Origin of the sequence: Curtobacterium sp. NPDC089991 (assembly GCF_044748425.1) — a bacterium.
Classification (GTDB): Bacteria; Actinomycetota; Actinomycetes; order Actinomycetales; family Microbacteriaceae; genus Curtobacterium.
The window spans coordinates 283,410-398,752 of record NZ_JBIVGB010000004.1 but is presented as its reverse complement, the minus strand read 5'-3'; the positions used below and the strand labels follow the sequence as shown (position 1 = coordinate 398,752).

Below are 115,343 nucleotides of genomic sequence, written 5' to 3'. Positions count from 1 at the left end.
GATCGCCTGCGCGCACGCTCGGAGCGGACGCGCAGACCCTCGAGCAGGACGCACGATGAGCGTCGAGCTCAGCGACGAGCAGCGGGCCGTCTTCGAGTACATCGAGCACACCCGTGACCACGTCTTCATCACCGGTCGTGCCGGCACGGGCAAGTCGACCCTGCTCAACCACCTGTCGTGGAACACCGAGAAGCAGGTCGTGATCTGCGCACCGACCGGGGTCGCGGCCCTGAACGTCGGTGGCCAGACGATCCACTCGTTGTTCCGCCTGCCGATCGGGCTCATCGCCGATGCCGAGCTGCGCCAGGGACCGGACACCCGCAAGCTCCTGAACACCATCGACACCCTGGTCATCGACGAGGTCTCGATGGTGAACGCCGACCTGCTCGACGGGATGGACCGCTCGCTGCGCAAGGCCCGCGGGCGGCAGTTCGAGGCGTTCGGCGGAGTGCAGGTGGTCATGTTCGGCGACCCGTACCAGTTGCCGCCGGTCCCGGGCGGTGCCGACGAACGCGCCTACTTCACCGACCACTACCGGTCGATGTGGTTCTTCGACGCCAAGGTGTGGCTCGAGGCGAAGCTGAACATCATCGAGCTCGCCACCGTGCACCGCCAGCGCGACGACGCCTTCGCCGCCATGCTCACGGCGGTGCGGCACGGCCGGGTGACCGCCGAGATCGCCGACCAGCTGAACACCGCGGGCGCACGGCCCTCGCCCGACGACGCCATCACCCTCGCCACCCGGAACGACACCGTCGCGCGCATCAACAAGGCGGCGCTCGAACGGTTGCCCGGCAAGGTGAAGACCGCGAAGGCCGACGTCAACGGCGACTTCGGCGGGCGGAACTTCCCGGCCGACGAAGCCCTCGAGCTCAAGCCCGGCGCGCACGTGATGTTCCTGCGCAACGACGCCGACCAGCGGTGGGTGAACGGGACCCTCGGCATCGTCACGGCGATCCGCGACACGGTATGGGTCGACGTCGACGGAGAGTCCTTCGAGGTCCAGCCGTCGGTGTGGGAGAAGTTCAAGTACTCCTACGACGCCGACAAGAAGGAACTCAAGAAGGACACCGTCGGTGAGTTCCAGCAGTTCCCGTTGCGACTCGCCTGGGCGGTGACGATCCACAAGTCCCAGGGCAGCACCTACGACCGCGCGGTGGTCGACCTGGGCAACCGGGTGTTCAGCGCCGGACAGACGTACGTCGCGCTGTCACGCCTGACGTCGCTCGAGGGGCTGTACCTGACCCGGCCGCTGCGGCCGCAGGACATCATCGTCGACACGGATGTCCGACGCTTCATGTCCGAGGCGCCACGCATCGTCGCGACGGCACTCGAAGCCCGGAAGCCGGAGCCTGCGCCGGATCCCGACTCCGGCGACGACGCCTGACGCACACACGACGACGCCCGCCTGCCGGAGCGGCAGACGGGCGTCGGGGAGCGTGTCGGTGCGTCAGGCGCGAGCCGCCGCACGCAGCGCGCGGAGGTTCTCCTTGTCGGCACCGAGCGCCGTCAGCAGCAGGATGACCCCGACGATCGCGTGGAACACGTTGTCGGTGGTGTTCAGCGCGAAGATGTTCGCCGAGGTGTTCACGAAGACGAAGCCGTACACGGCCAGCACCACGAGCACGGCGCCGACGACCAGGTTGCCGTTCCGCGAACCGATGGTGGTGCCGAGCCCGGTGATGAGCAGGACCGCGGCGAGCAGCACCCAGATGAGGGCGAGCGGCGGGTTCACCCCGAAGGCGTTCCAGAGCATCCCGCCCTGGCGGCTGAAGAAGCCGGGGTCGCCGTCGGCGGCGAAGAAGAAGCCCAGGATGCCCCAGAGTGCGAGGACGCCACCGACCGTGAGCGCGAGCCCGCGGTTCGGTGAGGCGGTGATGCCCGGTTCCTTGATGGCCACTTCGGTCTCCTCCTCGTACACTGCCGACGCGACGTGCGTCAGTCCGGCGGTGCCCGCCGGACTGAGCGGCGCGGCACTGAGCGGCACAGCGCGGGATCCGCGGGTGACGGCCGCGCGGTTCCCAGCCTCCGGCCGGTGAGCCAACGGTATCGTGTCCGACCCCGACCGTCCGAATCGCAGCGCCGTCACCAGGCGTGCGACGAGACCGACGACGACCACTCCGAGGAGGACCAGCCCGGTGACCTTGACACCCGAGCGCAATGCACCGGAGTCGCGTGGACCGAGCGTCTCGCGGCGGTTGCGGTGGGGTGTGCTGGCGGCTCTGGGGTTCGTGATCGTGCCTTCCGTCTACGCGGCCGCGGTGCTGACGCCGGTGGGGCAGCGCATGGAGGACGCCGCGCTCGGCGGGGTCCGTGAGTCCGACCTGTTCAGCTCGGACACTGCGCTCAACGTCATCTCGGTGCCGGTGATCCTGTTGCTCGTTGTCGTGATCGTCGCGGTGGCGTTCGCCAGGCGACGGCTCTCGGTGGGGCTCGGCGCGGGTGCAGTGGTGCTCGCGTCGGCGGCCACCTCGACGCTCGTCAAGCGTATCGCCGAGCGCCCGGAGATCGCCCAGTCGACGACGCCGAACTCGTTCCCCTCAGGCCACGCGACCATCGCGCTGGCCGCACTGTTCGCCGTCCTGATGGTCACGCCCCGTCGCTTCCGGCCGATCGTCACGCTGCTCGGTGCCGCCTACGCGGTCTTCGTCGCCAACCAGACGGTCGTCTACGGCTGGCACCGGGTGAGCGACATCATCGGGGCGTGCGCGATCGCGGTGTTCTGGCTCGGCGTCGTCCGGGCGTTCGGTCCGAGGGTCGACCGGGGCCTCCGAGGTGACCGGGACGGCCGTCGGGGTCCGCGCCGGGTGGTCAGCGTCGTCCTGCTCGTCGCCACCGGGGTCACGCTGGCCGTCGGCGTCGCCGCGCTCGTCGTCGGCCTGACGGGGGACGGCGCTCACGACCACGCCGCGATCCTGATGGCCGGACGACTGGCCTCGAGCGCGAGCGTCCTGGCGGTGGTGACCGCGGTGTGGTTCCTCGACGGCATGCACCACGCGGCCCGGACCGACCCCGCAGCGCTGTCCGCAGCTCGCTGACGCCTGGTGGGAATGCACCGGCGTACGCTACGTTGTACCCAGCAAGTCGATGCAAACGCATCGATATCGCGAAAGGCGGCGCATCATGCAGTTCGGCATCTTCACGGTCAGTGACGTCACGACCGACCCCACGACCGGCACCACGCCGGACGACACGCAGCGCGTCCGTGACATCCTCACGATCGCGCAGCACGCCGACCAGGCCGGACTCGACGTCTTCGCCACCGGCGAGCACCACAACCCGCCGTTCGTCGCCTCGTCGCCGACCACGTTGCTGGCCTACCTCGCGGCGAAGACGAAGGACATCACGCTCTCGACGAGCACCACGCTCATCACCACGAACGACCCGGTGCGCATCGCCGAGGAGTACGCGATGCTCCAGGTGATCTCCGACGGCCGCATGGACCTCATGATGGGTCGCGGCAACACCGGCCCGGTCTACCCGTGGTTCGGGCAGGACATCCGCCAGGGCGTCAACCTGGCGATCGAGAACTACGCGCTCGTCCGTCAGCTCTGGGAGAACGACGTCGTCAACTGGCAGGGCAAGTTCCGCACGCCGCTGCAGGGCTTCACCTCGACGCCGCGCCCCCTCGACGGCGTGCCCCCGTTCGTCTGGCACGGCTCGATCCGCACGCCCGAGATCGCGGAACAGGCCGCGTACTACGGCGACGGCTTCTTCCACAACAACATCTTCTGGCCGATCCAGCACACCGAGCAGATGGTCGGGCTGTACCGCCAGCGCTTCGAGCACTACGGTCACGGCCGTGCGGACCAGGCGATCGTCGGTCTGGGCGGGCAGTTCTTCGCCCGGAAGAACTCGCAGGACGCGGTCAACGAGTTCCGGCCCTACTTCGACAACGCCCCGGTCTACGGGCACGGCCCCTCGATGGAGGACTTCGCCGCCCAGACCCCGCTCACGGTCGGTTCGCCGCAGCAGGTCATCGACCGGTACGCGGCCATGAAGGACCACGTCGGCCACTACCAGCGCCAGCTGTTCCTGGTCGACCACGCCGGGCTGCCGCTCAAGACCGTGCTCGAGCAGATCGACATCCTGGCCACGGACATCGTCCCCGAGCTCCGCAAGCTGAACGACGAGGGCCGTCCGTCCGACGTGCCGTCGAACCCGCCGAGCCACACGGAGCGCGCCGCCGCGGCGCTCGCCGCCGGCACGGTCGGCAGCGACCACGTCGCCGCCGAGGACGAGTGGACGGGCGCCTCCGTTTGACGCTCCCAGCGCTCGGTTCGTGAGCAGGAACGGTCGGGTCCCGCGAGGTGACCCGACCTTTTCTCCTCACCATGCGGGGTGGGCGCGACCACATGCGGACGGGAGGCACGGCGCCAGCTGGCACCGGGCCTCCCGTCCGTCCCGGCGCGCGTCCACGGCGCGAGTCGGCTTTCGGGTTCAGCGACAGATCACGGGGCCGGCGGCGCGTGAGCTGTCGCTCAGCGCGAGAGTTCGGCGGGGGACGCGGGCTCGGTGACCGGGCGGGCCGGCACGAGCTTCAGGCCGACGACGCAGCCGACGATCCCGGCGATGAACAGCACGCGCAGCAGGGTGACGGGCTCGGCGCCGGTGGCCATGCCCCACAGCACCGTCAGGGCTGCACCGGTGCCGGTCCACACGGCGTACGCGGTGCTGATCGGGATGTGCTTGAGGACGTAGCCGAACGCGCCCAGGCTGACCACGATCGTGATCGCGAACACGAGCGTCGGGCCGGGTCGGGTGAAGCCGTCGCTCTCGCCGAGGGCGGTCGCCCACACGGTCTCGAGCGTGGCGCTGAGGAACAGGACGATCCAGGCCACCTCAGCTCACCACCTTGAGGCCGACGACGCAGGCGACCAGGCCGAACACGAGGCCGAGGCGTGCGAGCGACGCGGCTTCCTGCCGGCGCAGGATCGACACGACGACCGTCAGCGAGGCGCCGATGCCGACCCAGACGGCGTAGGCGGTGCCCACCGGGATCGACTTCATCGCGAACGCGAGCCCGACCATGCTCAGCGCCATGCCGGCGATGAACACGATCGTCGGCACGACCTTCTTGAAGCCGTTCGAGGCGCTCAGCGCGGTGGCCCAGACGGCCTCGAGCACGCCGCTCAGCACGAGGATGACCCATGCCATGACGATGTTCCCTTCGTTCGGTCGCATAGTCGCACGACTGTGCGACAACGACCCCGACGGTAGCACGAGTTCGTACGACTGTGCGAGTATGGCGTCGTGGCCAGGAGCATGGACGTCGAGCAGCGGCGCCGCACCGTGTCCGAAGCGGCGTGCCGGGTGCTCGCCCGCGACGGACTCGGGGCGCTGAGCGTCCGGAACGTCGCGGCGGAGGCCGGACTGCCGCCGAGCACCGTCCGCTACACCTTCCCGACCCAGGCGAGCGTCCGGTCGCACGCGCTCGAGCTCGTGTTCGACGCGACCGCGGCCCGGATCGACGCCGTGCCCGCGGACCTGCGTGGCACGGCGTACGCGCACGCGGTCCTGCTCGAGCTCCTGCCCCTCGACGAGGAGCGACGCATCGAGCTCGACGTCTACCTGGGCCTCGGCACGGCGGCGCTGACCGACACCGAGCTGCGGCCGTTCCACGACCGGGTCGTCGACGAGATGCGGGAGTGGTGCGGGCGGATCCTGCGGGCGCTCGGGGTGCCGGACGCCGACGTGCCCTACGAGACCCGGCGGCTGCACGCCCTGGTGGACGGGCTCGCGATGCACATCGTGCGGGTCGATCCCGGGGGTGACGCCTCGTGGGCGATCGACACGCTCGACCGGCACGTGGCGGGCATCGCCCGGGTCTGACTGCGGCACGGTGCTGGGTTCGCGGGCCGGTGCGGCGTTGTGGCTGGCGGTGGAGCACGTGCACGGTGCTGGGTTCGCGAACCCGTGCGTTGTTGGTGGCTCCGTGCGGCGCTCCAGGCCTGCACCGAGCGAGCAACCCTGCACGGGGTGAACGAACTCGCACGGTGCGCAGGCGGCCGCGCGCGGACCGCCACGCAGCACGCGTCGCCTATCCTTTCCGGGTGACGACGACCACGCCGCCGCAGCAGCGCTCCCGCTCCCGTTCCCTGACGGGCCCGGGCCTCGTGCTGCTCACCGTCGTCGTGCTCCTGGGGATCCGGCTGCTGTCCCCGAGCATCGGGACCGCCGGCCTGCCGGACGTCGTGCAGGACTTCCTGACGCTGGCGATCAGCGTGGTGGTCGAGTCGCTGCCGTTCGTGGTGCTCGGCATCGTGCTGTCGATCGTCGTCGAGGTGTGGGTGCCGGTCGGTGCGCTCGAGAAGGTCCTGCCGCAGAACGCCTTCGGCCGCCGCGCCGTGATCTCGCTGATCGGCATGCTGTTCCCGGTGTGCGAGTGCGGGAACGTGCCCCTGGCCCGCGGCCTGATGATGCGCGGGTTCACCCCTGCCGAGGCCGTCACGTTCCTGGTCGCCGCCCCCATCCTCAACCCGCTCGTGATCATCAGCACCGCGCAGGCGTTCGGCTGGTCCGGCTGGATCCTGCCGGTCCGGATCGTCGGCGGCTTCGTGATCGCGAACCTGGTCGGCTGGATCGTCGCCGCACACCGCCGTCCGGCCGACCTGCTGCTGCCCGCGTTCGAGGCCCGCTGCCGCGCTGCGATCGGCGCACCACGGAGCCGGAACCGTTGGCGGGAGAGCGCCGCGCAGTTCGGCGGCGAGACCGCGACGATGATGCCGGCCCTGTTCGTCGGCGCCGGCCTGGCTGCGGCGATCCAGGTCGCGGTGCCGCGTTCCACGCTCGTCGCGATCGGCTCGAACCCGGTGCTCTCCGTCGCGGCGATGATGCTGCTCGCGATGACGGTGTCGCTCTGCTCGAACGTCGACGCGTTCTTCGCGCTGTCGTTCGCCTCGACGTTCCTGCCCGGGTCGATCACGGCCTTCCTGATCATCGGGCCGATCATCGACGTCAAGATGATCGCCCTGCTCCGTACGACGTTCCGGGTCCGGTTCCTGGTGCTGCTCGCCGTCGTGTGCGTCCTGTTCGCCGGCGCCGTGGGATTGGTGATGAATGTCCTCGTCTGACGCACGCAGCAGCAACGCTCCGGCCTACCTCGGGCTCGGGTCCGTGCTGGCGGTCGCCCTGTGCACGCTCTGGCTCGCACTGGTGGGCCACCTCGACCTGTACATCAACCCGCGGTACTCGGTGTTCACGATCGTGCTCGCCGCCGTCGCGGTACCCGCCTCGATCGCGGGCCTGGTGGTCATCGCACGCGGCCACGGCCACACGCACGGTGACGACGCGGACGAGCACGAGCACGAGCCGGACCACGACCACGGGCGGCGCGGGCCCGGCCGTGGTCGCGCCGTCCGCCTTGCCCTCGGCGGAGCGGCCGCGATCGTCACGGTCGGGGTCACCGTGTCGATGCTGGTCCTGCCCCCGACGACGCTGTCCGCCCGCACCGCGCAGCAGCGGAGCGTGGACTCGGCGACCCTGTCGAACGCGACGGGCTCCGAGGCGGCGGTCTCCCTGCTCGGCAGCGAGGGCGTCGACACCTCGGAGTACGGCGTCAAGGACTGGGCGGCGCTGATCCGGCAGACCACCGACACCACGGCCCTGGTCGGCAAGCAGGTACGGCTGTCCGGCTTCGTCGTGCCCGGCCAGGACGGCTCGTTCACCCTGACCCGGTTCGTGATCAGCTGCTGCGCCGTGGACGCCCAGCCAGTCGGCCTCGGCGTGGTGACCGAGGGCGGCGACCGTACCGAGGCGGAGCCCGACGAAGGGCAGTGGGTCACGGTGACCGGCGCACTCGCGGCGAACCCGGACCAGTCCGCCGACGCCCGCATCGTCATCAAGGCCGCGAAGGTCACCGAGATCGCGCAGCCGAAGGACCCGTATGAGTACTGAGGGGCGCCGTGGTCGCCGCCCGGTCACGCGCCGGTTCCACCGCCGGTACCTCGCCGTCGTGCTCGTCCTGGCGGTCGTCGCCGCGCTCGCCGCCGTCGTCGGGTCGCAGCAGGGGCCACGCCTGCGTGACGTGTCGTACGACGCCACCGGCCTGGTGTCCCGTCCGGCGCAGCGGGTGATCCTGACGGCGAACCAGGCACTGCAGCAGGTGTCCGCCGCCGACGTCCGGGTCACCCCGGCGGCCGCGCACACCGTGACCTCGAGCGGCAACACGATCGCGGTCGAGTTCGCCGGACCCCTGGCCTACGACCGCGACTACACGGTGACCGTCGCGAACGTCCGGGCTCCGGGGCAGCGTGCCACCGCGGACCTCACCGCCGCGATCCGGACCGGCAGCACCGACGTCCTCGCCCTCGTGCCGGGAGCCGACGGGGCGAAGGACCGCATCGTGCGCCGCTCCCTCGACGCCGGCGGTGCGACGACCGTGTACCAGGGAGCCGACATCTCGGAGTACGCCCGGCTCGGACGGTCCCTGGTGGTGGTCAGCGGCAGCGACGCGAGCTCCTCGGTCGACGTGGTCGCGTTGTCCGGCGGGGTGCAGGACCCGGACGCCCCCGTCGAGCACCTCACCCTGCCGTCCTCGCAGGGGCGGGTCACCGCGCTGCACGTCGCCGACGACGCGGCGTCGTTCGGGTTCGAGTACGCCGACACGTCCACCGGGCAGTCGCGGAACACTGGTCTGTACGTGGTCGACATGACGGGCACGCACCTGCCCACCGCGATCGCCGAGGACGGGAAGCCGCAGACGGGCGCCGTGCCGATGACGGTCGGGCAGTGGGCCTACGTGCCCCGGACCGAGAGCGCCCTGGTGCGGACGGGCAGCGACGACCTGGTGCTCGTCGACATGAGCGGCCGCGCCGACCCCGTCCGGCTCGGCAGCGCCACGTACCTGCACGGGTTCGTCGGCTCGGGCACCACGGCCGTCGTCGAGACCGGCACGGGCATCGAGCGCCTCGACCTGACCGACGGCGCGAAGACGGCGCTGCGGGCGCCGGCCGCGAGCACCGACGCGGCGGTGCTCGGCAGGATCGCCCCGCTGACGGACGACACGTACTTGCGCGTGCTGGGGGACGTGCGGTCGGACGGGACCGTCTCGGCACGGATCGTGCGCGTGGACGGTGGACGGGCCTCCCGGCTGCCGGTGACCATCCCCGACGACGCGAGCGTCACGGCGGTCTGCCCGTCCCCGAACGGCCAGTTCGTGGCGGTCGCGACGAAGTCGGCGACCGACCAGCTGGTGAGCATCGTCGACGCGGCCTCCGGCGCGCTCGAGGCGAGCATCGACGCGGGTTCCGTCGACTGGTGCGGCGCGCTGCCGTCCGGCGACGAGGTCGGCTGACCGCCCGACGGACAGGCGGACAGACGGGAGGCCCGTTGCCGGCTGGCAACGGGCCTCCCGTCTCGCAAGTGGTGCCGACTACGCCAGCGTGGCCGCGTCGATCACGAAGCGGTAGCGGACGTCCGAGGACAGCACGCGCTCGTAGGCCTCGTTGATCTGGTCGGCGCTGATGAGCTCGGTCTCCGGCAGGATGTCGTGCTCGGCGCAGAAGTCCAGCATCTCCTGGGTCTCGCGGATGCCGCCGATGGCGGACCCGGCCCAGCTGAGCCGGCGCGGGATCAGGGCGAACGCCGGGACCTCGAGCGGCTCGGACGGAGCGCCGACGTTGACGAGCGTGCCGTCGACCTTGAGCAGGCCGAGGTACGAGCCCATCGGGATCTTCGCCGACACGGTGTTGATGATGAGCTCGAAGGAGTTCGCGAGCTTCTCGAACGTCTCCGGGTCCTTCGTCGCGTAGTGGGCCTTCGCGCCGTAGCGGAGCGAGTCGGCTTCCTTCGACGTGGTCTGCGACAGGACGGTGACCTCGGCGCCGAGGGCGACCGCGATCTTGACGGCCATGTGGCCGAGGCCACCCATGCCGATGACCGCGACCTTCGTGCCGGGGCCGGCCTTCCAGTGGTGCAGCGGCGAGTAGGTGGTGATGCCGGCGCAGAGCAGCGGCGCGACCTTCTCGATGTCGAGCGACTCGGGGACGCGGAGGACGAAGTCCTCGTTCACGACGATCGCCTGCGAGTAGCCGCCCTGGGTGATCGAGCCGTCGGCCGGGTCGACGCTCGTGTACGTGCCGATGTTGCCCTTGAGGCAGTACTGCTCCTCGCCGGCGACGCAGTTCTCGCACTCGCCGCAGGAGTTGACCATGCAGCCGACGCCGACGCGGTCGCCGACCTGGTGCTTGGTGACGTTCTCGCCGACTGCGGAGACGTGGCCGACGATCTCGTGGCCGACGACCTGCGGGTACTGGATCTGGCCCCACTCACCGCGGACGGTGTGGATGTCCGAGTGGCAGATGCCGGCGTAGGCGATGTCGATCTCGACGTCGTTCGCTCCGACGTCACGACGGGTGATGGTGGTCTTGACGAGCGGCTCGGTCGCTGACGGTGCCGCGTACGCGTTGACGGTGCGCAATGATCTCCTCGTGGGGGTGCGTTGCGGGCCGGTTCCGGCCCGCAACCAGTCTGATGGAGCGCGCCACAGCGTGGGAGGTTCCAATGGGGCTCCCCAGTGCGGGAATCGGAGTGGTCAGGCCAGCCGTGCGAGGCGCTGGCCCGCGATCGTGGCGAAGCGCAGCGGGTCGGCCAGGGCGTCGTCCGGTTCCCCGGTGGTCTGCGTGGCGAGGACGGTGAGCGAGGCAGCGGCGGCGTAGTCGTCGAGCGAGGCCTCGATCGCGCCGGCGACGAGCATCGACCGGGCGCCGGGGGTGTGCGTCGCCGTGAGTGACCGCACCACCGACGGGACCTTGCCGGCGGCGGACTGGCCGTCGTACCGGCCCTCGCCGCTGATCACGACGTCGGCGCCGGTGAGTCGGTCGGCCAGCCCGAGTACCTCGGCGACACCGTCCGCGCCGCGGGCCAGGGTCGCACCCCAGACGAGCAGGCCGAAGCCGACGCCACCCGCTGCGCCGGCGCCGGGGGTCGCGGGGTCCACCGAAGGGAAGCGGGCGGCCCAGGCGGCCAGCAGCTCGTCGAAGGATGCGACCCGCGAGGGCTCGATCCCCTTCTGCGGCCCGAAGACCGCGGCGGCGCCGGTCGGGCCGAGCAACGGTGAGGTCACGTCGGTCAGGACGGTGACGCCGAGCGGTGGCAGGGCACGCAGCGTGCCGCGGTCGCCGACGTACCCGAGCGCCTCGAGCACGGGCCGGCCGCCGTCGGTCGAGGCGCTGCCGCCGATGCCGAGCACGAGCCCCGTGGCGCCGGCGTCGAGCGCGGCGGCGATCGCCTCGCCGAACCCGCGGCTCGTCGCGGTGTCCGGCAGGAGTTCGTCGAGCAGTGGCAGACCACTCGTCGCCGCGAGCTCCACCACCGCACGGCCGTCGGGCAGCATGAGCCAGAACGTCTCAACGGGGGTGCCGGCGGGCCCGGTCACTGTGACGGGGACCCGGACTGCGCCGGGGACCGCGGTCTCGAACGCCTCGAGGGTGCCCTCGCCGCCGTCGGCCATCGGCACGAGCACCACGTCGTCGTCGGGGCGTTCGGTCAGCCAGCCGTCGCGGACCGCCTGGGCGACGGACGCCGCGGTCGCGGTGCCCTTGAACGAGTCCGGAGCCACCACGATGCGCACGGGACCACCGTAGCGGGGAGACGGCGACACGTGCTGGACAAGGTAGGCAAGGCTCACCTAAGTTAACGGTTAGGTGAGGCTCACCTAACTTCACGAACCAGCACTCGGGATCATCTCCATGTCGTCACTCCGTCGCGCCCTCACGGCCGCAGCGTCCGCCCTCGTCGTCCTCGCCGTGGCGACCGGCTGCACCGGCGGCGGCACCGGCACCACGGGCGCGACGCACGCGGCGGGTCGCGGGACGAGCGCGACGGACCCGGCCGCGGGCCTCCAGGCCATCGCCCCGGTGACCGACGCGAAGGACGTGACCGGCGAGCGCACCGCGACCCTGGCGACGGACCTGCCGCCGACGGCGAGCACGGTGGACGAGCCCGAGCTGCCCGTCACCGTCACCGACAACCAGGACACCGAGGTGACCGTCACGAGCGCGGACCGGATCCTCGCGCTCGACATCTCCGGCACGCTGTCGTCCACCGTGTACGGCCTCGGCCTGGGGGACCACCTGGTCGGACGGGACGTCTCGACCGGCTTCGCGGGCACCGAGGACCTGCCGCTCGTCACCCAGAACGGCCACGAACTCTCCGCCGAGGCGATCCTCGCGCTCCGCCCGACCGTGCTGCTGACCGACACCTCACTCGGACCGTGGGACGTCGTCCTGCAGATCCGGAAGGCCGGCGTCCCCGTCGTCGTCCTGGACCCGCACCGGGACACCACGAACACCGACGCGATCATCGAGCAGGTCGCGACCGCGCTCGGCGTCCCGGCGACCGGCGACCGCCTGGCCGCCGAGGTGCACGCGCAGGAGCAGGCCGTCGCCGCGCAGGTGGCCCGGATCGCGCCGTCGGCTCGGGCCGACAAGCTGAAGATGGTGTTCCTGTACGTGCGGGGGAACGCCGGGATCTACTACCTGTTCGGCAGCGAGTCCGGCGCCGACTCGCTCATCGACGCCGTCGGCGGGCGGGACGTCGCGACGGAACAGGACTGGACGGGCATGCGCCCCGTCAACGCCGAGGCGCTCGTCGCGATGCAGCCGGACCTCGTCATCATGATGACCAAGGGCCTCGAGTCCGTCGACGGCGTCGACGGACTGCTCCAGCGGGTCCCCGCGATCGCGAAGACGCCCGCGGGCGAGCACCGCCGCATCGTGGACATGGCGGACACGACGGTGATGAGCTTCGGGCCGCGCACGCCCGAGATCGTGGCCGCGTTGGCCGCGGCGATCTACGGTCCGGCGGACGCCTCGTGACCATCCGGGAGGAACGGATCGCGCCCGCCACGCACGTCCCCGCAGCACCGGCGGTCACGTCCAGGTCGCGGGCCGGCCGCATCGCGCTCCTCACCATCGGGCTCGTGGTGGCGCTCGTCGTCGCGACGCTGGTGTCGGCGAGCGTCGGGCAGCTCGGGATCTCGCCCGCCGAGGTGCTCCGGACCGTGGGCCGGTCGCTCGGGCTGCCCGTGGACGGTCCCGCCGACGACCTCGTCACCCAGGCGCTGTGGACGATCCGGTTCCCGCGCGTGGTGATGGCCCTGCTGATCGGTGCCGCGCTCGCCGCAGCCGGTGTGCTCATGCAGGCCGTGTTCGCGAACCCCCTGGCTGACCCCGGCGTCGTCGGGGTGTCCGGAGGCGCGGCGTTCGGGGCCTGCGCCTCGATCGTGTTCGGGCTGCAGTTCGCCGGGTACTGGACGACGCCGCTGATGGCCTTCGCCGCGGGCCTGGTCGCGACGCTGCTCGTCTACGGGCTGTCCCGTGCCGGCGGCCGCACCGAGGTCGTCACACTCCTGCTCACCGGCATCGCCGTGAACGCGTTCACCGGCGCGGGGCTCGCCTTCCTGACGTTCCTCGGCGACCAGCAGGCGCGCGAGCAGATCGTGTTCTGGCAGCTCGGGTCCCTGAACGGCTCGATGTGGGACCAGGCCGCAGCGATCGCCCCCGTCATCGGTGCGGGCCTCGTCGGCGCCGTCGTGCTGACGCGTTCGCTCGACCTGCTCGCCCTCGGTGACCGGGCCGCGCGGCACGTCGGGGTGCGGGTCGAGGCCGTCCGGGTCGTCGCGATCGTCGTGGTCGCGCTGCTCGTCGGCGCAGCGGTCGCGTTCGCCGGCATCATCGCGTTCGTCGGGCTCGTCGTCCCGCACTTGATGCGGATGGTCATCGGGCCGGCGCACGGCCCGCTGCTGCTCGTCTCGACGCTCGGCGGCGCCCTGCTCCTGACGATCGCCGACCTGCTCGCGCGCACCCTGGTGCCGTACGCGGACCTGCCGATCGGCATGCTGACCTCGCTCGTCGGCGGACCCTTCTTCTTCTGGCTCCTGCGCCGTGCGCGCCGACGGTCGGGAGGCTGGGCATGATCGAGACGAGTGCTGTCGGCGCCGTGGTCGTCTCCGGGATCGGCGTCGTCATCGACGGACGACCGCTGCTCGCCGACGTCGACCTGACCGTGCGCGCGGGCGAGGTCCTGGCGCTCGTCGGTCCGAACGGTGCCGGCAAGTCGACCCTGCTCCGGGCGATCGCCGGTGACCTCGCGCACAGCGGCACGGTCGCGATCGACGGCGTGCGCACCGGCGGCGAAGCACCGCTCGCGACCGCTCGTCGGCGTGCCGTGCTCGAGCAGGACACCGCGGTGGCCTTCGGGTTCCGGGTCGGTGAGGTCGTCCGGATGGGCCGTGCTCCGTGGCGGGGAACCCCGCGAGCGGTCGACGACGACACCGTGGTCGCGCGGGTGCTCGACCAGGTCGAACTCGCCGACCGGATCGACCAGGCGTTCCCCTCGTTGTCGGGCGGGGAGCGAGCCCGGGCCTCGTTCGCCCGGGTCCTGGCGCAGTCGACCCCGGTGCTCCTGCTCGACGAACCGACCGCCGCCCTCGACCTGCGGCACCAGGAGGCCGTGCTGGCCGTCGCCCGCGCACACGCCCGGGCCGGCGGCGCCGTCGTCGTGGTGCTCCACGACCTGAGCCTCGCCGGGGCGTACGCCGACCGCGTCGCCATGCTCGCCGGCGGCCGGATCGTCGCCGACGGCACCCCCACCGACGTCCTGACCGCCGACCGCATCGGCACCGTCTACCGACACCCGGTCACCGTCGTGCCCGACCCGAACACCGGCACGCCCGTCGTCGTGCCGTCCCGAACCCTCCAGGAGGCCTCCTCGTGACCACCCGCACCCGCCCTCTGCGGCTCGCGCTCGCCGGACTGCTCGTCGCGCTCAGTGCCGGGGGAGCCGCCCTGGTGGGCGTCGCCCCCGCAGCGGCAGCCGGCCGTGTCAGCGTCGCGATCGAGGGGCACCCCGAGGTCACGAACCAGGTCGACTCGACGTACCTGACGACGCTGCGCCTGCGCGGTTCCGGGTTCCAGGGCGTCAAGAACGGGTACGGCGGCATCTACGTGGCGTTCGGCACCGTGAACGGCACCTGGCAGCCGAGCAAGGGCGGGGCGACGGGCGCGGACTACAGCTACGTGCCCGACGACGAGTCGAACCCCACCGGGTACCTCGACTTCGTGGCCTTCGAGGGCAGCACCACCGCGTCGGCGGCGAACGGCGGCACGGTCGACTCCGCCACGGGCACCTGGTCCGCGACCCTCAAGGTCCCCGGTTCGACGTTCCAGGCGCTCGACCGGAACGGTGCCGCGAAGACCGTCGACTGCACGGTCGTGCAGTGCGGGATCATCACGATCGGTGCGCACGGCGTCGCGAACGCGAACAACGAGTCGTTCACACCCGTCTCCGTGCAGAACCTGTACGGCAGCGGCGGCACGCTGGCCGGTGGCGGCACCAGGGCGACCACCGAGCAGGCGCCGGCCGACACGACGGACGCGGGCAGTGCCTCCCGTCCGTCCGCCGAGCCGACGTCCGAGGCGAGCGCCGACACCCGCGCGACCACCAAGCCGTCCGCGCGGTCGACGACGAAGCCGAGCGCCACCGCGGAGCCGACCGCGTCGGCGACCCCCACCGTGCCGGCAGGGGCGACCCCCTCGGCGGTGGCGGCCGCGGCTGCCGACGGCTCCGCGGGCGGGATCGACCCGGGCGTGCTGCGGATCGTCCTCGGCGGCCTGTCCGCGCTCGTCGTGGCCGTCGCGGCGCTCGTCGTCTTCGCGATCGTGCACTCCCGTCGCACCGCACGACGCACCGCGACCGACGTCGCGCCGTAGGACCACCGGACCCGGGTGCTCACAGGGGGCGCCCACATCGAGAGGGAAACACGAACATGACACGAATCGCACGCTCGTTCGGGATCACGCTGGCGGCAGGGGTCGCCGCGGTCGGAATCGCCGTCCTGCCCGCGGTCAGCGCGTCCGCGGCCACCGCGGTCACGAACGACTACGGTGCCAGCCTGTCCGTCAGCGGTCCGGCCTCGGTCGTCACCGACGGCCCGGGGGCGCTCCACGGCGTCTCGGACGGCAGCGTCACGGTCACCGGCACCGGCAGCGGCTTCGACGGAGACGCGCAGGGGCGCGGCTTCGGCGTCTACGTCGTCTACGGGCCCAAGCAGGCGGACTACGCCACCAACTCCGGCTGGTTCGGCTCCGCCCAGTGGGTGTCGAAGAGCGCGTTCACGGCCGGCGGCGGCTTCACCACGACGATCGACGTCGCGAAGTCCTACACCGCGGACCCGCACCACACCGGCGACGCGGCCGCGACCGTCAGCTGCGACTACGACGCCACGAAGACCGCGACCGCCAACGCTGCCCTCGGGCAGTACGAGTGCTTCGTCCAGACGTTCTCGGCGCACGGCGTCGCGAACGACCCGGTCGACCTCGACGAGGTCCAGGTCCCCGTCACCTGGTGACCCACGCGGTGCCCCGGGTCCGCCCGGGGCACCGCCTCCCCACACGCGCACCACCCGACCCGAGGAACCGATGCACACCCAGACCAGACCGGCCCGTCGCCTCCGCGCGCTCAGCGCCACCGTCGCCGCGATCATCGGCCTGACCGCGGCCGTCGCCGGCACCGTGCCCACCGCGGCGACCGCCGCCACCGCGGCCTCGGGTCCGAGCACGTCCGTCACGGGCGGCACGCTCGACTGGGGGTTCAAGCAGTCGTTCCGGAACTACGTGCCGGCCGCAGGGCAGTCGGTGTCCGGCGGTGCGTCGAAGAACGCCGACGGCACGTTCCGGTTCGCCGCGTCGGGCGGCAGCTACGACCCCGGCACGCGGAAGCTCACCGTCACGGGTTCCGGCGCCGCGGTGTTCGACTACCGGGCGCACACGTTCGTCATCTCGCTGCGCGACCCTGCGATCGAGCTCACGCCGACCACCGGCACCCTGACCGCCGGGGTCGACGTGCGGCTGGTGGACCCGACGACCGGTGCCACGACGTCCGACCCGGGGACGAAGCGCATCGCGTTCGCGACGATCGACGTCACCAAGGGCACCCGATCGGTCACCGACGGGAAGTACTCGTGGACCGGTCTGCCCACCACGATCACCGCGGCGGGTGCAGCGGCCTTCGCAGCCGACGTCACCGGCGGCGGCAACCCGACCCAGTTCTACGCCGCGGGCACCGCGCTGGACCCGCTCTCGGTCGCCGTGACGGGCGACTGGGCCGCCGAGGGCACGGACGGTGACGGCGGCGCCGACGGTGACCAGGGGTTCAGCGACCCCGGCGTCCAGGGACTCGTGAGCACCGGCGTGCAGACCACGGTCGGTGACAGCACGATCGGCCGGGTCACCACGGTGGTGCGGGACGCCGCGCGCGCCCTGAACGTCGTGCAGGTACCGGCTGCCGGAACCGCCAAGGCGAGTTACTTGGTCGTGGACGACGAGGGCAAGCGCGTCGCCGGGCCGATCGACCCCGGTGTCGCGACCTCGAAGCCGAGCGTCGACCCGTCCACCGGGAACATCGTCGCGACCGCGTCGTTGCCCGCCGCGGAGTTCGGCGGCACCGGCGCGAACGCCCAGGGGTACGTCGTCATCGTGCGCGGCACGGACGCCGTGTACCGGGACGTCGTGCACGTGAAGCCGTCCGTCGCGGTGCCCGCGGCGAAGGCGTTCACGATCGACCCCGCCGACGGCTCGATCGTCGCGCAGGTCGCCCCGGCCGCCAACGGCGGGTCCGCGGGGCTGCTGCGGGTGGCCGCCGTCGGTGCGGGTGCCGGGTCCGGTTCTGGTTCTGGTTCGGGTGCGGTGACCGAGGTCGGCACCAGCCCCGCTGGCGGGACCGTCCGCGCCGTCACCCGCACGGCAACCCTGATCGGCTCGGTCACCGGGACGATCTCGTCGGTCGGCGTCGACTGGACCGGCAAGCGCGCCGTCGTCTTCGACCAGGCCGCCGCCCTCGCCCGCGTCGTCGCCCTCGACACCGGGGCCTCGGTCGCCGACGTGTCGATCGGCGCCGCCGCGACGTCCGGGGCCACCGGCGGGACCGTCGTCGACTCCCGAGGCCGGGCGTGGTGGAGCAACGACGGCGACGCCACGCTCCGAGCCGTCTCGCTGCGCGGGACCCCGGCCGTGACGACCTCGATCGACCGGGTCGGCGGTGCCGCGTACCTGGCCGTCGACGAGTCCGCGAAGCGCCTCTGGGTGTCGGCCGCCGGCAGCACCGACACCGGCAACGTCGTCCGCGCCTACGCGATCGAGGGCAGCACCGCGCCCACGCTCGGTGCCGAGTACCAGCCCGGCACCACCTACACCGGCGACCCGATCGTGGTCGCCGCCGACGGCCGCGCGGTGGTCGGCGTCGTGAACGCCGCGACCGACGCCGCCGACCAGGGGCTCCGCACGTTCACGGTCGTGACCACCCCGACCATCACGGCGCAGCCGGCCGACGTCGCCGTGACGCTGACCGGCGCGACCACCGGAACCGACGGCAGCACGACCCCCGCCACGCCGCAGCAGGTGTCCTTCGCGGTCACCACGACCGGGACCCCGACGCCCACCGTGCAGTGGCAGCAGCACACCCCGTCCGGTTGGGCCGACCTGCAGGACGGCCCCTCGGTCGCCGGCGCGACGACCAGCACACTCCGCATCACGGCCACCGAGGGGCTGGACGGCGACCGGTACCGCGCGGTCGCCACGAACGTCCTCGGTGCGACCGTCGTCGGTCGGGTCGCCTCGGACACCGCGACCCTGCGCGTCACCGTGCAGGCGCCGACGAACCCGGGTGGCGGGAACGGCGGCGGGGGAACGGGCGGCGGCGGCACCGGCGGCGGGTCGACCGTGGTCGGTGCGGACGGGTCGATCACCGGGGCGGAGAACGCCCGGGGTGCCTCGACGAACGTGCGGCCGGCCACCGGCCTCTCGACCGCCGCGGCGGGAACGAAGCTCACCGTGACGGGCACCGGCTTCACGAAGAACACCAACGGCTCCGGGCTGTACGTGCTGTTCGGGTACGTCACGAAGCACCCGAGCGCCGGGGGAGCGGCCGGCGCGGGCTACGACTACGTCCCCGGGTCCGGCGGCACCGGGCAGGACGGCCAGGGCTTCGTCGCCTGGCCCGACAACACCGGCACCGGCGCCGCAGCGACCGCGAAGTTCAGCGGCACCAAGAACGCCGGCTTCACGCAGGGCGGCGTCATCGCGCGCTCCACCTTCACCGGCCAGTCGACGAAGCGTGTCGACTGCCTGTCCGGGGCCGTGCAGTGCGGGGTCCTGACCATCGGTGCGCACGGCGCCGCCGACGCTGCGCTCGAGACCTTCACGCCGGTGTACTTCGCCGGACAGACGGTCCCCGGCACCCTGCCGACCGGTCCGACCACGGGTGGTGGTACCGGCGGCAACGGCGGCACGGTGATCCAGCCGCCCGTCGTGCAGCTGCCGCCGGCCGCCACAGCACCGACCATCACGAACGCCTCGGACACGGCGCCGACGGCCGCGCCGACCGCAGCGCCGCGGAACACCGCCGCCCAGCCCCGGAACAGCGCGAAGGCCCCCTCGGCCGCCGAGCCGCCCACGGCCCCCGCCGCGGACTCCGACGAGCTGGCACGCAAGATCGAAGCCGGCGACATCACCACCGTCGCGGCCGCCGACGCCGGGATCCCCGACGAGGTCACCGCCGGTGACCAGCTCGAGCTCCGCCTGCCGTGGACGGGCGACGACGAGGGCGGGAGCGTCTGGACCTACTCCGAACCGGTGCAGGGCGACGAATTCACCGTCGAGGACGCCACAGCCACCGCCACGGTCGACACCACCGGACTGGCGGCCGGCGACCACCACGTCGTGCTCGTCGGTGACCAGGGAACGGTCGTCGCGGTGCCGTTCTCGGTGACCGACGGCGTCGAGGCGGTCACGCAGCAGGCCGACGGGTCGGTCGCGGCCGCGGCCGCGTCCGACGGGAGCAGCGGCGGGGGGATGTCCACCGAGACGTTGCTGCTCGTCGTGATCGGGTTCCTCGCCGGGCTCGTCGTGCTGGCGATCGGGCTCGTGGTGCTGCTGCTGACCGGGGTGCTGCAGGTGCGGACCCGTCGCACGCCGCGGGTGGCATCGGCTGCGGCGGGCGTCTGACGCCGGCGTCGTGCGACGTCAGGCGCGGGCGCACCCGAGCCCGTCGAGGAACAGCGCCTCGGCCAGGGCCATGTGCTCGATCTCGGACGGATCGACGCTCTCGTCCGGCGCGTGCACGTTCGCAGCCGGCTCGGACACCCCGGCCAGGATGACCTCGACCCCCGGGATCGCCCGCTCGAGTGTCGCGCAGAGCGGGATCGATCCGCCGCCGCCGAGGGAGCCCACCGACGACACCCGGTACGACGACGCCAGTGCGCTCCGGAACGCCGACGAGTACTGCCCCGCCGTCGCCCGGAACCCGTCGCCGGTGCCCGTGACCCGCGCGGTGACCTCGACCCCGGAGGGCGCTCGCCGCAGCAGGTGCGCCACGAGCAGTTCGCCAGCGGCAGCGGGGTCGACCCCCGGCGGGACCCGGAGGTTCAGCGCGGCACCGGCGGTCGACTGCACGGACGGCGACGACCCGGCGACCGCCGGCGCATCGATGCCGACGACGGTCAGCGCCGGCCGTGCCCAGACCTGGGATGCCGGGTCCCCGGACCCGATCGGCACCGCGCCGTCGAGCAGCCCGGCGTCGGCGGCGAACCGGTCGGCGTCGTAGGGCAGGCCGTCCCAGGTCTGCGAGGCCTCGAGTCCGTCGACGGTGGTGTCCCCGGCGCCGTCGCGCAGCGTGGCGAGCAGGGCCACCAGGGTCGCGATGGCATCGGGCGCCGCACCGCCGAACATCCCCGAGTGCACGTTGCCCTGCAGCGCTCGGACGCGCAGCTCGACGAACGCCGTGCCGCGCAGGGTGGTCACGAGCGCGGGGACCCCGACGGCGGCGTTGCCGGCGTCCATCACGACGGCTGTGTCGACGTCGGCGAAGTCCGCTGCGTGGGCGGACACGTACTGCTCGAGACCGTCGGTGCCCTGCTCCTCGGACCCCTCGACGACCACGACGAGTCCGACCGGGAACGATCCGTGCACGTCGAGCAGGGCCCGCAGCGCCACGAGGTGGGTGACGACCCCGCCCTTGCAGTCAGCAGCGCCGCGACCGTACAGGCGACCCTGGCGCTCGGTCAGGGTCCACGGGTCGCTCGTCCACGCTGCGAGGTCGCCCGCGGGCTGGACGTCGTGGTGGGCGTAGAGCAGGACCGTCGGGGCGCCGGGCGGCGCGGGGTGGGTCGCGAGGACCGCCTGCGAGCCGTCCGACGTCGTGACGAGGCGCGAGGTCAGCCCGAGGCCGTCGAGCGCAGCCCGCACGCGCTCGGCGACGCGGCGGCAGTCGTCGAGCGACTGCACGGCCGGGTCGTGGACCGACGGGATGGCGACGAGCGCCGCGAGCTCGTCGAGCCCCGCGGGCATCCCAGCGCCGACGGCGTCGCGCAGCGCTGCATCGCCGGTGCTCACGAGCGCCCGATCTCCCAGAGGCGGAACTCACCAGAGGCGTCGACCGACTTCGTCAGCCCGGTGAGCGACTTCTGCCCGATGACGTTCTCCTGCCCGGCGAGCAACGGGATGAGCGGCACGGACTCGGCGGTGTCCTGCTGGATCTCCTCGATCTGCTTCGTCCGCTCGGTCGCGTCGGCCTCGACCGCCTGCGCGGCGACCAGTTGCTGCACGGCCCGGTCGTCGAAGTGGTTCGCGAGCAGGTTGACGTCCTCGGAACCGTAGGCCGGCGTCAGGTACGACGAGGCGTCGGGGTAGTCCTGGAAGAACCCGAGTTGGAAGACCGGGTACTCGCCCTTGCCGACGTTCCCGACGTAGGTGTCCCAGCTCGCCGACTGCAGGTCGACCGTGAACAGGCCGGTGTCCTCGAGCTGCTGCTTGATCAGTGCGTACTCGTCGTCCGACCCGGAGCCGTAGTGGTCGGTCGTGTACTCGATCGGCAGCGTGACGGGCGTGCGCACGCCGGCCTTCTCGAGGATGGCCGCGGGGTCGGCGCCGTCGTACTCCGTCTGGAACGCATCGGTCGCGCCGGTGAAGTCGGACGGCACGATCGAGTACGCCGGAGCGTAGGTGCCCTGGTAGACGTCCTTCGCGATCGCCGCGCGGTCGACCGTCGCGGCGACGGCCTGGCGGATCGCGGTCTTCTGCGCGGTGTCGTCACCGGGCATCGTGTCGAGGTTGAAGCCGAGGAACCGGACCTCGCCCGACGAGCCCTGGACCCGCTGCAGGCCGTCGTCCTCGGACAACGAGGTGACCTCGGTCGGCGTGAGCTGGCGGTACGCCACGTCGGCGTCACCCTCCTGCACCGCGAGCTTGAGGTCGGCGGACTTCGTGTACTGCTTGATCGTCACGCTCGACGACTCCGGCGCGGTGCCGTCGTACTCCTTGTTCGCCGTCAACGCGATGGTCGCCCCGCCGTCGGCGGACTGCTGCAGCGCGTACGGACCGGACCCGACGACCCCGTCGTCCGCGTGGACCTTCGTCCCCGAGAACACACTGCTGTCGACGATCGCCCCGGCCATGCTCGCCAGGACGTACGGGAACGTCTGGTCGTTCGCCTGCTTCAGGGTGAACGTGACCTCGTCACCGTCGGCCGCCACGGACGCCATGTTGGCGAGCAGCGACCCCGGACCGTTCTCGGAGCCGATGCCGACCTGGCGCTCGAACGAGAACACGACGTCCTTCGCCGTCAGGGCGTCACCGTTCGAGAACGTGAGCCCGTCACGGATCCGGCACACGAAGTGGGTGCCGTCGGTGAAGTCGCACGACTCGGCGACCTCGGGACTCGTCGTGGTCTCACCGGCCGGGTAGGTGAGCAGGTGCTGGTACAGCTGCGTCTGCACCGTGTAGCTGCCGCGGTCCCAAGCGCCGGCCGGGTCGAGGGACGTGACGGGATCGGTCGTCCCGATCACCAGGCCGTCGGAGACGTCGGTGGACGCCCCGGTCGAGGCGCAGCCGGTGAGCACGGCGGCGACGGCAGCGGAGAGCGCGAGCGCGGAGAGGAGTCGGGTCGTCACGGGGTTCCTGAGTGGGATGGTTTCGAGAGGGAGAAACGGGGATGTGCGGCCCCGCCGGTCGCGAGGTCGGCGATCATGTCGCCGAGCAGCGGTGCGAACTTGAAGCCGTGGCCGGAGAACCCGGTCGCGACGGTGACGGGACCACGTCGGTCGATCACGAAGTCCTCGTCGGGGGAGTTGTCGTACAGGCAGCTGATGAAGGTCGGCTTCGTCGCGTCGACACCGGGCACGTACCGCGCGACGTAGGCCTGCAACCGCTCGGCCTCGGCCGGCACGGGCGTGAAGTCGCGGTGGTCCGGATCGACGACGGGGCCGGTGCCGTGGAACCCGACCTTGACGCCCTCGCCCGGGGTGAGCAGGCCGTACACGTCGTCGTCGGCCGCCCAGTGCACGAAGCTCGGCCACGCCTGGTCCGGCAGACGGCTGGGGAAGTGCGCGGGCTGCTCCTGGGTGACGCGGATGGCCGGGAGGCCCGCCCCGCGTCCGGCGAGCAGGTCGCCGACCAGCGCGGGGGCCCACGACCCCACGGCAGCCACCACGGACGCGGTGCGGTGGGTGGACCCGTCGGACAGCGTCACGGTCACGTCGTCGCCGTGGTCGTCGAGCCCCGTCACCCCCGTGTCGAAGCGCAGCTCGGCGAGCCCGGTCCGTTCCGCCAGGGTGAGGAACACCTCGATGGCGCGGTCGGACCGGATGCGACCGGCCGTGGCGTGTGCGAGCACGTGGCCCTCGAACGCGATCCCCGGCCAGCGTGCGGCCGCGGCGTCCGGGCTGAGGGTCTCGTGCGGGATGCCGGCGTCCGTCAGTGCGGCGGCGATGGCGTCGACGACCTCGGCGCGGCCGTGGTCGACGGCACCGGTGCGGACGATGAGCTCCTCGTCCGCAGCGCCCTCGAGCGCTTCCCACAGCGCCAGCGCGCGGGAGGTCAGGGCGACGTACTCGGGGTCGGCGTAGCCCTGCCGGAAGATCCGGGTCGCGCCGTGGGACGAGCCGTTGTGGTGCCCGCGCTCGTGCTGCTCGACGAGCAGGACGCGCTCGCCGCGGAGCGTGAGGGCATGAGCGGTGGCGGCGCCGACGACCCCGCCGCCGATCACGACGTGCGTCTGGGCCCGGTCGCTCAGCACGTCGCTCATGCCACGGCTCCGGCTCCGGCTCCGGCTCGTCGGACGTCGGCCTCGCGTCGCGCCGGCATCATCGCCACCACCTCGGCCTCGGTCGGGGCCGCCGCCGGGAACCGTGCCGGGGCGTAGCGGCTCGCGTCGCCGAGGGTGGTCGTGCCCGTGACGCTCAGTTCCGCCGCGATCCGCCCGAGACCCGGGCCGTGCGTGACGCCGGACTCGTTGTCGCCACCGGCCACCACGAGCCCGTCCAGCTCGGGGACCGCGCCGACGATGAAGTTCCGGTCGGCGGTCATCGAGACGACGCCCTGTGTGGGGGTCTCGTCGACCCCGAGCACGCTCGCCGCGGCGGGGAGCAGCCGGGCGACGATCGGGTGCAGGTACGTCCGCATGGCGTCGAGCAGGTCCGTGCGAACCGGTCGGCGGTCGGGTTCGTCGCTCCGGTCCGCACCGCCGACGTGCAGCGGCTCGTACCCTGGCCCGGCACCGTACGTCAGGCCGCCGCGGTGCTCACGGATCCACAGGCCGTGCAGCTCCGGCAGCATCAGGGTCGGCAGGGTGCCCGGCAGACCGAACGGCGTCGTCACGAGCCGGCTGGCGACGACCCGGACCGTCGGCAGCTCGCGCCCGAAGGGGGCGAGGAGGGCGTTCGTCCAGCTGCCGGCGGCGAGCACGACCTTCGCGGCGTCGATGACCTCGCCGTTCGCGGTCCGGACGCCCGTGACGGAGCCCCCACGGGCCTCCAGACCGGCGACCGGCGTGTGCTCGCGGATCTCGACGCCCCGCGCACGGACCGCGTGCACCAGCGCTGCGGCCGTGTCCGGCGCACTGATCTGGATGCCGTCCGGATGGAGGAAGCCCGCGGTGACCGCGGTCGGGTCGAGTCCGGGCACGAGATCGGCCGCCTCGGCCGGGGTGAGCGTCCGCGCACCGGCCGGCCGGAGCGGGTGCTGCTCGAACGGTGGCAGGTGGTCGGCCCGGCCCTGCTCGGTGACGGTCAGCCAGACGTTGCCGTTCTGCCGGTACCCGGTCGGGCCGTGGCCGGCGCCGGCGAGGTCGCGGTAGAAGTCGATGCCGTACTGCTCGACGTCGCGCTCGGACTCGTTCCAGTACCAGGCGTACCCGGCTGCCCACTGGCCGACGAACCCGGCACCCGCGGTGGTCGTGCCCCCGGCGACCGTGCCGCTGTCGAGGAGCAGGACCCGCTGCCCGAGCGCGGCGAGGTGCCACGCGGCGCTCAGCCCGATGATGCCGGCGCCGACGACGACCACGGGGGATCCGGAGGAGGACATGGAGCGAGCGTAGTGTCCGGGGGTCTCCGACAGGTGTCGTTCATGACGCCGTGTGACGCGGTGCAGAACGGCGATCGCCGACCCGGTCGATCAGCGGTCGGTCAGCGGTCGAACGCGCCGAGCACCGCCGACGCCGACCGGGCCACCAGGGCGTCGTCGTAGGCGGCGTCGGGGTCGTTCCGGGTGGTCAGGACCGAGAGCACGATCGGGTCGCCGCCGGGCGGGGTCACCCGCGCCACGTCGTTCCGGATCGGCCCGGCGCCCCCGGACTTGTCGACCACGACCCAGCCGTCCGGTGCGCCGGCCCGGATGAGCGCGTCGCCGGTCGCGTTGCCGCCCATCCAGTCGACCAGCAGCGCGGTGTCGGCGCGGTCCAGGGTGCTGCCGTCGAGCACGGTCGTCAGGGCCGCGGTGAACGCCGCCGGGGTCGTGGTGTCCTCGGTGCTGCCCGGCTCGATGGTGTTGAGGTCCGGCTCGCCGTGGACCACCTCGGTGGTGGTGTCGCCGAGCTCGGTCAACGCGGCGTCCAGGCCGCTCGGACCGCCGATGCGCGTGAGCACGAGGTTCAGAGCCGTGTTGTCGCTCATCCGGACGGCTGCCTCGGCCAGCTGCTCGTACGACAGCCCGTCGGCCACGTGCTGTTCCGTCACGGGGGAGTACCCGGCAGCGGCGACGTCCGCGGCCGTCCAGCGCACGACCTCGTTCCGGGCGTCCGCGGGTACCGAGCGCAGGAACTGTGCCGCGGCGAACGCCTTGATGGTCGAGGCGTAGCCGAAGCGTCGGTCGCTGTTGTAGGCGACCGTCTCACCCGTGACGGTGTCGGTCGCGACGACGCCGACCGTCGCGTCGTACTCGCGTTCGAGGCCTGCGAGTGCTCGGCGGACCGTGGCGGTGGTCGCGGCGTCCGTCCTCGGCGGCGGCGTCGTCGCAGGGGCGCTCGTCGGTGTGCTCGTGGACCGTGCGGACGACGTGGCCGACGCGGTCGGTCCACCGGAGCACCCGGCGAGGACGAGTACGGCGACGGTGCCGCCGACGACCAGGGGGAGAGCACGGCGCATGGGAGCACCCTGCCGCTCGACCCTGGTCACACGCCGGGAACCGGCACCCCGACCCGGGCGACGGAGACCTGCGTCCCGACGCCCCGCTCGTGTGCGAGATCGATCAGCCGGGCGGCGACGGCGAGGTCCTGCGCGCCGAGCCCGACCGAGTCGAACACGGTGATCTCGTCGTCCCCGGTCCGGCCGGGTGCGCGTCCGGCGACGACCTCGCCGAGTTCCGCCGGGTGGAGGTCATGCGGGACCGCCCCCTCGACCACGGCCTCGAGCAGGTCACCCGACTTCGTCCAGGCGGTGGCCCGGCTGTCGACGAAGAGCGTGCCGCGCCCCATCGCCGCACCGTCGAGCTCCCGGTGCGTCGGGCGGGGACGGGCCCCGACCGCGTTCACGTGCTGGCCGGCGTGCAACCAGGCGCCGCGGACGATCGGGTCGACCGAGGGCGTCAGGGTGCAGAGCACGTCGGCCTCCTCGACCACGCGACGGACCTCCGGCGCGACCACGCACCGCCGGGCCACGTCCGGTCCGACGGCCTCGAGGAACCGGGTGACCGTCCCCGACGACCGTGACCACAGGACGATCCGCTCGAACGGTCGCGTCGCCTCGAAGGCACGGACGTGCTCGACGGCGAGGTTGCCGGCGCCGAGGATCCCGAGGGTCCGGCTGCCCGAGCGGGCGAGGTGCTTCGTCGCGACGACGGTCGTCGCCGCGGTCCGCGCCCGGGTGATCGTCATGCCGTCGAGCACGGCGACGCACTCGCCGGTGACCGAGGAGGACACCAGGATCGTGGAGCGCTGCGACGGCAGCCCCCGCGCACCGTTGTCGGGGATGTCGGCCATCAGCTTGACGGCGACGAGCCCGAGCCGGTCGGAGCGCACGGCCATCGGCAGGAAGAGCGCGTCGTCGGCGCCGGTCAGGGCGACCGGGGCCGGCTGCTGCATCGCGCCGGTCCCGAGGTCGGCGTGGACGGCCTCCACGGCCCCGACGACGTCGACGGCGTCGATGAGACCGGCGACGTCGGCGGCGCCGAGGACGACGGTCACGACGCGGTGACGGCGGTCGAGGCGCCGAGCAGCTCCTCGAGCGACGGGGTGTGGGTCGTGAGGCCACCGTCGAACAGGATGCGCATCCAGCGGTCCGAGGCCTCGCGGTCGACGACCGCGGAGTCCCAGACGCCCCCGGCAGCCATCTCGTCGGCGGCCCGTCGCAGCAGGGCGGCGTCCTTCTCCGGCCACCGGGCGGCGAGCACGGCCGCGATCTCGGCGTCGGCGTCGCCCGCGGTGATCTTGGCCATCGCGGCGGCGATGCCGTCCATGAACCGGTCGACCCGGTCGCCGAGTTCGTCGATGCGGTCCGTGCGCGTGTAGTAGACGCTGTTCGGCATCACGCCACCGGCGTCGAGGTGCCGGAAGACGATCGTGCCCCCACCGGCGGCGACGAGTTCCTGGGCGGAGACGAGGTCGAGGATGATCGCGTCACCGAGCCCGCCCTGGTACAGCTCGATGAGCATCGCGGTCGACAGGTCGCGGACGAAGCGGGTCGCCGCGACGTCGAACCCGGCCTCGCGGACGAGTCCGGCCGTGAACTCGTACGGGGCGCTGCCGCCGGCACCGGGCGCCAGGACGACCTTGCCGGCGAGCCAGTCCAGCGTGATCGGGGTCGTCTCGTCGCGGGCGACGATGGTCATCGGGAACCCGTGGTTGAGCTGGCCCACGACGGAGAGCTTCCGCGGGGTCCCGGCGTACATCGCGGGGACCCAGAGACCGCCGAGGGCGAGGTCGGCCTCGTGCGAGTCGATGTCGTCGAGGACGCCGGTCCACGGGTCGCAGGCCTTCGCGGTGACGGACAGGCCGCGCTCGGCGAACAGACCGCCGACGTCGGCGACGTACTCGGGCAGGTAGTTGAGGCCGTTCGCGGTCGCCGAGATCTTGAGGGTGTCCATGGTGTTCTCCGATCGTGGGGTGGTGGGCCGGGGTGTCCGGCCCACCGGGGTGGTGCGGTTGGTGCGGGTGGTCAGGTGGGTCAGGCGGCGGTGGTCGAGAGGGCGTTCTCGTTGACGTCCTCGAGCGACCGGCCGCGGGTCTCCGGGGCGAAGCGTGACGCGACCACGAGGACCGCGTACATGACGGCGGCGAGTCCGAAGACGCCGGCGAAGGCCCACGAGCCGTACAGCGCGATCGCGGCGAACGGCATGACCGCTCCGGCGATGTTGCCGATGCCGTTGACGATCGAGGCGCCGGAAGCACGGATCGCGGTCGGGTAGACCTCGGCGGTCCACGCCGCGAGGGTGGTGTTCGTCAGCATCGTGAAGAACTGGAACAGGGCACCGAGCACCAGGATCGCGGCGGTGTCGTTGCCGAAGGCCGCGAACGCCAGGGCGGTGAGGCAGCCGAGGATGCCCGCGACGGCGATGAGGGGCCGTCGTCCGACGCGGTTGGCGAGGAGCGCCGCTGCCGTGCACCCGAGGAGCGATCCGATGTTCATGATCATCGTGTAGAGCAGGCTCTGCGACACGGTGTACCCACGCTCGACGAGCAGGGTCGGCATCAGGAAGTTCAGCGTGACCTGCACACCGAAGGCCATCCAGGAGGCGACCCCGATCGCGATCGTCCGACGGAGCACCAGCTTGTGGAACACCGCTGCGGGCGACGAGTGCAGAGCGACCGGCGGCAGGTCGGCCGGCGTCAGGCGCACCGGGGGAGCGGCGTCGGCGGGCGGGGTGAGCGTGTTCGAGGCGAGGACCGCGAGCGAACGGTTCGCTTCGTCGACCCGCCCCTTCGACAGCAGCCAGCGAGGCGTCTCGGGCAGCTTGCGGCGGTACAGGACGACGAACAGGGCTGGGATCGCGAGGATCACGAACGTCCAGCGCCAGACGTGGTCGTCACCACCGAGCGGGGCGGCCAGCGGGCCGAGCAGCAGCAGGAACAGGCCGTAGGAGATGAAGTTGCCGATGCCGCCGGCGCCGACGTTGATGGTCGCGATGAGGCCGCCGCGGTACTTGGTGGCCACCATCTCGGACAGCATCGCGATGCCGATCATGAACTCGCCGCCGACGCCGATCCCGACGATGAACCGGCTGACGAGCAGCATGTCGAAGTTGAAGGAGACGGCGCTGAGGAGGCCGCCGAGCGTGTAGACGAGCAGGTTGAGCCCGAGCGAGAACCGCCGACCGTACTTGTCGGCGAGCCAGCCGGCCAGGAACCGGCCGACCAGGCCACCCAGGACGGTGGCGGTGTTGATCGTGGAGAGCTGGACGTCGCCGATGGCGAGCGAGGCCTTGATGTTGGTGGCCATCGCGCCGATGGAGTTCTGTTCGAGCGTGTCGAAGAACTCCCCGGCGAGGATGAGCATGAGGACCCAGAACTGGGCCCGGGTGAAGCCGATCGAGTCGAGGGCGGATCCGACGCCGCCGGAGGACGGGGTGGCGGAAGCGGTTCGGGTTGGTGCGGTGGAGCGGGTTACAGCAGTCATTCGTAACTCCAGCGGGGGAAGAGTGAGGTGGGTGCACCGTGTGGTCACTCTTTTGTATACGAAAAGCTGTTTCGGGCTGGTTTCGAACACGAGACGGTTCGTTACGGCTGCCTGAATCACCTGGATATTCAAGCATCCAGACGAAGCCACGCCAAGCTCGCGGGCTGTTTTGTATACGTTCTTACGGGTTCAGGGCCCGGTAGATCGCTTCGTCGCGGCGCAGGTGCTCGTCCATCAGCAGCCCTGCCTGCACCGAGGCGCCGCGCAGGATCGCGCCGGCGACGGCGGTGTGGTCATCGCTACTCGACGCCACCTCGTCCTGCGTCACGCGCTCGAACGCCCACGCCGTCTGGTGGATGAGGTGGTCGATCATCGTCTCGAGCCGGCTGTTCCCCGAGGCTCGTGCCACCAGCCCGTGGAACGCGAACCGCGGTGACTGCGCGGCCTCGACCTCTTGGTCGGACCGGTGTTCGCGACCGACGGCACGGAGCAGGTCGGCGCACTCGCCACCCTGGCGACGGGCGGCGAGCTCGGCGGCGAGCACCTCGAGCCCCCGGCGGATCTGCATGAGCTCGATGACGACCTCGGTCGAGGAGTCGGCGACCCGGACGCCCTTGAACTTCTCGGACTCGACGAACCCCTCGGTCTCGAGCTGCCGGAGTGCTTCGCGCACGGGGACCCGCGAGACGCCGAAGCGTTCGGCGAGGGCGTCTTCCTTCAGTCGGGAGCCACGCGCGAGCGTGCCGGCGATGATCTCGGCCCTGATCGCCTTGAGGACAGATGCCGGCTTGGACTCCACAGCACGATGCTAGTTGGAGCGAGTGACGGGAATCGAACCCGCGCTACCAGCTTGGGAAGCTGGAGTTCTACCATTGAACTACACTCGCGCACCCCGCAGAACGGGACTCGGCAAGCCTAGCGGATTCTCGCCTGGAAGCCAGCCGACCGCGCACCGTACGCCTCCTGTCGGGCGTGTGTCGTGCCTCCCGAGTCTCCGCTGTGAGCACGCCAGCCTGACGGACAGGTGTCGTCCTCGTGTGTACCGTCCAGGGAGTTCCAGCGCCGAAGAACCCGAGGAGGACCGGATGGTCAGGCATCCCCTCATCGACGACGTGGTCGGTCCCGCCATCGTGGTCGAGTCCGCCTCGCCGGTCGTGTGGCTGACGGACGCGCTCGCCTCACTGCTCCGTCGTTCGGCGGACGCCGGCCGCATGGTCGTGCTGCGGACCGGGCGCGAATCCGCGATCACCCCCGCCCTGCGGCACGCGCTCGGTGCCTACGGTGCCGCGTGGGCCGTCGCCGACTTCGACGGGACACTGCGCGACGGCCGGACGGGTGCGGCAGCCTCGGGCATCGAGGACTTCGTGCACCGCGGCCCCGAACTCGTCGGCACACCGTCGCCCGAGCACCCGGTCGCAGCCGACTCCGTCCGCCAGATCAGCATCGACCTGACGCTCCGCCACCACGCCGAGCGTGCCGTGGACATGGGGTCCGCGATCGAGGCCCTGTGCCACACCGTCGGCACCTGCCCCACCCGCTGGGGCACCGCCGAACCGCTCACCGTTCCGTGGGACCGATGGGTCGTCACGCAGTACGCCAAGCACGAGGCACCCGGGGTGTCGACCTCGTACGCCGTCGGCGAGGGCTTCTCTGCCACGATGACCGCCCACCTGGTCGGTGGCGTCGTCGTCGAGACGATGTCCGCCGTCTTGACCGTGCCCGAGGAGAACACCGACCCGGAGCTCGCGAACCGCCTGTTCGACGCCGTGCAGCAGGTCGCCGACCAGGTCGTGCCCGTCTTCGGTGTGGTGATGCAGCGCCGGGGGGACGCCGACCACCTGATCCGCGCGGTGTCGCACGGCGAGCCGTCGCCGCTCGCCGTCGTCGTCGGACCCGAAGCCTCCGAGTTCCTGGACCGCGACGGGGTCTGGCCGCCACCGCGCACCACGACGGCGACGTTCGGCACCCGGTCCGGGGCAGGCGACCGGTCCGGGGCGGGCGGCCCGTCCGGAGCAGGCGACACCGGTGCCGCTGACAGCGGCATCGTCGACGGCGGCATGATCGTCCGCTTCGAGGACGGCTGGGAAGCCCTCGAGTCCTTCCTCGACCGCATCGACGAGGACCGCTTCCTGCAGCTCGTCGGCGGAGCGCCCCTCGACCCTGCCCACGACGAGGGCACGCTCGACGGACACGTGCGGGACGCCCGGGTGGCAGGCGGTCACGGTGCCGCGTGACGTCACCATCCTCTGCCGCCAGCCGGTCGAGCCGCGGGAGGTCGCCGAGGCGCTGCTCCTGCACGACGAGTCCTGGGGCGTCCGAGCACTCGACGACGGCCCGATGCTGCAGGTCTGCCGCGACGCCACGCACCCGGTGATCACCGTGCTCGGGGTGCGGCGGGTGGACTCGTTCGACGAGGTCGAGCGGATCCTGCCGGACGCTCCCACGATCGCGACGCCGCTGTGGTGGGTCGACACCGTCACCCCGGCGGGGGCCGACGGCGAGTCCGGGATCTCGGCGGCGCTCGAGGCCGCGCTCGACCTCGACGCGGTCTGCATCGTCCACGGCGACTGACAGAGCCGACGCGGCCGGCCGGCGACGTCCGCCGGACGCGACGACTGCCGGACGCCACGCCTGCCGGAGCGACTCGTCGCGCTGATCGGCCACGCTGTGCCCCCAGTTGTGGTGCGAACTCACGTTTCGAGACCCGCGAGTACCCAGCGCCGCTCTACGGTGTGAAGACCCGAGCCGACGAGCCGGGCGAGCACGCTCCTCGTCGGCACCCTTCTCACTGAACAGGGCTCCAGTGCGTACACACCACCAGGGGCGCGCCGTCGCGCGCGCTCGCAAGATCCTCACCGGCGTGGTCGTCGCCGGTCTCGCGGGCGTCGCGCTCGTCGGGGTCGGCGCGACCACCGCGTCCGCCGCGGCACCCGCGCAGACCACCTTCGTGAACGAGGGGTTCACCGGCGCGAGCGCCGGCGACGCCTACATCCTGCCGTCGACGCAGTCCGGTGCCGCGAACGTCGCGTGCCTCACGGCGAAGCCCGCAGCAGGTTCGGCGAACACCGGCTCGATCCCGACCTGTGCGGGCGCCACGGACGCCGACGGCAGCGGCGCGCTCCGCCTGACCGGTGCGGTGAACAACCAGGCCGGTGGCCTCGGTGCGAAGCAGTCCGTGCCGATCACGAAGGGCATCGACGCGGTCTTCGACAGCTACCAGTACAACGGCTCCTCGGCCGACGGCATCGTCTTCTACCTCGCCGCGACCGACCCGTACAACCCGACCGTGCCGGCGAAGATCGGCTACCTGGGCGGTTCGCTCGGCTACAGCGCGAGCACGACGAACAACGCGCAGGGTCTGTCCCACGCGTACCTCGGCATCGGCCTCGACCGCTACGGCAACTTCGGCAACCGCCAGTTCGGTGGCACCGGGTGCGAGTCCGACCAAGCGACCAACGGCAGCCTCACGGCGAACGCCGTGACCGTCCGAGGCCCCGGCGACGGCGGCACCGGCTACTGCGTGCAGTCCCGCACCGTGGTCAACGGGTCGCTCAACAAGACCGGCGTCACCGACCGTGCGCAGGCCAAGGTGCCCGTCGAGATCGTGATCAACCCGACGTCGTCGGCGCTCGCCGCGCAGGAGAACACCGCGGTGTCCGTTCCCGCCGGTCAGTACGCGGTCGTCTTCACGTCCATCGGCGGCTCGCAGCAGGTCGTCCGTGGCGCGCTGCCGAAGCTCACCACCGGCAACGCCGCGAACGTCGACCCGTCGTGGGTCGACCCCGCCACCGGCTACCCCTACAAGCTCACCTACGGGTGGGTCGCGGGCACCGGCGGGCAGAACGACATCCACGAGGTCAACTACCTCCGCACCACGACGGCTGCCGGTCCGGTGCCGGTGCTGACCGCCAGCACGGGAGGCACGGCCACCGTCGCGCACGCCGGTTCCGGCGCGTACACGGTCACCCCCACCGTCTCCGCTGACGGTGGCTCCGAGTCGCAGCTCGTGCGCACGACCACCACGTTCCCGGCGGGCGTCACGCCCGACGTCTCCGGTGTGACCGGTGCGGGCTGGACCTGCCAGCCGCCCGTCGGGCAGGTCGTCACGTGCGACCAGGCCGTCGACGCCGGATCGCCCCTCGCCCCGGGCGCCGAGCTGCCCACCCTCTCCATCCCGTACTCGGTCACGGGCGCAGCGCGCACCGCGACGATCTCCACCGTCCTGGCGTCGACCGACGCCGAGGCGGTCACCGTCACCCGCGGCCTGACCGTCGAGCCGCAGGGTACGACGCTCACGGTCGCCGACGCCACCGCGACCGTGGGCGACACGGTCACGCTGACCGCCCAGGTCGCGTCGTCCGCGAAGACCGGTGCGACCGCGCCGACCAGCACCGTCACGTTCACCGACACCGAGACCGGCGCGGTGCTCTGCACGGCGACGATCGTCGACGGTGCGGCCTCGTGCGACACGACGACGTCGACGGTCGGCACCAGCGGGGTCACCGCGACCTACGAGGGTGACGCGGACCACACCGCTGCGTCCGGCACGGGTGCGCTCACCGCGACCAAGGTGCCGACGGCCGTCGCGGTCGAGTCGACCCCGACGTCCGCTGCGTACGGCGAGCAGATCACGCTCGACGTCACCGGCCTGGGCTCAGGCTCGGAGACGGTCGCCGCGCCGACCGGCACGGTCGAGTACCGCGAGGGCTCCACCGTCCTGTGCACGGCGACGCTCCCCGACACGAGCTGCGTGGCCGAGGGCCTCGGTGCCGGCACGCACACGGTGACCGCCATCTACTCCGGCGACGCGCTGCACGCCGGCTCGACCTCGGTCGCAGTGGACCTGACGGTCCGCAAGGCATCGACGACCATCGGCACCCAGCCCGGTACCGGTGGTGGCGACCCGAGCGACGGCGGTGACCCGAGCGACGGCGGTGACCCGAGCGACGGCGGCGAGCCGACCGCACCCGACACCACGGTGACGGTCACGCACGGCGAGACCACCACGCTCGACACCCCGAACGTGCCCGAGGACGCCACCGGCACCATCGAGTACGTCACCGACGACGGCACCGTCCTGTGCACCGCGACGCTGCCCGACACCACGTGCGCGATCCCGTCCGACCTGCCGGGTGGCAAGTACACCGTGCACGCCCACTACAGCGGCGACGACAACTACGAGGCCGCCGACGGTGCGCCGTTCGAGCTGGTCGTGACCGCGCAGTCGACGGCCCTCGTGGCGAGCACCGACGCGACGGCTCCGGTCGTCGGCTCGAAGGTCCGCCTGACCGCGTCCGGCCTGCCCGTCGGCGCGACCGGCACCGTGACCTTCACGGCCGCGGACGGCTCCGTCCTGTGCACCGTCACGCTGCCCGAGACGACCTGCGAGACCGACGCCCTGCCGGTCGGCACGAACACGGTCACGGCTGCCTACAGCGGTGACGCGTCGTTCGCCGCGTCGAGCAGCACGCTCGAGGTCGTCGTCGCGGCGCTCCCCGCTGTCGAGCCGACGCCGGAGCCGACCGACGAGCCGACCACGCCGGAGACCTCGGCGCCCGCCCCGGGACCGTCGGACTCCGCCGACCTCTCGGCGACGGCCGCACCGATCGCCCCGTCGGCGTCGGCCACGGCGTCCGCCACGCCTGCGCCGACCACCACCGGTGCGCTCGCGTTCACGGGTTCGCCCGTGGCCGTGGGCACCGCGATGGCACTGGCGGCAGCACTGCTCATCGCGGGCCTGGTGCTCCTGATGGTCCGTCGCACCCGGGCCGCTCGCGGCACGGTCGCCGACACCACCGCGGAGTAACCGACCGCACGGACGAGGACGGCGCCCCGGGCAGATGCCCGGGGCGCCGTCCTCGTCCGTGCGCCTGGTGCCCGTCAGTCGCGGCGCGCGGTGTCGGTCGCGTTGATCGCCGCCAGACGTTCGTTGTACGCCTTCAGGTCGGCGTCACCGTCGCGCTCGGCCTTGCGGTCGAGCCGCTTCGCGTCGCGCTTGTCCGTGCGGATCCAGTTCCGCACCACGAGCAGTGCGACGAAGACCATCGGCAGCTCGGAGGCACCCCAGGCGATGCCGCCGCCGGTGTGCTGGTCGTCGAGCAGCGCGGCGTCGTTCGTCTGGCCGAGTGCGTGGAACCAGTCGATCGCGAACACCGACTGCGAGGTCATCACGGCGACGCCGAAGAACGCGTGGAAGGCCAGCGTCGCGAGCAGCGCGATGATCAGGATCGGGTACGGCGGACGCTTCGGCCCCGGGTCGACGCCGACGAACACCCAGAAGAACAGGTAGCCGCTCAGCACGAAGTGGACGACCATCGCGACGTGCCACTCGTGCGACTGCATCGCCGCCTGGTACGCCGGCGTGAAGTAGAACACCACGAGCGACCCGGCGAAGATCACACCAGCGACGGCGGGCTTCCCCATGAACTGCATGTACCGCGAGTGCACGAAGAGCATGAGCCACTCGCGGGCCCCGCGGGAACCGTCGTTGCGGACCGGCAGGGTGCGCATGGCGAGCAGCACCGGACCGCCGAGCACGAGCGGCAGCGGCACGAACATCATGAGCAGCATGTGCTGGACCATGTGCGACGAGAAGTGGATCATGCCGTACACGGCCGGTCCGGCCGACGTGGTCCAGATGAACAGGGCGCAGCCGATGACCCACGCGATGGTGCGCCCGACGGGCCACTTGTCGCCGCGCTTCCGGAGCTTCCGCACGGCGAGCAGGTACCAGACCGCACCGACGACGGCGAGCCCGAGCCACACCCAGTCGATGTGCCACTGCGTCAGGTACGTGTGCATCGTCTGGGCCGGCGGGAACGGGAACCCGATCAGGCCGGAGCGGGTGTCCTCACCGGTCTCGGGCGTCTGCGGGATCGGCGGCTGCGAGCGGGACACGGCCACCGAGACGCCGATCGCCACGGCCATGAACACGATCTCGGCGAGCGCGAACCGGGTGAACCGACGGCGGTCGAGCGGCGCGCGGAGCAGCCCGGGCACGAGCTTGCGGCGCTGCACGACGCCGGCGACCCCGAGCAGCACCAGGATGACGGCCTTGACCGTGATGAGTGCACCGTACGGGGTGGTGACGAGGTCGAGTGGACCGGTCAGCCGCAGCGAGGCGTTGACGATGCCGGAGAACGCGACGGCGCCGAACGACCACCCGGCCAGCGTGGAGTAGCGGGAGACCACCCGACCGGTCGCGCCCTTCGTGCGGGTGCGCAGCAGCACGACGGCGACGAGCCCGCCGGCCCAGACGCACACCCCGATCAGGTGGATCGCGAGGGAGTTCACGGCGTTGGCGTGCTCGAGCGAGCCGGCGGCGTGGCCGGACAGTGCCAGGGGGAGCAGGGCGAAGAGGCCGAACACGGTGGCGACGGCGAGCGTCGTGACCCGGGTGGCGAACGCGGCGAGCACGGTCGCGATGAGGATCGCCGCCGCGGAGACCACGAGCGCCTGACCGATCTCGACCTGGAACGCGAACAGCATGAAGTTGCGGGCGAACACCGGACTGGTGAGCGGGACGCCGAGGGTGTTGGCGCCGGTCAGCACGACGGTGACGGCCGCGGCGAGGAACCAGATCGATCCGGTCGCCGCCGCCCAGCGCGTGGCGCGGTGCTGCACGCTCGAGAGTGCCCGGTGGTCCTTCTTCTGTGCCGGCAGCGCGAACGCGGCGACGATGAGCAGGCCGACGGTCAGCGCCGCCATGGTGTCGTGCACCACGCGGGCGATCGGCAGGCCGTACTCGACCACGTCGCCGGCGGACACCAGCTGCTGGTTCGCGGTGAACGCCCCGGTGATCGTCAGGCCGAGGATCGAGCACGCGACCGCGAGCGGGATGGCGACGACCAGCACGGTCGCGACGGTGGACGTGCGCGCGGTGACGGGCGCGGATTCCGGCGCCGGGCCTCCAGGCTGGGTTGCGGGGGACGTGACGGTCATCAACCTTGTTCCAGGGACGCGTGCGTCCGCGAGACCGCGGACCCTCCATGGTAGGCGGGTCGGTCTGGAGGCGCGGTGTCAGTCCGCAGCGCGCGCTGCGGCCCGCCTCAGGCTCGCGCCGACGACCCCTGCAGGTCGCGGATCCGGCCCAGCTCGTCGAAGTCGACCGTGATGGTCCCGTCCGCCAACGTCAGCGTGCGCCCGTCCCAGGGGACACCGCGGAGCGACGCCCAGCTCCCCACAGCGCGGCGGTGGTCGTGCACCTCGGTCGTCTGCAGGCCCTCACCGAAGACCCGGACCGTCCGGGGGACCGTCGGTGGTGCGAACAGCAGGCCCTCGAACAGCACCCAGAGTCGGGAACCTCCGCCGACGTGCCCGCCGAAGCCGAACCACGAACCGGTCGCCAGCCGTGCCGCGATCGACATGTCCCACGCGAACTCGTACCCGGCGTCGGCGGCGTCGGCCTGCCGGTGCTCGCCGAACGGGACCTCGCCCTGCACGAGTTCCGGGATGCCGAGCCGTTCGCCCAGCGCGCGGGTGGCGTTCGCGGCGGCGAGCACCGACGCGGGGTACTGCGACGGGTTCGCCCAGCCCCAGAGCCAGCTGCGCGGCCCCGGTGCGGCCGACCCCAGGAGCTGGATCCGGAACTCGCCCGGGTGCGGCCCGACGAACTGCAGGGTGCCGGCGGCGAGGTCGACGTTCCAGCGTTCGTGGTCGTCGTACAAGTCTGCGAGCTGCAGCTGCGCCTCCCAGGCCAGGAAGACCCCGTCGCTGACCAGATCGTCCATCCCCCGTGAGCGCGCCATGGGGGAACCCTACGCCGGGCGGTGTTCCCAGATCCCCTCGCTGCCGACGCCCACGAACCCGACGGCCTCGTTCACGTCGAGCATCGGGCGGTTCTCCTCGGCGTTGAACGTGATGATCGACGGGTGCCCCGGGTGGTCGCGCTCGATCGTCTCGATCCCGACGACCTTGAGCAGCCACCCGAGCCGGTGCCCCCGGTGCTCGCGCAGCACGAGGGTGTCGCCCTGCATCACGGGCTGGGCCACGGGCCCCGGGACGGCGAGCTGGGTGAAGCCGACGAGTCCGCCGGACGACACGTCCTCCACGGCGACGGTGCGCATGGTGCGCGGGCCGTCGTCGAGGTGCTGCTCGTGCGTCCGGAGCCGATCGACCGTCCAGGCGTCCTCGGGCTCGGCCATGTCGCCGGCCGGGGCATCGGTGCTCATCCGGGTCAGGAGGAGTGCGACGTCCGTCTGCCACCGGGACGGAGTCGGTCCGGCCCAGGTGTGCACGCGGTACCGGTCGGCCGCCGCCCGCGTCGCCGCCGCGCGGACGCCGGAGAGCGCATCGGGGTCGGCCGGGAGCTCCAGACGGCTGATCCGGTTCACCTGCCCGAACCGCCACCCCCGGCTCGTCAGGAACCGGGCTCCGGGTTCGTCCTCGGGCACGACGCCGAACCCGGTCGGTGCACGGAGGTACCCGGGGCCCGCTGCGGGGCCGACCTGCCGTGACACGGCGTACGTCTTCCACTGCGTGCGGCCCTGCTGCCTCGCGACCGCTTCGACGTGCTCGGCCAGGAGCGTGCCGATGCCACGGCGCCGGTGCTCGGGCGCCACGCTGACCGCCATCCAGCAGTTCGGGGCGTCCGCGACCGCCTTCGATTCGTACGAGCCGGCCCCCGCCGCGGCCCCCTCGTCGTCACGGACCAGGAACAGTCGGCTGGGCGCGTCGGGGTCGATCAGGTACGGCAGTTGTTCCTCGGGCGTCCAGAGCAGTTCCGGCAGTCCGGTGATCGACACCTCGGCGCGGTTCTGCACGTCGACCCACTCGCGGAACGCCCGCACGGTCCCCGGGTCGTCGTCCATCGTGGCGGGGACCACGAGTTCGTGGACGGTGTACGCGGTCATGTCGGTTCCTCCCGGCGGTGCGACGCCGCCCGGCTCCGGACAGCCTCGCAGCATATCGGCGGGGGTCCGCTGCCGCTAGGCTGCACGGCGTGCTGCTCTCCGATCGCGACATCACCGCCCAGCTCGCCGAGGGCCGGATCGGTCTCGACCCCCACGACGCCTCGCTCGTCCAGCCGTCGAGCATCGACGTCCGGCTCGACAAGTTCTTCCGGCTGTTCGACAACCACAAGTACCCGCACATCGACCCGGCGGTCGACCAGCCCGACCTGACCCGGCTGGTCGAGACCGACCCGGACGAGGCGTTCGTGCTGCACCCCGGCGAGTTCGTGCTCGGCTCGACGTACGAGGTCGTCACGTTGCCCGACGACATCGCCGCACGGCTCGAGGGCAAGAGCTCGCTCGGACGCCTCGGCCTGCTGACCCACTCGACCGCGGGGTTCATCGACCCCGGGTTCTCCGGCCACGTGACGCTCGAGCTGTCGAACGTCGCGACGCTGCCGATCAAGCTCTGGCCCGGCATGAAGATCGGGCAGCTGTGCTTCTTCCAGCTGTCCAGTCCCGCCGACAAGCCGTACGGCTCGGCCGAGTACCAGTCGCGGTACCAGGGCCAGCGCGGGCCGACCCCGTCCCGCTCGGCGCAGAACTTCCACCGCGCGGACGTCTCAGCGCGCCCCTGACCGCGGTCCGTCCGACCCGGAACGACGTCATCGACGTCGTGCGACATCGATGACGTCGTTCCGGGTCGACACCGCGCGTCATCCAGCGGACGAAATGTCGCATGCTGTGTATCGTTGCAGCATGTCCGCAGTCCCTCCACGTCCGATGCCGACGGTGTCGGCGGCCGCGCTCATCCGTGACGCCCGTGACCGCGCCGAACTGACGCAGGTGCAGCTCGCCCGTCGGGCCGGCGTCACGCAGAGCGTCATCAGCACGTACGAGAACGGTCGCCGCGAACCCTCGCTCGCCGCCCTCCAGCGCATGCTCCGGGCCGCGGGCTTCACCACGTCGATCGACCTGCTCCCGGTCGAGGACCCACCGCCCCTGCGCGAACGCGTCGCCGCAGCACGGCACGACCTCGTCGCCGTCGTGGAGCGGTTCGGCGGCCGCAACCCACGGTTGTTCGGCAGCGTCGCCCGTGGGGACGACGGCCCGGGCAGCGACGTCGACCTGATGATCGACGTCGACGCCGGGCTCGGCATCTTCGCGCTGATGCGGATCCAGGACGCGGCCGAACGGCTGCTCGGCGTGCGCGTCGACGTCGTGGACGCCGCCGGCATGAGCCCCGAGGTCGTCCGCCGCGCGGTGCCGCTGTGAGCCAGGACCCGACGACGCACCGCCCGGTCCGGGACCGGCTCGACGACGTCATCGGTGCGTGCGAGGCGATCCGGCGGTACGTGGGGGATGCACACCTGCCGGAGGACCTGGTGCACGACGCCGTGCGGATGCGGCTGGTCGAGATCGGCGAGGCGGTCCGTGTCCTGCCCAGCACCGTCACCGCGAGCGAGCCGGACATCCCGTGGTCGCGGGTGTCCGATCTCGGAGACCGGCTGACCCGACGCTACTTCGACACCACCCGCGCGGTGGTGTTCGGCACCGCCCGCACGGACGTGCCCCACCTGGCCGACGCGGCGCGGCGGTTGCGCGCGACCCGGCCCTGACCCGGCGGGTCGCGCGGGCACCGGACGTGCGTGCACGGCGGACGGGAGGCACGGATCACGACGTGCCCCGGGCCTCCCGTCCGACCGTGGCCGGCCCCACGACGACGCAGGACGGCCCCGTCGCGCCGAAGCGAGACGGGGCCGTCCGTGTGAGCGGGGGAGATCAGCCCTTCTTGGCGAGCTCCTCGAGGGTGTCGTTGCCCTTGTAGGCCTCGACCGCGTTGTCCTTCGTGACCAGGATCGGCGTCAGCTCGACGGCCGGGACGACCTTCGAACCGTTGTCGTTGTTCTTGTCCTTGGTCGTCTTCGGGGTCTTGCCGTCGGCGAGGTCGGACACCAGGTCGATGGCCGCCTGGGCCTCTTCCGTGGTGTTCTTGTAGATCGTCGAGTACTGCGTGCCCTTCATGATGAGCGGGATCGAAGCGGTCTCCGAGTCCTGCCCGGTCACGACGGGGTTGTCCTTGCCGGCGGCCTTGGTCGCGGTGAGGATCGCACGGGCGAGGGTGTCGTTCGGCGACAGGACGCCGTCGAGCTTGGTGTCACCCGTGTAGTACTGGGCCAGCAGGTCGGTCATGCGCGACTGGGCCTTCTGCGCGAGCCAGCCCTGCGTGTTCACCTTGGCGAACGTGGTCTGACCCGAGACGACCTTGAGCGTGCCGTCGTCGATCTTCGGCTGCAGGACGTCCATCGCACCGTTGAAGAACACGGTGGCGTTGGCGTCGTCCGGCGAACCGGCGAAGAGCTCGACGTTGTACGGTCCGTCGCCCTTCTTCTCCTCGAGGCCCTTGAGCAGTGCCTGGGCCTGCAGCTGGCCGACCTTGAAGTTGTTGAACGCGACGTAGTAGTCGACGTTCTTCGTGTTCAGGATGTTGCGGTCCCAGGCGATGACGGTCGTGCCCTGGGCCTTGGCGGCCTTGACCTGCGAGCCGAGCTGCGAACCGTCGGCGGCACCGATGATGATCGCCTTCGCGCCCTTGGTGACCATGCCCGAGATCTGCGACTGCTGGTCGGGGACCGGGTTGCCGGCGTTGGCGTACTGGATGTCGGCCTTGAAGCCGGCGTCCTCGATCGACTTCTTGAACGCGGCGCCCGCGAGCACCCAGTTCTGCGAGGTCTTGGCCGGCAGGGCGACGCCGATGAGGTCGCCCTTCTTGATGGACGAGCCGGAGCCGTCGCCCGAGTCGGAGGTGCCACGAGCCGAGCAGCCGCTGAGGGCCAGGCCCGCGACGAGTGCCAGACCGATGCCGGCGATGAGCTTCTTGCGCATGAGAGTGCTTTCTCTTCGTTGAGGTGGTGGTGCTGTGAGGGGAAGGGTTGGACTAGGGGAGGGTGATCTTGTCGGGCTGGTCCTCGATCGAGCGCGGCTGCTGCTGGGCCGCGGGGACCTCGGCTGCGTCCTTGCGCTGGAACTGCCGCATCATGCCGCCGATGAGCGACGGGCGGCCCTGCGACTTCGAGTAGACGTCGAAGGCGACGGCGATGAGGAGCACGAGACCACGGATGATCTGGACCTTGTTGGACTCGATGCCCATCAGCTGCAGACCGTTCGACAGCAGCGCCATCACGAGGCCACCGATGATGGAGCCGGAGATGGTGCCGATGCCACCGGCGACCGCTGCGCCACCGACGAACACGGCGGCGATCGCGTCGAGCTCCCAGCCGGTGCCGTCCGCGGGGCCCGAGGCGTTCGAGTACCCGACGAACACCATGCCGGCGATCGCGGCGAGGACCGACATGTTCGCCATGACGAAGAAGTTCACCTTGCGGGCGCTGACGCCGGACAGGACGGCGGCGCTGGAGTTGCCACCGACCGCGTAGACCTGGCGACCGAAGATCGTGTTCTTCGTGATGAAGCCGTAGACGATGGTCAGGACACCGAGGATGATCGCGACGATCGGGATCGACGTGCCGACCGGGCCAGCGCCGAACAGGTACGTGGCGACGAGGGTGACGGCGACCAGGATGCCGGTGCGGACGACGGAGACCCACAGTGGCGGGACCTCGGCCTGCATCTTGCGGCGACGGGCACGACCGCGGACCTCGACGATGATCAGGACGGCGATGGTCACGGCGCCGATCAGCAGCGTGCCGTTCGAGAACCCGAAGTCGGGGCCGAAGTCACCGAGGAAGCCGGAGCCGATGGTGTTGTAGCCGTCCGGCGTCGGGACCGAGGTGGACGCACCGATGATCTGGTTCGCACCGCGGAAGATGAGCTGGCCGGCCAGGGTCACGATGAAGGCCGGGACCTTCACGAACGCCACCCAGAAGCCCTGCCAGGCGCCGACGAGCGCACCGACGACCAGGCCGAGCACGATCGCCAGCCAGACCGGGAAGTGCCAGACCGACATCGACTGGGCGACGATGATGCCGACGAACGCCGCCACCGATCCGACGGACAGGTCGATGTGGCCCGCGATGATCACCATGACCATCCCCAGCGCGAGGATGAGGATGTAGGAGTACTGCAGGAACAGGTTGATCACGTTGGTGGGCTCGAGGATGAGCCCGTCCGTCGTGAACCAGAAGAAGATGACGATCGCGACGAGGGCGATGATCATGCCGTACTGGCCGATCGAGTTGCCCTTGCCGAAGAGCAGTTTCAGGTTGTTCATGAGACGGGAGCGCCCTTCCGCGCGGAGGTCATGCTGCGCATGAGCGTTTCTGGATCGGCCTGGTCCGCGGGGACGTCGGCCGTGATCTGGCCCTCGAAGATCGTGTAGATGCGATCGGAGAGGCCGAGGAGTTCGGGGAGCTCGGAGGAGATCAGGATGATGCCCTTCCCCTGTGCTGCGAGCTGCTGGATGATGCCGTAGATCTCGAACTTCGCGCCCACGTCGATGCCGCGGGTCGGTTCGTCGAGGATCAGGATGTCCGGGTCGGTGAACATCCACTTGGACAGGACGACCTTCTGCTGGTTCCCGCCGGAGAGCTTCCCGACGTTCTCCTCGACGCTCGGCACCTTGGTGCGGAGCATCTTCCGGTACTTCTCGGCGACGTCGTACTCCTCGATGGAGTCGACGACGCCGCCCTTCGAGATCTTCTGCAGATCGGCGGAGACGGTGGACCGCTTGACGGTGTCGAGCAGGTTGAGGCCGAGGGCCTTGCGGTCCTCGGAGACGTAGCCCATGCCGTTCTGGATCGCCTGCTGGACGTTCGTGACCTTGATCTCGTGGCCGTCCTTGATGATCTCGCCGCCGAGCCAGGTGCCGTAGGAGCGACCGAACAGGCTCATCGCGAGCTCGGTGCGGCCGGCGCCCATCAGACCCGCGAAGCCGACGATCTCGCCACGCTTGACGTGGAAGTTCGAGCCCTTGCAGACCAGGCGGCTGGCGTCGAGCGGGTGCTGCACGGTCCAGTCGCGGACCTCGAAGAAGGTCTCGCCGATCTTCGGGGTGCGGTCCGGGAACCGGCTCTCGAGCGACCGGCCGACCATGCCGCGGATGATGCGGTCCTCGTTGACGCCGTCGCCCTTGACGTTCAGCGTCTCGATGGTCTTGCCGTCACGGATGATCGTGATCTCGTCGGCGATCTGCTCGATCTCGTTGAGCTTGTGGCTGATGATGATGCTCGAGATGCCCTTGGCCTTCAGCCCGACGATCAGGTCGAGCAGGTGCTGCGAGTCGTTCTCGTTCAGGGCCGCGGTCGGCTCGTCGAGGATGAGGAGCTTGACGTCCTTGTGCAGGGCCTTCGCGATCTCGACCAGCTGCTGCTTGCCGACACCGATGTTCTTGATCTGGGTGTCCGGATCGTCGGCCAGGCCGACGCGGGCGAGCAGGTCCTGCGCACGGAGCTGGGCGCTCGTCCAGTCGATCACGCCGAACTTGCCGGGCTCGTTGCCGAGGAACAGGTTCTCGGTGATCGAGAGCTCCGGGATCAGCGCGAGTTCCTGGTGGATGATCACGATGCCGGCCTGCTCGGACTGCTTGATGTCCTTGAAGCGGACCTCTTCGCCCTCGTAGACGATCTCGCCGTCGTAGGTGCCGTAGGGGTAGACGCCCGACAGGACCTTCATCAGGGTCGACTTGCCGGCGCCGTTCTCGCCGCAGATCGCGTGGATCTCGCCGGCGCGGACGTTGAGGGAGACCTCGGACAGCGCCTTGACACCAGGGAACTCCTTGGTGATCGAGCGCATCTCGAGGATGGTCTCGGGTGCGGTGATCGACCGGGTCTCGAGGCCGGTGTCGATCGGGGTTGACGCCACAGTGCATCTCCTTCTGCCGCTGCGATGCGGCAGTTGTTCGGGTGGTTCTGCTGCGGCAGCGAATGGGCGCAGGTGGCCTGCGTGGACTTCGTTGTCGCGTCCGGTGCCCCGCTGGTGTGACGCTCATGTGAACGGTCACATCGGCTGGACGGAGGTAATTTACGCACAGCCCCGGTGCGGCTGTCAATTCGGATTGGTCGCGTTTTCGTAACGGCCTGCGTGATCCCGCATGAACGTCCCCCGGACGGGAGGCACGGTGCCGGCCCGCCCCGCGTCCTGCGGATCGACGGTGGGCGCGTCACCGACCGCGCGGGGCCCCCGTGGACGCGCGCACGACGAGCTGCGGGACGATGTCGATCGAGCGGAGCAGCTCGTCCTCGCCGGGGAGGAGCAGGTCGACGCAGCGGCGGCCGAGCTCGGCGAAGTCGACCTGCACCGTGGTGAGCGGAGGCCAGTAGTGCTTCGCCTCGGGGATGTCGTCGTAGCCGACCACCGACAGGTCGCCCGGCACGTCGAGCCCGTAGGAGCGCGCCGCGTGCATGACGCCCAGGGCCATCTGGTCGTTCGAGCAGAACACCGCGGTGCAGTCCCGCCACCGCAGGAGTTCACGGCCGGCGTGGTAGCCGAAGTCCGCCGTCCAGTCACCCAGGATCGGCGGGACGACGGGCATGTCGCGGTCGGACATGGCGCGCAGGAAACCCTGCATGCGGGCGTCCGCCTCGATCCAGTCCTGCGGGCCGGCGATGTGCCGGATGTACTCGTGGCCCAGGTCGAGCAGGTGGTCGGTCGCGAGTCTCGCGCCCTCCATCTGGTCGACCCAGAGGGCGGTCGGGTCCTCGCCGACGCTGGCCCGCATCGTGACGTACGGCGTGCGGATGCCGAGTTCCTCGATCAGGTCGAACACCCGCTGCTGGGGCGCGATGACGACGATGCCCTCGACGTCCAGGTCGAGCAGGTGCCCGAGCCCCTCACGCACGGCGGTGTCGGTCGCCTCGGCGATGTTCGCCGTCGTCACCGAGTACCCGCGCAGCATCGCCGCGTCCTCGATCGCCTGCAGTGCGACCGCCGGGCCGTAGTGGGCGCGCCGGGCCGTCAGGACGCCGATCGTGTGGGTCCTGCTCGTGACGAGGGCCCGCGCCGCACGGTTCGGCCGGTACTGCAGCTGCTCCATCGCCGCCAGCACCTTGTCGCGCGTGGCGTCGCGGATGGCGTCGGAGTTGTTCAGCACCCGCGAGACGGTCTGGTGGGAGACGCCCGCGATCCGTGCGACGTCACGGATGCTGGGCGAACGCGGTTGCTGTGCCCGCGATGACGCCATTGCTGCTCGTTTCCGCCCGGGGCCGTGGCACGTCGATGTGCACGTTCACATTCCGGGCCAGATCATTATGCACGTCCGGCGGATCGACGCCACCTGAACGTCCTCGAGGCTGCGGCCCGGCGGCGTGCCGGGCCGCAGCCTCGCTGCGCCCTCGCGGTGCGTCAGAGCCAGTTGCGCTTGCGGAAGATCGCCCAGAGCACGCCCATCAGGGCGAGCATGCCGAGGATCGCGACCGGGTAGCCGTACCGCCAGTGCAGCTCGGGCATGTGGTCGAAGTTCATGCCGTAGACGCCGGCGATCAGCCCGGGGGCGAACAGGATCGCCGCCCACGACGAGATCTTCTTGACCTCCTCGCCCTGACGGTGCGCGGCGCGGGCGAGCTGCCGGCTCTCCTCGCCCTGCGCCAGGCTCGCACTGGTCATCCGCCGCATCGCCTCGTTCTGCTCCTGCGACACCAGGGTCGCGTGCAGTGTCAGGGCGTTCTCGAGCAGGGACCGGAACGAGTCCACCCGCTCCGTCACGCGCAGGGCGTGGTCGAGCACGTTGCGCAGTCGGTGCTGCACCTCGTCGTCGACGCCGTACTTGTCGGCCCCGCGCAGCAGACCCTTCACCATCGCGGGCACCGGCTTCGTGGCGCGCTGGAAGGACAGCACTTCGCTGAGCAGCTGGTAGATGCGCTTCGAGACACCGGGGTCGACCTGCCCGGCGAAGAGCTGGTCCTCGATGGCGTCGATGCCGTCCTGCAGCACCTCGACCACCGGGGCGTAGCCGTCCACGACCTCGTCGAGCACCGCGGCGGTCACGGCCTCCGAACCCAGCGCCAGGAACTCGGGGTCGGCCTCGACCTGGGCGCGGAGTGCCGCGAGGTCGGGGCGCTCGGCGTGCCGGACGCTCACCACGAACCGGTCGCCGACGAACAGGTGCACCTCGCCGAACTCGACCGTGCCCGCGGCTCGGTCGAACCAGGCCGGACGGAGCACCAGGAAGAGCGTGTCGCCGTACCGCTCGAGCTTCGCGCGCTGGTGCCCCTTGCGGGCGTCCTCCACCGCGTTCTCGTGCAGGTCGAACTCGGTGGCGACGGCGTCGAGTTCCTTCGGGTCCGGGCGGAGGAGTCCGATCCACGCCAGGTCGCACCGTGCGACCTCGTGGCGTGCGCCGAGCGACAGGGTCGACGGAGAATCGATGCGACGTCCTTCGACGTAGATCGCGTTGTCGATCATTGCCATGCGCGTGCTCCTCGTGGTCGGGAGCAGGCAGGCGCGATGCCGCGGACGGACCGCGGCGGGCGGAGGAGATCTAGGACACGGGCGCGGCGGCGAGGGGGAGGGGCTGCCGGCCCGCGCGAGGATGGTCACCCGACATCGCGCCTCACCTGCCCTTCTCCTGGTCGTGCGGCCGCGGTGCGCAGCCTCGTGGCCACAACCGTGGCCGACGTCCGACCCTACTCCGGACGCACGAGGGAGCCAAGCGCTCGTCCGAGACTCGGCCTGGGCGACGGTTCTCGTGCTCGCCGGCACGAGGAGTGTCGCGGAGCGCGAGTCTCGGCCCAGGCGGCCGCCAGGGTCAGCGGGTGATGTGCAGGCCCGCGGCCTCGAGCTCGGTCAGCTGCCAGCCCAGCCAGGGGCTCCAGCCGAACGGCGCACCGGCGACGGCGGCCCGCAGCGAGTCCTCGGAGACCCAGGCGTACTCGGCGACCTCGTCGTCCGCGGGGGCGGGCAGGTCGTCGGTGACGGCGCGGAACACCGGGCAGACCTCGTTCTCGACGATCCCCGAGGCGTCGACCGCGCGGTACCGGAAGTCCGGCAGCACGAGCTCGACGTCGCGCACGGTGATGCCGAGTTCGCGCGATGCCCGGCGGGCGATGGCGTCCTCGAACGACTCGTCGGGGCCGGGGTGCCCGCAGAACGTGTTCGTCCAGACACCGGGCCACGTCTTCTTCGACAGGGCGCGACGGGTCACAAGGACGTCCCCGTCGGTGTTGCGGACGTGGCACGAGAAGGCCAGGTGGAGGGGCGTGTGGTCTGTGTGCACCGTGAACTTGTCCGCTGTGCCGATCGGGGTACGGTCGTCGGCCAGCAGGACCACGGTTTCCGGGAAAGCGCTCATCTGCACCGATAGGTTAGGCCAATGAGCGAGGAAGCGGCCACCGTGGCGCACATCGACCTCGCGCTCGTCGACGACTGTCTCGAGCGCTTCTTCGTCGTGTCCTCGGCTCGTGCCGCGCGCTACGGCCGTCCGTCCGAGGAACTCTGGCGGGTGCTCCGCAAGGCGAGCCTGGGCGGCAAGCGCTTCCGGCCGCGCATGGTGCTGACCGCGTACCTCGGCCTCGGCGGGGACGACGTGCACGCTGCCGCGCACGTCGCCGCGGCCTACGAACTCCTGCACACCGCGCTGGTGGTGCACGACGACGTCATCGACCGTGACTGGGCGCGCCGCGGCCAGCCGAACGTCGCGGGCTCCTACCGCGACGCCGGCACCACCGGTGGGCTGCCGCTGCCGACCGCCGAGCACCGCGGGATGAGCGCCGCCGTGATCGCGGGCGACCTCGCACTCTCCGGCGCCCCTCGGTTCATCGAGTCCTCCGGCGTGACGGGCGAGCGTCGTGGGCGTCTGCTCGAACTGCTCGACGAAGCCGTGTTCGCCAGCGCCGCCGGTGAGATGACCGACGTCGACCTGGCCCTGGGCGTGATGCCGACGGTGGACGAGGTCCTGGCGATGGAACGGGCGAAGACGAGCGTGTACTCGTTCGAGGCACCGCTGCAGTCCGGTGCCGTGCTCGCCGGCGCGCCCGAGACCGTCGTCACCGCGCTCGGCGCCTTCGGCCGCGAGATCGGCATCGCCTACCAGATCGTCGACGACCTGCTCGGGGTGTTCGGCGACGAGACGACCACCGGCAAGAGCGTGCTGGGGGACCTGCGCGAGGGCAAGCGGACCATGCTCATCGCCTACGCGGCCACGACGGACTGCTGGCCGGACATCGCTCCCTACTTGGGTGACCCGGACCTGACCGAGGAACGTGCGGCCGAACTCCGTGCGACCCTGGTCACCTGCGGCGCCCGTGCCGCAGCCGAGTCCCGGATCGCCGACCACGTCGCACTCGCCCGTGCCGAGCTCTCCGGACTGCCGTACGACCTCGCCGACCGCCTGGAGGGCCTCGTGACCGAACTCGTGGAGCGCGCCCGGTGACGACCGACACCACCCGGACCGGCAGTGCGCCGTCCGGTCGGCTCCCCCTGTACGACGCCACGGCCGAGGCGGCGTCGAGCGTCGTCATCGACCGCTACTCGACGTCGTTCGGCCTGGCGAGCCGGCTCCTCGCCAAGGACACCCGCGAGCACATCCGCAACGTCTACGCGCTGGTGCGCGTCGCCGACGAGGTCGTCGACGGTCCCGCGACCGAGGCGGGGCTCGACCCCGACCTGGCACGGACGGTCCTCGACGAGCTCGAGGCCGACACCGAGCGCGCGATCGCCCTCGGCTTCTCGGTGAACCCGGTCGTGCACGCATTCGCCCGGAGTGCACGGGTCACGGGCTTCGGCGCGGAGCTCACCAAGCCGTTCTTCGCGTCGATGCGGATGGACCTGGAGCGCACCGAGCACGACGACGCCTCGTTCGCGGCGTACGTGTACGGCTCGGCCGAGGTGGTGGGGCTGATGTGCCTGCGTGCGTTCGTGTACCGCGCCGGCCGCCCGACCTTCGACCAGGCGGAGCTCGTCGCGGGAGCCCGTGCGCTCGGCGCCGCGTTCCAGAAGGTGAACTTCCTGCGCGACCTCCACGCCGACTTCGAGGTGCTCGGCCGCTCGTACTTCCCGGGGGTCGACATCCGCTCGTTCGACGAGGCCACGAAGCAGCGCCTGGTCGCCGACGTGCAGTCCGACCTCGACCACGCGGCCCGGACGATCCGGCTGCTGCCGGCCGACGCCCGGAACGCCGTCGGACTCGCGCACGCCCTGTTCCAGGAACTCAACGACCGCATCGCCCGCACACCGGCGACGCGCCTGGTGACGACGCGCGTGCGCGTCCCGAACCCGGTGAAGGCACGCCTGGCCGCACAGGTGCTCGCCGGACGCGCCCCCGTGCGGTCGAAGGTGGCCACCCCTCGGCCAGGAGGCACGCCATGACCCCGCCCCGCGCCTCCCGTCCGACGGCCGTCGCCGCCACCACCCGGCGCAAGGTGCCCGCCCGACGCGCCGTCGTGATCGGCGGCGGCATCAGCGGACTGGCGTCCGCGGCGCTGCTCGCGCGGGACGGCTTCGCCGTGACCGTACTCGAGCAGCGGTCGCAGCTCGGCGGCCGTGCCGGTTCGTGGGAGCGCGACGGCTTCCGGTTCGACACCGGGCCGTCGTGGTACCTCATGCCCGAGGTGTTCGACCACTTCTTCCAGCTGCTCGGCACCTCGGCCGACGCCGAACTCGACCTCGTGAAACTCGACCCCGGGTACCGCGTCTACAGCGAGGGCAACGACGAACCGATCGACCTGCGCGCCGACGCCGAGGCGAACATCGCGCTGTTCGAGTCCGTCGAGCCCGGAGCCGGCAAGCGGATCCGGAAGTACCTCGCCTCGGCCGAGGACACCTACGCGATGGCGATCCGCCGGTTCCTGTACACGACGTTCCAGGACCTCACGAAGCTCGCCGCCCCCGACGTGCTCCGTCGCCTGCCGAAGCTCGCCCGGCTCCTGCTGCAGCCACTGTCGTCCCGCGCTGCCTCGGCGGTCAAGGACCGGCGGCTCTGGCAGATCCTGGGCTACCCCGCGGTCTTCCTGGGCACGAGCCCGTACGCCGCACCGAGCATGTACCACCTGATGAGCCACCTCGACCTCGCCGACGGAGTGCTCTACCCGAAGGGCGGCATCACCGAGGTGATCGCCGCGGTCGAGCGGGTTGCCCGTGCCGAGGGCGCGAAGATCATCGCCGGTGCGAAGGTCGAACGGATCGTCGTCGAGGACGGCGTCGCCACCGGGGTCGTGCACCGCGACCGCGACGGCGTGCAGCACACCGCCCCGGCCGACCTGGTCGTGAGCGCCGCCGACCTGCAGCACACCGAGATGCAGCTGCTCGACCGCGAGCACCGCACCCACGGCGCCGAGCACTGGAAGATCCGCGACCCCGGGCCGAGCGCCGTGCTCGTCTACCTCGGCATCGACGGACCGACGCCCGGCCTGCTGCACCACACCCTGGTGTTCACCGAGGACTGGAAGGCGAACTTCGGCGCGATCTTCGGCAAGGACCGGCACGTCCCCGACCCCGCGTCGATCTACGTCTGCGCGCCGTCGGAGACCGACCCGTCCGTCGCGCCCCGCGGCTCGAGCAACCTCTTCATCCTGGTGCCCCTGCCCGCCGACCTGTCCATCGGCAAGGGCGGGATCGACGGTGCCGGCGACTGGGAGGTCGAGCAGATCGCCGACCGCGCCATCGACGTCGTCGCCGAGCGTTCGGGCGTCCCCGACCTGCGGGACCGCATCCGGGTCCGCCGGACGATCGGACCGCGCGACTTCGCCGACGACCTCAACGCGTGGAACGGGTCGATGCTCGGCCCCGCGCACACGCTCAAGCAGAGTGCGTTCTTCCGCGAGAAGAACGCGTCGGCCAAGGTCGAGGGCCTGTACTACGCCGGGGCGTCCACGATCCCGGGCATCGGTCTGCCGATGTGCCTGATCAGCGCCGAGGTCCTGCTCAAGCGGATCCACGGTGACACGAGCACCGAACCGCTGCCGACGCCGCTCGGCACCCCGCGGAACCAGGCCGGCACCGCCTGATGCCGGGGCTGTACCTCGCCGGCCTGGTCGTGTCGCTGATCGGCATGACCGTGCTCGACGCCCGCTTCCGGCTGTTCTTCTGGCGGGCGCCGTGGCGTGCGGCTGCGGTGATGGTCGTCGGCGTCGCGTTCTTCATGGTGTGGGACGTCGCCGGGGTCGCGTACGGCATCTTCTTCATCGGCCCGCAGCACCTGCTGACCGGGGTGCTCCTCGCCCCCGAGGTCCCGCTCGAGGAGCTCTTCTTCCTGCTGCTGCTCTGCTACTCGACGATGGACCTGGTCGGCTTCGTCCGACCCGTCGTGCAGCGGTCGCTCGGACGGCGGCGCCCGTGACCGGCTCCGGCGCCTACGCCCTCCTGGCCCTGCCGTTCTTCGCCGTCGTGGCGGTGGTGGCGGTCGTCGCCGGCATCGTGGCCGCGCGCCGTGCCCGATCGGCGGGACGCGCACCGGGGCCCGGCCGCCGGGTCGCACTGGTCACGTCGCTCGTCGCCGGGATCGCGCTGCTCGTGATGACGATCGTGTTCGACAACGTCATCGTGACCCTGCGCATCGTCGCCTACGACCCCTCGCTCATCAGCGGGGGGAAGATCGGGGCGATCCCGGTCGAGGACCTCGCCTACGCGATGGCGGCGATCGTGCTGCTGCCGAGCCTGTGGGTCCTGTTCGACCGGACGGGCCCGCGCGACCCGGCCGCCGCGCGCCCCGCGCCCGACCCGACCACCGCACCACCGGAGGACACCCCGTGAACGCCAGCACCGCCTCCAGGCCGTCGACCCTGCGAGCACTGTTCGTCTCGTCGCGTCCGATCAGCTGGGTGAACACCGCCTACCCGTTCGGGGCCGCGTACCTGCTCGGCAGCGGGGTCGGCGTCAGCGTTGACGACAGCGGCGGCGGCGGGTTCTCGCTCGTCGCGTTCCTGGTCGGCGTCGTGTACTTCCTGGTGCCCTACAACCTGGCGATGTACGGCATCAACGACGTCTTCGACTACGAGTCCGACCTGCGCAACCCGCGCAAGGGCGGCGTCGAGGGGGCGCTGCTCGACAAGAGCGTCCACCGCACCACGCTCTGGGCCGTCGTCGCCACGAACGTGCCGTTCCTGGTCGCGCTCGTCGTGCTCGGGGCGGTGAGCGGGAACGGGCCGTGGTCGTGGCTCGTCCTCGCGATCAGCGTCTTCGCCGTCATCGCGTACTCGGCGCCGGGGCTGCGGTTCAAGGAGAAGCCGTTCCTCGACTCCCTGACCTCGTCGACGCACTTCGTGTCGCCCGCGATCTACGGCCTCGCCCTCGCCGGCCCGCACTGGACCGGTGAGCTCGTCGCCGTCTGCATCGCGTTCTTCCTGTGGGGGGTCGCCTCGCACGCGTTCGGCGCCGTGCAGGACGTCCTGGCCGACCGGGCCGGCGGCATCGGGTCCGTCGCGACCGTGATCGGTGCGCGGGCGACCGTGCGACTCGCGTTCGTCGCGTACGTGGTCGCAGGTGTCGCGCTGCTGTTCTCGGCGTTCCCGGGGCCGATCGCCGCCGTCGTCGTGATCCCGTACGCGCTCAACGTGCTGCCGTGGTGGAACATCACGGACCAGGGCGCCGAGGCCGCGAACGCCGGGTGGAAGCGGTTCCTCTGGATCAACTACCTGGCGGGGTTCATCGTGACGATGGCGCTCATCGCCTACGCCTTCACGCACTGAGCGCCCGGGTCGCGCTGGTCGCGGTCGGGCTCCGTCGGCGTCCCGTCGAGGTTCCGAAATCTCGGCATCTCGACGTCGCCCGGCGCGATCCGTGGAACCTCGGCGCCGCGCACGCGGCATGTCGTGGAACCTCGGCGCCCGAACCTCGGCGCCCACCGCCCGCAGCACTGACAGACTGGACGGACGCGTCACGGGAGTCGTGACGCGGCAGCCACGAAGGAGTGCACGCATGACGGTCCGGATCATCCACGTCGGTCTCGGAGGGTGGGGCGGCAACTGGGCCCGCACCGCCATCCCAGAGGTCTCCGAAGTGGAGGTGGTCGGGATCGTCGACCCGGTGCCGGCGACGCTGACCGCCGTGCAGCAGGACCTCGGGCTGCCCGCGTCCGCCGCGTTCGCGTCCCTCACCGAGGCGCTCGCCGGGGTCGAGGCCGACGCCGTCGTCATCACCGCCCCCGCCGTCACCCACGTGCCGCTCGCGCTCGAGGCCCTGGACGCCGGCAAGCACGTCCTGGTCGAGAAGCCCTTCGCCAACACCACGGACGAGGCCGTCGCCGCCGTGCGCCGTGCCGAGGAGCTCGGTCTCGTGCTGCAGGTCAGCCAGAACTACCGCTGGTACCCGGCACCGCGCGCCGTGCAGGACCTGCTCGCTGCGAACACCGTGGGCGAGCTCTCCGCGATCAACGTCGACTTCCGGCAGTGGGACAACGACCTGGCGTTCGAGGAACACCCGCACTACAAGTTCCCCCACGCCATGATCAACGACATGGCCATCCACCACTTCGACCTGCTGCGGATGGTCACCGGGCAGGAGGCCGTCCGGGTCTTCGCCAAGGCGACCTTCCCGTCGTACAGCAAGTACCAGGACGAAGCCATCGCCTCGATGCTCATCGAGCTCGATGGTGGGCTGGTCGTCAGCTACCGCGGCAGCTGGCTGAGCCGCGGCCCCCGCACGGCGTGGGCCGGCGAGTGGAGCATCCAGGGCGAGGACGGCGAACTCTGGTTCACCAGCCGCGACGGAGCGCCGAACGCGGTCGACGGCGACGTGGTCACCCTCCGCCGCACCCAGGACGACGAGGCCGAGCCCGTCGAGCTGCCCGCGCTCGAGCACACCGACCGCCAGGGCGGGCTGCAGGCCTTCGCCCGTTCGGTCGAGGGCGGTCCGGCACCGGCGACGAGCGGCCGCGACAACCTGCGCAGCCTCGCACTCATGGAGGCAGCTGGTCGTTCGGCTGCCAGCGGCCAGCCCGAGGACGTCGTCGTCCCGTCCTGAACGCCGTGACCGACGGACGGGAGGCCCGTGGCGGGCCCGCCACGGGCCTCCCGTCCGCCCTGGGGCCACGCCCACTGCCGCGGGCGCGACGCCGCCCGGGTGGCCGCGCCGCGGCCATCTGGGCGCGCCCCCGGCCCGGCCGTGTAGAAACTGGGGAATGGCCAAGGACAGTCTCCCCGAGCTCGAACTCGCGAACGTCCGCACGCGTGAGCGCATGACCGACACCGTCACCGAGCTCAAGCGCCGTGCGAACCTCCCGGCGCGGGCACGGCTCGCAGCCGCGAAGACCCGCCAGCGCTGGCACCGTGACCCGACCCCGCTCGTCGCGATGGGCATCACCGGGCTGACCGGTGTCGCGGCGATCGTCCTCGGCATCGCGCTGCGCAACCGCCCCGCCGGGCACCTGGCGACACCGCCGGCGAGTTCGGCGTTCACCGCGCTGCTGCCGTTCGGCGCGCGCGGCGACGGCCCCTCGGCCAAGGAGCAGGCGCAGTCCGGCCGCAAGGGTCGGAAGGCCCGGGCGAAGGCCGCCGAGCAGGCGCTGGACCGCGACCCGGCCCACAAGGCCCGCGTGAAGCAGCAGACCGGCATCGCCGCGGTCCAGCGACGGGCGAACAAGAACCGCAAGGCCGCCGTGAAGCGGTCGAAGCAGGCCCTGAAGGCGCGGGGGTAGTCCGATGGCGCAGGAGCAGCAGAAGCCGGACCCGGACGACTCCCGGAAGCCGGACAGCCCCACCGACCTCACGAAGCCCACGCTCGTCTACACGCTGAAGAAGACGCTGCGCGAGTTCACCGGCGACCAGTGCACCGACCTCGCGGCGAGCCTGACCTACTACACGGTGCTCGCGCTCTTCCCCGGACTGTTGGCGATCGTCTCGATCCTGGGCCTCGTGTCCGACCCGCAGAAGACCATCGACTCCCTGCTGACGATCATCGGCAACGTCGGGTCGCAGAGCGTCGTCGACCTGCTGAGGGACCCGATCGAGGGTCTCGTCCGGTCGCCCGCCGCCGGTATCACGTTCGTGGTCGGCATCGTCGGCGCGATCTGGTCGGCGTCCGGGTACGTCGGCGCCTTCGGCCGGGCGATGAACCGGATCTACAACGTCCGCGAGGGCCGACCGATCTGGAAGCTCCGCCCGACCATGCTCGGCGTGACGGTGTTCACCGTCGTCATGCTCGTCGTCGGCCTGCTCGTGCTCGTCTCGGGCCCGCTCGCCCGGAGCTTCGGCGACGTCATCGGACTCGGCGACGCCGCCGCGACGGTCCTGCTGATCGTCCAGTGGCCGATCCTGCTCGTCGTCGCGATCATCGTCGTCGCGGTGCTCTACTACTGGGCGCCGAACGTCAAGCAGCCGAAGTTCCGGTGGGTGAGCGGTGGGTCGATCCTGGCGATCCTCATCCTGATCATCGCGAGCGTCGGCTTCGGGTTCTACGTCGCCAACTTCTCGAACTACAACGCCACGTACGGCTCCCTCGGTGGGGTCATCGTGTTCCTGCTGTGGCTCTGGATCACGAACAACGCGCTGCTGTTCGGTGCCGAGTTCGACGCCGAGCTCGAGCGCGGCCGGCAGCTGCAGGCGGGCATCCGGGCGGAGGAGGACATCCAGCTCCCCGAGCGCGACACCCGCCAGATCGAGAAGCAGGACGAGAAGCGCGCGCAGGACGTCCTCGAGGGCATCAGGATCCGGCAGGGCGCCGACGGCGACTGACACCCGAGGCGTTCCTCCGGACGGAGGCGCTACGGTGCGACCGTGCCCGCCTTCCTCGACGGGCTGCCGTTCTGGCAGCTCGTCCTCGCGCTCTTCGTGATCGTGTTCTGCCGTGCGCAGGCCACGTACTGGGTCGCGCGTCTCGCGGTGACGGGTGCCTCGCGCTCCCGCTGGGGCGGCTGGCTGCACTCGCCGGCGGTCCGCCGCGGCTCAGTGCTCCTCGAACGCTGGGGCCTGCCGGTGGTGACGGTGAGCTTCGTGGTGGTCGGGCTGCAGACGGTGATGAACGCCGCCGCCGGGCTCGCCCGCGTGGCGTGGTGGCGGTACACGATCGCGATGGTGCCGGGGTGCGTCGCGTGGGCCTTCCTCTACGCCACCGTCGGGCTCGCGGTGTTCTGGGCGGTCGTCGCCGCGCTGGCCGGCTCGCCGTGGGGCATCGCAGCGGTGGCCGTCCTGGTCGGCGCGATGGTCGTCGCGGTGACGGTTCTCCACAGATCCCGGACGCGGACGGGAGGCCCGGCCCGGCTTCCGTAGGCTGGCCCACGTGACGACAGAACAGCTCCAGAACCGTCCGGTCGCCCTGGTGACCGGTGCCACCCGCGGCATCGGCCGCGCGATCGCGACCGACCTCGGTCGCACCCACCACGTGTTCGTCGGCGGGCGGAACGCCGAGGCAGTGGACGCCCTCGTCGCCGAGCTGCCGAGCGCCGTGCCGTTCGTCGGTGACCTCGGCGCGGGGGACCTGCCGCCGCTGCCCGACCGGCTCGACGTGCTCGTGCACTCCGCCGGCGTCGAACAGGGCACGACCATCGCCGACACCCCGCGTGTGGTGTGGGAGCAGGTCTTCGCCACGAACCTGTTCGCGGTCGCCGAGCTCACCCGGGTGGCGCTGCCGGCACTCCGGGCGGCTCGGGGCATCGTCGTGCCGATCAACAGCGGCTCGGGCTTCCACTCCGGCCCCGGCGGTGGTGTGTACGCGGCGTCGAAGTTCGCACTGCGGGCCTTCGCCGACGCCCTGCGCGAAGAAGAGCGGGCGAACGGCGTCCGGGTCTCGAGCGTGCACCCGGGCCGGACGGACTCGGACATGCAGCGGGCGCTGACCGAGAAGCTCGGCGAGGACTACGACACCGCGTACTACCTGGCGCCGGAGGACGTGGCCGCCGCCGTCCGGACGGTCGTCGACCTGCCGGAGCGCGGCACCGTCGAGTCGCTCGCGATCCGACCGACCCGACGGCGCTGACAGCGGGCTACGACAGCTCGATGCGCGCGTCGAGCTCGAGTCGGTCGAGGAACGTCTCGTCGTGGCTGACCACGACGAGCGCGCCGCGGTAGGCCCGCAGCGCGTCGACGAGCTGGTCGACGCTCGTCAGGTCGAGGTCGTTCGTCGGCTCGTCGAGCACCAGCAACTGCGGCGGCGGGTCGGCCAGCACCAGGCTCGCCAACGCCACCCGGAAGCGCTCCCCGCCGGACAGCGCCCCGGCGAGCCGGTCGACGGTGTCGCCGCGCACCAGGAACTTCGCGAGGCGGTTCCGCACCTCGGCGACGGCGACGTGCGGGGCGTCCCGTCGCACGTTGTCGAGCACCGTGGCGGAGTCGTCGAGGGTGTCCTTCCGCTGCGGCAGGTACGCGATCCGCTCGACGTGGGCGACGGCACCGGTGTCGGGGAGCGGGTGCTCCCGGGCCTCCGGCGCACCGACGAGCTGTTCGAGCAGGGTGGACTTGCCGACGCCGTTGTCCCCGGTGACGGCGATCCGCTCCGGCCCCTGCACGATCACGTCCCGCCCGCGAACCGTGACGGTCGCGATCTGCCGTGACGCCGGCACGTCCGGGTCGGGCAGGGTCACGTGGATGGACTCGTCGTCGCGCAGCCGGAGCTGTGCCTCCCGCTTCGTCTCGAGGGCAGCGGCCTCGTCGTCCGCGTACCCGACGCGCAGTCGGCCGGCGGTCTGCTCGCCCTTCTTCCGCAGCTCGTTCGCGTAGCCCTTCGGCATGTTCTCGACGGCCTTCACCCCGGCGCGCGCTCGCCGGGCGATCTTCGTCTCGGCCTCGATGCGCTGCCGCTTCTCGGTGCGGTGTCGCTGTTCGGCGACCCGGACCTCACGTTCGACGGCCGCCTGCTGCACGGCCACGTGCTCCTCGAACGCACTGAACGTCCCGCCGAACACGGTCATCGCACCGGCGCGGAGCTCGCAAGTCTCGTCGACGTGCTCGAGGAGCTCCCGGTCGTGACTGACCACCACGAGGGTGCCGCGCCAGTCGTCGACCAGGTCGAGCAGGAGCCCTCGTGCCCGACGGTCGAGGTTGTTCGTCGGCTCGTCGAGGAACGCGATCGGACGGCCACGCAACCGCACCCCGGCGACGGCGACGAGCACGGACTGCCCGCCCGACAGCGTCGACACCGGGCGTTCCAGGTCGGCGCCGTCGAGTCCGACGCTCGCGATCGCTGCGGCGGCCCGTTCCTCGAGGTCCCAGTCGTCGCCGACCGCCTCGAAGTGCTCGGGCGACGCGTCACCGGACAGCACGGCCCGGAGCGCGGTGAGCGTCGACCGGATGCCGAGCAGGTCGGCGACGGCGTCGTCGGTCCCGGTTGCCAGGCGCTGCGGCAGGTGGTCGACGGGGCCGGACGTCGAGATGGTGCCCGACGTGGGGTGGAGTCGGCCGGTCGCGAGCCGGACCAGCGTGGACTTGCCGGCCCCGTTCCTCCCGACCAGGCCGGTACGGCCACGCCCGAAGGCGGCGGTGAGGTGGTCGAGGGCGACGGTGCCGTCGGGCCAGGCGAAGGTGACGTCGTGCAGGACGACGGATGGACTGCTGGGCATGGGGATGCCTCCCGGTGTCGATGCTGGGCGCACGACACCGAACCCACCGCTGTGCGGTGGAGCGCCCGACGGGGGCGCGCGATCACGGTGTCAGCGCGTGGGCTGAGCAGAACCGGTGATCGACAGCAATCCGTCTTCTTCCGTCGGGGACCCCCGTGTCCGCCATCCGTGCCGCCGGTCGGTCTCCCGCCCCGGGGGCCTCGTGATGACGACGAGGTGCCTCCCACGGTAATCCCGGCCACGGGGACGCGCAAGGGATGACAGGCTGGGGGCATGCCGGAGAACCTGTTGCCGAACCCGTCGACGAACCCCGAGACCCTGCTCCCCGCCGAACCCGAGGTGACCGCGGCACTCGCCGCCGACGCCCCCGTCGCCAGCGTGGTGGTGTCGCACCCGTCGTCGAGCCTGGCGTGGGCCCTGCTCGCCGACGAGGCCTGGGAGCGTGGCGCGGCGCTCGAGTCGTACGCCTACGCCCGCGTCGGGTACCACCGCGGGCTCGACGCCCTGCGCAAGGCCGGCTGGCGCGGTGCCGGTCCGGTGCCGTGGGCGCACGAGCCGAACCGGGGCGTGCTCCGCGCGCTGTTCGCGCTGCGCCGTGCGGCCGAGGCGATCGACGAGCCCGGCGAGCCCGAGCGCCTGACCGACTTCCTGAACGCGAGCGACCCCGAGGCCCTGCGCGCCCTGTCCGCCGACGCGTAGCGCGGCGCGAAACGACGAAACCAGGTTCCGGACACGGAACCACGCCGATGCGCGGTGCTGTGTCCGGAACCTGGTTCCGGAAGACCCGACCCCGCCGCTACGCCAGCGCCACGCTCCAACTGAACGCCTGCGGCCAGAGCTGGTGCTCCGGCAGCACGTCGAGGCCGCACGCCCGGCTGCCGAGCCCGTGCTGTGCCGCGTCGAGGTACAGGTACAGGTGGTCCGACGTCGGCAGCTCGTACGGGTGCTCGGCGCGGTCGATCTGCTGCGCGGTCCACGGCGACAGGGTGAAGCCCGCACGGTGCGACCCCACGGTCGACACCGTGAACGGCCCGACGGACAACGAGCGCAGCGCAGGCCGGTGCCCGGTCTCCTGCGGCCGCGAGTACTCGACCCCGAGCGACCGCACCGGAGCGGTGAACCGACCGACCCGGGCAGCGTGCGACGAGTCGGCGTACGACTCGAGCGGTCCGGTGCCGAACCACGTGGCCGTCTCGTCGGCCAACCCGGCCGGCAGGTCGAACCGCACCCCGATCCGCGGCCAGGTGACGTCCCACGCCCCGAGCGGCACCGCGTCGGTCTGCAGCACCAGCCCGTCGGACGTCAGGGTCCAGCGGTGCGTGACCTCGAGGCCCCAGCCGCTGTTCGCCGCCGCCACCCGCACCCGCTGTTCCAGGCCGGAGTCGGTCCGTGCCACCGACACCAGGCGGTGGGTCAGCCGGTCCAGTCCACGGTCCCGCCAGCGCGAGGCCGACGGGGGAGCGTCCGGGTCACCGACACCGTGCGTCAGCACCGGGTCCGCCGTCTCGTAGCCGCCCTGCGACGCCAGCCGGTCGTTGTCGGTCGGGGCGCGCCAGAGCTCCAGGCGGGGTCCTGCGACCTCGTGTCCCTTCCAGGACACCAGGTCGCCGCGGTCCGAGAAGGTCCCGTCGCCGAGACGGTCGCCGTCCCACCCCTGCCGGGAGGCCCGTGGTGCGTCCGCCACACGGCTCGCGACGAGCCGCTGGGTGCGTGCGACGACGTGGCCGGTGTCCGCCCACGCGGTCGGGCCCGCCAGTTCGGCGGTCAGGTCGAGCCAGAGTTCGTCGCCGGGTGCGAGTTCGGCGGTGGCCGAGTCGAGCACCTCGGACGGCACCGGGACGGTCGCCGACTCGCGGGCGGCCACCACGCCGGCGGCGAACCGACCGGAGGCCTCGACGACGCCGTTCCGCGACAGGGTCCAGCAGAACCGCAGCCCGGCGGTCGAGGCCGAGTGGTACCGGTTCTCGACCAGGATCGTGGTGTCCGACACCGCCAGGCGGATCGGGGCGACGACGGCCGCGAACTCGGCCAGCCCGGGCGTCGGGGAGTCGTCGGGCAGCACCAGGCCGTCCATCACGAAGTTGCCGTCGTGCACGACCTCGTGGAAGTCGCCGCCGTAGGCGTAGTAGTCCTGGCCGGACGCCGTCTGCGCCAGGAGCCCGTGGTCGCGCCACTCCCACACGAACCCGCCGTGCAGGCGCGGGTACCGGTCGACCAGGGCCTCGTACTCGGCGATCTGGCCGGGGCCGTTGCCCATGGCGTGCACGTACTCGCAGTGGATGAACGGCTTCGAGCGCTGCCGTGCGGCCTCGGCCGGGCCGCAGCCGAGCAGGGGCGTCGGGGTGCCGCCACCGATGGACTCGGTCTCCTGCAGCGACGGGTACATCCGCGAGTACACGTCGGTGTACTCGCCCGTGTAGTCGCCCTCGTAGTGGACGGGCCGCTCGGCGTCGCGGTCGTGCACCCACTGCGACATCGCCGCCAGGTTCCGGCCGGTGCCGGACTCGTTGCCGAGCGACCACATCACGATGGACGGGTGGTTCTTGTCCCGCTCGACGGTCCGTGCGACGCGGTCGAGGTAGGCGTCCGCCCAGGCCGGGTCATCGGAGGGGTTGCCGACCCAGCCGGTGAAGATGAACCCGTGGGTCTCGAGGTCGGTCTCGAGGATCACCCAGAAGCCGAGCTCGTCGGCGAGGTCCAGCACGCGGGGGTGCGGCGGGTAGTGCGAGGTGCGGATCGCGTTGACGTTGTTGCGCTTCATGAGCGCCATGTCCGCGCGGGCGTGCTCCTCGTCGAAGACGCGGCCGCGGACGGGGTGGGTCTCGTGCCGGTTCACGCCGTGGAACACCACACGCTCGCCGTTCACCAGGAACCGGTCGCCCTCGATCGACACGGTGCGGAAACCGAGCCGGAGCGACACGGTCTCGCCACCGGTGGCACCGCCGGCGTCCGTGCCGGTCGACGCCGTCGCGTCGTAGAGCTTCGGCAGTTCCGCGCTCCACGGCTCGACGCCCTCGACCTCGATCGGCGCGACCTCGTCGGCCGTCGTCCACGTCACGTCGACGCCCAGGTCGGGCACCGCGAACCGCACCGGGAATCCAGCGTCCAGCGTCGGGAACGTGATCGTCCCGCTGCCGGTCGCCGGGCGTCCGGACGCAGCCGTCCCGGCCGTCGCGACACTGCCCAACGTGGGCGCCCAGGAAGCCCTGACGAACACGTCGTCGATCGGCGCCGTCGGACGGGCGAGCAGCGTGACGTCGCGGAAGATCCCCGGCAGCCACCACTGGTCCTGGTCCTCGAGGTACGAGGCCGCCGACCACTGGTGCACCCGCACGGCCAGGTCGTTCGACCCCGGACGGAGCAGCTGCGTGACGTCGAACTCGGTCGCCAGGCGAGACCCGGTCGACCAGCCCACGAGCGTGCCGTTCAGCCACACCCGGAAGTGCGACTCGACCCCGTCGAACCGCAGCAGCACCCGACCGGCGGCCGCGAACGACGCCGGCAGCTCGAACGTCCGCCGGTGATCGCCGGTGGGGTTCTCGTCCGGCGGGTGCGGCGGGTCGATCGGGAACGGGTACTGCAGGTTCGTGTAGCTCGGCGACCCGTGCCCGTGCAGCACCCAGTGCGACGGCACCGGGAGCTCGCCCCACGCGGGGTCGTCCTCCACGGCGGCGTCGGTGGCGAACGCGTCGGACACCGATGCGACCGGCGACCACCGGAAGCGCCAGTCGCCGTTCAGCGAGAGCGACGGTGCGTCGGTGTGGAGCGCGGCCCGCGGAGGGAGCCGTGATGCCGAACCCGGCGAGGTCGAGTGGAGGTCGTCGAGTGCGGAGTTGGTCAACCCTTGACCGATCCTTCCGTGAGGCCCCCGCGCCAGAAGCGCTGCAGGACGATGATGGCGATGACGAGCGGGATGACCGAGACGAGCACCCCGCCGGTGGTGAGCTGGTAGAACTCCGGCAGGCGGTCGACCTGCGAGCGCCAGTTGTTCAACCCCAGTGTGATCGGGTACAGCTTCTGGTCTGCCAGCATGATGAGCGGCAGGAAGAAGTTGTTCCAGATGCCGACGACCTGGAACAGGAACACGGTCACCAGGGCCGGGGTCATCTGCCGGAGCACCACGGTGTGGAAGATCCGGAGCTCGCTGGCACCGTCGATACGTGCCTGTTCGAGGAGCGTGGTGTCCACCGACGCCGCTGCGTACACCCGGCACAGGAACAGGCCGAACGGGGAGACGAGGCTCGGGATGAGCACGCTCCAGTACGTGTCGGTCAGGCCGAGGGTCGAGAACAGCAGGAACAGCGGCAGCGCCGTCGCGGTCCCCGGCACGAGCACGCCGCCGAGGATCGTGCCGAACACGAACTGCCGACCCTTGAAGTCGTACTTCGCCAGCGCGTACCCGCCGGCCGCGGCGAAGTAGGTCGCCAGGACCGCACCGACGCCGGAGTACAGGATGCTGTTCGCGATCCACCGGACGAAGATGCCGCCGTCGTACGTGAACACCTGCTGCAGGTTGCTCCACAGTGCGAACTCGCCGCCGAACCAGAACCCGTTCGTCGAGAACAGCGCCCCGGTGGTCTTCGTCGCGGCGATGACGACCCAGTACAGCGGGACGAGGAAGTACAGCGCGACGATGACGAGGATGCCCGTCACGACGATCTGCGAGCGGGGAGACCGGTCGAGCTTGCGGCGCTGGTGCGCCGAGATCGACGTGGTGTCCACGGGGACGGCGGTCTTCGCCGTGGCCGGCGCTTCGATGGCTTCGCTGGTCATGCGTCCGCCCCCTTCGTTCCGTTCTGCAGACCGGACCTGGCCTGGAGGCCCGGTGCGGCTTGGGAGGTACCCGTGCTGCCCGCCGCGGCGCGCGTCTGGAGCGCGGTGCGGGCCTCCAGGCCGTCACGCTTGGCGCGCTTGCGCCGGTCGCGTTCGTCCTTCGGCGCGCGGTTCGTCAACGCGAGGAACGCGAACGACAGGATGAACGCGGCCAGCGCGATGATGACCGCCTGCGCACTCGCGACGCCGTACTCGTTGAACGCGAACGCGTTCGTGTACGCGGCGTAGTTCGGCGTGTACTCGGTGTCGATCGCCGGGGCGACCGTGGACAGGATCTGCGGCTCCGCGAAGAGCTGCAGCGTCCCGATGATCGAGAACACCGTCGTGAGCACCAGGGCCGGGGCGATGAGCGGGATCTGGATCCGCCATGCGACCTGGAACGGGCCGGCACCGTCCATCTTGGCGGCCTCGTAGACCTCGCCGGGGATCGACTTCAGCTGCGCCACGATGATGAGCATGTTGTAGCCCGTGTAGGTCCACGTGACGATGTTCGCGATCGACCACAGCACGCTGTTCGCGCCGAGGAAGTCCGGCTGCAGCCCCATCGACTGCAGCAGCGACACGATCGGCGACAGGCCGGGCACGTACAGGAACGACCACAGGATCGTCGCGATGACGCCGGGGACGCCGTACGGCATGAAGTAGATCGCGCGGAAGAAGCCCGGCCAGCGGGCGCTCGCCGACTCGAGCAGCAGCGCCAGGATCGTGCAGGCGATGATCATCACCGGGACCTGCACGATGCCGAAGAGCAGCATGCGGCCGATCGAGGCGACGAAGCCGGAGTCCTGCAGCGCGATCGCGTAGTTGTCGAAGCCGGCGAACTTGCCGACGACGCCGTCCTCGCCGAACAGGCCCTCACGGTCGACGGTCGTGAACGACTGGAACAGGGCGCTGATGATCGGGATGATGAACGTCAGCAGGAACAGGGCCAGGAACGGCGCGAGCAAGATCCACGGGGCACGCTTCTGCGCACTCGTGGCCTTCGTGCTCGTGCGGAAGGCGGGTCGCGTGCTGGTCTGCTGGCTCATCGTGCCGTCCTGACGCTGAGGCCCTTGTCCTTGAAGGACTGGACGATCTCCCGCTGCGCGAGTTCCACCGCGTCGGAGAGCTTGAGGCCGGAGGTGAGCTTGCGGCGGAACTGGTTCTGCAGACTCGTGAACGCCGACTGGGTCACGGGGGACCAGGACCAGTCGATGTTCTGCTCCTTCGAGGCCGGCACGAAGACGTCCTCGTTGTAGTTCTGGCCGGAGAACCACTTCGACGGCTGCTCACGCTGCTTGCCGATGTAGTCGACCGCGGGCGACCAGCCGATGCCGCAGTGCTTGATCATCGCGTCGATGCCCTCCTTCGAGGTGGTCATCCACGTGATGAACTCGAGCGCCTCCCTCGGGTGCTTCGCGTTCGCCAGGACCGCCGCCGTCGAACCGCCGATGGCGCTCGAGCCGAAGCCGTCGGCGCCCCACTTCTGCATCGGGGCGACCTTCCACTTGCCCTCGCCGCCCTGCACGGACTCGATCAGGGCGTCGCCCCAACTCGCGCTCGTGACCGCGGCGATCTTGCCGCTCGCGGCCGAGGCGTACCAGCCGGGGGAGTACGCACCGGCGCTCGTGTCGACGAGCTTGTCGTCGATGACCCCGTCGAAGAAGTCCGCGACCATCAGGGTCTTGTCGTCGGTCATGTCGACGACCCACTCGTCACCGTCGACCTTGAACCAGCGGGCGCCGGCCTGCTGTGCGTACGCGGCGAACGGTGACGCGTCCGAGACCGGGAACACCTCGAGGTAGTTCTGCTTGCCCGTCTTCCGGACCTTCTCGGCCAGGTCCCGCCACTCGTCCCACGTCGTCGGGGGTTCGCCGCCGGCCTGCTCGAGCAGGGCGGTCTGGTAGTAGAACCCCATGGGGCCGGTGTCCTGCGGGATGCCGTAGATGCCGTCGACGAAGGACACCTGCGCCCACGCCGCCTCGTCGTACTTCGACTCGAAGTCCTTCGCGCCGTAGCGGGCGAGGTCGACGAGACCGTTGGCGAGCATGAACTCGGGGATCTGCCGCAGCTCGACCTGACCGATGTCCGGACCGCCGCCGGCCGCCAGCGCGGAGTACATCTTCTGGTACCCCCCGCTGTTGCCACCGGGGATCCAGTTCGCCGACACCTGGATGTTCGGGTGCGTCTTGTTCCACACGTCGCAGACCTTCTGCAGGTCCTTCAACCAGGCCCAGTAGGTGAGCTGGACGGTCTCGCCCGACGCGGCGGCCGGCACGAGGGCGGCCTTGTTCACGTTGGTGGAACCGGGGACCGCGCAGCCGGCGAGCAGCCCTGCCGCCGCCGTGCCGATGCCGAAGCCCAGGAGTTGTCGTCTGGAGATGGGTCGTGGTCGTGGCGTCATTGCCGCACTCCGGTTCGTCGTCGATTCGGGGTCCAGGTCAGCCAACCACAAAACCGAGCGTCGTTGCAGATTCGCGCCTGGGTGTTCGCTCCCGACTGTGGACGCCCGGTGGCGGCGAGGTGGAGTGTGGTCGCACGTGAGAGCGCCGGAGCTCATCGGCTCCGGCAACCGTCCGAGAGGAGCTGCCATGACGTCGACCAACGCGACGAGCGAACTGCACCGGATCCTGGGAGAGCGACTGGAGGGCGGCGGCACCTGGGCCTGGGCCTACGCCGACGTCTCCGGCAACGTCGAGGATCCCCGACGACAGGCGGCGCTCAAGCTCCGCGGTGTCGAGGAGGGGCTCCGGGCACAGGGTGCGTCCGACGAGGTCGTCGACGCCGTCGCCACCGAGTTCGAGCAGGAGCCCGGCGTCCCCTCGCCCGTCACCCGGTACGTGCTCGTGCACGACGGCGAGGTCGTGCTGAGCGAGGTCCTGCCCGGGCCGCTGCACGGATCGGAGTCCGTCGGCGTCGGAGCCGTGCCGGACCTCGTGCCGCTCGTCGCCCACCGTCCCGTCGACCTCCCGTTCCTGGTGGTCCACGCCGGCAAGGAGGGCGGGGCCTTCCGTGCCTACCGCCTCGGGCACGCCCCGGTCGCGGCCGACGCGTCCGAGCAGCAGGTGGCGGGCCGGAACGACACCCTGCACTACGCCAAGGCCGGCACCGGGTGGAAGCAGCCGCACTGGCAGCAGCACACCGAGGAGATCTGGAAGCAGAACTCGTCGGAGACCGCTGCCGCCGTCGACGAGGCCGTTCGGACGATCCGCCCCGGACTCGTCGTCGTCGCCGGTGACGTCACCGCCCGCGAGCTGCTGGTGAAGGCACTCTCGTCCGAGACCCGTGCACTCGTCTCGGTGTTCCCGGGCGACCCGCGAGCCGACGCCGGCTCGAAGCAGGCGTTCGTCGAGCACGTCGAGACCGCACTCGCCCGCGTCGTCGCCACCCGCCGCCACGACCTCGAGGACTCGCTCCGCACGCACGTCGGCCGTGGCGACAACCAGGTCGTCACCGGCCTCGGACCCGTCGTCGAGGCGCTGCAGCAGGCCCAGGGCGCGACCGTCGCGCTCGACGCCGTGGCCATCGGTGACCGGACACTGCTCGCGCTCGCCGGGGCGCCGTGGGTCGCCACCGCACCGGAGCAGGCCGCGGGGACGCCCGTCATCGGGGCGGTGCCGGCGGTGTGCGCGCTCGTGCGGGCCGCGGTGCTGACCGACGCCGAGCTCGTGCTCGTCAACGCCGCGTCGCTGCCCGGTGGCGCTCCCGCCGCCGCGCTGCTCCGCTGGCCGGTGGGTCCGGTCGTCCCCGCCTAGCGAGCCGCGCGCGTACCTTATCGAAACGGGCGTACCTGGTCAGTTCTTTCGACCAGGTACGCCCGTTCCTACAGTGCATCGCGCGGGTCAGTCGTGCGACCGGTCCGCGCGCGGGACCAGCGGCAGGGCCAGCAGCGGCAGCACGGCCACGATGCCGAACGACGCCGCGAACCCGAGCGCCGTCACCAACGCGCCGATGCCCGGGCCGACGGCGCTCGCCGCGATGAACTGCCCGGTGTTCTGCGTGCCGAGGGCGCGACCGGACCAGAACGGCCCGGCCGCCTCGGCGACCGACGTGTAGGCCAGCCCGTTGTCCGCCACGGTGACGCTCGTCGCGATCACCAGGAACACGGCGCCGGCGGCCAGGTGCGTGACGTCGACCAGCGCGAGCAGCCCCATCACGACGGCGGCACTCACGACGACGATCCGCAGCGGTCCGACGCGTGAGCCGGCCCGGTCGCTCCACACCCCGACCAGGATCCGCCCGATCGCCCCGACGAACTGCGACGCCCCGACGAGCAGCCCTGCCGCGGCCGTCGACCAGCCCAGCCCGACGAGCCACACCAGCCCGTAGGTCGACAGGGTGAACTGCGGCACCACGAGCAGGATCGACACCGCGTGGATCCGCCAGAGGAACCCGCTCGCCCGGTACGGGTTCGCCGTCGCGTCGGCCGGTGCCGTGTGCCGGGCCGGTCGCGGCGGGTTCTGGATGCCGACGGCGCAGAGCGCCGCGAGCACGGCGCAGAGGACGATCGGCAGGACGAGGGCCGCGCGGATCCCGGACCCCTCGGCGAGCTGCGGCACCGTGACGGCCGCGAGCGTCACCCCGAGCGGCTGCGACATCTGCCGGATGCCCATCGCGAGCCCGCGCCGCTCCTTCGGGAACCACCCCACGACGACCCGGCCGCTCGCGGCGTTCGTCGACGCGCTCGTCATGCCGCCCAGCAGGAAGGCCAGCCCGAGCAGGACCGGGTCGCCCGCGGCGAACCATGCCCCGACCACCGCGAGGGTCGTCAGCACGAGTCCGCCGGCGATCACGATCCGTTCGCCGATCCGGTCGGTGATCGCGCCCCAGGCGATGAGCGTCAGGACCATGCCGAACGTCGGTGCAGCGGCGAGGACGCCCGCCACGGTCAGGGACGTGCCGTTCGCGTGCAGGTACGGGATGAGCAGAGCGGGAGCCGTCACCACCAGGGTCCCGGCGGCCTGCGCGGCGACCCCGAGCGCGAGCATCGTCCACGCTCGGCGGCCGATCGTGGTGGGCGTCCGGGGTGCGGCGGTCGCGGTCATCGTGGTGGCTCGCATCGTTTCATGTCGGAAGCAATTGGTATACCACAACGGTATACCATTCCGACGGTGTCCCCGCTAGAGTTGTTGGCCGTGACCGACACGACCGATGCAACCCCGGTGTCGCAGACGGCCCAGCTCTACGACAACCTGCGTGCCGCGATCCTGACGCTCGACATCGCGCCGGGCGAGCGCATCTCGGAGCGCGGTCTCGAAGCGCGGTTCCACGCCTCGCGGACCCCCGTCCGTGCCGCACTGTCGCGGCTCGAGCGCGAGGGCCTCATCCTGCACGAGGGGCGCTCGTGGACGGTCACCCCGATCGACCTCGACGAGATCGCCTCGCTCGCCGAACTCCGGGGCGTGCTCGAACCCGCCGCCACCCGACTCGCGGTCGAGCGGGCGAGCGCCGAGCAGCTCGCCGAGGTCCGCGGGCACCTCGACGCCCTGCGCCCGACGCCCGACCAGCAAGCGGGCATCCGGATGGGCTCGACGTTCCACCTCGACCTGGCGGCGCTCGGCGGCAACCGGTTCATCACCGACGCGATCGCCGATGCCCTGACCCGTCTCGAGCGCACCCGGTGGATCGAGGTGCGCACGCCCGAGGCCCGCGACGCCGCGTGGGACGAGCACAGCGCCATCATCGACGCCGTGCGCGACGGCGACGCCGACCGTGCGGCCGGGCTCGTCGCAGCGCACGTCGCCGGGACGAACGACCGGTTGCTCGGCTGGATCGCACAGGAGCGCCGCCGACTGCGCGGCGCGGGCATGACGATCGTCGGGGCCACCGAGCGCTGACGCGAACCGCGTGACCTGACGGAACACGAACCGCGGGGCCCGGCGTGACACCCGGCGCGTGACCCGGTCCGCCGTGACGCGAGCAGCGCCCTGGACGCGACCGCCCCCGGAGACGCGACCCGACAGCAGCTGCCGGTCCGCGCCTCCTGGCCGTCGCCCGTTCGACGCGGACGTGACCCGCTACGGGCGGTCCGCGCGCTCCTCTGTCGCGTCGAGCTGGTCGAACGTCGAACCGCCGCCGTCGGTGCGCTCGAGCAGCGCGTCGCGCACCTCGGCCTCGTCATGGCTCGCGCGGTTCGCCAGCTTGCTTCCGGATCGTGTCGCCTGTGACATGTCGGTGTCCTTCCCCTGCGTGTGGGCATCGTGGTGTGCGCGGGCATCCTGCCCGCCGGTGCGCTTCCTCACGGGACGTACTGAGGTCGTGACAGTGTCGCGCGGTCGCTCCGGCCGCCGCAAGGGCTTTCGTCACATGTGGAGAAGTGCCGTCACGGACCGTGCCTAGGATGGTGCGGCCGCGCCGCCCCGGTGCGCACCAGCGGACGTCGGACGGGAGGCACGGCTTGGCTGCACCACGTACCGCACCTCCCACGGTCTACGACGTCGCCAGTGCCGCGAACGTCTCGATCGCGACCGTCTCGCGCGTGCTCCGCACGCCGGACGCCGTCCGCGAGGGCACCCGGGACCGCGTCCAAGCGGCGATCCGCAGCCTCGGCTACGTCCCCTCCGGCAACGCCCGAGCCCTCGCCGGCAAGCGCACCGGCGTCGTCGGACTGCTGCTGCCCGGGTTCGACGTGGTGCCCGACGAACGGCCGGACCTGGTCACCGACGGGGGCGTCCGCGTGGTCGACGACCGCCGCCACGTGACCCAGCCGTTCTCCTCGAACCTGTACTTCGACGAGGTCCTGCGCGGCGCCGAGACCGAGGCCTGGCAGCGCGGACTCGCGCTCATGGTCGCCGCCGGTCGGGGGTCCTCGCGCGACGTGATCGTCAACGACGTCGCCGGCCGGGTGGACGGCCTCGCCGTGCTCGCGCAGACCGTGCCGGACGACCTGCTCGAGCACGTCGCCCGTCGGATCCCGGTCGTGGTGCTCGCCGACGACCGGCGGTCGCACGGGTTCGACTCCGTGAGCGTGGACAACAGCGCCGGCATGCGGACGCTCGCATCGCACGTGATCGGGCGGCTCGGCATCCGGTCGCTCGCGTACGTCGCGGGCCCGATCGACTCGCCGGACGACATGGAGCGCTCGACGGGCTTCCGGTCGGCGTTGGCGGACCACGGGGTGCCGGCGTCGTCGGTCCGGGTGGTGCACGGCGACTTCGGCCGGGCGCGAGCGCGGGAGCTGGCGGCGAGGCTGCTGGCGGACGAGGTGCCCCGGGCCATCGTGTGCTCGAACGACCAGTCGGCGCTCGGCGTGCTCGACGCCGCCACCGCCCGGGGCCTGCGCGTGCCCGAGGACGTCGTCGTCACCGGCTTCGACGGCATCGACGCCGGGCGCTTCTCGTCGCCGCGGCTCACCACCGTGCACCAGCCGATGGGGGAGCTCGGGCGTGCGGCGGTGCGGGCGATCGTCGACCGGCTGGACCACCGCGAGGGACCGCCGCGCGCCGTCCGGCTACCGGTCGAGGTGCTGCTGCGCGAGAGCTGCCCGCCGGCGCTGTGACGTGCGGTGCTGCGAGCGGTGCTGCGAGCGGCGCGGCGAGCGAGGCGGCGAGCGGCGCGGCGGTGCGTCCGCACCGTGCGGCTTTGGTCATCCCGTGCGACGTTGACCGCCCGGTGCGGGCCTGTAACCGCGCACGGAGCGGGCATCCTCGCACCCTGCGACGGAACGCGCACCGTGCGCAGCGACCCTCGCTCCGACCCTCGCTGCCGCCGCCCGCGCCTACGTACCACCCCGGCACGGAACCCCGGTGTTGCGCGACGCGATGTAAGCGCATACATTGACCCAGTACCGATTCGACACGGAGGTCGACCGAGCAATGACGCTTCCCCCACAGCGCACGCGCGGCAAGCGCGACCCCGGGACCCGCGCTCCCGGAAGGCGCCCCGGCAGCACCCGACGACGCGGACGCCTCGTCGCGGCGATCGCCGGGCTCGCAGCCGTGGCCCTCATGGCCACCGGCTGCAGCATCCAGGTCCGGTCCGAACCCGATCCCACGATCGGCAAGGACACGATGCTCATCAACGCGGACCACGGCAACCCGCTGTTCGACCGCAACTTCAACCCGTACATCGCGAACGCCCGCACGGCCTCCAAGTGGATGTACGAGCCGCTCATCGAGATCAACCCCCTCGACGGCAAGGGCACCCCGTGGCTCGCCAGCAAGTGGAGCCAGCCGGACGCCAGCACGATCGACATGACGATCCGCCAGGGCGTCGAGTGGTCCGACGGCTCGCCGTTCTCGGCGAAGGACGTCGTCTTCACGTTCGACCTGCTGAAGAAGTTCCCGGCGATGGACGTCAAGGGCGCCTGGCAGCACATCAAGAGCATCGAGGTGGACGGCGACCACGTCGTCTTCCACCTCAAGAGCGACGACGTGCCGAGCCTGAACATCATCGGCGCGACGTACATCCTCGGTGAGCAGCACTGGGGCGGCGTGAAGGACCCGACCACCTGGCGGGACCCGAACCCGGTCGGCACCGGCCCGTTCGTGCTCGGCAACTACACCGACCAGCAGTACTCGATGGACAAGAACCCGACGTACTGGCAGGCCGACAAGATCGCCATCAAGCACCTCATCCTGCCGGCGACGAACACGCAGCTCGACACCGTCACCCGCGGCTACGACTGGGCGTACTCGTTCATCTCGGACGTCAAGGGCACCTGGGGTGCCGCGTCGAAGACGAACCAGTGGTGGTTCCCGGCCGGTGGCGTTATCGGCCTCATCCCGAACCTGACGAAGGCCCCGTACAACGACGTCAACGTCCGCAAGGGCATCTCGCTCGCGCTGAACCGTGACGACATCGCCGAGACCGCGTCCGAGGGCAACCTGGCGGCAGCGGGCCAGACCGGCCTGATCCTGCCGAACCAGGAGAAGTACCTCAACCCGGACATCCCGGACAAGGGCATGATCACGCAGGACGTCGACGCTGCGAAGGCCGCGTTCGCGAAGTCCGGCTGGACCGAGCAGGGCGGGAAGATCATGAAGGACGGCAAGCAGCTGTCCATCACCATCATGACCGCGAACGGCTACTCGGACTGGCTCCGTGCCGCGCAGGAGGTCCGTCGCGACCTGACGGCCATCGGTGTGAAGGTGACGATCCAGGCACCACAGCCCGCCGGCTACCAGCAGAACATCAACAACGGCACGTTCGACATGGCGATGGGCGGCATGGGCAACGGTGACGTCTACCAGGCGTTCAACTCCCTGCTCAGCAGCGACTTCTACCAGCCGGTCGGCAAGTCGACGGTCAACAACTACGAGCGCTACAAGAACGCCGACACCCAGAAGCTCCTCGACGAGTACAAGGCGACGACGGACACGGCGAAGCAGCAGGAGATCCTGAACCAGCTGCAGGAGATCGTGTACGACGAGCTGCCCGTGATCGGCATGTACTACGGCGGGCTCTGGGGGCTGTTCAACACCGGCAAGTTCGTCGGTTGGCCCAGCGCCGAGGACCCGTACATGGCCCCGCAGAACTACGACTCCGCACCGCTGCTCATCTTCTCGAAGCTCCGGCTCCGGGACAGCGCAGCCGGCCAGGAGATCCTGAAGCAGCAAGAGGACCAGAAGTGAAGTACATCCTCCAGAAACTCGTCCTCTTCGTCCTGACCCTCTGGGCCGCGGTCACGCTGAACTTCGTGCTCCCGCGCCTCATGCCGGGCAGCCCGTCGGACGCCGCGCTGGCGAAGCTCAGCCAGAACGGCCCCGTCACCGAAGCCACCAAGAAGGCCATCGAGGCCCAGCTCGGCGTCCCCACGGGCAACCTGTGGGACCAGTACGTCAACTACCTGCACCAGGTCGTCACGCTCGACTTCGGGGTGAGCTACACGTTCTACCCGCAGCCGGTCGGTGACCTCGTGTCGAAGGCCCTGCCGTACACGCTCATCCTGGTCGGCGTCGTGACGATCCTCGCGTTCGTCCTCGGCACCCTGATCGGCGTCGCGGCGGCGTGGAAGCGCGGCACCTGGCTGGACTCGCTCCCGACGCTGTCGGGGTCGTTCATGTCGACGTTCCCGTACTTCTGGACCGCCCTGCTCCTGCTGTTCTTCCTCGGCTACGTCCTGCACTGGTTCCCGACCACGGGCGCCTACTCGGCCACCACCACCCCGGGGCTCAACGGAGCGTTCGCGGCCGATGCCCTGCAGCACGCGGTGCTGCCGGCGGTGACGATCCTGGTGACGAGCCTCGGCGGCTGGATCATCGGCATGCGCAACGCGATGATCAACACGCTCGGTGACGACTACGTGACCTTCGCCGAGGCGAACGGTCTGCGCGGCCGCACCGTGGCCGTCCGGTACGCGGCGCGGAACGCGATCCTGCCGAACCTGACCGGCTTCGGTCTGGCACTCGGTGGCGTGGTCGGCGGTTCGGTGCTGGTCGAGCAGGTCTTCGGCTACCCCGGCATCGGCTACCTCCTGTTCAACGCCGTCATCGGGCAGGACTACCCGCTGATGCAGGCCCTCTTCCTGATGATCACCGTGTCGGTGCTCATCGCCAACTTCATCGTGGACGTCATGTACGGCGTCCTGGACCCGAGGACGCGCCGATGACCAACAACGCCACTGTCGCTGTCCGGACCCAGGACACCGACGAACAACAGGCTCCTTCCAAGTGGAAGAGCATCGCCCGCCAGTTCGGCGTCGTCTGGTCGAACTCGAAGGCCCGGATCGGCATCATCATCCTCGCGGTGTTCGTGCTGGTCGCGATCTTCGCGCCGCTCCTGGCCCCGTACGGTGCCAGCCAGAACGGCTTCGCCCGGTCCGCCGACGCGACCGCCGACCACTGGATGGGCACCACCGCCGCTGGCGAGGACGTCCTGTCCCAGATCATCTACGGCGCACGGATCTCCGTGATGGTGGGTGCCGTCGCCGGCATCTTGTCGACGCTCGTCGCCGTGGCGATCGGCCTCAGCTGGGGCTACGTCCGCGGGTGGATCGGCGAGGTCATCGGCTTCATCGTGAACCTGTTCCTGGTCATCCCGGGCCTGCCCCTGATGATCGTCATCGCGGCGTACCTGCAGAACGGCGGCATCGCGGTCATCATCGCGGTGATCGTCGTCACCGGCTGGGCCTGGGGCGCTCGCGTCCTGCGCAGCCAGACGCAGTCCCTTCGCGGTCGCGACTTCGTGACGGCGGCGCAGTTCTCCGGCGACGGTGCGACCCGCATCGTGTTCCGCGAGATCCTGCCGAACATGACCTCGCTCATCGTCGGCTCCTTCTTCGGAGCGGCCACGAGCGCGATCCTGGCCGAGGCGGGCCTGGAGTTCCTCGGGCTCGGCGACTCGTCGATCGTCAGCTGGGGCACGATCCTCTACTGGGCGCAGAACTCCAACGCGCTGCTCACCGGCCAGTGGATCCTGCTCTTCGCCCCCGGCCTCTGCATCGCGCTGCTCGCGATGAGCCTCACCCTGATCAACTTCGGCGTCGACGCCGTGTCCAACCCGCGGCTGCGCGAAGGCGCGCGCCCGAAGCGCAAGGAGGCGACCGCATGAGCGGCTCGCGTACGACGCAACCAGCAGACGGCCTGGAGGCGCGGGACGGCGCCGCCACGGGCCTCCCGTCCGACGGTGGTGACGCCCAGGGCGTCCTGCTGGACGTCCGCGACCTGTCGGTCGTGTACGAATCGGCCGGCCAGACGGCCGTCCAGGCGGTCGACCACGTGTCGTTCAGCTTGCGGAAGGGCGAGTTCGTCGGCCTCGTCGGCGAGTCCGGTTCGGGCAAGTCGACGCTCGGCTACGCGCTGACGCGTCTGCAGAAGCCGCCGGCGCGGACGAACGGCGGCAGCATCGTCTTCAACGGTCACGACATCCGTGACCTCGACGAGGAAGCGCTCCGGCAGCAGCGCCAGGGCGGCTTCGCGATGGTGCTGCAGTCCGGCATGAACGCGCTCAACCCGGTGCGCACCGTCCGGAACCACTTCATCGACATCTTCAAGGCGCACGGCCACGTGTCGCGCGACCGGTGGGACGCCCGGATGAAGGAGCTCATCGAGAAGGTGAAGCTGCCGACGTCGATGCTCGCCCGGTTCCCCGGGGAGCTCTCCGGGGGCATGCGGCAGCGTGTCTCGATCGCCCTGGCCCTGTCGCTCGAACCGCAGCTGATGGTGTTCGACGAGCCGACCACGGCACTCGACGTGCTCGTGCAGCACGCCGTCATGGACACGATCATCGAGCTGCAGCAGGCCGAGGGCTTCACGGCGATCCTGATCAGCCACGACCTCGGCATCGTGCTCGAGGCCACCGAGCGCGTGCTCGTCATGCACGAGGGCCGCATCGTCGAGGACGGCGGCTCGAAGGAGCTCCTGCGCAACCCGCAGGACGAGTACACGCAGATGCTGCTGTCGCACTACGCCGACCCGCGGGCCGAGATCGTGTCCCTGCCCGGTTTCCCGGACCGGTCGCAGCGTGCGACGTCCGGCGAGAAGCGGCAGGAGGCCACGTCGTCGTTCAGCACCGTCGGGTCGCGTGAGCGGTCGGCGGCGAAGAACCCGATCGTCGTCTCGAACATCGTGAAGACCTACCCCGCGCCGCGCCGCGGCGAGCAGCCCGTGCAGGCGGTGCGCGACGTGTCGTTCACCCTCGAGCCGGGGCAGTCGCTCGCCCTGGTCGGTCAGTCCGGTTCGGGCAAGTCGACCATCGCGAAGCTCCTGACCGGGGTCGAGAAGCCGACGACCGGCACCGTCCGGTTCGGCGACCTCGACGTCGCACGCCTGGGCAAGCGAGGCCTGCGGGACCTCCGCTCTGAGGTGCAGATGGTGTTCCAGGACCCGTACGCGGCGCTCAACCCGCTGCACACCGTGGAGTACACGCTGTCCCGCCCGATCGCGAACTACACGGACCTGACGGGGCAGGACGCCCGGCGCCGCGTGCTCGAGCTCCTCGAGACCGTGGGCCTGACCCCGGTCGAGCAGTTCGCGCAGAAGCTCCCGCACCAGCTCTCCGGTGGGCAGCGGCAGCGCGTCGTCATCGCCCGGGCACTCGCGTCCGACCCGCAGGTGATCATCGCCGACGAGCCGGTCTCGATGCTCGACGTGACGTTGCGCGCCGGCGTGCTCGCCCTGCTCGAGGACCTGCGCGAGCAGTGGGGCGTCTCGCTCCTCTACATCACGCACGACCTGCTCAGCGCGCGGCTCATCACCGACGACATCATGGTGCTCCACGAGGGTGCCGTGGTCGAGCGGGGACGGACGGCCGAGGTGCTGCAGAACCCGCAGGACCCGTACACGATCGCCCTGCTCGACGCCGTGCCGAACCCCCGCCGCGCCCTCGCGGAGGGCCGGCTGTGACCACGCTGCACGACTTCCCGGCGGTGCCGGCGTTCGGCCACCTGCCGACGCCGGACGGCGTCGACGTCGTCGGGGTCGACCTGCCGATCGGTCGCCTCACGGCGTACCGGATCATGCCGTCCGGGGTGTCGAAGGGTGTCGTGCTCATCGTCCCGGGCTACACCGGATCCAAGGAGGACTGGCGCACGTTCCTGCCACTCCTCCGCGACGCCGGGTGGTCGGCGGTGGCGATCAGCCGCCGTGGACAGGCCGACTCGGTCTCGCCCGACGACCGCACGGCGTACACGCTCGAGCAGGAGGCCGCCGACGTCGTCCGCGTCGCCGGACTGCTCGACGACGGCGCTCCGGTCCACCTCATCGGCCACTCGCTCGGCGGCGTGATCGTCCGCGCCGCAGCGATCGCCTCGCCGACGTCGTTCCGCGACGTGACGATGTTCTGCTCCGGCCCGCACGGCTGGTCGTACCGCAAGGCCGCCGAGAAGACGATCGTCGCCGACACGTGCTCCAACCGTGCGTTGTTCGACGCGCAGAACCCGCTCTGGGCCGGCCGCCCCGACGCGGAACTGCCCGACGACGCCCGGATGGTCCGCGAACGCTTCGACCACACGAGCGTCCTCAGCGTGCTCGGTGGCGCGGCGATCCTCGAGGACCGCACCGACGCCACCGAGGAACTCCGCGCGACCGGACTGCCGGTGCTCGTGGCGCACGGCGTCTGGGACGGCGCCTGGCCGATCCCGTGGCAGGCGGACATGGCGTCGCGTCTCGGTGCGTCGTACGAGGTGATCGCCGAGAGCTACCACGGCCCCCAGATCGAGAACCCGCTCGGCACGGTCGCCGTCTTCGATGCGTTCATGAACGCCCACTGAAAGGACCCCGTCATCAGCACGCTCGACTTCCCGAAGGGCTTCCTCTGGGGCGCCGCCACCGCCGCGCACCAGATCGAGGGCAACAACGTCAACTCGAACTGGTGGGTGCACGAGCACGAGCCGGACACCACCATCGTCGAGCCGTCCGGCGACGCCGCGGACAGCTACCACCGCTACCGCGAGGACATCCGGATCGCCGCCGAGCTCGGCCTGAACTCGTACCGGTTCAGCATCGAGTGGGCGCGCATCGAGCCGGAACGCGGGTTCGTCAGCCGCGCCGAGATCGACCACTACCGCCGCATGGTCGACGCCTGCCACGAGTTCGGCATCGAGCCGATCGTCACGCTCATGCACTTCACGGTGCCCCGCTGGTTCGAACGCGACGGCTTCTGGCGCGCACCCGACGCGGCCGACCTGTTCGCCCGCTACACCGAGGCCGCGCTGCCCGTGGTGTCCGACGGTGTCCGGTACGTGTGCACGATCAACGAGCCGAACATCGCCGCGATGCTCGCCGGCGGCGAGGACGCGTCGAACCTGGTGGCGTACGGCCTGCCGAACCCGGACCTGGGCGTCGCCGACGCCCTGCTCGAGTCCCACATGCGTTCGCGGGAGGTGCTCTCCCAGGTGGGTGGCATCCAGAGCGGCTGGACCATCGCGACCCAGGCGTTCAAGTCCAACGGTGAGCCCGGCGCGGACGCGATGCTCCGCGAGTACGGGTACCCGCGTGACGACTGGTACCTGGAGAACGCCGCCGGCGACGACTTCCTCGGCGTGCAGGCGTACACCCGGACCTTCATCGGCGCTTCCGGTCCGTTGCCCGTGGCGGACGACGTCGAGACGACCCTCACCGGCTGGGAGTTCTACCCGGAGGCCTCGGCCGACGGGCTGCGCAGCGCGTGGGAGCTGTCCGGCGGCGTCCCGCTGATGATCACCGAGAACGGCATCGCCACCGCCGACGACACCCGTCGGCAGGCCTACACGCAGGGCGCCCTCGAGGGCATCCACCGCTGCATCGACGACGGCATCGAGGTCCTCGGCTACCAGCACTGGTCGCTCCTGGACAACTACGAGTGGGCGTCCGGCTTCCGTCCGACCTTCGGCCTGGTGTCGTGGGACCCGGAGACGTTCGAGCGCACGCCGAAGCCGTCCGCACACTGGTACGGGAAGGTCGCCCAGGCGAACGCCATCGAGACGGCGGAGTAGCCCGCCGGCTCGATCAGCTCCCCGAGTAGTAGTGCGCCAACTGCTCCGCGACCGCTCGGTCGCGGAGCAGTTCTGCGCGAGCGGTGGCGGTCGAGCCCTCGTCGTCCTCGGCGTTCACGTCGACGTCCAGGGCGAGCACGGACCGCACCGTGTCCAGGTCACCGGAGTCGACCGCGGCGATCAGCAGGGACGCGCCCCGTGAGCCGAGCGCCCTGGTGTCCGCACCCGCGGCGGCGAGCGAACGCACGATCGCGGCGTGGCCACCCCAGGCGGCGCGGACGATCGGGGTGTTGCCGTCGGTGTCCCGGGCCTCCAGGTCGGCGCCCGCAGCCACGAGCACGTCGATCGCCCGACGTGCGTCGCGGTCGATCGCCAGCGTCAGCGGCGTCCGCCCCTCGGTGTCGGTGAGCTGCAGCGACGCACCGCGGCGCAGGAGTTCCTCGATCATCTCGGGCCGGTCGAACCACGCGGCGGCGTGCAGCGGGGCGACGCCCCAGCGCGGGTCGACGTCGTCGACGTCACTCGCGTCGTCGGCCAGGTGCAGTCCGCCCAGGTCGCCGTACGCGGCGGCACGCACCACCTCGGTGGCGTACTCGACCCAGCCGTCCGGCACCGGACCGTGCCAGCCGCGCGCCGGCCGTGCGTCGAGCTCCGTGTAGACGGACTCGGGCACGCTGCGGATCGCGACCCGGACGCCCCGGAAGCGGATCGCGACCTCGCCGACGGGGGAGACGAGCAGACGGAGCTCCCACTGGTCGAGCTCGTGCAGGTACTCGAGCTCACCGCGCACGACGTGGGCGTCCCCGGCGAGCAGTGCTGCGGGGTCGGTGTGGGGTGGGTCCACCACCGCGTCGCGGAGGCGGAGCGTGACCCTGGCGTGGTTCCACCGGCGCCACAGGCCGTCGGGGGTGTCGAGCACCTCGTCGTTGCGGACGATGACCTCGGTGTGCACGACGACCGGGTCGGGGACGCCGTGGCCCGGCAGGTCGACCGCCGTCCCGGTGTCGTCGTCGTCGTCCTCGTCGTCCGGGTGCGCGGGGTCCGGGTGCGCGAGATCCGGGTGCTCGACGTCCCATCGTGCGATGCGGGAGTCCGTCCACTTGACGGTCAGGAGTGCGGCGACGGCCGGGGGAGCGTCCTCGAGCACGCGGGCGACGTGTTCCCGCTGCCCGTCGAAGTCCTCGAGGGAGACGTAGCCCACGGACGGCCAGTTCACTCGACTCCATCGCACGGCCCGAGACTAGTTGACGCCACTTCCGAACTCGGCGTCATTCAACATGTTTGGCGTCGGTACCGGCACCGGGCGAGCGTGGTGGGATGCCATCGACCCACGTCCCGTCCGACTCCCGACCTCCCGCGACCCGTCCCCGCAGGAGAGCCTCCGGCGTCGTCGTCCTCGCCGCGGCGACGACCCTGCTGCTGTTCGCCGAAGCGACTGTGCGGCAGCCGGCCCACGCCGCCGGAGCATCGACGGCGACCGCTCGACCGACGATCCAGCCGATGTCGGCCAACGGTCTCTTTGCACCGGATCAACCGGTCACGTTCGCAGTCGGTGCCGCGGGGACACCGGCGCTCGCGGACGTGGGCTGGCGGATCACCGACGCCAGAGGCGTGCTCGTCGAAGCCGGCGACGCCGTCGTCGGTTCCTCCGGACGAGCGGAGATCCGTCCGACTCGACGTCTCAACGCGGGCACGTACCGCGTGACGGCGCACGGCCCCGCTCTGCCCGAGACGTCCTTCCGGTTCGTCCGGACGCCGGGCGTCGAGCACCGTGACGCCTTCTTCAACGTCACGATGAACGGCTCGCCCGGGCCGGTCGCCGCGGCGCTCCCGACACTCGACGGGCTGGGCGCCGCGGGCTTCCGCCAGGACCTGCAGTGGTCCACCGTCGAGAAGGTGCCGGGCGTGTTCGACTTCCGTAGCACTGATGCGCGAGTGGACCCCATCGTGCGCGACCGTGGCGTCGCTCCGCTGTTCGTCCTCGACTACGGTCACATGGCGTACACCGGCGGCGCGATGACCCCGCCGGACGTCTCGGACCCGGCGCAGACAGCAGCCTGGCGCCGGTTCGTGTCCGAGGCGGTGACGCACATGCGCGACCGGTACCCGGACGCCGACCGCTCGTTCGAGATCTGGAACGAGTGGACGAACACCCACGGCACCCGGTCCGCCGACCCTGCCGCGTACATCGCGCTGTCACGGGTCACGGCCGCGACGATCAGGAGCGTCGACCCGGATGCACGGATCGTCGGGCCGGCCGAGAACGCCGTGTCGTCGGGCGAACTCCGCTGGCTCGACGAGTGGTTCCGGCTCGGTGGTGCCGACCACATCGATGCGATCAGCGTGCACCCGTACAACCAGCCGTACGCGCCGGAGCACTGTGTCGCGACGAACCCGTGCATCGAGAACGCGCTTCGTTGGCTCCGGGACAAAGCGGCGAAGTACCCCCGTGCGAACGGCGAACCGTTGCCGATCTGGATCACCGAGGTCGGATGGCCGACCCCGAACGGCAGGCCAGGCTGGGTCTCCGAGGACGACCAGGCGGCGTTCCTGGTCCGGACCCACGTGCTCGCCGCGCAGTACGGCGTCGAGCGGGTGTTCTCGTTCGAGATGGCCGCCCCGGACCAACCTGATCCGGACGGCAGTGCCAGGACCTTCGGGCTCGTCGACGCGCCGAGCCGCGCGTACGAGCCGAAGCCCGCTGCCGCTGCGTACGCGACGATGCAGCGCCAGCTCGCCGGCATGCGGTTCGCCGGCCAGTTCGTGACGGGTGCCGTGCGCGAAGCCCGGTTCGTCTCGGCCGACGGCACACGCTCGGTGCGGGTCGTGTGGCAGACCGCTGACCGCTTCGACGAACTGCCCATCAGTGTGGGTCTGCCCGGCGACGGCACCATCGTCGACGCCTACGGGGGCACGAAAGCCGTCCGGGGAACCGGTGGCAAGCTCGCGATGTCGGCGACGTGGAAGCCCCGGTTCGTGGTCTGGAATGGGTGAACCGGCGGACCGCCTCACGCAACTCGACGGGCTCCGCGGCCTCGCGGTCCTGCTCGTCGTCGCATCGCACACCGCAGAGTCGGTCGTCCCCTACGGCGGGGTCGTCGGGGTGACGACCTTCTTCGTGCTCTCCGGCTTCGTGATCACCCGGGCGCTCCTCGACGAGGCCGAGCGTGCCGGGCGGATCCACCTCGGCCGGTTCTGGCTCCGCCGCGCGGCACGGCTGCTCCCGGCGTGGACGGCCGTCCTGGTGGTGGTGACCGTCGCGGTGATCGTGCTGGCAGACCCGATCCGCGGTGACCTGCCCCGCGTCCTCGCCACCGTCGGGTCCTACACGGGCAACCACGCCCGGGTGCTCGGCGTCGAGCTCGGACCGTTCGAGCACACCTGGTCGCTCGCCGTCGAAGAGCAGTTCTACCTCGTCTGGCCCCTCGTCCTCATCCTGCTCGGCGTCCTCGCCCGCACTCGGCCCCGCACTGCCGCGGTCGCGCTCTGCGGACTCGTCGGTGCTGCGGTCACCTGGCGGGTCGTCGGCACGGTCGTGCTGCCGTACGACCGCCTGGCGTACGGGCTCGACACGAGCGCCGCCGCCCTGCTCGTGGGTGCGCTCGCCGCGTTCGCCGTGCGCACGGGCAGTCTCCGCGGTCTCGGTCAGATCGACTTGCGGACCGGACGTCCGAGCGCCGTCGTGCTCGGGGTCGGCGGCGTGGGCGCGACACTGCTCGTGGTGCTGTCGGCGTGCACGCTGCCGATCACGGTCGGGTCCCTGCCCGGTGCGGCTCGCTGGGTCGAGACGGCAGCGGTGGCGGTCGCAGCGCTCGTCGTCGTCGCAGGGGCGCTCGGTGGTGCTCCCGCGCTCGACCTGGCGATCGCTCGCTGGTTCGGGACCATCTCGTACGGGCTCTACTTGTGGCACTACCCGCTGCTCCGAATCGAGCCCGGGGGTGACCCGTCCACCGGTGTGGTGCGCCTGGGGCTCGCGCTGGTGGGCATCGGTGTGGCCTCGGCATCGTGGTACCTGCTCGAGCGGCCGGTGCTCCGCGCGACACGGTCGTGGGGCAGACACCCCACGACCCGTCCCGCGGCCGGCGCACCTCAGCGCGTGCGTGGGTGCACGGGGTGACGGTGCCCGGCGTCATCGCGGCCGAACCACCCCTGCCACCGCCCGGCGAGCTGGGCGTGCTGTTGCTCGACCGCGGCGGCGTCGCGCCGGACGCGAGCGATCACGAGCGCGACCACCGATCGGCTGACCCAGTAGCTCGCCTGCCCCCAGCAACCGTGCTTCCGGAGCACTCGCCCGAACCCGCGGTTGTACCGCCTGACCTTTGCGAGGACCGCGGTGGTGGGTCCGTCGTCGCGGAAGTCGCCGTGGTGCACGTACAGGTCCGCGTCGAAGTCGACCCGCACCCCGGCCTCGACCGCGCGCATGACCAGGTCGTTCTCCTCGCCGGAGCCGAAGGGCTCCACACCCGACCCGAGCGTGTCGTCGAAGTCCCCGATGTCGTCGAGGACCTCTCGCCGGAAGAACACCCCGGAGCAGATGACGGTGCGCGGGACGTCCCGCACCCGGATCCGTCGGGATCGCCCGAGCCACCGGAGCATGGTGCCTCGGCCGGTCGCGTCCTTCGTCGGGATGCACAAACCGCCGAGCCGGGGTTCTTCGTCCACCCTGCTGAACCGGGCATCGATCGCGGACAGCACGCCGGTCGGGTACCAGCAGTCGTCGTCCGGGAACCCGACGAGGTCAGCGCGGAGCGTTCGCATCCCAGCGTTCCGGGCGGTACTCACCCCGCTGGCGCCGGGCTGGTGGATGTACTCACCGTCGCCGTCCCGGATCATCGCCGCGAGCCGGTCGGGTACTTCGGGGACCGGGCGCTGCGCGACGACCGAGAGGAAGACCCGGTACGGCTCGGCTTGGATCGACCGGATCGCTCGGTCGAGGTACTCGGGCGGCCGGTTCGTGGCGATGATCAAGTGGAATCGATGGTGCATCGGGCCAGTGTCGTGGCGCATCTCGTCGGGATCCTACTTCTCGGTATGTTGTGGACGAAATACCACGGTTCCACAGGCCGGGTACACCCGGCCCTCGTCGTCCCGGCCCCGCCATCCCTGCAACCGAGCGCTCATCTGCGTGTGCTGGAAGCGCGCTCCGTCGCGGTCGCCACGGACGGTCCGGACGACGGTCCCGACCAGGCCGCGACCGATCCAGTACGCGGCCTGCCCGTACAGACCGTGCTTGCGGAGGACCCGACCGAAGCCGCGGTTGTACCGGCGGACCTTCGCGAGGGTCTCGGTCGTCATACCGGCGTCACGGAAGTCCGGGTGCCGCACCGACAGGTCCGGCATGTAGCGCATCCGCGCACCGGAGGCGAGGGCGCGGAGGACCATGTCGGTCTCCTCGCCGGCCCCGAAGGGCGTTCCGGAGCCCGTACCGAGGTCCTCATCGAAATCGCCGAGGCGTTCGAGGACGTCGCGACGCATGAAGATCCCCGAGCTCACGACGGTCCGCGGCACCCGCCAACTCGTGACGTCACCCGGGCGCCGGCGCCAGCGGAGCATCGTGCCCTGCTCGTCGCTTCCGCGGGAGGGGATCGAGGCCGCGTCGAGCCCCTGCGTCGCGAACCGGTGCGAGATCGTCGCCAGGACGCCGTCGGGGTACCAGCAGTCGTCGTCCGGGAACGCGATCACCTCACCGCGGAGTCGAGTCATCCCGGCGTTCCTGCCCCGGCTGACGCCACGGACGTCCGGCTGGTGCACGTGTTCGGCGTGCCCGGCGTCGATGAGCGGCTGCAGCACGGCCAGTGCATCCGGAGTCGGTCGCTGCTCGACGACGGTGACGAACACCGACACCCCGGCGCGCTCGATCGTCTCGAGGCAGCGGGCGAGGTGGTCCGGCGTCCGGATCGTCGAGACGACGAGGTGGAAGCGGTGGTCGGCGTTCACGCGTGGGCCTTCGTGCGGGCGAAGAGCTCGGCTGTCGGCGAGCCTGCGGTGTGCCAGTCGAGGAGGCGCTGCTGGACGGAGCCCAGCCGCTCCCGGAGCTCGGCCGTCCGGGCGCGGATCCCGTCACGGTGTCGGGTGGCGATCTGCATCTCGTGGACGAGCTCGTCGACGTCGTGGCCCACCGTGAGCGGCGCGGGGCCGTCCGTGACACTGCGCCAGAAGTCGTCACACTTCGACGCGTACGACAGCGGGACAGTGGGCACGTCGAGCGAAACCGCCGCGATGGCGCCGTGGAGTCGTTCGGACACGACCAGGTCGCATCCCGCGATGGCGGCCATCGTCGTCGGGACGTCGATGTACTCGTGCACGACCGCCGGTGTGCGCAGGCGGGCGGCCAACCCGTGCGCCGCCATGCGGTCGGCCCCGGACAGCGCGAACGCGACGACCTCGGTGGTGCCGGTCGCGGCCGCGTGCCGGTCGACCGCCTCGGCGATCGTGTCGACGTCGAACCTCGTGGTCGGATCAGATCCGATGCTGACGCCGATCCGGCCGTCGGGCCGGACGGTGCGTTGGACGTGGACGAGCTCGGGGTAGAGCAGCGCCGGATCGCCCACGACGTCGACCGGGCACAGGTTCGTGGTGACCTCGTGTTCGGTGAGCGGCCCACGGACACCGTGCAGCGCGAACCGGTCGAGCGAACGCCAGGCGTCCCACTGCTGCGGTTGTGTCCCGAGCGAGTAGCTGTCGTCGGCGGCAGCTGCCCCGAGACCGAGTCCGATGGTGCCGGTCGCGCCGAAGTACCGGGTCGCACGGTCGACGTGTCCGGCCCAGGACGCGAACCCGACGGTCGTGCCGCCACCGAGCAGCACGAGCCGCTCGCGACCGATCAGCCGGGCGCGGTCGCGAACGAAGCGCGGTGAGCGGCGAGCGTAGTCCCGCCGGGTCAGGGGCGCCTCGACGTCCAAGGGGTGACGGAGCGCGGCACGCCAGGTCTCGTGCAGGAGGTCGTCGCCGAAGTTGCCGTACCCCTGCCAGCCGAGGTAGACGAACGATCGGGGCGGTGTGCTGCGGGTCATCGGGTTTCCTTCTGTTCGGTGGTGGCGGTCGAGTCGTTGCGTGCGCGTGACGAGCGGCGAGGGCTCTCGCTCACCGGCGCCGAGGGCTCGTAGTTGTAGTAGGTCTTCATGCGTCGCTGGGCTGGGAGGCGGTTCACCACGAGCCCGAGCAGTCGTGCGCCCACCTGCCGCAGGGTCTGCTCGGCCGCGACGAAGTCGGCGCGCCGTGTCTGTCCGTTGACGCTCACGACGAGCAGGACCCCGGAGCAGATGGCGCCGAGGACGGCGGGGTCGGTCACCGGGAGGAGCGGCGGGGCGTCGACGATCACGACGTCGTACCGGGATTCGAGTTCGCGGACGAGGTCCGCCATCCGGCTCGAGCTCAGGAGTTCGCTCGGGTTCGGCGGCACCCGCCCCGCAGCGAGGACGTGCAGGGGGTTGTCCCCACCGACCTCCTGGATGGCATCGTCGAGCGCGACCTGTCGGGTGAGCACGGTGGACAGGCCGACGCGGCTCTCGATCCCCAAGTACGTCCCGGTCGTCGGGCGTCGCAGGTCGGCGTCGACGAGCAGGACCCGCGACCCGTTCTGCGCCAGCATGAGCGCGAGGTTCACGGCGGTCGAGGACTTGCCCTCGCCCGGGGTCGCGCTCGTCACGACGATGCTCTGCGGACCGCCGTCGAGGTTCGTGTACGTCAGGTGCGTCCGCAGCTGCCGGAAGCTCTCGGCCCGGGTGCTGTAGCGGTTGTCGACGGCGACGAGGGGGTGTTTCGCGATGGTGTCGTCCACCCCGAACTCGCCGAGCACACTCGCCGTGGTGAGGCGCCGGAGCGCGTCGAACGACCGCAGCCGGGTGTCGAGGACCTCGCGGAGGACTGCCTGCGCAACACCGAGTGCGAGGCCCGCGAGGACCCCGATCGCGATGTTGACCGGGATCCGCGGAGCGAACGGCATCGTCGGTGCCTTCGCCTGCTGGAACACGCTCAGGTGGACGAGGTCGCTCTGCTGCGATGAGCGCTCGACCTCGTCCACGACGGCGACGAGCTGCGTGGTGACCGCGTTGGCGATCGCCGCCGCACGGGCCGGGGACGTGGACGTCGCGCTGAGCGAGATGATCACGGTCTCGTCGGTGGACGACGCCGTCACGACCTTCGAGAGGTCGGTGCCGGCCGGGAGTCCGAGCTGCTTCGCCGCGGCGCCGAGGACGCGCGGGGTCAGTGCCAGCGCCGTGTACGACTTCACGCGCGCCGCCGAGAAGTTGTTGCCCTGACTGAGGTCGGTGACCGACGAGCCGGCGGCGACCGAGACGAAGACCTCGCTCGAGGCGCGGTACTCCGGCGCCTGCACGAGGGTGACGCCGACGGCAGCCGACGTGGCGAGGAGGACCAGCGCGAGCGCGGAGATCCATCGCCGTCTGATCACTTCGAGGAACTGCGAGAGCGTCACTGGGGGCCTTCCGGGAGGCGATCGGATGTGTGATACTTATCGTAGATGATATGAAATACCAGCGCAAGCGACAGTGGAATGGAGGGATCATGCCGGTCCTCGGAGCCGTCTTCACGGCTGTGCTCGCCGTTGCGCTGATCGCCCGTCGGACGTGGCTCCCCGCGGTGATCGGCGTCGCCGGCGGCCTGCCGTACACGGCTGCCGTCGTCGCCGGAGGGAACGGCGTGCCCCTGTTCTCGGCTGCGGCGCTCGCGTCGGGCATCGCGCTCCTCGGGACCCGCCCGCTGCGCACCACGCACTGGTCGGCGAACGCGCTCGCAGCCTTCGTCGCGTGGGCGACCATCGCCACCGCCGTCGCCCCCTGGATGTTCGCCGGCGTCCGTGTCCTCGTCCCACGTGGCGGTGTGGACGGTCAGGTGCTGGACCCCGGGTACCTCACCTACTCGATCAGCAACCTCGCGCAGCTCGGGTACCTGTTGCTCGCGGTGTGCGCGTTGCTGTACCTCGTCCGCGTCGGGGCGGCAGAGACCGCGCTCCGGATCGCGCTGGTCGTCGGCACGGTCGTGACCACCGTGCGCGGGGTGCTCGTGCAGGCAGGTGCGGACGTGCTGGCACCCCTGATGGACACGCTGCCGGGGGTCGCCTACGCGTGGGCGCTCCCGGGGGAGCGGTTGCGGGGGGTCTTCAGCGAACCGAGCGAGCTCGCAGCGTTCGCCCTCCCGGCCGCCGCGTACTTCGCCGTCACGGCACTGCGGTCGTCCGGCGGGCAGCGGATGATCTGGGCCGCGGCGAGTGCGTTGTCGTGCGCGAACCTCCTGCAGGCGGCGTCCGGCACCGCCGTCGTCGCCTCCGCCGTCGTGATCGCCGTCAGCCTGCTCGTGGTCGCCGTGCGGTACGTCGTCCGGGGTGGACGCGGCACCGTCTGGTTCGTCCTCGGGGGGCTGACGATCGCGATCGTGCTGCTCGCGGCCGGCCCGCAGCTCGCCGCACCGGTCGAGGCGATCGTGGACGACAAGGTCGGCAGTCAGTCGTACGACTCCCGGACCGGCGCGGACGGCTTCAGCTGGGGGGTCCTCGCCGACACCCTCGGCATCGGCGCCGGGCTCGGCGCGAACCGGCCGTCGTCCTTCGGGATGACGCTGCTGACCTGCGTCGGGATCCCGGGCACGATCGCGTTCGCCGTCTTCGCGCTCGGCGTGCTCGTGCGCGCGGCGCGGTCACCGGCGACCGTCCCGGCCTCGGTCGCGCTCGCCGCGGTGCTCGTCGCGAAGCTCGTCGGCACCCCGGACCTCTCGACGCCGATCCTCTGGCTGCTCCTCGCCGCATGTGCCTCGAGCGTCTGGCACCCCGTCGCCGAGCCGCCGGAACCGGGACCGGACGCCGCCGGTGCACGACCCGTCACCCTGACAGGAGCCCATCAGTGATCTCGATCCTCATCGTCTGCGAGGGCAACATCTGCCGTTCGCCGTACGTCGAACGCGTCCTCCGGGCGCGCCTCGACGCAGTGCTGCCCGGAGTCTTCCGCGTGGACAGCGCCGGCACCGCTGCGACAGCGGGTACGCCGATGTTCCCGCGTTCCGCCGCCGCTGTCGGACAGGACGGCGGCGACCCGGACGCCTTCGTCTCGACGCCGCTGACCGCCGCGGTGCTGCGCGACAGGGACCTCGTGCTCACGCTCGAGCGCGCGCACCGAGCGCAGGTCCTCGACCTCGCGCCGCACCTCCTGCGGCGGACCTTCACCATTGCGGAGTTCGACCGCCTCGTCCGCCCCCTGCTGGACGCCGATGCCGTCGACGAGCGGTTCTGGGCGGAACTCCCGCGCCTCGTGTCCCGCTTCCGGGTCGCGACGGCCCCGACCGACCCGGCGCTCGACGACGTCGCCGACCCGGTACGCGGCGACGAGCACGACTTCCTGACCATGCGCGAGCGGGCGATCTCCGCCATCGCGACCATCGCGGCGTGCGCGGAACGCGCCGCCACCGACCAGAACGGAGCCGACCGTGCGCGGACTGCTCGTCCATGAGTGGATCGAGGCGGTGGGCGGCGCCGAGCGTGTCGTCGACGCATTCGCCGATGCCTACCCTGCCGCCGACGTGTTCGGGCTGTGGAACGACGCCCCCGGGCGATACGCGGACCGGCGGGTGGTCGAGAGCGTCCTGGCGCGGTCGCCCCTCCGCGGCAGGAAGGCGCTGTCGATGCCGTTCCTCCCGGCCCTGTGGAGTCACGGCCTGCGCACCGTCGGCGAGTACGACTGGGCGATCGTGAGCTCGCACCTGTTCGCCCACCAGGCCCGTGTGACCGGGGTCGCCCCGGACCGGCAGTTCACCTACGTGCACACGCCGGCCCGGTACCTCTGGAACCCGGAACTCGATGCCCGCGGATCGACCATGCTCGCCCGCGCGGGTTCGCCGGTACTCCGCTCCGTCGACCGCCGTCGCGCCCAGGGGCTCCGTCACGTCGCCGCGAACAGTCGCTTCGTGCAGCAGCGCATCCGCGACACCTGGGGCATCGACGCTCAGGTGATCAACCCGCCGGTCGGCGTGGAGCGGCTCGCTGCGGTCGCCGACTGGGCGTCCGTGCTCGACGAGCGCGACCGCGCTGTCCTCGAGGCGCTGCCTGCCGACTTCGTCCTCGGTGCCTCGCGGTTCGTTCCGTACAAGCGCCTCGACGTCGTCATCGATGCCGGTCGGGCGTCCGGGCGTCCGGTGGTGCTCGCCGGCGACGGTCCGGATGCCGAGCGGCTGCGCGCGCTGGCTGCCGAGTCGAGGGTCGAGGTGCACTTCGTCTGCACGCCCTCCGACGCGATGCTCGCGGCGCTCCTGCAGCGTGCCGCGGTCTACGTGTTCCCTCCCGTCGAGGACTTCGGGATCCTGCCCGTCGAGGCGCTGGCCCTCGGCACGCCGGTGGTCGCGAACGCCGAGGGCGGGGCTCGCGACTCGGTGCAGGAAGGAACGAGCGGCACGCTCCTCCACGACCTCGCGGATTCGACCCTGGCCGCAGCGGTCGACGGTGCCGTGCGACTCGACCCAGCGGCCTGTCGTGCGCGCGCCGCCGCGTTCTCGACCGAGCGGTTCCAGCGCGAGATCGCGGAGTGGACCGGCATCCCGGTGGGGGGCCAGACCGGCTGAAGGTCCGCGGGGGTGGACCGGACCGCCTGGAGGCCCGGTGCCGGTCCGTCGGACCTGCACCGGGCCTCCAGTCGGTCGCTACCTGGCTGCGCTCACCAGGACGCGCTCGATCTGCGCCACGATGTGCGGCGTCGCGTAGCGCGCGGCGGAGTGGCGCCCGTTGCGGGCGAGTCGGTTCCGTTCCTGCTCGTCACCGGCCAACCGGAGGATCGCGTGCGCGAGGGCATCGACGTCGCCTGGACGGACGAGGAGCCCGTCCTCGCCGTGCGTGAGCACCTCGGCAGGGCCGCCAGCGTCCGCGGCGATGACCGGTCGACCGAGCGCCATCGCCTCGGTGACCACCTGCCCGAACGGCTCCGGGCGGCGGCTGGCGTGCACGAGCAGATCGCACGCGCTGATCTCGGCATCGACGTCCTGCCGGTGTCCCCGGAACTCGACCACCGCCGTCAGGTCCAGCTCCGTGACCAGGGTGTGCAACTCGGCGGCGTGGTGGTCGTCGGTCCCGAAGTGCGCCGCGCCGATCAGCCGGAGCCGCGCATCGGGGTCGAGACCGAGCGCGCGGGCCGCGGCGAAGGCGCGGACCGCGATGTCCTGCCCCTTCCAACGGGTGAGCCGCCCGACCATGCCGATGGTGAACGGGCCGGGTGCCGACGGGGCGGCCTGGTCCGGGAGGTCCACGGGGCAGCCGATCACCGCGGGTGCCGGACCGGACCGGCCGAGGGAGCGGGCCGTCGTCCGTGAGTTGGCGATTCTGGCTGCGGGGAGCGTCGTCAGCGCCGCGCGGAGCACCAGGGTGTTCGCGCGGGAGGCACCGGCCGCTCCGACGACGTCGTGGACGTACGCCACGACGGGGATGCGTGCGAGCCGGCCGGCCAGTCCGCCGTACACGTGCGCTTTCGCCGAGTGTGTGACGACCACGTCGGCGCCGACGTCGCGGAGCCGTCGCGCGAGGGCCCGCGTGGAGCGGAGCGTCGACACTCCCTTCGCGAGGAGGCCCCCGGCCGCATCGGCTGCGTGCTCGGTCACGGACGGGTCGAGCGCGACGACCTCGTGCTCGACGCCGAGCCCGGAGAGCAGGGACTCGAGTGGCCCGTGTTCACCGAGGACGACGATCACCTCGGTCTCGACCCGGGCGGCGGCCACCCGCGCCACGAGGAGCTCCGCCCCGGACAGTGCTGCGCTGTGGGTGAGCATGGCGACGAGCGGGAGGTTCCGGGTTGTCATGCATCTAGAATACCAGTATTCTATAGAGCGTGACATTGAAACGTCACCGGGGCGACAGTGCCAAGCGTCATCCGCCTCGCCGCGATCCCAGAACGGAACCCGACATGCGTCACACCTCCCGCACCGCCCGCATCGCCGCCACGACCCTGGCTGCGATCGGGATCCTCACCGTCGTCACGGCGTGCTCCGGCACCGGCGGCGACGAGCCCACCAAGAAGCCGACGGCCAGCTCGAGCGCCAAGGCAGACGACCGCTTCTCGACGCCGCCGGCCGACATCCAGAAGGCGACGGCGGAGTGCGCCGACGGCAAGGTCGTCATCGACCAGAGCAACAAGGACGTCACCGTGGGCGACTGCGCCTCGGTCGAGATCACCGCGAGCAACGCGGTCGTCCACCTCGGCAAGGTCGACGCGCTCGTCATGAGCGGCACCATCAACGACGTCGACGCCAAGGAGATCGGCAAGGTCACGGTCAGCGGCAACGGCAACCGGGTCACCACGGACGGCAAGCCGAAGGTCACGGACAAGGGCGCCGAGAACCTGTTCGTCACCCGCTGAGTCCGACCCGACCCGAACGGAGGACTGCCATGACCCGCACGACCCTGCCGGACTGGCAGTCCTCCGCTCCGCTCGCGACTGCGGCAGCCCGTGGCGGCATCGTCACCGCCGCCGGCACCGCGACCCGGTTCCTCGTGCAGCTCGTCACCGTCGTGGTGATCGCCAGGATCCTCGGCCCCGCCGAGTACGGGTTCGCGGTCGTCGTGCTCCTGCTCAGCGGTCTCGCCGAGCTCCTCCGCATCGGTGGCATCGGAGCCCTCGTCACCCGTGCGCCGCGCCTGTCCGCCGGCGTCGCCTCCTCGCTCCACCTCCTCAGCGCCGCAGCCGGACTCGCTGTCGGCGCTGCGCTGGCCCTGTCGGCGCCGGCACTCGCGGTCGTCCTCGGCTTCCCAGCGTCCGGCAGGTCCGTGATGCTGCTCGCGGTTCCCTTCGTGGCGGCCGGGGCCAGCGCGGTCCCCACGGCGCTGCTCGCCCGCAACCTCCGCTTCCGTGCCCTCGCCCTGCTCGAGGTCGCGTCGATGGTCTCCGGCGCCGCCCTGGCGCTCGTGCTCGCGATCGCCGGTGCGGGCTCATCGGCGCTCGTCGCCCAGGCGCTCCTCTTCTCGCTCGTGCTCGGCATCGGTTCGATCGCCGTGTGTCCCTGGCGCCCGACCCGCCCCGCGCGGTGGTCCGCCGTCCGGCCGGAACTCGGCTTCGCAGCGAACGTCACCGCGGTCCAGGTCCTCAACTTCGCGGCCCGCAACCTCGACAAGGTGATCGTCGGGGCGTCGTTCGGCCCGCTCGCCGCCGGCCTGTACGCACAGGCCGGGCAGCTGCTCACGATCCCGCTGGAGCAGGTCAACGGGCCGCTCCAGCGCGTCGCGGTCCCCGTGCTCGCCAAGGTCGCCGACGACCGCGAGCGCTTCCGGCGCTACTACCGGCACCTCACAGCCCTGACCGGGTACGTGCTGTGGCCGACCTTCGCGGTGCTGGCAGTGCTCGCCGACGCCGTCGTCACCGTGCTGTTCGGCCCCGCGTGGGCGGGCTCGGTACCGATCTTCCGCGTGCTGGTGCTCGCTGGCATCGCGCAGACTCTCGGCTACGTCACCGTCTGGGTGTTCGTCGCGACCGGCCAGGGCGCTCGTCAGACCATCTGGGCGCTCGTCAGCCGTCCACTCGTCCTCGCCTCGTTCTTCGTCGGCCTGCCGTGGGGCGTCACCGGGATGGCGTGGGCGTTCTCCGTCAGCTCGCTCGTCCTCGTCGTCCCCGGCTTCGTGGTCGCTGGTCGACGCCCAGGGCTCGGGCTCCGTGACCTCGTCGCGCCGATCGTCCGCCCCGGCATCGTGGCCGTGGCGGTGGGTGGTGTCACGCTCCTGACCCGGCTGCTCGACCTCGGCCCCTGGCTCGCGATCACGGTCGGCGGCGCTTCTGCGCTCGTCGTGCTCGCCCTTGCCGTCGTGCTGCCGGGTATCCGCCGCGACGTCATCGCGATGGCGCGCCACGTCGTCCCCGCCCGGTTCGGGCGCACCACCGCAACCACACCCTGAGAGAGCGAGTCCGCCGTGCCCGTCTCCGCCGTGCCCGTCTCCGTCGTCGTCCCGGTCGGTCGACCCGACACCGCCCTGAGCGCGCAGCTCGGGGCGATCGCCGTGCAACAGCACGAGGGCGACGTCGAAGTCGTCCTCGCTGCCAACGGCGTCAGGCCCAGCGTCCTGCGCCCGTTCGTCGACGCCACGGAGTGGCCATCCGGCTGGGCCGTGCGCGTCGTCGACGCGACGGACGTCCGTGGGCCGAGCCACGCTCGCAACGTCGGCTGGCGCGCCGCACGACACGACATCGTGCTGTTCTGCGACGCGGACGACGTGCTCGAACCCGGATGGATCTCGGCGATGGCTGTGGCCGTGCAGCAAGACGGCATCGGCGGCGGCCGACTGGCGTACGACCTGCTCAACGCACCCGCGCTCGCGGCCCGGGTGACCGCGTCGACGACGGAGCTGCCCGTCAAGTTCCGGCACCTGCCCTACACGCCGAGCTGTGCGCTCGGCGTGACCCGCGCGCTGCTCGAGGCCGTCGACGGCTTCGATGAGTCCTTGCACTGCGGCGAGGACATCGACTTCTGCTGGCGGGTGGCTGCGGCTGGTTCGCCCATCGTCTTCGTCCCGCAGGCGGTCGTCCAGTACCGCTTGCGCAGCGCGGCCCGCGGTGCGTTCCACCAGGCGTACCGCTACGGCGTCGACGATGCGCGCCTCCTGCGGGCACACCGCGCAGCCGGTGCACGGTGGCGCGCGGTCGACGGGGTCCGTGAGCTCGCATCGACGGTCAAAGCCGTTCTGCTCGCCGGCACCGGCCAGGAGGCCCGGATCACCGCCGCCTCGCGCGTCGGCGCTACCTGTGGCCGGTTCGCAGGCTCCGTGCGGCACCGCATCGCCGCCTTCTGATCGCAGTCCGCCGCTGAGCGGCCAGGCCGCCGCCCGTCGTCACGACGGGCGGCGGCCTTCGTCGTTGGTGAACGTGGGCTGTGGGCTGTGGGCTGTGGGCTGTGGCAGGGCGGTCGGCGGTGGGTGGTGGGCCGGTGCGGTTGCGGTTGCTGGGTTGTCGTGCCGGTGCCGGTGCGGGTGGCATTGCGCGTTGCGCAGGTGCCGGGAACGCCGAACGGCCCGACCCCTGGGTGGGGTCGGGCCGTCGGGTCCTGCTGGGGTGTTACTGGGTGACGTTGATGGTCGTGACCACCGCGTCGCCGATCAGGTTGCCCTTCGTGATCTGCTTCGTGTAGAGCACGTAGACCTGCGGGGTCAGCGTGCGGCTGATCGTGATGGACCACTCGCCTTCGGAGTTCACCGTGGCCTCGCCGAGTCGGCTCGTGGTGCCGCCGAGGACGACCTTCGAGCCGGCCTGGCCGGTACCGGTGAACGTGATGCCGGTTCCGGGGACCTGTGCGCCCTCGGCCGGGGTGTTCACGACGACCTGGGTCGCCGTGCCGTAGTCGAGCGTCGCCGTCTTGGCGGGGGAGACCTCACCGTCGACCGTCTGGGTGACGGTGAAGGTGCGGACGCCCGCGACGGTGGCCGGGATCGAGAGCGAGTACTTGCCGTCGGCGCCGGTGGTGGTGCCGATGACGGTGCTGCCCTCGCGGACCACGACGGTCGCGCCGGTCTGGGCGTTGCCGCTGATCGTGGCCTGCTTCTCGACATCGGCCTGGAACGAGCCGGCCGCGGTGAGCTCCGTGACCTGCTTGTCCTGCACCGTGACGGTGATCTCGGCCTGCTTCGTCAGCCCGCCCTTGCTCGTCTGGAGCGCGTGCAGCTCGTAGAGGTTGGGGGTGAGCTGCCGGGAGACGTCGACCGTCCAGGCACCGTTGGCGACCTTCGTGTCACCGATCGACGAGGTCTTGCCGCGCATGTCGAGCTTGGCGCCGGTGGCGCCGGTGCCCGTGAAGCGGATCTGGCCGTTCGTCACGGTGGCGCCGTTCGCCGGGGTGGAGATCACCGGGGCGACGGGGTTGCCGTAGTCGAGCGAGCGGTTCAACGGGGCGGACACGGCGCCGTTGACGGTCTGGGTGACCGTGAACGTGTTGACACCGAACGCGGCCTTGGCCGGCGGGATCGTGATCGTGTACCGACCGCCGGTCGCCTTCGCGGTACCGACGATCGAGCCGTCAGCAGCCTTCACGGTGACCGTCGCGTCCATCTGGGCCGCGCCGGAGATCGTCGCCGGCAGGTTCTCGTCGGTGGTGTTGAACGCCGCCGTTGCGGTGAGCGGGGTGACCGCCTGCTCGTCCGTGACCGTCACGGTGATCGCCTGCTGGGTGGTCAGACCGCCCTTGGTGGTCTGCACCGCCCACAGGTTGTAGAGGTTGCTCGTCAGCGGGAAGTCGACCTTGGCGGTCCACTCCCCGTTCACGACGTCGCCGCTGGCGATCGCGTTCACGGTGCCACGGACGGTGACCTTCGCGCCGGTCTGACCGGTGCCGGTGAAGGTCAGGCCCTCCTTGTTGACGGTCGCGCCGTTCGCCGGCGAGGTGATGTTGATCGGCGTCGGCGTGCCGTAGTCGAGCGAGACGTTCACGGCTGCGGAGGTCTTGCCGTTCAGCGTCTGGGTGACGCTGAACTCGTTCACGCCGAACTGTGCGCGGTTCGCCGGGACCGGGATCGTGTAGCGGCCGTCGCTTGCGACGACGCGGCCGATCTCGTTGCCGAGGCTGTCCTTGACGACGACGGTCGCGCCGGTGGTCGCCGCGCCCGAGATCGTCGCGGGCTTGGTGACGTCCTGGTCGAAGGCGCCCGTGGCGGTCAGCGCCGTGGAGAACTCCGAGGCGTTGATCGTGAACGAGACGGGCTTCGAGTCGGCGTTGCCACGGACCGGGGTCTGCGTCGCGGTGAGGTCGTAGACACCGTTGCCGAGGTCGAACGTCGCCGGGGCGGACCAGTTGCCGTTGTCATCGACCACTGCAGCGGCCACGACGCGGCCGGACGTGCCCTTGACCTCGACACGTGCGCCCTTGTCACCCGTACCGGAGAACACCGGACGCTTCTGGTCGACCGTGGAGCCGTTCGCCGGGGTCTGGACGACGAGCGGGGCCGGGTTCGCCGGGGCCTCGGTGCGGATCGTGAAGTTCACGCGCTTCGTCTCGGCGGAGCCCGTGAGTGGGGTCTGGGTCACGCCGAGGTCGTAGGAGCCCTCGCCGAGGTCGAAGTCCGCCGGAGCGGACCACTTGCCGTCCTTGACCGTCGCCGAGGCGACGACACGGCCGGAGTTGCCCTTGACCTCGATGGTCGCGCCTTCGTCACCGGTACCGGAGAACGTCGGACGCTTGGTGTCCACGACCGAGCCGTTGGCCGGAGTCTGGACGACGAGCGGTGCCGGGTCGGCCGGGATCTCGGCTGCCTTGAGCGTCGTGATCGCGACGGGCGTGGTGGAGGTGTATCCCGGAGGTGCCGTGAACACGGTGAACAGGGTGGCGTCGGCTGTCGGCTGCGTGGTCGCACGGATCTTGAAGGTGCGGGTGGCGACGCCCTTGGCGACGTTCTTCTGCGTGACCGCGGAGACGTTGGTGGCCTTGTAGGTCAGCGTCTGGAGGCCGTTCGAGTTGGTTCCGGTGATCCACTCGTCCTTCCACACGCCGTTGTTCGTCCCGGCGGGGAGGTCGTAGACCTCGTAGCCGCGGGGCATGGTGAACAGCCAGGAGTACGAGGTTCCGCTCTCCATGTCGACGCCGGTCTCGCCGGTCTTGGCTCGTGCGTTCCAGGAGACAGTGCCCTGGGTGCCGTTGGCGAAGGCGTCGCCGGTGTTGGGCTTCCCGGTGAGGTTGTACGTCCCGAGGGTGGTCGACTCCGGAGCCGCCTCGACGGTGAAGTTGACGCGTGCGTTCGAGGTGTCGCCGCGGACGGGCGTCTGGGTGACGGTGAGGTCGTAGGCGGCGTTCGTGAGGTCGATGTCCGAGGGGGCAGACCACTTGCCGTCCTTGACGGTTGCGGTGGCGATGATCTGGCCGGCGTTGGTCCGGATGTCGATCTTGGCGCCTTCGTCACCGGTGCCGGAGAACACCGGGCGCTTGGTGGTGACGGTGGACCCGTTGGTCGGCGTCTGGACGATGAGCGGTGCCGGGTTCGCCGGGGCTTCTTCGAGGGTCGTCGGGGTCGAGCCGTTGACCCGGTAGCTGCCGATGGAGCTGGTGCCCATGAACAGGTAGTTCATCTGGCTCGAGGTCGTCGTGGCGTTCGAGGCGTCGACCTTGAGGTTCCAGCGGAACTGCTGGCCGGCGCTCTGCGAGCCGCCGGTCTTGCCGAAGTCGAACTCCATCTGGCGGTTGTTGTCGAACAGGCGGCCGTTCTTGAGGTTGAGAACCTCGGAGTTCGCCCACGCGCCGCTGGAGCCGTTGCGCCACTGTCCGGTGACCGTGGTCTGGCCGGGCGCGAAGGTGGTGCCGGCTGGAGCGGCAACCGTGACGGTCCCCTCCATGCCGGTGCGGGTCGCCTGGTTCTCGACCACGAACGGCACGTTGGTGGGTGTGGTGCGGCTGAGGGTCACGTTCGGCTGGGGCACGCCGATGATGGGGCCGTTCTCGACGATGGTGATCGTGACGCTGGTGCGGTCGATCTCGACGCCGCCGACCTTCTGGATGATGGTGCGGGGGTTCGCTCCGACGGGGAGGTCGCGGATGGTGAGGGACCACTTGCCGGTGCCGTCTGCGGTGGTCGCGAACGAGGTGCCGCTGACGGTGATCGCGGCGCCGGGGGTGGCGGTGCCGGAGACGACGGCGGTCTTCGCGGCGTTGTCGACGGAATCGACCTTCGCCGTGATCGGGCTCGTGGCGGCAGCGGTGAGCGTGGTGACCGTCGACCCCGTCGCGCTGAAGGCACCCTGGGTGCTCGTGCCAGCGAACACGTAGCCGACGGTGCTGTTGCCGCCAGCGGCCTGGGCGGGCGTGGACACCAGGGTGTTGAACCGCATGAGCGTGCCGGCGGGGACATCGAAGCCGGAGCCGTTGACGGCGTATGTGAGCTTCGTGTTGCTGTCGGAGCGGACACCGTTGCGCATCCCGAGGTACGACGAGTCAGTCCAGTTGCCGTCCGGCGTCTTGTACTGCACGGCACGCGTGTCGGCGTTGGCGAAGGTAGTGCCGGCGGGCGCAGAGAGGACGATCGTGGCGTTGACGCCCGAGCGTGCGCCGGTGGTCTTGACGGTGACCGGGACGGTCGTCGTCGCGCCGCGGTTGAGTGCGACCGGGGGAGTCGTCTCCGGGACCACGACGCTGTTCCCGACGCCGGCCTTGAGGATGGTGGAGGCCTGGGGCGTGGTGGAGGTGTATCCCGGAGGTGCCGTGAACACGGCGGACAGGGTGGCGTCGGCTGTCGGCTGCGTGGTCGCACGGATCTTGAAGGTGCGGGTGGCGACGCCCTTGGCGACGTTCTTCTGCGTGACCGCGGAGACGTTGGTGGCCTTGTAGGTCAGCGTCTGGAGGCCGTTCGAGTTGGTTCCGGTGATCCACTCGTCCTTCCACACGCCGTTGTTCGTCCCGGCGGGGAGGTCGTAGACCTCGTAGCCGCGGGGCATGGTGAACAGCCAGGAGTACGAGGTTCCGCTCTCCATGTCGACGCCGGTCTCGCCGGTCTTGGCTCGTGCGTTCCAGGAGACAGTGCCCTGGGTGCCGTTGGCGAAGGCGTCGCCGGTGTTGGGCTTCCCGGTGAGGTTGTACGTCCCGAGGGTCGTCGAGGGCGCGCCGATGGTGATCGTGACGTTGACGCGGTCGACCTCGGTGCCGTTCACCTTCTGGATGATGGTGCGGCCGTTCGCACCGACGGGGAGGTCGCGGACGGTGAGGGACCACTTGCCGGTGCCGTCTGCGGTGGTCGCGAACGAGGTGCCGCTGACAGTGATCGCGGCGCCGGGGGTGGCGGTGCCGGAGACGACGGCAGTCTTCGCGACGTTGTCCACGGAGTCGACCTTCGCAACGAGTGGGGACTGCGCGGGGCGCATGTCCTTGCCGCTCGCAAGTTCAAGGCTCGACTGGTTGCCAGTCGACAAGCCTGAACCGTTGTGCCACATCGCCCACGGGGCCATCGCCAGCTGACCGGTGGAGTAGTAAGTGCCACTCTGAGCTTGAACCGAGTCGCAGGCTCCCATGAAGAACAGCCGTCCGCCGAAGTCCCAGCCAGGATTCTGTACGCAGCGACCGTCGCTGTTCTTGATGATGCCTGTTGATCCCTTGGCGGGGATCTCCCATCCTGGAGCGGCGTTCTGCAGTGCCGCTTCGTACGTCGAATACCACTTGGAGCCGAAGTTCTTATCAACAGCGGCGTACTGCTCGTTGAAAGGGTATTTGAAGACGATCTTGCCGGTCAGGCGATCACCCGATGCGGTGGGGGACGGGGCCGCGGAAGCGGCGGAGGCGGCCGGGCCGAAGGACAAGCCGGAGACGAGCGTGGCTGCGGCGAGTCCTGCTGCGCCGACGGACTTGAGGGCCGTTGCCCTCTTCTTTCGAGACATGTGACGTTCTTTCGGGGAGGGCCGCCGGGAATCCGCGGCACGGTGGGGGATCGCAGTCCAGGACCTCTCGGCCAGCCTGCAAGCCCAGAATATCACATGGCATATGACATGCGAAACATTGCATGGCGCGCTGTTGGCTGGGAGTTGAGTGGGATCGACGCAACTTCGGCCGCCCTGAGTTGACGCGAGCCGGGTCCTGAGTAGAGTTGAGTCCATCGGACGCAAGTCCAACGACTTACCTCGAGCAAGAAGGAGCACCACACATGGGACGTGCAGTAGGCATCGACCTCGGAACCACCAACTCGGTCGTCAGCGTTCTCGAGGGTGGCGAGCCCACCGTCATCGCGAACGCCGAGGGTCTCCGCACCACGCCGTCGATCGTCGCCTTCACCAAGGACGGCGAGGTCCTGGTCGGCGAGACCGCCAAGCGCCAGGCCGTGACGAATGTCGACCGCACCATCGCGTCGGTCAAGCGTCACGTCGGCACCGACTGGACCACCGAGATCGACGGCAAGAAGTACACGCCGCAGGAGATCTCGGCCCGTACCCTCGGCAAGCTCAAGCGCGACGCCGAGCAGTACCTCGGTGAAGACGTCACCGACGCGGTCATCACCGTGCCGGCGTACTTCAACGACGCCGAGCGCCAGGCCACGAAGGACGCCGGTGAGATCGCCGGCCTCAACGTCCTCCGCATCATCAACGAGCCGACCGCGGCCGCTCTGGCCTACGGCCTCGACAAGGGCAAGGAAGACGAGCTCATCCTGGTCTTCGACCTCGGTGGCGGCACGTTCGACGTCTCCCTGCTCGAGGTGGGCAAGGACGACGACTTCTCGACGATCCAGGTCCGTGCGACCTCCGGTGACAACCGCCTCGGTGGCGACGACTGGGACCAGCGCATCGTCGACTACCTGATCAAGAAGTTCAAGGACGAGCACGGCGTCGACCTGTCCACGGACAAGATCGCCAAGCAGCGCCTGAAGGAAGCCGCTGAGCAGGCCAAGAAGGAGCTGTCGTCGCAGATGTCGGCGAACATCCAGCTGCCGTACCTGACGCTCACGGCTGAGGGCCCGCTCAACCTCGACGAGACCATCTCGCGCGCGCAGTTCGAGCAGATGACCTCCGACCTGCTCGACCGCACCAAGAAGCCGTTCAACGACGTCATCAAGGAAGCCGGTGTCTCGGTCAACGACATCGCGCACGTGGTGCTCGTCGGTGGCTCGACCCGCATGCCCGCCGTGGCCGAGGTCGTCAAGCAGCTCACCGGTGGCAAGTCCCCGAACCAGGGCGTCAACCCGGACGAGGTCGTCGCCGTCGGCGCGGCACTGCAGGCCGGTGTGCTGAAGGGTGAGCGCAAGGACGTCCTGCTCATCGACGTCACGCCGCTGTCGCTCGGCATCGAGACCAAGGGCGGCCTGATGACGAAGCTCATCGACCGCAACACCGCGATCCCGACCAAGCGGAGCGAGACCTTCACGACCGCTGACGACAACCAGCCGTCGGTCGCGATCCAGGTCTTCCAGGGCGAGCGCGAGTTCACCCGCGACAACAAGCCGCTCGGCACGTTCGAGCTCACCGGCATCGCGCCGGCTCCCCGTGGCGTCCCACAGGTCGAGGTCACCTTCGACATCGACGCCAACGGCATCGTGCACGTGTCCGCCAAGGACAAGGGCACCGGCAAGGAGCAGTCGATGGTCATCTCCGGCGGCTCGTCGCTGCCGAAGGAGGACATCGAGCGCATGGTCCGCGAAGCCGAGGAGCACGCGGCCGAGGACAAGGCCCGTCGCGAGGCCAACGAGCGTCGCAACCAGGCCGAGCAGCTCGTCTACTCGATCGAGAAGCTCATCAAGGAGAACGACGACAAGCTCCCCGAGGACGTCAAGTCCGAGGTGCAGGCCGACGTCGACGCGCTCAAGTCCGCGCTCGCGGGCGAGGACGAGGACGCCGTGAAGACGGCCTTCGACAAGCTCAACGAGTCGCAGGGCAAGCTCGGCCAGGCCATCTACTCCCAGCAGGACGCAGCAGCCGGTGCAGCCGGTGGCGAGCAGCCCGCGGGTGAGCAGCCGGCGGACGACGAGGACATCGTCGACGCCGAGGTCGTGGACGACGAGGACGACAAGGACAAGAAGTAACGATGACGGACCCCAAGGGCAACGCGCCCAACGAAGACGAACCCCAGGTCGAGGGCGACGCCACGAACGCGGCCGAGCCCGAGGACCTCATCGAGGCGGAGGGGCCCGACGTCGAAGTACCGACCGACGGCCCCGCCGCCGGCGGCCCGGCAACGGACGTAGCGAACGACCTCTCCCCGGAAGACCAGGCCCTGCTCGACGACGCCGCCCGCGGTATCCAGGAGGACAAGCTGTCCGACACGGACCGCGACCTTGTCGCCGAGATGCGCGCGGACATGCTCCGTGCGCAGGCCGAGCTGGTGAACTTCCGGAAGCGCGTCGAGCGCGACCGCGAGGCCAACCGCGAGGTCGCCATCGCCGAAGTGGTGCGGGCCCTGCTGCCGGCACTCGACGACCTCACCCGGGCCGAGGCCCACGGTGACCTCGCCGAGGGTCCGATGCAGGTCATCGGCCAGAAGATCCGCGGGGGCTTCGACAAGTTCAAGCTCGTGCAGATCGGCGAGAAGGGTGAAGCCTTCGACCCGAACATCCACGAGGCGATCGTCCAGCTCCCGACCCCGGGTGCCACCGGCCAGACCGTGGCGGACGTCGTCGAGCCGGGCTACAAGCTCGGTGAGCGCGTCCTGCGAGCGGCCAAGGTCGCGGTGGCGGTCCCGGCCTGAGCCGGAACGGAAGGTAGGTACCAGTGGCCAGTCAGGACTGGTTCGACAAGGACTTCTACAAGGTCCTCGGAGTGTCGAAGGACGCGTCGGAGGCCGAGCTGAAGAAGACCTACCGGAAGCTCGCGCGGCAGTTCCACCCGGACTCCAACCCGGGTGATGCCGCGGCGGAGAACCGCTTCAAGGAGATCAGCGAGGCCTACTCGGTGCTCTCCGACAAGGAGCAGCGCCAGGAGTACGACCAGGTCCGTGCCATGGGGTCCGGCGCCCGTTTCACGGCGGGCGGCGGAGGCCAGGGTGGTGGCTTCGAGGACGTCTTCGGCGGGATGTTCGGGCAGCAGCAGGGCGGGGGCGGACAGCGCGTCCGCTTCGGCCAGGGCGGCCCGGGCGGTGCCGGCGGCTTCGAGGACATCCTCGGCGGGATGTTCGGCGGCGGTGGTGGCTTCGGCCAGACCTCCGGCGGCTACCGCGGGTTCGGCGGACCGACGAAGGGCCGCGACGTCACGGCGTCGACGACGCTCGACTTCACCACGGCGATCGCCGGCGACACCGTCAAGCTGTCGCAGGGCAACGGTCGACCGGTGAACGTCCGCATCCCCGCGGGGGTCGCAGACGGCCAGAAGATCCGGCTCCGCGGCCGTGGCGAACCCTCGCCCGACGGCGGCGAGGCCGGTGACCTGGTGGTCGCCGTCTCGGTCCGGAAGCACCCGGTCTTCGAGCGCGACGGGCTGAACCTCCGCGTGGACGTCCCCGTGACGTTCGTCGAGGCAGCCCTCGGCGCGACGATCGAGGTCCCGACGCTCGGCGGTTCGCCCGTCAAGCTGAAGGTCGCTCCGGGCACGCCGTCGGGTCGCGTCCTGCGCGTCAAGGGCCGTGGCGTCGCGACGAAGAACGGCACGGGCGACCTGCTCGCGACCGTCCAGGTCGCGGTGCCGTCGCACCTGTCGGACAAGCAGCGCGAGGCCGTCGAGGCACTCGCGGCGACCCTGCCCGACGAGAACCCGCGCGAGGACATCCTCGCCAAGGCGCGCGACTAGCGTCACGCACCGAATGCAGTAGACCCGGCCTGGAGGCGCGGCGCGGCTTCCTGACGGACGCACGCCGGGCCTCCAGGCTGGTTTTCACCACCACGCGAACGACGGAAGGAACACGCCATGACCGACATGGACGAGAACTCGCCCGTCTTCGCGATCGCGGTCGCCGCGGAGCTGTCCGAGATGCACCCGCAGACGCTGCGGCAGTACGACCGGCTCGGCCTGGTCGTGCCCGGGCGGACCCGCGGCGGTTCCCGCCGCTACTCGATGCGCGATGTCGCGCAGTTGCGCGAGATCGCGCGCCTCGGCTCCGAGGGGGTGTCGCTGGAGGGGATCCGGCGCGTGCTCGACCTGGAGAACGAGAACAAGGACCTACGCGACCGGGTGCGCGAGCTCGAGACCGCGTTGGCGGACCAGCTCATCAACCGGCCCGGCGCGCGGGTGTTCGCGGCGACGACCACCGGGGCCGCGGTGTCGCTGCGGGCCGGTGCGCGGCCGCAGCGGAACACGCAGATCGTGCTGTACCGCGGGCCGCGCTGACCCTTCCCGAATCGCCATACCGCATGTAAAATATCTGCATGCGATTGTTTCCTGCCCTCCCCGCTGTCCTCGTCGTCACGGCACTCGCCATCGGTGGCGGGGTCGCCGCAGCGGCAACCGGCGGAGTCGACGTCAACGAGACGGTGATCGAGCACTCGGCGAACGGCGACGCGACGAGTGTCCTGGTGCACGGCATCGGTGATGCGGCGGCCGCGGCCACAGCAGAGGGACGGCGGTTCCGGCACAGTGATCTGCAGCCTGCCGGACGGTTCGTCGCCGCCGGCGACGTCGTCACCGTGTCGGTACCGACCGGTGCGCCGGCGATGGACGTCGCCATCGGGCTGATCGGCCCGTACGCGGCGCACAACTCGGGCGCCGATGTCGGGTACCAGCAGACGCGACTGACCGCTGGCGTGAACCGTGTCACGGCTCCGCACGACGGGATGGTCTCGATGGTCAGCGCGGCGGACACCGGGGAAGCGACGGTCACGATCGCCGGCGGTGTTGCCGTCCCGACCTACGTCCGGGGCCAGTCGACCGCCGACTCGTTCGCAGCGGACCTCCGGCGGTTCGCCGATGCACCGTTCGTCGAGGTGGTGTCGAACCGGATGTTCGGCGACTTCCAGAAGCCGAAGACCGGCACGGCCATCGCCGGTGCCGACCTCGCGGAGCGCACCGCGAACTGGGACCGGGTGATCGAGCTCACGAACGAGACGTACGGCCTCGACGAGCGTGCCGTCGGGACCTCGCACAAGTACCCGCACCGGATCCACATCGCTTCACCCGACTCCGGTGCGGGGTACGCCAACGCGAGCAACGCGCGCATCATGTTCCAGACCGGCACCGGTGCTGCCGCCGATCTCTTCCGGCTTCCGTTGAGTGGGCTGTGGGGGCTGTGGCACGAGATCGGCCACACCTACGAAGCACCGATCAACATCTTCCCGGGTACCGCGGAGACCATCACCAACCTGTCCGCGCTCGCCGTGCAGGACGGACTCGGGTTCGGGAGCCGGTGGGACGAGAGCATCCCGCTCCTCGAGCGGTACTTCACCACACCGATCGCGGACCGGGACTGGGAAGGCGCCCACGACCGGGTCCGGCTCCTGGCATGGGAACAGCTGCGCCGCGCGTTCGGCGACGGCTACCTGCCGAGGTTCTTCGCGGCGCTGCGTGCCGAGGCGGCGAAGACGAACGTGAACGCCCTGACCATCGACGACAAGCACGCGATCTTCGTCGAGGTCGCCTCGCGGGTGGCCGACCGCGACCTCGCGCCGTTCTACGACCAGCTCGGGTTCCCGATGTCGGACGCGACCCGCGCTGTCATCGGTGCGCTCCCCGACCTGCGGGAGCCCATCTGGGACAACGTCGACTCACGACACCGCATCGTGGAACGACTCGTCCCCGACTACGACCCGCCGGTCGGCGTGGTCACCGGAGCAGTGTCGCCCGTGCCCGTCGGCGAGCACGTGGTCGCCGCGCCGACGGTCACCGGGCTCGGGACCGCGAGCGGCCGAGGGAGCGCGACCGCCGTGGACGCCGCAGCGGTCGCCGATGCCGTCGGTACCGACACCGGACGGCTCCTCGTGCGGCTCCGGAGCCACACCGGCGCCGAGGACACGATCGTCGTCAGGACTGCGGCCGTCGGCGGGGACTCGATCGTGCTGCGCGGGGCGTCGAACCGCGTCGTCGGCGACCTGTGGCTCGATCAGCGGAACGAGGAACTCCGGTGGCGGGCGGTCACGTCCTACGACGCGCACTGGTCCTGGGGATCGAACGCCTACCTGACCGTCACGCACTTCGCGGCGGACGGCACGGTACTCGCCACGGGCACGGTGCAGGGCAACCAGACGGGCAAGGTCCTCGACGAGACCTTCCGGGACCGCCCGTACGCGGACGGCGAGTTCGTGCTCGTCCTGCACGCGCAACCGACGCTCCTCGCCGCGTACCGTTCCGACTCGCTCATCTCGGACTCGAGCGCGCCCCAGGCGTTCCGGATCGCGGACGGCAAACTGCACCTGACCGCGCCCGAGGCGATCCCGGGGTGGCAGTCCCTGTCCGGACTGCAGGGCCCGAAGACCGCCCTGACCCGCGGCGCCGACGTCGAGGTCGAGGCCGGGTTGCAGGTCCACGCCCAGATCTCGACGATCACCGGGGCGATCACGCTGACCAGTCCGGACGGCACGACCTTCGCACCCGGGCAGTCGACGCTCGCCGGCATGTACCGGAAGCCGGGCGAGGACTGGCGGACGAGCGCGAACCTCGTGCTGCGGGGCGGGACGCTCGCCGACGGCGGCACGACGATGCGGTTCACGCTGCAGACGGCTTCGGGGTTCTCGATGCCCCCGGGTTCGACGCTTCGCTGGAAGCCGGTCGTCCGTGTCCCGGCCGACGCGGTCGCGGGCGACTCGTCGCTGGAGCTGCGTGCGGAGGGCACCACCGGCTGAGTCCCCTGCAACGAGGAGCGCCCCCGGACTGACCTGCCGTCGTGGAGCTCGGGCGGCGACGTGCAGTCGCACGCTGGTCCGCGTGAACTGGACGCGGTCGTCCGCGCCGCTGCGAGGTCCGCCGTCGAGGGATGGGTACGCTGACGCGGTGCCAGACTTCGCCGACCTCTTCCGCCGCCGCGACGACACCACCCCGGACCTCATCGCGATCGACGGCACCGACCGGTTCCTGATCGACGAGGCGCCGCACGTGCACGGGGACGCCCTGCGGCAGCCCGGCGAGGTGGCGGTCGTCGATGACCGTCTTGGAGTCCTGACCCTCGGGCTCATCACGCAGTACGGCGCATCGGACATCCGCGTCGTGCAGGACTCGCTCGTCGGGGAACGCGCGCTCGAGGCCAACGCTGGCACGTTCGGTCTGCGCGGATTCCACCACCCGGACTCGCTCGAAGACGCCTTCCGCGACGTCCGGCTCGTCGTGCTGCGGCTGTCGAAGTCACACGACCGCCTCGACGAGATCGCCCGGGCCGTCGCGCGGTTCGCCGCTCCCGACGTCGTGCTGCTGTGCGGCGGCAACGTCAAGTACATGAACCTGTCGCAGAACGACGTGCTGCGCCGCTCGTTCGGCGAGGTCACGGCTTCGCGGGGGCGGGGGAAGTCGCGCCTGCTCATCGCGCAGGACCCGTTGCGTGCCCAGGCGAACCGTGCGGCCGCGACCAATCCCTGGCCCAGATCGGTGCACGTCGACGACCTCGGCATGACGCTCGTCGCGCACGGCGGGGTGTTCGCCGGTACCTCGCTCGACCAGGGCACCCGGGTGCTGCTCGAGGCGATGGACGCCGCGGTGCCGACCGCGCGGACCGTCGTCGACCTCGGGTCCGGCAACGGTGTCATCGCCGCGGCGATCGCACTGCGGCGGCCGAACGTCAAGGTGATCGCGACCGATGTGTCCCGGATCGCGGTGGCGTCCACACGGGCGACCGCCGAGGCGAACGGCGTCGCTGACCGGGTGACGGCACTGCGCACCGACGCCGGGGACGAGCTCGCCGCCGGGTCCGCCCAGCTCGTGCTCTGCAACCCCCCGTTCCACGCGGACACCACGGTGACCACCGACGCGGCCGAGGCGATGTTCCGGAACGCGGCCATCGTCCTGCAGCCCGGCGGCGAACTGTGGTGCGTGTGGAACGGGCACCTGCGCTACCGGCCGGTACTGGAGCGCCTGGTCGGGCCGACGCGGCAAGTCCTGCGCACCCCGAAGTTCACGGTCACGGCGTCGGTCGCTGCCCCGCACTGAGGCCCGCCATACCGAACGCGGAATATCGTACGGATAATACTTGCGGACCACTCCGCGGCCCGTGCACAGTCGTCTCCTGCACCGTCAGAGAGGACTCCCATGCACACTCGCTCCACCCGTGCTCTTCCACCGCCGGCCCGTCCGCCTCGTTCCCGTCCGTCCCGCGCGGCCGTCACCGTCGCGCTGGTCCCGATGGTCGCCCTGGGCGCGCTCGTCGCCGGCGCGGGCGTCGTCGCAGATGCACCACCGGCCCACGCCTTCGACCCGTTCCCGGTCCACGATCCGTTCGTGGACCTGCCCGTCGGCACCACGATGCCGTCGGGTTGGGCTCGCATCGCCTCGAACGACCAGCAGGCCGCGATCGTCGAGAACGGCTCGGCGGGCAAGTGGCTGCGGATGACCGACAACGCCAAGTACATGGCCTCGGCGGTGTACAACGAGGTGCCGTACGACTCGAGCAACGGACTGACCGTCGAGTTCGACCAGCGGATGTGGAGCCCCACCGACACCGGGTACGCCGACGGCATCGGGTTCTTCCTGCAGGACGCCGCGATGCCGCTCGACTCCATCGGCCCCGTGGGCGGCGGACTCGGCTACTTCGACGGCAAGTCCGCCTGCTCGGCAGGACTGGACGGCGGTGTCGTCGGCGTCGGGTTCGACCGGTTCGGCAACTTCGCGCTGCCGGAGTTCATCCAGAACGCCGTCACCGTCCGCGGGGCCGAGGCTGAGTGCTACCCCGTGCTGGCGACGACGGGCAACCGCGGCGACGGGTTCCTCGAGGACCGCGGCGTCGACGCCGAGACGGCGACCTACCGGCACGTGAAGGTCGACGTCGTGCCCCGGGACGCCGGTGGCATCACGGCCATCGTCACGATGTCGGACGCCACCCCCGTCGGCTCGGAGCCGGCGGAGCTGCACCACCTGATCTCGACCGACCTGCCGGCGACGGCGTTGCCTGGCCAGATGCGCTTCGGGTTCAGCGCGTCCACCGGCGGGCGGGCCGAGTTCCACGAGATCCGCAACGTGCGGGCCACACAGCCGACCGACGTCGTGACCACGGCGTCAGTGGACACCGAGGGGCCGGTGACCTCAGGCGACGACGTGTCGTTCCGCGTCCGATCGGTCAACGACGGGCCGGCCACGATCGGTGGGCCCACCGACGCAGTGGCGCGGACGACGGCACTGATCGATGCGCTCCCGCTCGAGGACGTCACCTGGTCGTGCGAGGCCACGGGCGGCGCGTCGTGCGGTGCCGATCAGGGCGCAGGAGTCGTGGCGACCGACTGGACGGCGCCGCCCGGAGGGCAGATCGAGTTGCTGGCCCGCGGGACCGTGCCGGCGACCACGAGGAGCGGGACGTACTCGGCGCCGGTGGAGAGTGTCACCGACTTCACCACCGGCCGGTTCGACGAAGGGCGGGCCGCGGTCGCGCGGGACGGCTCGGTGAGCGACGTCGACCTGACGAACAACACGGACACGATCGCGTTCGACGTCGTGCTGCCGGACGCCGTCGCCTCGGATGACGCTGCGACCGGACAGCAGGGTGAACCAGTGGTCGTGGACGTCGTGGGGAACGACGCGCTCGACGGCAGCGGTGCCGACCTCGGCTCGCTGCGGCTCACCGACGAGGGACTCGACGGTGCGGAGCTGTCCGGCGACGGCAAACAGCTGCGCGTTCCGGGCGAGGGCACGTACGTCGTGGACGACGCCGGGCGGGTGACGTTCACGCCCGAGGACGGCTTCAGCGGGGTCGCGTCGCCGGTGCGGTACGAGATCACGTCGAACGCCGGGCAGGTCGCGTCCGCCGAGCTCCGGGTGGAGATCGAGGCCGGTGCGGTCGACCCGACGCCGGGGCCCACGCCGGAGCCGACGGCGGAACCCACGCCGGATCCGACCGCGGGGCCGACGGCGGATCCGACCGCGCTGCCGGGTGCCGGTTCCGGCGGAGGACCCGGGAACGGCGCCGAGGGCGCCCTGACCGTCGGCGGACCGTCGTCCGGCGGACCGGACCGGCTCGCGTGGACGGGCTCCGACGGGGTGCTCGTCGCAGCGGTCCTCGGCCTGGGGCTCGCGGCCGCCGGTGGCGTGCTCCTGACGCTTCGACGTCGCCGACTCGAGGTGGGCCCGGACGCCGACGCCTGATCCACACCGGTACGACTCCGGACGCGACGGAGACGACGAAGCCGCCCGGGTCTTCCCGGGCGGCTTCGTCGTGTGTTCCGGCCGATCAGGCCGGGACGTAGTCGAACGTGTCCGGGTCCGGACCCGTTCGGTGGCCCTTGTCGAGAGTCGTGATGTCCGTCATGTCCTCGTCGGAGAGCTCGAAGTCGAAGATCGCGAAGTTCTCCTCGACGCGGGCACGCGTGACCGACTTCGGGAACACGATGTCGCCGCGCTGGATGTGCCAGCGGAGCACGACCTGCGCCGGGCTCTTGCCCGTGGCGCCGGCGATGCGGGTGATGGTCTCGTCGTCGAGCACGAGGCCCTGGGCGATCGGGGACCACGCCTCGGTCGCGATGCCGAGCTCGTTGTTCACGGCGCGGAGCTCGTCCTGGGTCAGGTATGGGTGCACCTCGATCTGGTTCACGGCCGGCGGGACGTCCGTCTCGGCACGCAGGCGGCGCAGGTGGTGGGCCTGGAAGTTGCTGACGCCGATCGAGCGGGAGGTGCCAGCGGCGTAGAGCTCCTCGAGCGCCTTCCACGTCGGCACGAAGTCCGAGACGGTGGGCAGCGGCCAGTGGATGAGGAACAGGTCGGTGTAGCCGCCGAGCAGGTCAGCTGACTTCTTGCCGTTCTCGGCAGCTGCCGAAGGGTCGTGGAAGCCGTTGTTGAGCTTCGAGGTGACGAAGATCTCGTCACGCGGGATGCCGGACGACGCGATGGCCTCGCCGACCTCCTTCTCGTTGCCGTACATCTCGGCGGTGTCGATGTGGCGGTAGCCGACCTCGAGTGCCGTGAGCGTCGCTTCCTTGGTCGACGAAGGGTCGATCTGGAAGACGCCGAAGCCGAGCTGCGGGATGGTCTTGCCGTCGTTCAGGGTGATGTTCGGAACGGTCATGGTGCCATGCAACCAAACGCCCCTCAGCGCGCATTCCGGCAACGTCCAGGATCAGCGACCCCGGGCGTGCCGCTCGTGACGAGCGGGCCTGCCGCTCAGGACAGCGCGGCGGCGATGTACGCCTGCAGGGCCTGGCCGTAGGCGACCGCGGGGACCTCGGACGCGAAGCTGCGGTCAGCACCGCCGATCGTCGCGGTGACCGTGTAGACGATCCGGCCGTTCACCGACACCCGGGTCAACCCGATGAACGACGGCCCGAGGAGCTCACGCAACTGGTCCTCGCGCGGCAGCCAGAGCGACTCCGACGCGGTCACGGAGTCGAGCGCCCACTCGGTCGTCCCGTTGAAGCCGAGGATCGTGCCGGTGGGGGAGTCGTGTCGTTCGACGGTCATCTCGGACACGGTGTAGACGTCCTCGTCCACCTCGGGCTTGTCGATGACGAACCGGTCGCCCGTCTCGGGGTGCCAGCGCAGGCCGGCGTCGCGGAGGGTCCTGGCGAGTGCAACGGTGATCACCTCCCCACCCTGCACGCGCGAGGCCGCGCTGTCACCACGAAGTCGCGCTGTCACCACGTAGGTTGCCGAAAGCATCCCGTACTAGCATCGCCGAGCACCCCCCACGCGCGAGCGCCACCCGATCGCGCGCGCGACGTGACGACGCCCGGGCAACCGGTGCCGCGCCTCCAGGCCGACCAACCGGCCACGGGGCGGGCCACCGGCCGGCGTCCCGACCGAGGCGACGGACACCCCGTCCGCCGATGAGAAGGACCCGCATGACCCTCGAACGCGAGGAACTCCGCGACGGCTGGACCGTGTCCATGGCCGGAGGAACCGGCGCGCCGGACGGCGTCGCGGGACGCAGCATCCCGGCGACGGTGCCGGGGCAGGTGCACACCGACCTGGAGCGGGAGGGCCTGCTGCCGGACCCGACCTTCCACCTGAACGAGCAGGCGGCGAAGTGGGTCGGCCGGGCCGACTGGGCCTACCGGACCGCGGTCGACGTCGACCCGCGCGGCCACGAGCGTGTCGACCTGGTCTGCGACGGCCTGGACACGGTGTCCGAACTGAGCCTGGACGGCGTCGTCGTGGGCACGACCCGGAACATGCACCGCCGCTACCGCTTCGACGCGCGCGTGCAGACCGGGTCCGGCGCGACGACGAAGGACCTCGAGATCCTGTTCGAGTCGCCGTACCGCGAGGCCGGCCGGGTCGCCGCGAAGGCCGGTAGCATGCCGGGCCCGTACGACGAGCCGTTCCCGTACATCCGCAAGAACGCCTCGAACTTCGGCTGGGACTGGGGACTCACGGCCGTCACGAGCGGTCCCTGGCGACCGGTCGCGATCGAGCGGTGGTCGACCGCGCGACTGCGCGAGGTCCGCCCGCTCGTCGACGTCGAGGCCGGCGAGGGCGTGCTCGACGCCCACATCACCGTCGAGCGCTCCGGCCTCAACGACCTGGACCAGGACGGCGAGGACGACGACCTGGTGCTGGTCGTGACCGTGAGCGGCCTGAAGGAGGACGGCACGCCGACGCGGCAGCGCTCGCGGGCGCAGCTGACGCCGAAGGACGACGAGACCGTCGTCACGGTGCGCGTGCCCGAGGCGCTGCGCTGGTGGCCCCGCGGCTACGGCGCGCAGGCGCAGTACGACGTGGTCGTGGAGCTGCAGACGGTCGACGGCGAGGTCCTCGACCGCGACACGTTCCGCACGGGCTTCCGGTCGACGCGGATCGACACGCAGGTCGACGACATGGGGCGCCCCTTCGGCATCCACGTCAACGGGACGCTGATCGACGTGCGCGGGGTGAACTGGATCCCCGACGACGTGATCATCTCGCGCGTCGACCGCGCGCGCCTGCAGTCCCGTCTGACCGCGGCGGCCTCGCTCGGCACGAACCTCGTGCGCGTGTGGGGCGGCGGTGTGTACGAGTCGCGCGACTTCTACGAGGTCTGCGACGAGCTCGGCCTGCTCGTCTGGCAGGACTTCCCGTTCGCGTGCTCGGCGTACCCGGAGGTCGAACCGATCCGCAGCGAGGTCATCGCCGAGGCCCGCGACAACGTCGCCCGCCTCGCGCGGCACCCCTCGCTGGTGCTGTGGAACGGCAACAACGAGAACATCTGGCTGCACGACGTGGACGGCTGGGCGGACTCGCTCGGTGACCGCGGCTGGGGCCTCGACTACTACCTCGACCTGCTGCCGACGATCGTCGACGCGGTCGACCCGTCGCGCTTCTACACCGTGGCCTCGCCGTGGTCGGGCGCCGAGTCGCTGCCCGCGAACGACGTCGACCACGAGACGCACCACTCGTGGGACGCCTGGAACCGCCTGCCCGACACCGCCTACCGCGGATCCGTGCCGCGGTTCGTGTCCGAGTTCGGCTGGCAGGCGCCGCCCGCCTGGCGGACGCTGCGGGACGGGGTCGCGGACGAGGTGCTGTCGCAGGACGCACCCGGGGTCGTGCACCACCAGAAGGCTGCCGACGGGATGGGCAAGCTGGCCCGCGGCATCGAGCCCCGGTTCGGCACGGGGCCCTTCTCGTTCGATGCGTGGCACTACCTGACGCAGCT

Annotated in this window: 95 protein-coding genes, 1 tRNA gene and 1 pseudogene (2 of these 97 cut by a window edge); 57 read left to right on the top strand and 40 right to left on the bottom strand. The window is 71.1% G+C overall.

All coding sequences use genetic code 11. From position 1 onward, the window contains the following. On the top strand, positions 1-59 hold the 3' portion of the coding sequence (locus ACIPV1_RS13935; RefSeq protein ID WP_402726658.1) for a cytochrome c oxidase assembly protein. 1,879 nt of this gene lie to the left of the window's left edge; only the last 59 of its 1,938 coding nucleotides appear in the window; the start codon falls outside the window, past its left edge; the stop codon is at positions 57-59. Beyond that, the gene (locus tag ACIPV1_RS13930; protein WP_123937364.1) at positions 56-1,387 is read left to right on the top strand and encodes an ATP-dependent RecD-like DNA helicase; all 1,332 of its coding nucleotides are present in this window, start codon (positions 56-58) and stop codon (positions 1,385-1,387) included. The genes ACIPV1_RS13935 and ACIPV1_RS13930 overlap by 4 nt, the downstream gene beginning before the upstream one ends. A 63-nt stretch (positions 1,388-1,450) precedes the next feature. Here ACIPV1_RS13930 and ACIPV1_RS13925 read toward each other — a convergent pair whose 3' ends face one another. Further along, positions 1,451-1,900 carry a DUF4383 domain-containing protein gene (locus ACIPV1_RS13925; RefSeq protein WP_165901145.1) on the bottom strand — a complete coding sequence of 150 codons (450 nt, stop codon included), beginning with the start codon at positions 1,898-1,900 and terminating at the stop codon, positions 1,451-1,453. Between the two features lie 238 nt (positions 1,901-2,138). On the opposite strand from ACIPV1_RS13925, the gene ACIPV1_RS13920 reads away from it, so the two are divergent. Then, positions 2,139-3,038: a phosphatase PAP2 family protein gene (locus ACIPV1_RS13920; protein ID WP_402726657.1), complete on the top strand. Its 900-nt coding sequence runs from the start codon at positions 2,139-2,141 to the stop codon at positions 3,036-3,038. Between the two features lie 85 nt (positions 3,039-3,123). Beyond that, positions 3,124-4,263, top strand: a complete 1,140-nt coding sequence (locus ACIPV1_RS13915; RefSeq protein WP_123339972.1) for a CE1758 family FMN-dependent luciferase-like monooxygenase — start codon at positions 3,124-3,126, stop codon at positions 4,261-4,263. A gap of 218 nt (positions 4,264-4,481) precedes the next feature. On the opposite strand, the gene ACIPV1_RS13910 is transcribed toward ACIPV1_RS13915, so the two are convergent. Together ACIPV1_RS13910 and ACIPV1_RS13905 are read right to left on the bottom strand one after the other, a co-directional pair. Continuing rightward, positions 4,482-4,841, bottom strand: coding sequence for a DMT family transporter (locus tag ACIPV1_RS13910; RefSeq protein WP_402726656.1), 360 nt, complete (start codon positions 4,839-4,841; stop codon positions 4,482-4,484). Position 4,842: 1 nt separating this feature from the next. Further along, entirely contained in the window at positions 4,843-5,157 is a 315-nt protein-coding gene (locus ACIPV1_RS13905; RefSeq protein WP_123293830.1) for a multidrug efflux SMR transporter, read from the bottom strand. Between the two features lie 96 nt (positions 5,158-5,253). On the opposite strand from ACIPV1_RS13905, the gene ACIPV1_RS13900 reads away from it, so the two are divergent. The 4 genes from ACIPV1_RS13900 to ACIPV1_RS13885 all read left to right on the top strand — a co-directional run bounded on the left by ACIPV1_RS13900 (position 5,254) and on the right by ACIPV1_RS13885 (position 9,295). After that, positions 5,254-5,832 carry a TetR/AcrR family transcriptional regulator gene (locus tag ACIPV1_RS13900; protein WP_165918714.1) on the top strand — a complete coding sequence of 193 codons (579 nt, stop codon included), beginning with the start codon at positions 5,254-5,256 and terminating at the stop codon, positions 5,830-5,832. A 221-nt stretch (positions 5,833-6,053) separates the two neighbouring features. After that, entirely contained in the window at positions 6,054-7,073 is a 1,020-nt protein-coding gene (locus ACIPV1_RS13895; RefSeq protein ID WP_131844766.1) for a permease, read from the top strand. Continuing rightward, positions 7,060-7,896, top strand: coding sequence for a TIGR03943 family putative permease subunit (locus ACIPV1_RS13890; RefSeq protein ID WP_133937529.1), 837 nt, complete (start codon positions 7,060-7,062; stop codon positions 7,894-7,896). The genes ACIPV1_RS13895 and ACIPV1_RS13890 overlap by 14 nt, the downstream gene beginning before the upstream one ends. Then, positions 7,886-9,295, top strand: coding sequence for a hypothetical protein (locus ACIPV1_RS13885; protein WP_402726655.1), 1,410 nt, complete (start codon positions 7,886-7,888; stop codon positions 9,293-9,295). The genes ACIPV1_RS13890 and ACIPV1_RS13885 overlap by 11 nt, the downstream gene beginning before the upstream one ends. Positions 9,296-9,373: 78 nt before the next feature. On the opposite strand, the gene ACIPV1_RS13880 is transcribed toward ACIPV1_RS13885, so the two are convergent. Together ACIPV1_RS13880 and ACIPV1_RS13875 are read right to left on the bottom strand one after the other, a co-directional pair. Further along, positions 9,374-10,420 (bottom strand): NAD(P)-dependent alcohol dehydrogenase, encoded by a 1,047-nt coding sequence (locus ACIPV1_RS13880; protein WP_111085390.1) that lies wholly within the window; start codon positions 10,418-10,420, stop codon positions 9,374-9,376. A gap of 114 nt (positions 10,421-10,534) precedes the next feature. Continuing rightward, the gene (locus ACIPV1_RS13875) at positions 10,535-11,572 is read right to left on the bottom strand and encodes a glycerate kinase (protein ID WP_402726654.1); all 1,038 of its coding nucleotides are present in this window, start codon (positions 11,570-11,572) and stop codon (positions 10,535-10,537) included. Between the two features lie 118 nt (positions 11,573-11,690). On the opposite strand from ACIPV1_RS13875, the gene ACIPV1_RS13870 reads away from it, so the two are divergent. The 6 genes from ACIPV1_RS13870 (at position 11,691) to ACIPV1_RS13845 (ending at position 20,003) form a co-directional block, all read left to right on the top strand. Then, positions 11,691-12,818 (top strand): hemin ABC transporter substrate-binding protein, encoded by a 1,128-nt coding sequence (locus ACIPV1_RS13870; protein ID WP_402726653.1) that lies wholly within the window; start codon positions 11,691-11,693, stop codon positions 12,816-12,818. After that, the gene (locus tag ACIPV1_RS13865) at positions 12,815-13,918 is read left to right on the top strand and encodes a FecCD family ABC transporter permease (RefSeq protein WP_374203004.1); all 1,104 of its coding nucleotides are present in this window, start codon (positions 12,815-12,817) and stop codon (positions 13,916-13,918) included. Before ACIPV1_RS13870 ends, ACIPV1_RS13865 begins: the two co-directional genes overlap by 4 nt. Beyond that, positions 13,915-14,718, top strand: a complete 804-nt coding sequence (locus ACIPV1_RS13860) for a heme ABC transporter ATP-binding protein (RefSeq protein WP_402726652.1) — start codon at positions 13,915-13,917, stop codon at positions 14,716-14,718. The genes ACIPV1_RS13865 and ACIPV1_RS13860 overlap by 4 nt, the downstream gene beginning before the upstream one ends. Then, on the top strand, positions 14,715-15,713 hold the full coding sequence (locus tag ACIPV1_RS13855) for a hypothetical protein (protein WP_402726651.1): 999 nt from the start codon (positions 14,715-14,717) through the stop codon (positions 15,711-15,713). Before ACIPV1_RS13860 ends, ACIPV1_RS13855 begins: the two co-directional genes overlap by 4 nt. Before the next feature lie 56 nt (positions 15,714-15,769). After that, positions 15,770-16,351, top strand: a complete 582-nt coding sequence (locus tag ACIPV1_RS13850) for a hypothetical protein (RefSeq protein WP_402726650.1) — start codon at positions 15,770-15,772, stop codon at positions 16,349-16,351. Between the two features lie 70 nt (positions 16,352-16,421). Next, positions 16,422-20,003: an HtaA domain-containing protein gene (locus ACIPV1_RS13845; protein WP_402726649.1), complete on the top strand. Its 3,582-nt coding sequence runs from the start codon at positions 16,422-16,424 to the stop codon at positions 20,001-20,003. An 18-nt stretch (positions 20,004-20,021) separates the two neighbouring features. Here the strand turns inward: ACIPV1_RS13845 and ACIPV1_RS13840 are convergent, their stop codons facing one another. The 10 genes from ACIPV1_RS13840 to ACIPV1_RS13795 form a co-directional block, all read right to left on the bottom strand. After that, positions 20,022-21,389: a M20/M25/M40 family metallo-hydrolase gene (locus ACIPV1_RS13840; protein WP_402726648.1), complete on the bottom strand. Its 1,368-nt coding sequence runs from the start codon at positions 21,387-21,389 to the stop codon at positions 20,022-20,024. Continuing rightward, positions 21,386-22,945, bottom strand: a complete 1,560-nt coding sequence (locus tag ACIPV1_RS13835; protein ID WP_402726647.1) for an ABC transporter substrate-binding protein — start codon at positions 22,943-22,945, stop codon at positions 21,386-21,388. Before ACIPV1_RS13835 ends, ACIPV1_RS13840 begins: the two co-directional genes overlap by 4 nt. After that, positions 22,942-24,078: an FAD-dependent oxidoreductase gene (locus ACIPV1_RS13830; RefSeq protein WP_402726646.1), complete on the bottom strand. Its 1,137-nt coding sequence runs from the start codon at positions 24,076-24,078 to the stop codon at positions 22,942-22,944. The genes ACIPV1_RS13835 and ACIPV1_RS13830 overlap by 4 nt, the downstream gene beginning before the upstream one ends. Then, complete coding sequence (locus tag ACIPV1_RS13825) at positions 24,075-25,355, bottom strand: NAD(P)/FAD-dependent oxidoreductase (protein WP_402726645.1); 1,281 nt, start codon at positions 25,353-25,355, stop codon at positions 24,075-24,077. Before ACIPV1_RS13825 ends, ACIPV1_RS13830 begins: the two co-directional genes overlap by 4 nt. 101 nt (positions 25,356-25,456) lie before the next feature. Further along, positions 25,457-26,413, bottom strand: a complete 957-nt coding sequence (gene bla, locus ACIPV1_RS13820; RefSeq protein WP_402726644.1) for a class A beta-lactamase — start codon at positions 26,411-26,413, stop codon at positions 25,457-25,459. Positions 26,414-26,439: 26 nt separating this feature from the next. Further along, on the bottom strand, positions 26,440-27,450 hold the full coding sequence (locus tag ACIPV1_RS13815; RefSeq protein ID WP_402726643.1) for an ornithine cyclodeaminase family protein: 1,011 nt from the start codon (positions 27,448-27,450) through the stop codon (positions 26,440-26,442). Continuing rightward, positions 27,447-28,349, bottom strand: a complete 903-nt coding sequence (locus tag ACIPV1_RS13810) for an ABC transporter substrate-binding protein (protein WP_123672130.1) — start codon at positions 28,347-28,349, stop codon at positions 27,447-27,449. Before ACIPV1_RS13810 ends, ACIPV1_RS13815 begins: the two co-directional genes overlap by 4 nt. Before the next feature lie 80 nt (positions 28,350-28,429). Next, positions 28,430-29,878, bottom strand: a complete 1,449-nt coding sequence (locus tag ACIPV1_RS13805; protein ID WP_228505596.1) for an MFS transporter — start codon at positions 29,876-29,878, stop codon at positions 28,430-28,432. Between the two features lie 181 nt (positions 29,879-30,059). Next, entirely contained in the window at positions 30,060-30,677 is a 618-nt protein-coding gene (locus ACIPV1_RS13800; protein ID WP_123339989.1) for a GntR family transcriptional regulator, read from the bottom strand. Positions 30,678-30,691: 14 nt separating this feature from the next. Further along, positions 30,692-30,765 (bottom strand) — tRNA-Gly (locus ACIPV1_RS13795). Positions 30,766-30,963: 198 nt separating this feature from the next. Here ACIPV1_RS13795 and ACIPV1_RS13790 point away from each other — a divergent pair. The 3 genes from ACIPV1_RS13790 (at position 30,964) to ACIPV1_RS13780 (ending at position 35,684) form a co-directional block, all read left to right on the top strand. Beyond that, on the top strand, positions 30,964-32,112 hold the full coding sequence (locus ACIPV1_RS13790) for a DUF6177 family protein (protein WP_131922141.1): 1,149 nt from the start codon (positions 30,964-30,966) through the stop codon (positions 32,110-32,112). Next, positions 32,102-32,449, top strand: a complete 348-nt coding sequence (locus tag ACIPV1_RS13785) for a hypothetical protein (protein ID WP_123293483.1) — start codon at positions 32,102-32,104, stop codon at positions 32,447-32,449. The genes ACIPV1_RS13790 and ACIPV1_RS13785 overlap by 11 nt, the downstream gene beginning before the upstream one ends. Before the next feature lie 232 nt (positions 32,450-32,681). After that, entirely contained in the window at positions 32,682-35,684 is a 3,003-nt protein-coding gene (locus ACIPV1_RS13780; protein ID WP_402726642.1) for an Ig-like domain repeat protein, read from the top strand. Between the two features lie 74 nt (positions 35,685-35,758). On the opposite strand, the gene ACIPV1_RS13775 is transcribed toward ACIPV1_RS13780, so the two are convergent. From ACIPV1_RS13775 to ACIPV1_RS13765, 3 genes are all read right to left on the bottom strand, one after another. Then, on the bottom strand, positions 35,759-37,819 hold the full coding sequence (locus ACIPV1_RS13775) for a cytochrome c oxidase assembly protein (RefSeq protein WP_123672094.1): 2,061 nt from the start codon (positions 37,817-37,819) through the stop codon (positions 35,759-35,761). A gap of 107 nt (positions 37,820-37,926) precedes the next feature. Then, positions 37,927-38,625 carry a DUF6882 domain-containing protein gene (locus ACIPV1_RS13770; protein WP_402726641.1) on the bottom strand — a complete coding sequence of 233 codons (699 nt, stop codon included), beginning with the start codon at positions 38,623-38,625 and terminating at the stop codon, positions 37,927-37,929. A 9-nt stretch (positions 38,626-38,634) separates the two neighbouring features. Beyond that, positions 38,635-39,729, bottom strand: coding sequence for a GNAT family N-acetyltransferase (locus ACIPV1_RS13765; protein WP_402726640.1), 1,095 nt, complete (start codon positions 39,727-39,729; stop codon positions 38,635-38,637). A gap of 89 nt (positions 39,730-39,818) precedes the next feature. Between ACIPV1_RS13765 and dcd the strand changes: the two genes are divergently transcribed. The 3 genes from dcd (at position 39,819) to ACIPV1_RS13750 (ending at position 41,387) form a co-directional block, all read left to right on the top strand. Beyond that, positions 39,819-40,406: a dCTP deaminase gene (gene dcd, locus ACIPV1_RS13760; RefSeq protein WP_111085408.1), complete on the top strand. Its 588-nt coding sequence runs from the start codon at positions 39,819-39,821 to the stop codon at positions 40,404-40,406. 121 nt (positions 40,407-40,527) lie between these two features. Next, positions 40,528-41,043, top strand: a complete 516-nt coding sequence (locus ACIPV1_RS13755) for a helix-turn-helix domain-containing protein (RefSeq protein ID WP_402726639.1) — start codon at positions 40,528-40,530, stop codon at positions 41,041-41,043. Beyond that, positions 41,040-41,387, top strand: a complete 348-nt coding sequence (locus ACIPV1_RS13750) for a DUF86 domain-containing protein (protein WP_402726638.1) — start codon at positions 41,040-41,042, stop codon at positions 41,385-41,387. Before ACIPV1_RS13755 ends, ACIPV1_RS13750 begins: the two co-directional genes overlap by 4 nt. 163 nt (positions 41,388-41,550) lie before the next feature. On the opposite strand, the gene ACIPV1_RS13745 is transcribed toward ACIPV1_RS13750, so the two are convergent. From ACIPV1_RS13745 to idi, 6 genes are all read right to left on the bottom strand, one after another. Then, entirely contained in the window at positions 41,551-42,654 is a 1,104-nt protein-coding gene (locus tag ACIPV1_RS13745) for a sugar-binding protein (protein ID WP_123937388.1), read from the bottom strand. A gap of 52 nt (positions 42,655-42,706) precedes the next feature. Beyond that, entirely contained in the window at positions 42,707-43,999 is a 1,293-nt protein-coding gene (gene mmsB / locus ACIPV1_RS13740; protein ID WP_123293491.1) for a multiple monosaccharide ABC transporter permease, read from the bottom strand. Further along, complete coding sequence (gene mmsA / locus ACIPV1_RS13735) at positions 43,996-45,519, bottom strand: multiple monosaccharide ABC transporter ATP-binding protein (protein WP_123293834.1); 1,524 nt, start codon at positions 45,517-45,519, stop codon at positions 43,996-43,998. Before mmsA ends, mmsB begins: the two co-directional genes overlap by 4 nt. A 367-nt stretch (positions 45,520-45,886) precedes the next feature. Beyond that, positions 45,887-46,906: a LacI family DNA-binding transcriptional regulator gene (locus tag ACIPV1_RS13730; RefSeq protein WP_402726637.1), complete on the bottom strand. Its 1,020-nt coding sequence runs from the start codon at positions 46,904-46,906 to the stop codon at positions 45,887-45,889. Between the two features lie 161 nt (positions 46,907-47,067). Continuing rightward, on the bottom strand, positions 47,068-48,132 hold the full coding sequence (locus ACIPV1_RS13725; protein ID WP_132099441.1) for a magnesium and cobalt transport protein CorA: 1,065 nt from the start codon (positions 48,130-48,132) through the stop codon (positions 47,068-47,070). Between the two features lie 337 nt (positions 48,133-48,469). After that, a complete protein-coding gene (gene idi / locus ACIPV1_RS13720) occupies positions 48,470-49,012 on the bottom strand; it encodes an isopentenyl-diphosphate Delta-isomerase (RefSeq protein WP_111085474.1) in 543 nt (180 codons plus the stop codon). A 21-nt stretch (positions 49,013-49,033) separates the two neighbouring features. On the opposite strand from idi, the gene ACIPV1_RS13715 reads away from it, so the two are divergent. From ACIPV1_RS13715 to ACIPV1_RS13665, 11 genes are all read left to right on the top strand, one after another. Then, positions 49,034-50,092, top strand: a complete 1,059-nt coding sequence (locus tag ACIPV1_RS13715; protein WP_111085415.1) for a polyprenyl synthetase family protein — start codon at positions 49,034-49,036, stop codon at positions 50,090-50,092. Continuing rightward, positions 50,089-51,027: a phytoene/squalene synthase family protein gene (locus ACIPV1_RS13710; protein WP_402726636.1), complete on the top strand. Its 939-nt coding sequence runs from the start codon at positions 50,089-50,091 to the stop codon at positions 51,025-51,027. The genes ACIPV1_RS13715 and ACIPV1_RS13710 overlap by 4 nt, the downstream gene beginning before the upstream one ends. Then, positions 51,024-52,664 (top strand): phytoene desaturase family protein, encoded by a 1,641-nt coding sequence (crtI, locus tag ACIPV1_RS13705; RefSeq protein ID WP_402726635.1) that lies wholly within the window; start codon positions 51,024-51,026, stop codon positions 52,662-52,664. The genes ACIPV1_RS13710 and crtI overlap by 4 nt, the downstream gene beginning before the upstream one ends. Next, entirely contained in the window at positions 52,664-52,996 is a 333-nt protein-coding gene (locus ACIPV1_RS13700) for a lycopene cyclase domain-containing protein (protein WP_111085416.1), read from the top strand. Before crtI ends, ACIPV1_RS13700 begins: the two co-directional genes overlap by 1 nt. Next, positions 52,993-53,409 (top strand): lycopene cyclase domain-containing protein, encoded by a 417-nt coding sequence (locus tag ACIPV1_RS13695; protein WP_402726634.1) that lies wholly within the window; start codon positions 52,993-52,995, stop codon positions 53,407-53,409. Before ACIPV1_RS13700 ends, ACIPV1_RS13695 begins: the two co-directional genes overlap by 4 nt. Continuing rightward, entirely contained in the window at positions 53,406-54,344 is a 939-nt protein-coding gene (locus ACIPV1_RS13690; RefSeq protein WP_402726633.1) for a prenyltransferase, read from the top strand. The genes ACIPV1_RS13695 and ACIPV1_RS13690 overlap by 4 nt, the downstream gene beginning before the upstream one ends. 229 nt (positions 54,345-54,573) lie before the next feature. Continuing rightward, positions 54,574-55,617, top strand: coding sequence for a Gfo/Idh/MocA family protein (locus ACIPV1_RS13685; protein WP_402726632.1), 1,044 nt, complete (start codon positions 54,574-54,576; stop codon positions 55,615-55,617). 157 nt (positions 55,618-55,774) lie between these two features. Further along, positions 55,775-56,290, top strand: coding sequence for a hypothetical protein (locus tag ACIPV1_RS13680; RefSeq protein ID WP_123293498.1), 516 nt, complete (start codon positions 55,775-55,777; stop codon positions 56,288-56,290). Between the two features lie 4 nt (positions 56,291-56,294). Further along, positions 56,295-57,326 carry a YihY/virulence factor BrkB family protein gene (locus tag ACIPV1_RS13675; protein WP_131922154.1) on the top strand — a complete coding sequence of 344 codons (1,032 nt, stop codon included), beginning with the start codon at positions 56,295-56,297 and terminating at the stop codon, positions 57,324-57,326. A gap of 42 nt (positions 57,327-57,368) precedes the next feature. Continuing rightward, positions 57,369-57,860 carry a DedA family protein gene (locus ACIPV1_RS13670; protein WP_402726631.1) on the top strand — a complete coding sequence of 164 codons (492 nt, stop codon included), beginning with the start codon at positions 57,369-57,371 and terminating at the stop codon, positions 57,858-57,860. A 10-nt stretch (positions 57,861-57,870) separates the two neighbouring features. Beyond that, a complete protein-coding gene (locus ACIPV1_RS13665; RefSeq protein ID WP_402726630.1) occupies positions 57,871-58,566 on the top strand; it encodes an SDR family oxidoreductase in 696 nt (231 codons plus the stop codon). A gap of 7 nt (positions 58,567-58,573) precedes the next feature. On the opposite strand, the gene ACIPV1_RS13660 is transcribed toward ACIPV1_RS13665, so the two are convergent. Next, positions 58,574-60,145, bottom strand: a complete 1,572-nt coding sequence (locus ACIPV1_RS13660) for an ABC-F family ATP-binding cassette domain-containing protein (protein ID WP_402726629.1) — start codon at positions 60,143-60,145, stop codon at positions 58,574-58,576. A 273-nt stretch (positions 60,146-60,418) separates the two neighbouring features. On the opposite strand from ACIPV1_RS13660, the gene ACIPV1_RS13655 reads away from it, so the two are divergent. Beyond that, positions 60,419-60,844 carry a DUF3151 domain-containing protein gene (locus ACIPV1_RS13655; RefSeq protein WP_131881275.1) on the top strand — a complete coding sequence of 142 codons (426 nt, stop codon included), beginning with the start codon at positions 60,419-60,421 and terminating at the stop codon, positions 60,842-60,844. A gap of 97 nt (positions 60,845-60,941) precedes the next feature. Here the strand turns inward: ACIPV1_RS13655 and ACIPV1_RS13650 are convergent, their stop codons facing one another. The 4 genes and pseudogenes from ACIPV1_RS13650 to ACIPV1_RS13635 all read right to left on the bottom strand — a co-directional run bounded on the left by ACIPV1_RS13650 (position 60,942) and on the right by ACIPV1_RS13635 (position 67,361). After that, positions 60,942-63,986, bottom strand: coding sequence for a glycoside hydrolase family 2 TIM barrel-domain containing protein (locus tag ACIPV1_RS13650; protein WP_402726628.1), 3,045 nt, complete (start codon positions 63,984-63,986; stop codon positions 60,942-60,944). Further along, positions 63,983-64,918 carry a carbohydrate ABC transporter permease gene (locus ACIPV1_RS13645; RefSeq protein WP_111085425.1) on the bottom strand — a complete coding sequence of 312 codons (936 nt, stop codon included), beginning with the start codon at positions 64,916-64,918 and terminating at the stop codon, positions 63,983-63,985. Before ACIPV1_RS13645 ends, ACIPV1_RS13650 begins: the two co-directional genes overlap by 4 nt. Positions 64,919-65,085: 167 nt before the next feature. After that, positions 65,086-66,006, bottom strand: a pseudogene (locus tag ACIPV1_RS13640) (carbohydrate ABC transporter permease); the annotation flags it as partial. Further along, a complete protein-coding gene (locus ACIPV1_RS13635) occupies positions 66,003-67,361 on the bottom strand; it encodes a sugar ABC transporter substrate-binding protein (RefSeq protein ID WP_123293506.1) in 1,359 nt (452 codons plus the stop codon). The gene ACIPV1_RS13635 and the pseudogene ACIPV1_RS13640, both read right to left, overlap by 4 nt. A gap of 187 nt (positions 67,362-67,548) precedes the next feature. On the opposite strand from ACIPV1_RS13635, the gene ACIPV1_RS13630 reads away from it, so the two are divergent. Beyond that, a complete protein-coding gene (locus ACIPV1_RS13630; RefSeq protein ID WP_123293507.1) occupies positions 67,549-68,712 on the top strand; it encodes a hypothetical protein in 1,164 nt (387 codons plus the stop codon). Positions 68,713-68,799: 87 nt separating this feature from the next. Here the strand turns inward: ACIPV1_RS13630 and ACIPV1_RS13625 are convergent, their stop codons facing one another. Then, a complete protein-coding gene (locus ACIPV1_RS13625; RefSeq protein WP_402726627.1) occupies positions 68,800-70,002 on the bottom strand; it encodes an MFS transporter in 1,203 nt (400 codons plus the stop codon). 90 nt (positions 70,003-70,092) lie between these two features. Here ACIPV1_RS13625 and ACIPV1_RS13620 point away from each other — a divergent pair, with 90 nt between their 5' ends. Beyond that, a complete protein-coding gene (locus ACIPV1_RS13620; RefSeq protein ID WP_235035805.1) occupies positions 70,093-70,794 on the top strand; it encodes a GntR family transcriptional regulator in 702 nt (233 codons plus the stop codon). 180 nt (positions 70,795-70,974) lie between these two features. Here the strand turns inward: ACIPV1_RS13620 and ACIPV1_RS13615 are convergent, their stop codons facing one another. Next, the gene (locus tag ACIPV1_RS13615) at positions 70,975-71,127 is read right to left on the bottom strand and encodes a hypothetical protein (RefSeq protein ID WP_159570996.1); all 153 of its coding nucleotides are present in this window, start codon (positions 71,125-71,127) and stop codon (positions 70,975-70,977) included. A 227-nt stretch (positions 71,128-71,354) separates the two neighbouring features. On the opposite strand from ACIPV1_RS13615, the gene ACIPV1_RS13610 reads away from it, so the two are divergent. The 7 genes from ACIPV1_RS13610 to ACIPV1_RS13580 all read left to right on the top strand — a co-directional run bounded on the left by ACIPV1_RS13610 (position 71,355) and on the right by ACIPV1_RS13580 (position 80,309). Beyond that, positions 71,355-72,455, top strand: a complete 1,101-nt coding sequence (locus tag ACIPV1_RS13610) for a LacI family DNA-binding transcriptional regulator (protein ID WP_402726626.1) — start codon at positions 71,355-71,357, stop codon at positions 72,453-72,455. 316 nt (positions 72,456-72,771) lie between these two features. Next, a complete protein-coding gene (locus tag ACIPV1_RS13605) occupies positions 72,772-74,529 on the top strand; it encodes an ABC transporter substrate-binding protein (RefSeq protein WP_402726625.1) in 1,758 nt (585 codons plus the stop codon). Further along, positions 74,526-75,506: an ABC transporter permease gene (locus ACIPV1_RS13600; RefSeq protein WP_111085432.1), complete on the top strand. Its 981-nt coding sequence runs from the start codon at positions 74,526-74,528 to the stop codon at positions 75,504-75,506. The genes ACIPV1_RS13605 and ACIPV1_RS13600 overlap by 4 nt, the downstream gene beginning before the upstream one ends. Beyond that, positions 75,503-76,447, top strand: a complete 945-nt coding sequence (locus tag ACIPV1_RS13595; RefSeq protein WP_123293511.1) for an ABC transporter permease — start codon at positions 75,503-75,505, stop codon at positions 76,445-76,447. Before ACIPV1_RS13600 ends, ACIPV1_RS13595 begins: the two co-directional genes overlap by 4 nt. Continuing rightward, complete coding sequence (locus tag ACIPV1_RS13590; RefSeq protein WP_134195416.1) at positions 76,444-78,240, top strand: ABC transporter ATP-binding protein; 1,797 nt, start codon at positions 76,444-76,446, stop codon at positions 78,238-78,240. Before ACIPV1_RS13595 ends, ACIPV1_RS13590 begins: the two co-directional genes overlap by 4 nt. Further along, a complete protein-coding gene (locus ACIPV1_RS13585; protein ID WP_402726624.1) occupies positions 78,237-79,106 on the top strand; it encodes an alpha/beta fold hydrolase in 870 nt (289 codons plus the stop codon). Before ACIPV1_RS13590 ends, ACIPV1_RS13585 begins: the two co-directional genes overlap by 4 nt. A 12-nt stretch (positions 79,107-79,118) precedes the next feature. Then, on the top strand, positions 79,119-80,309 hold the full coding sequence (locus tag ACIPV1_RS13580; protein ID WP_402726682.1) for a glycoside hydrolase family 1 protein: 1,191 nt from the start codon (positions 79,119-79,121) through the stop codon (positions 80,307-80,309). 13 nt (positions 80,310-80,322) lie between these two features. Here ACIPV1_RS13580 and ACIPV1_RS13575 read toward each other — a convergent pair whose 3' ends face one another. Then, the gene (locus ACIPV1_RS13575; RefSeq protein WP_402726623.1) at positions 80,323-81,540 is read right to left on the bottom strand and encodes an ankyrin repeat domain-containing protein; all 1,218 of its coding nucleotides are present in this window, start codon (positions 81,538-81,540) and stop codon (positions 80,323-80,325) included. Between the two features lie 86 nt (positions 81,541-81,626). Here ACIPV1_RS13575 and ACIPV1_RS13570 point away from each other — a divergent pair, with 86 nt between their 5' ends. Further along, positions 81,627-83,303, top strand: coding sequence for a GH39 family glycosyl hydrolase (locus ACIPV1_RS13570; RefSeq protein WP_123937406.1), 1,677 nt, complete (start codon positions 81,627-81,629; stop codon positions 83,301-83,303). Beyond that, positions 83,296-84,426, top strand: coding sequence for an acyltransferase (locus ACIPV1_RS13565; protein WP_123937407.1), 1,131 nt, complete (start codon positions 83,296-83,298; stop codon positions 84,424-84,426). Before ACIPV1_RS13570 ends, ACIPV1_RS13565 begins: the two co-directional genes overlap by 8 nt. On the opposite strand, the gene ACIPV1_RS13560 is transcribed toward ACIPV1_RS13565, so the two are convergent. The 4 genes from ACIPV1_RS13560 to ACIPV1_RS13545 are packed head-to-tail and all read right to left on the bottom strand — an operon-like array spanning position 84,399 to position 88,746. Continuing rightward, entirely contained in the window at positions 84,399-85,295 is an 897-nt protein-coding gene (locus ACIPV1_RS13560) for a glycosyltransferase family 2 protein (protein ID WP_402726622.1), read from the bottom strand. The genes ACIPV1_RS13565 and ACIPV1_RS13560 overlap by 28 nt on opposite strands. Positions 85,296-85,328: 33 nt before the next feature. Beyond that, complete coding sequence (locus ACIPV1_RS13555) at positions 85,329-86,246, bottom strand: glycosyltransferase family 2 protein (protein ID WP_159571017.1); 918 nt, start codon at positions 86,244-86,246, stop codon at positions 85,329-85,331. Continuing rightward, positions 86,243-87,322: a polysaccharide pyruvyl transferase family protein gene (locus ACIPV1_RS13550; RefSeq protein ID WP_123937410.1), complete on the bottom strand. Its 1,080-nt coding sequence runs from the start codon at positions 87,320-87,322 to the stop codon at positions 86,243-86,245. The genes ACIPV1_RS13555 and ACIPV1_RS13550 overlap by 4 nt, the downstream gene beginning before the upstream one ends. Then, positions 87,319-88,746, bottom strand: coding sequence for a polysaccharide biosynthesis tyrosine autokinase (locus tag ACIPV1_RS13545; RefSeq protein WP_159571023.1), 1,428 nt, complete (start codon positions 88,744-88,746; stop codon positions 87,319-87,321). Before ACIPV1_RS13545 ends, ACIPV1_RS13550 begins: the two co-directional genes overlap by 4 nt. Positions 88,747-88,835: 89 nt before the next feature. On the opposite strand from ACIPV1_RS13545, the gene ACIPV1_RS13540 reads away from it, so the two are divergent. The 3 genes from ACIPV1_RS13540 to ACIPV1_RS13530 are packed head-to-tail and all read left to right on the top strand — an operon-like array spanning position 88,836 to position 91,874. Beyond that, entirely contained in the window at positions 88,836-90,170 is a 1,335-nt protein-coding gene (locus ACIPV1_RS13540) for a hypothetical protein (protein ID WP_402726621.1), read from the top strand. Further along, positions 90,167-90,769, top strand: a complete 603-nt coding sequence (locus ACIPV1_RS13535; protein WP_165901157.1) for a low molecular weight phosphatase family protein — start codon at positions 90,167-90,169, stop codon at positions 90,767-90,769. Before ACIPV1_RS13540 ends, ACIPV1_RS13535 begins: the two co-directional genes overlap by 4 nt. Further along, positions 90,747-91,874, top strand: coding sequence for a glycosyltransferase (locus tag ACIPV1_RS13530; protein WP_131922180.1), 1,128 nt, complete (start codon positions 90,747-90,749; stop codon positions 91,872-91,874). The genes ACIPV1_RS13535 and ACIPV1_RS13530 overlap by 23 nt, the downstream gene beginning before the upstream one ends. Positions 91,875-91,952: 78 nt before the next feature. On the opposite strand, the gene ACIPV1_RS13525 is transcribed toward ACIPV1_RS13530, so the two are convergent. Further along, the gene (locus tag ACIPV1_RS13525) at positions 91,953-93,098 is read right to left on the bottom strand and encodes a glycosyltransferase (protein ID WP_165932425.1); all 1,146 of its coding nucleotides are present in this window, start codon (positions 93,096-93,098) and stop codon (positions 91,953-91,955) included. 104 nt (positions 93,099-93,202) lie between these two features. Between ACIPV1_RS13525 and ACIPV1_RS13520 the strand changes: the two genes are divergently transcribed. The 3 genes from ACIPV1_RS13520 to ACIPV1_RS13510 are packed head-to-tail and all read left to right on the top strand — an operon-like array spanning position 93,203 to position 96,072. Then, on the top strand, positions 93,203-93,655 hold the full coding sequence (locus ACIPV1_RS13520; protein WP_123937414.1) for a DUF3060 domain-containing protein: 453 nt from the start codon (positions 93,203-93,205) through the stop codon (positions 93,653-93,655). Between the two features lie 29 nt (positions 93,656-93,684). After that, positions 93,685-95,181, top strand: coding sequence for a lipopolysaccharide biosynthesis protein (locus tag ACIPV1_RS13515; RefSeq protein ID WP_402726620.1), 1,497 nt, complete (start codon positions 93,685-93,687; stop codon positions 95,179-95,181). Between the two features lie 15 nt (positions 95,182-95,196). Continuing rightward, positions 95,197-96,072: a glycosyltransferase family 2 protein gene (locus ACIPV1_RS13510; RefSeq protein ID WP_131847606.1), complete on the top strand. Its 876-nt coding sequence runs from the start codon at positions 95,197-95,199 to the stop codon at positions 96,070-96,072. A gap of 262 nt (positions 96,073-96,334) precedes the next feature. Here ACIPV1_RS13510 and ACIPV1_RS13505 read toward each other — a convergent pair whose 3' ends face one another. Then, complete coding sequence (locus ACIPV1_RS13505; RefSeq protein WP_402726619.1) at positions 96,335-101,620, bottom strand: beta strand repeat-containing protein; 5,286 nt, start codon at positions 101,618-101,620, stop codon at positions 96,335-96,337. Between the two features lie 263 nt (positions 101,621-101,883). Between ACIPV1_RS13505 and dnaK the strand changes: the two genes are divergently transcribed. From dnaK to ACIPV1_RS13470, 7 genes are all read left to right on the top strand, one after another. Next, positions 101,884-103,749, top strand: coding sequence for a molecular chaperone DnaK (dnaK, locus tag ACIPV1_RS13500; protein WP_123293529.1), 1,866 nt, complete (start codon positions 101,884-101,886; stop codon positions 103,747-103,749). A 2-nt stretch (positions 103,750-103,751) separates the two neighbouring features. Then, positions 103,752-104,411 (top strand): nucleotide exchange factor GrpE, encoded by a 660-nt coding sequence (locus ACIPV1_RS13495; protein WP_402726618.1) that lies wholly within the window; start codon positions 103,752-103,754, stop codon positions 104,409-104,411. Positions 104,412-104,434: 23 nt separating this feature from the next. Then, a complete protein-coding gene (locus ACIPV1_RS13490) occupies positions 104,435-105,445 on the top strand; it encodes a DnaJ C-terminal domain-containing protein (RefSeq protein WP_123293531.1) in 1,011 nt (336 codons plus the stop codon). Positions 105,446-105,571: 126 nt separating this feature from the next. Beyond that, a complete protein-coding gene (locus ACIPV1_RS13485; RefSeq protein WP_123293837.1) occupies positions 105,572-105,982 on the top strand; it encodes a heat shock protein transcriptional repressor HspR in 411 nt (136 codons plus the stop codon). 38 nt (positions 105,983-106,020) lie between these two features. Then, on the top strand, positions 106,021-108,426 hold the full coding sequence (locus ACIPV1_RS13480) for a M60 family metallopeptidase (protein WP_402726617.1): 2,406 nt from the start codon (positions 106,021-106,023) through the stop codon (positions 108,424-108,426). Between the two features lie 148 nt (positions 108,427-108,574). Continuing rightward, on the top strand, positions 108,575-109,720 hold the full coding sequence (locus ACIPV1_RS13475; RefSeq protein ID WP_402726616.1) for a class I SAM-dependent methyltransferase: 1,146 nt from the start codon (positions 108,575-108,577) through the stop codon (positions 109,718-109,720). 99 nt (positions 109,721-109,819) lie between these two features. Beyond that, positions 109,820-111,862, top strand: a complete 2,043-nt coding sequence (locus tag ACIPV1_RS13470) for an Ig-like domain-containing protein (RefSeq protein WP_402726615.1) — start codon at positions 109,820-109,822, stop codon at positions 111,860-111,862. A gap of 85 nt (positions 111,863-111,947) precedes the next feature. Here ACIPV1_RS13470 and ACIPV1_RS13465 read toward each other — a convergent pair whose 3' ends face one another. Both ACIPV1_RS13465 and ACIPV1_RS13460 read right to left on the bottom strand, forming a co-directional pair. Further along, complete coding sequence (locus ACIPV1_RS13465) at positions 111,948-112,778, bottom strand: aldo/keto reductase (RefSeq protein ID WP_159573463.1); 831 nt, start codon at positions 112,776-112,778, stop codon at positions 111,948-111,950. Between the two features lie 95 nt (positions 112,779-112,873). Then, complete coding sequence (locus ACIPV1_RS13460) at positions 112,874-113,293, bottom strand: pilus assembly protein CpaE (RefSeq protein ID WP_402726614.1); 420 nt, start codon at positions 113,291-113,293, stop codon at positions 112,874-112,876. Positions 113,294-113,550: 257 nt separating this feature from the next. On the opposite strand from ACIPV1_RS13460, the gene ACIPV1_RS13455 reads away from it, so the two are divergent. Continuing rightward, positions 113,551-115,343 carry the 5' portion of a glycoside hydrolase family 2 protein gene (locus ACIPV1_RS13455; RefSeq protein WP_402726613.1) on the top strand. 949 nt of this gene lie beyond the right edge of the window, so 1,793 of the gene's 2,742 nt are visible here — the first part of the coding sequence; the start codon lies at positions 113,551-113,553; the stop codon falls past the right edge of the window.

What these genes read in the sequence shown, in the direction of transcription:
- ACIPV1_RS13930 (WP_123937364.1), top strand. Translation starts at nt 56, where the DNA reads ATGAGCGTCGAGCTCAGCGACGAGCAGCGGGCCGTCTTCGAGTACATC.
- ACIPV1_RS13915 (WP_123339972.1), top strand. Translation starts at nt 3,124, where the DNA reads ATGCAGTTCGGCATCTTCACGGTCAGTGACGTCACGACCGACCCCACG.
- ACIPV1_RS13905 (WP_123293830.1), bottom strand. Translation starts at nt 5,157, where the DNA reads ATGGCATGGGTCATCCTCGTGCTGAGCGGCGTGCTCGAGGCCGTCTGG.
- ACIPV1_RS13890 (WP_133937529.1), top strand. Translation starts at nt 7,060, where the DNA reads ATGTCCTCGTCTGACGCACGCAGCAGCAACGCTCCGGCCTACCTCGGG.
- ACIPV1_RS13885 (WP_402726655.1), top strand. Translation starts at nt 7,886, where the DNA reads ATGAGTACTGAGGGGCGCCGTGGTCGCCGCCCGGTCACGCGCCGGTTC.
- ACIPV1_RS13870 (WP_402726653.1), top strand. Translation starts at nt 11,691, where the DNA reads ATGTCGTCACTCCGTCGCGCCCTCACGGCCGCAGCGTCCGCCCTCGTC.
- ACIPV1_RS13860 (WP_402726652.1), top strand. Translation starts at nt 13,915, where the DNA reads ATGATCGAGACGAGTGCTGTCGGCGCCGTGGTCGTCTCCGGGATCGGC.
- ACIPV1_RS13850 (WP_402726650.1), top strand. Translation starts at nt 15,770, where the DNA reads ATGACACGAATCGCACGCTCGTTCGGGATCACGCTGGCGGCAGGGGTC.
- ACIPV1_RS13845 (WP_402726649.1), top strand. Translation starts at nt 16,422, where the DNA reads ATGCACACCCAGACCAGACCGGCCCGTCGCCTCCGCGCGCTCAGCGCC.
- ACIPV1_RS13830 (WP_402726646.1), bottom strand. Translation starts at nt 24,078, where the DNA reads ATGAGCGACGTGCTGAGCGACCGGGCCCAGACGCACGTCGTGATCGGC.
- ACIPV1_RS13825 (WP_402726645.1), bottom strand. Translation starts at nt 25,355, where the DNA reads ATGTCCTCCTCCGGATCCCCCGTGGTCGTCGTCGGCGCCGGCATCATC.
- bla (WP_402726644.1), bottom strand. Translation starts at nt 26,413, where the DNA reads ATGCGCCGTGCTCTCCCCCTGGTCGTCGGCGGCACCGTCGCCGTACTC.
- ACIPV1_RS13810 (WP_123672130.1), bottom strand. Translation starts at nt 28,349, where the DNA reads ATGGACACCCTCAAGATCTCGGCGACCGCGAACGGCCTCAACTACCTG.
- ACIPV1_RS13805 (WP_228505596.1), bottom strand. Translation starts at nt 29,878, where the DNA reads ATGACTGCTGTAACCCGCTCCACCGCACCAACCCGAACCGCTTCCGCC.
- ACIPV1_RS13790 (WP_131922141.1), top strand. Translation starts at nt 30,964, where the DNA reads ATGGTCAGGCATCCCCTCATCGACGACGTGGTCGGTCCCGCCATCGTG.
- ACIPV1_RS13775 (WP_123672094.1), bottom strand. Translation starts at nt 37,819, where the DNA reads ATGACCGTCACGTCCCCCGCAACCCAGCCTGGAGGCCCGGCGCCGGAA.
- ACIPV1_RS13770 (WP_402726641.1), bottom strand. Translation starts at nt 38,625, where the DNA reads ATGGCGCGCTCACGGGGGATGGACGATCTGGTCAGCGACGGGGTCTTC.
- ACIPV1_RS13765 (WP_402726640.1), bottom strand. Translation starts at nt 39,729, where the DNA reads ATGACCGCGTACACCGTCCACGAACTCGTGGTCCCCGCCACGATGGAC.
- ACIPV1_RS13755 (WP_402726639.1), top strand. Translation starts at nt 40,528, where the DNA reads ATGTCCGCAGTCCCTCCACGTCCGATGCCGACGGTGTCGGCGGCCGCG.
- ACIPV1_RS13745 (WP_123937388.1), bottom strand. Translation starts at nt 42,654, where the DNA reads ATGCGCAAGAAGCTCATCGCCGGCATCGGTCTGGCACTCGTCGCGGGC.
- mmsB (WP_123293491.1), bottom strand. Translation starts at nt 43,999, where the DNA reads ATGAACAACCTGAAACTGCTCTTCGGCAAGGGCAACTCGATCGGCCAG.
- mmsA (WP_123293834.1), bottom strand. Translation starts at nt 45,519, where the DNA reads ATGCGCTCGATCACCAAGGAGTTCCCTGGTGTCAAGGCGCTGTCCGAG.
- ACIPV1_RS13730 (WP_402726637.1), bottom strand. Translation starts at nt 46,906, where the DNA reads ATGGCGTCATCGCGGGCACAGCAACCGCGTTCGCCCAGCATCCGTGAC.
- ACIPV1_RS13725 (WP_132099441.1), bottom strand. Translation starts at nt 48,132, where the DNA reads ATGGCAATGATCGACAACGCGATCTACGTCGAAGGACGTCGCATCGAT.
- idi (WP_111085474.1), bottom strand. Translation starts at nt 49,012, where the DNA reads ATGAGCGCTTTCCCGGAAACCGTGGTCCTGCTGGCCGACGACCGTACC.
- ACIPV1_RS13715 (WP_111085415.1), top strand. Translation starts at nt 49,034, where the DNA reads ATGAGCGAGGAAGCGGCCACCGTGGCGCACATCGACCTCGCGCTCGTC.
- crtI (WP_402726635.1), top strand. Translation starts at nt 51,024, where the DNA reads ATGACCCCGCCCCGCGCCTCCCGTCCGACGGCCGTCGCCGCCACCACC.
- ACIPV1_RS13700 (WP_111085416.1), top strand. Translation starts at nt 52,664, where the DNA reads ATGCCGGGGCTGTACCTCGCCGGCCTGGTCGTGTCGCTGATCGGCATG.
- ACIPV1_RS13685 (WP_402726632.1), top strand. Translation starts at nt 54,574, where the DNA reads ATGACGGTCCGGATCATCCACGTCGGTCTCGGAGGGTGGGGCGGCAAC.
- ACIPV1_RS13680 (WP_123293498.1), top strand. Translation starts at nt 55,775, where the DNA reads ATGGCCAAGGACAGTCTCCCCGAGCTCGAACTCGCGAACGTCCGCACG.
- ACIPV1_RS13675 (WP_131922154.1), top strand. Translation starts at nt 56,295, where the DNA reads ATGGCGCAGGAGCAGCAGAAGCCGGACCCGGACGACTCCCGGAAGCCG.
- ACIPV1_RS13660 (WP_402726629.1), bottom strand. Translation starts at nt 60,145, where the DNA reads ATGCCCAGCAGTCCATCCGTCGTCCTGCACGACGTCACCTTCGCCTGG.
- ACIPV1_RS13655 (WP_131881275.1), top strand. Translation starts at nt 60,419, where the DNA reads ATGCCGGAGAACCTGTTGCCGAACCCGTCGACGAACCCCGAGACCCTG.
- ACIPV1_RS13645 (WP_111085425.1), bottom strand. Translation starts at nt 64,918, where the DNA reads ATGACCAGCGAAGCCATCGAAGCGCCGGCCACGGCGAAGACCGCCGTC.
- ACIPV1_RS13635 (WP_123293506.1), bottom strand. Translation starts at nt 67,361, where the DNA reads ATGACGCCACGACCACGACCCATCTCCAGACGACAACTCCTGGGCTTC.
- ACIPV1_RS13630 (WP_123293507.1), top strand. Translation starts at nt 67,549, where the DNA reads ATGACGTCGACCAACGCGACGAGCGAACTGCACCGGATCCTGGGAGAG.
- ACIPV1_RS13625 (WP_402726627.1), bottom strand. Translation starts at nt 70,002, where the DNA reads ATGACCGCGACCGCCGCACCCCGGACGCCCACCACGATCGGCCGCCGA.
- ACIPV1_RS13615 (WP_159570996.1), bottom strand. Translation starts at nt 71,127, where the DNA reads ATGTCACAGGCGACACGATCCGGAAGCAAGCTGGCGAACCGCGCGAGC.
- ACIPV1_RS13605 (WP_402726625.1), top strand. Translation starts at nt 72,772, where the DNA reads ATGACGCTTCCCCCACAGCGCACGCGCGGCAAGCGCGACCCCGGGACC.
- ACIPV1_RS13595 (WP_123293511.1), top strand. Translation starts at nt 75,503, where the DNA reads ATGACCAACAACGCCACTGTCGCTGTCCGGACCCAGGACACCGACGAA.
- ACIPV1_RS13590 (WP_134195416.1), top strand. Translation starts at nt 76,444, where the DNA reads ATGAGCGGCTCGCGTACGACGCAACCAGCAGACGGCCTGGAGGCGCGG.
- ACIPV1_RS13570 (WP_123937406.1), top strand. Translation starts at nt 81,627, where the DNA reads ATGCCATCGACCCACGTCCCGTCCGACTCCCGACCTCCCGCGACCCGT.
- ACIPV1_RS13565 (WP_123937407.1), top strand. Translation starts at nt 83,296, where the DNA reads ATGGGTGAACCGGCGGACCGCCTCACGCAACTCGACGGGCTCCGCGGC.
- ACIPV1_RS13560 (WP_402726622.1), bottom strand. Translation starts at nt 85,295, where the DNA reads ATGCACCATCGATTCCACTTGATCATCGCCACGAACCGGCCGCCCGAG.
- ACIPV1_RS13550 (WP_123937410.1), bottom strand. Translation starts at nt 87,322, where the DNA reads ATGACCCGCAGCACACCGCCCCGATCGTTCGTCTACCTCGGCTGGCAG.
- ACIPV1_RS13540 (WP_402726621.1), top strand. Translation starts at nt 88,836, where the DNA reads ATGCCGGTCCTCGGAGCCGTCTTCACGGCTGTGCTCGCCGTTGCGCTG.
- ACIPV1_RS13525 (WP_165932425.1), bottom strand. Translation starts at nt 93,098, where the DNA reads ATGACAACCCGGAACCTCCCGCTCGTCGCCATGCTCACCCACAGCGCA.
- ACIPV1_RS13520 (WP_123937414.1), top strand. Translation starts at nt 93,203, where the DNA reads ATGCGTCACACCTCCCGCACCGCCCGCATCGCCGCCACGACCCTGGCT.
- ACIPV1_RS13515 (WP_402726620.1), top strand. Translation starts at nt 93,685, where the DNA reads ATGACCCGCACGACCCTGCCGGACTGGCAGTCCTCCGCTCCGCTCGCG.
- ACIPV1_RS13505 (WP_402726619.1), bottom strand. Translation starts at nt 101,620, where the DNA reads ATGTCTCGAAAGAAGAGGGCAACGGCCCTCAAGTCCGTCGGCGCAGCA.
- dnaK (WP_123293529.1), top strand. Translation starts at nt 101,884, where the DNA reads ATGGGACGTGCAGTAGGCATCGACCTCGGAACCACCAACTCGGTCGTC.
- ACIPV1_RS13495 (WP_402726618.1), top strand. Translation starts at nt 103,752, where the DNA reads ATGACGGACCCCAAGGGCAACGCGCCCAACGAAGACGAACCCCAGGTC.
- ACIPV1_RS13485 (WP_123293837.1), top strand. Translation starts at nt 105,572, where the DNA reads ATGGACGAGAACTCGCCCGTCTTCGCGATCGCGGTCGCCGCGGAGCTG.
- ACIPV1_RS13480 (WP_402726617.1), top strand. Translation starts at nt 106,021, where the DNA reads ATGCGATTGTTTCCTGCCCTCCCCGCTGTCCTCGTCGTCACGGCACTC.
- ACIPV1_RS13470 (WP_402726615.1), top strand. Translation starts at nt 109,820, where the DNA reads ATGCACACTCGCTCCACCCGTGCTCTTCCACCGCCGGCCCGTCCGCCT.
- ACIPV1_RS13465 (WP_159573463.1), bottom strand. Translation starts at nt 112,778, where the DNA reads ATGACCGTTCCGAACATCACCCTGAACGACGGCAAGACCATCCCGCAG.